The sequence below is a fragment of the Paracoccus zeaxanthinifaciens ATCC 21588 genome (genome assembly GCF_000420145.1).
Classification (GTDB): domain Bacteria; phylum Pseudomonadota; class Alphaproteobacteria; order Rhodobacterales; family Rhodobacteraceae; genus Paracoccus; species Paracoccus zeaxanthinifaciens.
This window is the reverse complement of record NZ_ATUJ01000012.1, coordinates 1-92,340: the sequence shown is the minus strand read 5'-3', so window position 1 is coordinate 92,340 and position 92,340 is coordinate 1. Positions and strand designations below refer to the sequence as shown.

At 68.0% G+C, this 92,340-nt stretch carries 92 protein-coding genes and 1 pseudogene; 47 read left to right on the top strand and 46 right to left on the bottom strand.

Features of this window, described 5'->3' with window-relative positions; all coding sequences use genetic code 11:
- A pseudogene (locus F804_RS0111775) lies at positions 1 to 312 on the bottom strand (transposase); the annotation flags it as partial.
- 60 nt (positions 313 to 372) lie between these two features.
- Positions 373 to 1,281: an ABC transporter permease gene (locus F804_RS0111770; RefSeq protein WP_245540360.1), complete on the bottom strand. Its 909-nt coding sequence runs from the start codon at positions 1,279 to 1,281 to the stop codon at positions 373 to 375.
- 74 nt (positions 1,282 to 1,355) lie between these two features.
- Here F804_RS0111770 and cysQ point away from each other — a divergent pair, with 74 nt between their 5' ends.
- The 8 genes from cysQ (at position 1,356) to F804_RS0111730 (ending at position 10,280) form a co-directional block, all read left to right on the top strand.
- Positions 1,356 to 2,153, top strand: a complete 798-nt coding sequence (gene cysQ, locus F804_RS0111765; protein WP_028725921.1) for a 3'(2'),5'-bisphosphate nucleotidase CysQ — start codon at positions 1,356 to 1,358, stop codon at positions 2,151 to 2,153.
- A 3-nt stretch (positions 2,154 to 2,156) separates the two neighbouring features.
- Positions 2,157 to 2,957, top strand: a complete 801-nt coding sequence (locus tag F804_RS0111760; RefSeq protein ID WP_022707949.1) for a 3-deoxy-manno-octulosonate cytidylyltransferase — start codon at positions 2,157 to 2,159, stop codon at positions 2,955 to 2,957.
- Between the two features lie 192 nt (positions 2,958 to 3,149).
- Entirely contained in the window at positions 3,150 to 4,046 is an 897-nt protein-coding gene (locus F804_RS0111755; RefSeq protein WP_022707948.1) for a UTP--glucose-1-phosphate uridylyltransferase, read from the top strand.
- 4 nt (positions 4,047 to 4,050) lie between these two features.
- Complete coding sequence (gene galE / locus F804_RS0111750) at positions 4,051 to 5,037, top strand: UDP-glucose 4-epimerase GalE (protein WP_022707947.1); 987 nt, start codon at positions 4,051 to 4,053, stop codon at positions 5,035 to 5,037.
- Positions 5,034 to 6,071 carry a glycosyltransferase family 2 protein gene (locus F804_RS0111745; RefSeq protein ID WP_051142369.1) on the top strand — a complete coding sequence of 346 codons (1,038 nt, stop codon included), beginning with the start codon at positions 5,034 to 5,036 and terminating at the stop codon, positions 6,069 to 6,071. The genes galE and F804_RS0111745 overlap by 4 nt, the downstream gene beginning before the upstream one ends.
- Before the next feature lie 83 nt (positions 6,072 to 6,154).
- Positions 6,155 to 7,183, top strand: a complete 1,029-nt coding sequence (locus F804_RS0111740) for a glycosyltransferase family 2 protein (RefSeq protein WP_022707945.1) — start codon at positions 6,155 to 6,157, stop codon at positions 7,181 to 7,183.
- Positions 7,180 to 8,880 (top strand): beta-1,6-N-acetylglucosaminyltransferase, encoded by a 1,701-nt coding sequence (locus tag F804_RS0111735; protein WP_245540359.1) that lies wholly within the window; start codon positions 7,180 to 7,182, stop codon positions 8,878 to 8,880. The genes F804_RS0111740 and F804_RS0111735 overlap by 4 nt, the downstream gene beginning before the upstream one ends.
- Positions 8,877 to 10,280 carry a hypothetical protein gene (locus F804_RS0111730; RefSeq protein WP_022707943.1) on the top strand — a complete coding sequence of 468 codons (1,404 nt, stop codon included), beginning with the start codon at positions 8,877 to 8,879 and terminating at the stop codon, positions 10,278 to 10,280. Before F804_RS0111735 ends, F804_RS0111730 begins: the two co-directional genes overlap by 4 nt.
- 88 nt (positions 10,281 to 10,368) lie before the next feature.
- On the opposite strand, the gene F804_RS0111725 is transcribed toward F804_RS0111730, so the two are convergent.
- The gene (locus F804_RS0111725; RefSeq protein WP_022707942.1) at positions 10,369 to 11,757 is read right to left on the bottom strand and encodes a phosphohexomutase domain-containing protein; all 1,389 of its coding nucleotides are present in this window, start codon (positions 11,755 to 11,757) and stop codon (positions 10,369 to 10,371) included.
- Positions 11,758 to 11,970: 213 nt separating this feature from the next.
- Between F804_RS0111725 and arfB the strand changes: the two genes are divergently transcribed.
- Genes arfB through F804_RS0111710 form a run of 3 tightly spaced genes read left to right on the top strand, consistent with a single transcriptional unit; the run spans position 11,971 to position 14,272 of the window.
- Positions 11,971 to 12,393, top strand: a complete 423-nt coding sequence (gene arfB, locus F804_RS0111720) for an alternative ribosome rescue aminoacyl-tRNA hydrolase ArfB (protein WP_022707941.1) — start codon at positions 11,971 to 11,973, stop codon at positions 12,391 to 12,393.
- A complete protein-coding gene (locus tag F804_RS0111715; RefSeq protein ID WP_022707940.1) occupies positions 12,390 to 12,851 on the top strand; it encodes an NUDIX hydrolase in 462 nt (153 codons plus the stop codon). Before arfB ends, F804_RS0111715 begins: the two co-directional genes overlap by 4 nt.
- Positions 12,848 to 14,272, top strand: coding sequence for an inorganic phosphate transporter (locus F804_RS0111710; protein WP_022707939.1), 1,425 nt, complete (start codon positions 12,848 to 12,850; stop codon positions 14,270 to 14,272). The genes F804_RS0111715 and F804_RS0111710 overlap by 4 nt, the downstream gene beginning before the upstream one ends.
- Here the strand turns inward: F804_RS0111710 and pncB are convergent.
- Both pncB and pncA read right to left on the bottom strand, forming a co-directional pair.
- Positions 14,269 to 15,561 carry a nicotinate phosphoribosyltransferase gene (gene pncB / locus F804_RS0111705; protein WP_022707938.1) on the bottom strand — a complete coding sequence of 431 codons (1,293 nt, stop codon included), beginning with the start codon at positions 15,559 to 15,561 and terminating at the stop codon, positions 14,269 to 14,271. The genes F804_RS0111710 and pncB overlap by 4 nt on opposite strands.
- 60 nt (positions 15,562 to 15,621) lie before the next feature.
- Positions 15,622 to 16,218 (bottom strand): bifunctional nicotinamidase/pyrazinamidase, encoded by a 597-nt coding sequence (gene pncA, locus F804_RS0111700; RefSeq protein ID WP_022707937.1) that lies wholly within the window; start codon positions 16,216 to 16,218, stop codon positions 15,622 to 15,624.
- Between the two features lie 135 nt (positions 16,219 to 16,353).
- On the opposite strand from pncA, the gene F804_RS0111695 reads away from it, so the two are divergent.
- The gene (locus tag F804_RS0111695) at positions 16,354 to 17,949 is read left to right on the top strand and encodes an SLC13 family permease (protein ID WP_022707936.1); all 1,596 of its coding nucleotides are present in this window, start codon (positions 16,354 to 16,356) and stop codon (positions 17,947 to 17,949) included.
- A gap of 43 nt (positions 17,950 to 17,992) precedes the next feature.
- Entirely contained in the window at positions 17,993 to 18,874 is an 882-nt protein-coding gene (trhO, locus tag F804_RS17410) for an oxygen-dependent tRNA uridine(34) hydroxylase TrhO (protein WP_022707935.1), read from the top strand.
- Here trhO and F804_RS0111685 read toward each other — a convergent pair.
- From F804_RS0111685 to F804_RS0111665, 5 genes are all read right to left on the bottom strand, one after another.
- Positions 18,871 to 21,147 (bottom strand): NADP-dependent malic enzyme, encoded by a 2,277-nt coding sequence (locus F804_RS0111685; RefSeq protein ID WP_022707934.1) that lies wholly within the window; start codon positions 21,145 to 21,147, stop codon positions 18,871 to 18,873. The two genes, trhO and F804_RS0111685, sit on opposite strands and share 4 nt — an antisense overlap.
- Positions 21,148 to 21,208: 61 nt before the next feature.
- Positions 21,209 to 21,934, bottom strand: coding sequence for a proteasome-type protease (locus F804_RS0111680; RefSeq protein WP_028725916.1), 726 nt, complete (start codon positions 21,932 to 21,934; stop codon positions 21,209 to 21,211).
- A gap of 82 nt (positions 21,935 to 22,016) precedes the next feature.
- On the bottom strand, positions 22,017 to 22,826 hold the full coding sequence (locus F804_RS0111675) for a transglutaminase family protein (protein WP_022707932.1): 810 nt from the start codon (positions 22,824 to 22,826) through the stop codon (positions 22,017 to 22,019).
- A gap of 5 nt (positions 22,827 to 22,831) precedes the next feature.
- Positions 22,832 to 23,788 (bottom strand): alpha-E domain-containing protein, encoded by a 957-nt coding sequence (locus tag F804_RS0111670; protein WP_022707931.1) that lies wholly within the window; start codon positions 23,786 to 23,788, stop codon positions 22,832 to 22,834.
- Between the two features lie 14 nt (positions 23,789 to 23,802).
- On the bottom strand, positions 23,803 to 25,212 hold the full coding sequence (locus F804_RS0111665) for a circularly permuted type 2 ATP-grasp protein (RefSeq protein WP_022707930.1): 1,410 nt from the start codon (positions 25,210 to 25,212) through the stop codon (positions 23,803 to 23,805).
- Positions 25,213 to 25,490: 278 nt separating this feature from the next.
- Between F804_RS0111665 and F804_RS0111660 the strand changes: the two genes are divergently transcribed.
- Together F804_RS0111660 and F804_RS0111655 are read left to right on the top strand one after the other, a co-directional pair.
- Positions 25,491 to 25,799, top strand: coding sequence for an STAS domain-containing protein (locus F804_RS0111660; RefSeq protein ID WP_022707929.1), 309 nt, complete (start codon positions 25,491 to 25,493; stop codon positions 25,797 to 25,799).
- Between the two features lie 30 nt (positions 25,800 to 25,829).
- Entirely contained in the window at positions 25,830 to 26,294 is a 465-nt protein-coding gene (locus F804_RS0111655) for an ATP-binding protein (RefSeq protein WP_022707928.1), read from the top strand.
- On the opposite strand, the gene hspQ is transcribed toward F804_RS0111655, so the two are convergent.
- The 5 genes from hspQ to F804_RS0111630 all read right to left on the bottom strand — a co-directional run bounded on the left by hspQ (position 26,287) and on the right by F804_RS0111630 (position 30,783).
- Complete coding sequence (gene hspQ / locus F804_RS0111650; protein ID WP_022707927.1) at positions 26,287 to 26,634, bottom strand: heat shock protein HspQ; 348 nt, start codon at positions 26,632 to 26,634, stop codon at positions 26,287 to 26,289. The genes F804_RS0111655 and hspQ overlap by 8 nt on opposite strands.
- 72 nt (positions 26,635 to 26,706) lie before the next feature.
- The gene (locus F804_RS0111645; protein WP_022707926.1) at positions 26,707 to 27,165 is read right to left on the bottom strand and encodes a CreA family protein; all 459 of its coding nucleotides are present in this window, start codon (positions 27,163 to 27,165) and stop codon (positions 26,707 to 26,709) included.
- Positions 27,162 to 27,884: a metallophosphoesterase gene (locus F804_RS0111640; RefSeq protein WP_022707925.1), complete on the bottom strand. Its 723-nt coding sequence runs from the start codon at positions 27,882 to 27,884 to the stop codon at positions 27,162 to 27,164. The genes F804_RS0111645 and F804_RS0111640 overlap by 4 nt, the downstream gene beginning before the upstream one ends.
- 69 nt (positions 27,885 to 27,953) lie before the next feature.
- Positions 27,954 to 29,543, bottom strand: a complete 1,590-nt coding sequence (gene serA, locus F804_RS0111635) for a phosphoglycerate dehydrogenase (protein WP_022707924.1) — start codon at positions 29,541 to 29,543, stop codon at positions 27,954 to 27,956.
- Positions 29,544 to 29,637: 94 nt separating this feature from the next.
- Positions 29,638 to 30,783, bottom strand: coding sequence for a phosphoserine transaminase (locus tag F804_RS0111630; RefSeq protein ID WP_022707923.1), 1,146 nt, complete (start codon positions 30,781 to 30,783; stop codon positions 29,638 to 29,640).
- 131 nt (positions 30,784 to 30,914) lie between these two features.
- On the opposite strand from F804_RS0111630, the gene serB reads away from it, so the two are divergent.
- Both serB and F804_RS0111620 read left to right on the top strand, forming a co-directional pair.
- Positions 30,915 to 31,793: a phosphoserine phosphatase SerB gene (gene serB, locus F804_RS0111625; RefSeq protein WP_022707922.1), complete on the top strand. Its 879-nt coding sequence runs from the start codon at positions 30,915 to 30,917 to the stop codon at positions 31,791 to 31,793.
- Positions 31,794 to 31,797: 4 nt separating this feature from the next.
- A complete protein-coding gene (locus tag F804_RS0111620; protein ID WP_022707921.1) occupies positions 31,798 to 32,556 on the top strand; it encodes a TSUP family transporter in 759 nt (252 codons plus the stop codon).
- Between the two features lie 134 nt (positions 32,557 to 32,690).
- Here F804_RS0111620 and F804_RS0111615 read toward each other — a convergent pair whose 3' ends face one another.
- Entirely contained in the window at positions 32,691 to 33,677 is a 987-nt protein-coding gene (locus tag F804_RS0111615) for an asparaginase (protein ID WP_022707920.1), read from the bottom strand.
- 153 nt (positions 33,678 to 33,830) lie between these two features.
- On the opposite strand from F804_RS0111615, the gene F804_RS0111610 reads away from it, so the two are divergent.
- Positions 33,831 to 34,352 carry an invasion associated locus B family protein gene (locus tag F804_RS0111610; RefSeq protein WP_022707919.1) on the top strand — a complete coding sequence of 174 codons (522 nt, stop codon included), beginning with the start codon at positions 33,831 to 33,833 and terminating at the stop codon, positions 34,350 to 34,352.
- A 130-nt stretch (positions 34,353 to 34,482) separates the two neighbouring features.
- Complete coding sequence (gene rlmN / locus F804_RS0111605; protein WP_022707918.1) at positions 34,483 to 35,655, top strand: dual-specificity RNA methyltransferase RlmN; 1,173 nt, start codon at positions 34,483 to 34,485, stop codon at positions 35,653 to 35,655.
- A 46-nt stretch (positions 35,656 to 35,701) separates the two neighbouring features.
- On the opposite strand, the gene F804_RS0111600 is transcribed toward rlmN, so the two are convergent.
- Positions 35,702 to 36,523, bottom strand: coding sequence for an LOG family protein (locus tag F804_RS0111600; protein WP_028725913.1), 822 nt, complete (start codon positions 36,521 to 36,523; stop codon positions 35,702 to 35,704).
- Between the two features lie 118 nt (positions 36,524 to 36,641).
- On the opposite strand from F804_RS0111600, the gene dapD reads away from it, so the two are divergent.
- On the top strand, positions 36,642 to 37,463 hold the full coding sequence (dapD, locus tag F804_RS0111595; RefSeq protein WP_022707916.1) for a 2,3,4,5-tetrahydropyridine-2,6-dicarboxylate N-succinyltransferase: 822 nt from the start codon (positions 36,642 to 36,644) through the stop codon (positions 37,461 to 37,463).
- Positions 37,464 to 37,524: 61 nt separating this feature from the next.
- On the top strand, positions 37,525 to 38,103 hold the full coding sequence (locus F804_RS0111590; RefSeq protein ID WP_022707915.1) for an exopolysaccharide biosynthesis protein: 579 nt from the start codon (positions 37,525 to 37,527) through the stop codon (positions 38,101 to 38,103).
- Positions 38,104 to 38,205: 102 nt separating this feature from the next.
- Here F804_RS0111590 and F804_RS0111585 read toward each other — a convergent pair whose 3' ends face one another.
- The 4 genes from F804_RS0111585 to F804_RS17755 form a co-directional block, all read right to left on the bottom strand.
- Positions 38,206 to 38,952, bottom strand: coding sequence for a crotonase/enoyl-CoA hydratase family protein (locus F804_RS0111585; RefSeq protein WP_425413876.1), 747 nt, complete (start codon positions 38,950 to 38,952; stop codon positions 38,206 to 38,208).
- Between the two features lie 85 nt (positions 38,953 to 39,037).
- Positions 39,038 to 39,961, bottom strand: coding sequence for an AEC family transporter (locus F804_RS0111580; protein ID WP_022707913.1), 924 nt, complete (start codon positions 39,959 to 39,961; stop codon positions 39,038 to 39,040).
- A gap of 24 nt (positions 39,962 to 39,985) precedes the next feature.
- Complete coding sequence (gene mbfA / locus F804_RS0111575; RefSeq protein WP_022707912.1) at positions 39,986 to 40,966, bottom strand: iron exporter MbfA; 981 nt, start codon at positions 40,964 to 40,966, stop codon at positions 39,986 to 39,988.
- Positions 40,963 to 41,709, bottom strand: a complete 747-nt coding sequence (locus F804_RS17755) for a DUF2478 domain-containing protein (protein WP_022707911.1) — start codon at positions 41,707 to 41,709, stop codon at positions 40,963 to 40,965. The genes mbfA and F804_RS17755 overlap by 4 nt, the downstream gene beginning before the upstream one ends.
- 125 nt (positions 41,710 to 41,834) lie before the next feature.
- Between F804_RS17755 and F804_RS0111565 the strand changes: the two genes are divergently transcribed.
- The 3 genes from F804_RS0111565 to F804_RS0111555 are packed head-to-tail and all read left to right on the top strand — an operon-like array spanning position 41,835 to position 43,613.
- Positions 41,835 to 42,287: a GAF domain-containing protein gene (locus F804_RS0111565; protein ID WP_022707910.1), complete on the top strand. Its 453-nt coding sequence runs from the start codon at positions 41,835 to 41,837 to the stop codon at positions 42,285 to 42,287.
- 21 nt (positions 42,288 to 42,308) lie between these two features.
- Positions 42,309 to 42,935 carry a LysE family translocator gene (locus F804_RS0111560; protein ID WP_022707909.1) on the top strand — a complete coding sequence of 209 codons (627 nt, stop codon included), beginning with the start codon at positions 42,309 to 42,311 and terminating at the stop codon, positions 42,933 to 42,935.
- 27 nt (positions 42,936 to 42,962) lie between these two features.
- Positions 42,963 to 43,613 carry a pseudouridine synthase gene (locus F804_RS0111555; protein ID WP_022707908.1) on the top strand — a complete coding sequence of 217 codons (651 nt, stop codon included), beginning with the start codon at positions 42,963 to 42,965 and terminating at the stop codon, positions 43,611 to 43,613.
- Here F804_RS0111555 and F804_RS0111550 read toward each other — a convergent pair.
- On the bottom strand, positions 43,591 to 44,280 hold the full coding sequence (locus F804_RS0111550; protein ID WP_022707907.1) for a TVP38/TMEM64 family protein: 690 nt from the start codon (positions 44,278 to 44,280) through the stop codon (positions 43,591 to 43,593). The genes F804_RS0111555 and F804_RS0111550 overlap by 23 nt on opposite strands.
- On the bottom strand, positions 44,277 to 45,047 hold the full coding sequence (locus F804_RS0111545; protein WP_022707906.1) for an MBL fold metallo-hydrolase: 771 nt from the start codon (positions 45,045 to 45,047) through the stop codon (positions 44,277 to 44,279). Before F804_RS0111545 ends, F804_RS0111550 begins: the two co-directional genes overlap by 4 nt.
- Before the next feature lie 131 nt (positions 45,048 to 45,178).
- Between F804_RS0111545 and F804_RS0111540 the strand changes: the two genes are divergently transcribed.
- Positions 45,179 to 46,234 carry a saccharopine dehydrogenase gene (locus tag F804_RS0111540; RefSeq protein WP_022707905.1) on the top strand — a complete coding sequence of 352 codons (1,056 nt, stop codon included), beginning with the start codon at positions 45,179 to 45,181 and terminating at the stop codon, positions 46,232 to 46,234.
- A gap of 67 nt (positions 46,235 to 46,301) precedes the next feature.
- A complete protein-coding gene (locus F804_RS0111535; RefSeq protein ID WP_022707904.1) occupies positions 46,302 to 47,495 on the top strand; it encodes a PQQ-dependent sugar dehydrogenase in 1,194 nt (397 codons plus the stop codon).
- Here the strand turns inward: F804_RS0111535 and mutL are convergent.
- The 7 genes from mutL to F804_RS0111500 all read right to left on the bottom strand — a co-directional run bounded on the left by mutL (position 47,492) and on the right by F804_RS0111500 (position 56,308).
- Positions 47,492 to 49,324: a DNA mismatch repair endonuclease MutL gene (gene mutL / locus F804_RS0111530; protein WP_022707903.1), complete on the bottom strand. Its 1,833-nt coding sequence runs from the start codon at positions 49,322 to 49,324 to the stop codon at positions 47,492 to 47,494. The genes F804_RS0111535 and mutL overlap by 4 nt on opposite strands.
- A gap of 60 nt (positions 49,325 to 49,384) precedes the next feature.
- The gene (locus tag F804_RS0111525) at positions 49,385 to 50,689 is read right to left on the bottom strand and encodes a M16 family metallopeptidase (RefSeq protein WP_022707902.1); all 1,305 of its coding nucleotides are present in this window, start codon (positions 50,687 to 50,689) and stop codon (positions 49,385 to 49,387) included.
- Positions 50,686 to 52,080 (bottom strand): M16 family metallopeptidase, encoded by a 1,395-nt coding sequence (locus F804_RS16400; protein ID WP_022707901.1) that lies wholly within the window; start codon positions 52,078 to 52,080, stop codon positions 50,686 to 50,688. The genes F804_RS0111525 and F804_RS16400 overlap by 4 nt, the downstream gene beginning before the upstream one ends.
- 93 nt (positions 52,081 to 52,173) lie before the next feature.
- Positions 52,174 to 52,680 (bottom strand): DUF3035 domain-containing protein, encoded by a 507-nt coding sequence (locus tag F804_RS0111515; RefSeq protein ID WP_022707900.1) that lies wholly within the window; start codon positions 52,678 to 52,680, stop codon positions 52,174 to 52,176.
- A gap of 31 nt (positions 52,681 to 52,711) precedes the next feature.
- Entirely contained in the window at positions 52,712 to 53,401 is a 690-nt protein-coding gene (gene lspA, locus F804_RS17750) for a signal peptidase II (protein ID WP_342662165.1), read from the bottom strand.
- Positions 53,401 to 55,002, bottom strand: a complete 1,602-nt coding sequence (purH, locus tag F804_RS0111505; RefSeq protein ID WP_022707898.1) for a bifunctional phosphoribosylaminoimidazolecarboxamide formyltransferase/IMP cyclohydrolase — start codon at positions 55,000 to 55,002, stop codon at positions 53,401 to 53,403. Before purH ends, lspA begins: the two co-directional genes overlap by 1 nt.
- A 70-nt stretch (positions 55,003 to 55,072) precedes the next feature.
- Positions 55,073 to 56,308 carry an RsmB/NOP family class I SAM-dependent RNA methyltransferase gene (locus F804_RS0111500; RefSeq protein ID WP_040596005.1) on the bottom strand — a complete coding sequence of 412 codons (1,236 nt, stop codon included), beginning with the start codon at positions 56,306 to 56,308 and terminating at the stop codon, positions 55,073 to 55,075.
- A 91-nt stretch (positions 56,309 to 56,399) separates the two neighbouring features.
- Between F804_RS0111500 and F804_RS0111495 the strand changes: the two genes are divergently transcribed.
- The 5 genes from F804_RS0111495 to F804_RS0111475 all read left to right on the top strand — a co-directional run bounded on the left by F804_RS0111495 (position 56,400) and on the right by F804_RS0111475 (position 62,565).
- Positions 56,400 to 56,594 (top strand): DUF1674 domain-containing protein, encoded by a 195-nt coding sequence (locus F804_RS0111495; protein ID WP_028725908.1) that lies wholly within the window; start codon positions 56,400 to 56,402, stop codon positions 56,592 to 56,594.
- Positions 56,595 to 57,926 (top strand): amidase, encoded by a 1,332-nt coding sequence (locus F804_RS0111490; protein ID WP_028725907.1) that lies wholly within the window; start codon positions 56,595 to 56,597, stop codon positions 57,924 to 57,926.
- Between the two features lie 88 nt (positions 57,927 to 58,014).
- Positions 58,015 to 59,220 (top strand): aminotransferase class I/II-fold pyridoxal phosphate-dependent enzyme, encoded by a 1,206-nt coding sequence (locus F804_RS0111485; RefSeq protein WP_022707895.1) that lies wholly within the window; start codon positions 58,015 to 58,017, stop codon positions 59,218 to 59,220.
- A 4-nt stretch (positions 59,221 to 59,224) separates the two neighbouring features.
- Positions 59,225 to 61,825, top strand: coding sequence for a DNA translocase FtsK (locus F804_RS0111480; protein ID WP_022707894.1), 2,601 nt, complete (start codon positions 59,225 to 59,227; stop codon positions 61,823 to 61,825).
- A 44-nt stretch (positions 61,826 to 61,869) separates the two neighbouring features.
- A complete protein-coding gene (locus F804_RS0111475; protein ID WP_169447693.1) occupies positions 61,870 to 62,565 on the top strand; it encodes a DUF2268 domain-containing putative Zn-dependent protease in 696 nt (231 codons plus the stop codon).
- Positions 62,566 to 62,569: 4 nt separating this feature from the next.
- On the opposite strand, the gene F804_RS16390 is transcribed toward F804_RS0111475, so the two are convergent.
- The 5 genes from F804_RS16390 to F804_RS0111450 form a co-directional block, all read right to left on the bottom strand.
- Positions 62,570 to 63,211, bottom strand: a complete 642-nt coding sequence (locus F804_RS16390; protein WP_022707892.1) for a rhomboid family intramembrane serine protease — start codon at positions 63,209 to 63,211, stop codon at positions 62,570 to 62,572.
- Positions 63,204 to 63,395 carry a Trm112 family protein gene (locus tag F804_RS0111465; RefSeq protein WP_022707891.1) on the bottom strand — a complete coding sequence of 64 codons (192 nt, stop codon included), beginning with the start codon at positions 63,393 to 63,395 and terminating at the stop codon, positions 63,204 to 63,206. Before F804_RS0111465 ends, F804_RS16390 begins: the two co-directional genes overlap by 8 nt.
- Positions 63,392 to 64,018, bottom strand: coding sequence for an LON peptidase substrate-binding domain-containing protein (locus F804_RS0111460; protein WP_022707890.1), 627 nt, complete (start codon positions 64,016 to 64,018; stop codon positions 63,392 to 63,394). Before F804_RS0111460 ends, F804_RS0111465 begins: the two co-directional genes overlap by 4 nt.
- Positions 64,019 to 64,022: 4 nt before the next feature.
- The gene (trxA, locus tag F804_RS0111455; RefSeq protein ID WP_022707889.1) at positions 64,023 to 64,937 is read right to left on the bottom strand and encodes a thioredoxin; all 915 of its coding nucleotides are present in this window, start codon (positions 64,935 to 64,937) and stop codon (positions 64,023 to 64,025) included.
- Between the two features lie 90 nt (positions 64,938 to 65,027).
- Positions 65,028 to 65,813, bottom strand: a complete 786-nt coding sequence (locus F804_RS0111450) for an exodeoxyribonuclease III (RefSeq protein ID WP_022707888.1) — start codon at positions 65,811 to 65,813, stop codon at positions 65,028 to 65,030.
- 136 nt (positions 65,814 to 65,949) lie between these two features.
- Here F804_RS0111450 and F804_RS0111445 point away from each other — a divergent pair, with 136 nt between their 5' ends.
- From F804_RS0111445 to F804_RS0111430, 4 genes are all read left to right on the top strand, one after another.
- Complete coding sequence (locus tag F804_RS0111445) at positions 65,950 to 67,266, top strand: MFS transporter (protein ID WP_022707887.1); 1,317 nt, start codon at positions 65,950 to 65,952, stop codon at positions 67,264 to 67,266.
- A gap of 111 nt (positions 67,267 to 67,377) precedes the next feature.
- Positions 67,378 to 68,352 (top strand): glutathione S-transferase family protein, encoded by a 975-nt coding sequence (locus tag F804_RS0111440; RefSeq protein ID WP_022707886.1) that lies wholly within the window; start codon positions 67,378 to 67,380, stop codon positions 68,350 to 68,352.
- Positions 68,353 to 68,533: 181 nt separating this feature from the next.
- Positions 68,534 to 69,109 carry a TetR/AcrR family transcriptional regulator gene (locus F804_RS0111435; protein WP_022707885.1) on the top strand — a complete coding sequence of 192 codons (576 nt, stop codon included), beginning with the start codon at positions 68,534 to 68,536 and terminating at the stop codon, positions 69,107 to 69,109.
- Positions 69,106 to 70,017: a DMT family transporter gene (locus F804_RS0111430; protein ID WP_028725906.1), complete on the top strand. Its 912-nt coding sequence runs from the start codon at positions 69,106 to 69,108 to the stop codon at positions 70,015 to 70,017. The genes F804_RS0111435 and F804_RS0111430 overlap by 4 nt, the downstream gene beginning before the upstream one ends.
- Positions 70,018 to 70,035: 18 nt before the next feature.
- Here F804_RS0111430 and F804_RS0111425 read toward each other — a convergent pair whose 3' ends face one another.
- Complete coding sequence (locus tag F804_RS0111425; protein ID WP_022707883.1) at positions 70,036 to 70,722, bottom strand: response regulator transcription factor; 687 nt, start codon at positions 70,720 to 70,722, stop codon at positions 70,036 to 70,038.
- Between the two features lie 136 nt (positions 70,723 to 70,858).
- On the opposite strand from F804_RS0111425, the gene ribA reads away from it, so the two are divergent.
- Together ribA and F804_RS0111415 are read left to right on the top strand one after the other, a co-directional pair.
- A complete protein-coding gene (gene ribA / locus F804_RS0111420; RefSeq protein ID WP_022707882.1) occupies positions 70,859 to 71,920 on the top strand; it encodes a GTP cyclohydrolase II in 1,062 nt (353 codons plus the stop codon).
- A gap of 11 nt (positions 71,921 to 71,931) precedes the next feature.
- Positions 71,932 to 72,432 (top strand): L,D-transpeptidase family protein, encoded by a 501-nt coding sequence (locus F804_RS0111415; RefSeq protein WP_040596008.1) that lies wholly within the window; start codon positions 71,932 to 71,934, stop codon positions 72,430 to 72,432.
- On the opposite strand, the gene F804_RS0111410 is transcribed toward F804_RS0111415, so the two are convergent.
- Together F804_RS0111410 and F804_RS17000 are read right to left on the bottom strand one after the other, a co-directional pair.
- Positions 72,423 to 73,076, bottom strand: a complete 654-nt coding sequence (locus tag F804_RS0111410; protein WP_022707880.1) for a YggS family pyridoxal phosphate-dependent enzyme — start codon at positions 73,074 to 73,076, stop codon at positions 72,423 to 72,425. The two genes, F804_RS0111415 and F804_RS0111410, sit on opposite strands and share 10 nt — an antisense overlap.
- Positions 73,077 to 73,148: 72 nt before the next feature.
- On the bottom strand, positions 73,149 to 74,057 hold the full coding sequence (locus F804_RS17000; RefSeq protein WP_022707879.1) for a porin: 909 nt from the start codon (positions 74,055 to 74,057) through the stop codon (positions 73,149 to 73,151).
- 272 nt (positions 74,058 to 74,329) lie between these two features.
- Here F804_RS17000 and F804_RS0111400 point away from each other — a divergent pair, with 272 nt between their 5' ends.
- The 5 genes from F804_RS0111400 (at position 74,330) to F804_RS0111380 (ending at position 80,125) form a co-directional block, all read left to right on the top strand.
- Complete coding sequence (locus F804_RS0111400) at positions 74,330 to 74,815, top strand: DUF3576 domain-containing protein (protein WP_028725905.1); 486 nt, start codon at positions 74,330 to 74,332, stop codon at positions 74,813 to 74,815.
- Between the two features lie 74 nt (positions 74,816 to 74,889).
- Complete coding sequence (leuS, locus tag F804_RS0111395) at positions 74,890 to 77,430, top strand: leucine--tRNA ligase (protein ID WP_022707877.1); 2,541 nt, start codon at positions 74,890 to 74,892, stop codon at positions 77,428 to 77,430.
- Positions 77,417 to 77,908, top strand: a complete 492-nt coding sequence (gene lptE, locus F804_RS0111390; RefSeq protein WP_022707876.1) for an LPS assembly lipoprotein LptE — start codon at positions 77,417 to 77,419, stop codon at positions 77,906 to 77,908. The genes leuS and lptE overlap by 14 nt, the downstream gene beginning before the upstream one ends.
- 1 nt (position 77,909) lies before the next feature.
- A complete protein-coding gene (gene holA / locus F804_RS17400; protein ID WP_022707875.1) occupies positions 77,910 to 78,938 on the top strand; it encodes a DNA polymerase III subunit delta in 1,029 nt (342 codons plus the stop codon).
- Entirely contained in the window at positions 78,935 to 80,125 is a 1,191-nt protein-coding gene (locus tag F804_RS0111380) for a BaiN/RdsA family NAD(P)/FAD-dependent oxidoreductase (protein WP_022707874.1), read from the top strand. Before holA ends, F804_RS0111380 begins: the two co-directional genes overlap by 4 nt.
- Here F804_RS0111380 and F804_RS0111375 read toward each other — a convergent pair.
- From F804_RS0111375 to F804_RS16380, 3 genes are all read right to left on the bottom strand, one after another.
- Positions 80,101 to 80,688, bottom strand: coding sequence for a glutathione S-transferase family protein (locus tag F804_RS0111375; RefSeq protein ID WP_022707873.1), 588 nt, complete (start codon positions 80,686 to 80,688; stop codon positions 80,101 to 80,103). The two genes, F804_RS0111380 and F804_RS0111375, sit on opposite strands and share 25 nt — an antisense overlap.
- Positions 80,689 to 80,749: 61 nt before the next feature.
- Entirely contained in the window at positions 80,750 to 81,325 is a 576-nt protein-coding gene (locus tag F804_RS0111370; protein ID WP_022707872.1) for a transglycosylase SLT domain-containing protein, read from the bottom strand.
- A 96-nt stretch (positions 81,326 to 81,421) separates the two neighbouring features.
- The gene (locus tag F804_RS16380) at positions 81,422 to 81,796 is read right to left on the bottom strand and encodes a winged helix-turn-helix domain-containing protein (RefSeq protein WP_022707871.1); all 375 of its coding nucleotides are present in this window, start codon (positions 81,794 to 81,796) and stop codon (positions 81,422 to 81,424) included.
- Between the two features lie 145 nt (positions 81,797 to 81,941).
- On the opposite strand from F804_RS16380, the gene F804_RS0111360 reads away from it, so the two are divergent.
- Positions 81,942 to 83,123 (top strand): acetyl-CoA C-acyltransferase family protein, encoded by a 1,182-nt coding sequence (locus F804_RS0111360; protein ID WP_022707870.1) that lies wholly within the window; start codon positions 81,942 to 81,944, stop codon positions 83,121 to 83,123.
- A 282-nt stretch (positions 83,124 to 83,405) separates the two neighbouring features.
- Here the strand turns inward: F804_RS0111360 and F804_RS0111355 are convergent, their stop codons facing one another.
- The 5 genes from F804_RS0111355 to F804_RS0111335 form a co-directional block, all read right to left on the bottom strand.
- Positions 83,406 to 84,008 (bottom strand): queuosine precursor transporter, encoded by a 603-nt coding sequence (locus F804_RS0111355; protein ID WP_022707869.1) that lies wholly within the window; start codon positions 84,006 to 84,008, stop codon positions 83,406 to 83,408.
- Between the two features lie 82 nt (positions 84,009 to 84,090).
- Positions 84,091 to 85,011: an esterase-like activity of phytase family protein gene (locus F804_RS0111350; protein ID WP_022707868.1), complete on the bottom strand. Its 921-nt coding sequence runs from the start codon at positions 85,009 to 85,011 to the stop codon at positions 84,091 to 84,093.
- Positions 84,984 to 85,835, bottom strand: a complete 852-nt coding sequence (gene mepA, locus F804_RS0111345; protein ID WP_040596003.1) for a penicillin-insensitive murein endopeptidase — start codon at positions 85,833 to 85,835, stop codon at positions 84,984 to 84,986. The genes F804_RS0111350 and mepA overlap by 28 nt, the downstream gene beginning before the upstream one ends.
- 23 nt (positions 85,836 to 85,858) lie before the next feature.
- Positions 85,859 to 87,235, bottom strand: coding sequence for an MFS transporter (locus tag F804_RS0111340; protein ID WP_022707866.1), 1,377 nt, complete (start codon positions 87,233 to 87,235; stop codon positions 85,859 to 85,861).
- Between the two features lie 44 nt (positions 87,236 to 87,279).
- A complete protein-coding gene (locus F804_RS0111335) occupies positions 87,280 to 87,840 on the bottom strand; it encodes an acyl-CoA thioesterase (protein ID WP_022707865.1) in 561 nt (186 codons plus the stop codon).
- A gap of 192 nt (positions 87,841 to 88,032) precedes the next feature.
- Here F804_RS0111335 and F804_RS0111330 point away from each other — a divergent pair, with 192 nt between their 5' ends.
- The 4 genes from F804_RS0111330 to F804_RS0111315 all read left to right on the top strand — a co-directional run bounded on the left by F804_RS0111330 (position 88,033) and on the right by F804_RS0111315 (position 92,015).
- Entirely contained in the window at positions 88,033 to 88,326 is a 294-nt protein-coding gene (locus F804_RS0111330; RefSeq protein WP_022707864.1) for a YggT family protein, read from the top strand.
- Complete coding sequence (gene recQ, locus F804_RS0111325; protein ID WP_022707863.1) at positions 88,326 to 90,377, top strand: DNA helicase RecQ; 2,052 nt, start codon at positions 88,326 to 88,328, stop codon at positions 90,375 to 90,377. Before F804_RS0111330 ends, recQ begins: the two co-directional genes overlap by 1 nt.
- A 94-nt stretch (positions 90,378 to 90,471) precedes the next feature.
- Entirely contained in the window at positions 90,472 to 91,386 is a 915-nt protein-coding gene (msrP, locus tag F804_RS0111320; RefSeq protein WP_022707862.1) for a protein-methionine-sulfoxide reductase catalytic subunit MsrP, read from the top strand.
- Complete coding sequence (locus tag F804_RS0111315) at positions 91,386 to 92,015, top strand: protein-methionine-sulfoxide reductase heme-binding subunit MsrQ (RefSeq protein ID WP_022707861.1); 630 nt, start codon at positions 91,386 to 91,388, stop codon at positions 92,013 to 92,015. Before msrP ends, F804_RS0111315 begins: the two co-directional genes overlap by 1 nt.
- The last annotated feature ends 325 nt before the right edge of the window (positions 92,016 to 92,340 follow it).

The window sequence follows — 92,340 nt, the reverse complement described above, 5'->3', positions numbered from 1 at the left end:
GTCGCCAGCGGGCTCGAACCGGTGGCGCCTCGCTGGCTCCACTCACTTTGCATCCCTGGCGAAATACGCGGTGGCCTTTTTTAGGATGTCGCGCTCCTCCGACACCCGGACCAGCTCACGCTTCAGCCGACGGATCTCGGCGTCCTTCTCCGTGTCACCCGACACCGCCTTCGCGAACTTGCGCTTCCAGGCATAGAGCGAGTGCGTGCTCACACCCAGCCGTGCCGAAACTTCCTTTGCCGGATAACCCCGTTCTGTGATCTGCGCGACAGCATCGCGCTTGAAGTCGTCAGTGAAATTGCCCGTGCCCATCATCGCCTCCTTGCCTCAAAGTTAGCGAAAAAGGCGTCCACGAAACATGGGGCTATTCAATCAGCGCGTGGCGCCCCAGCTGATCGATTCGTACTTCCGCGTCGCGAAGTTGATCAGAAGCCCGACCATGAAGGCCGCAATGCAGAAATAGATGGAATACATCAGGCTCGTGCGCATCGGTGTGTAGTTGATGAACATGAAGCCGCGCGTCTGGTCGATGATGTGGAACAACGGGTTCCACTCGAACCAAGGGAGCAGGAACCCCGGCATCGAGTTGGCAAGAAACATCTTCCCGGAGGCCAACATGTTCGCCCTCATGTAGAACAGACTGAGTGTGGACGCGGCGCCGGGTGCCCATGGACGAATTCCAAGTAGGATAAGGCCTACGACGCACCCCGAGAGCCAAGCCAGCCCGAACATTAGCGACAATGAGAAAGGTTCGTAGATCGTGTATGGCTGGAAGAAAAGATAGTAGCAGGTGAGGATGACGCCCAAGCTAAGAGCTTGCTGATAGAGGCTTGCCAGTGCGGCACTGCAAATTAGTACGGCAGAGTTGAGGGGTTCATGCTTCGTCAGAGCCGATGAAATCGAGTGACTTCCTGATGTGGAGCCCACTGCCTTGACGTGTATCAGGTACACAAAAATCCCGGATATGATATAAAGTAGAAAGTCGCCTCGTACCGGTGAGGTCCGGATACCGATCAGCGTGAAAACGGCCAAGAAAACCACTACGAACACGGAGGCCTGAGCGATTTCCATCAGCAACCCCACGACGGGGTTCCGATGGCCGCTTCGCACATTGTAGACGGTCTGGTGGTATATGAGGGCAAGCGTGGCGCCCGTCGCCTCCAGCATGTTCCGGGTCCTGCGTTGCTGGAACATGGCCTTCTCCTGGGTCTCGCCGTCCGGTTTGCCGTCGGGCAGGTGCAACAGTCCGGAGGTCTTCGGCAGCGCGATGCTTGCCGTCATCCGTCCGGGGCATCATAAGATTGCGCGACGCATCGCACAATGCGGCCAGAAGGCGTGACGGGAAAGGATACTGAATGCAATTCGATCGACTTATGTCCGAAATGCGGAAATTGGCGCTTCAGGCGGGCCGGAAGATCATGGAGATCTACGAGGCCGACGATTTCGAGACCCGTTCGAAATCCGACGATTCGCCCGTCACCGCCGCCGACGAGGCCGCCGATGCGCTGATCGCCGCCGGCCTGCGCGAGGCCTTCCCCGACATCCCCCTGGTCACCGAGGAACAGGCGGACACCCATTCCCAGTCGCTGGACACCTTCCTGATCGTCGATCCGCTGGACGGCACCAAGGAATTCATCAAGCGCCGCGGCGACTTCACGGTCAACATCGCCTATGTCGAGAACGGCGTGCCGGTGCGCGGCATCGTCTATGCGCCCGCCAAGGGCCGCCTGTTCTACACCACCGCCGACGGTCGTTCCGTCGAGGAGACCGGCCCCTTCGGCGACCAGCCCGGCGAGACCACCTCGATCGGCGTCCATGCCACCCCGGACAACCGCGCGCTGATGGTCGTCGCCTCGAAGTCGCATCGCGACGAGGCGACAGACGCCTATATCGCGAAATACGGCGTGAAGGACATGACCAGCGCGGGCAGCTCGCTCAAGTTCTGCCTGGTGGCGACGGGCGAGGCCGATCTCTATCCGCGGCTGGGCCGCACGATGGAATGGGACACGGCGGCGGGCGATGCCGTCCTGCGCGGTGCCGGCGGCGAGGTCGTGCGCTTCGACGATCACAGCCCGCTTGCCTATGGCAAGGAAGGTTTCGCGAACCCGTTCTTCATCGCCTATGCGCCGGGCGTCCTGCTGGTGAAGCCGTAAGCCATGCCGGTCGTAATCATCATACCCGCGCGCTTCGCCTCGACCCGTTATCCTGGCAAGCCTCTAGTCGAACTGCGCGGGGCCGACGGCCAGCCGCGCAGCCTGATCCGCCGTAGCTGGGACGCCGCGATGCAGGTCGCGGGCGTCGATCGCGTGGTCGTCGCGACCGATGACGACCGCATCCGCGAACATGCCGAGGGCTTCGGTGCCGAGGTCGTGATGACCAGCCCCGAATGCCGCAACGGGACCGAGCGCTGCGCCGAGGCTGTCGCGAACATGGGCATCCGCCCCGAGATCGTCGTGAACCTGCAGGGCGACGCGCCGCTGACCCCCGCCTGGTTCGTCGAGGATCTGGTCGCGGGCCTGCGCGCCGCCCCCGAGGCCGAGGTGGCGACCCCGGTCCTGCGCTGCACGGGCCGGATGCGCGCGGACCTGATCGCGGATCGCCATGCCGGACGCGTGGGCGGCACCACCGCCGTCTTCGGGCATGACGGGCGTGCGCTCTATTTCTCGAAGGAGGTCGTGCCCTTCGCGGCGGGCGAATTCGCGCCCGACGAACCCAGCCCGGTCTTCCACCACGTCGGCGTCTATGCCTATCGCCCCGAGGCGCTTCATGCCTATGCCGGCTGGGACGAGGGCGTCCTCGAGAAGCTGGAGGGGCTGGAGCAGCTGCGCTTCCTTGAACGCGGGCGCAACCTGCTGTGCGTGACCGTCGAGGCGCGGGGCCGACAGTTTTGGGAACTGAACAACCCCGAGGACGTTATGCGCCTCGAACAGATGATGGGCGAAATGGGAATTGCCTGAGATGGGGCCGACCGGAATGTCCGTTTCAAAGGGGCATTCCGTGAATTTCTTGTGCAAGTCTCGGGATTTTCTTGGCGATTAAGCGCCTAGGCAATAATCTGTTCGTTGAAAATTCGGTCGGGGCGTGGTTCCTCGCCCATGGCAAATGCTGCGGACATCTCGTCCGCATTTTCTCTAGAAGGTAGTGTCGATATGGGTCGCAAGGTAACGAAAGCCATCTTTCCGGTTGCAGGTTTGGGCACGCGCTTCCTGCCCGCCACCAAGAGCATCCCGAAAGAGATCCTGTCGCTCGTCGACAAGCCGCTGATCCAGTACGCGATCGACGAGGCCCGCGCCGCCGGCATCGAGGAGTTCATCTTCGTCACCTCGCGCGGCAAGGGCGCGCTGGAGGATTACTTCGACCACGCCCACGAACTGGAATCCAGCCTGCGCAAGTCCGGCAAGGACAAGCTGCTGGACATCCTGCGCGGCACCAACATGGATTCGGGTGCCATCGCCTATATCCGCCAGCACAAGGCTTTGGGCCTGGGCCACGCCGTCTGGTGCGCACGACGCCTGCTGCAGGAGGACGAGCCCTTCGCCGTCGTCCTGACCGACGACGTGATCCAGGGCGAGCCGCCCTGCCTTCAGCAGATGATCGAGGCCTACGAGGAGACCGGCGGCAGCATGGTCGCCACGATGGAAGTCCCGACCGAGAAGGTGTCGGCCTATGGCGTCCTCGACGTGGCCGAGGACATGGGCGCGATCGTGCGTGCCAAGGGCATGGTCGAGAAACCCGCCGCAGGCACCCAGCCCTCGAACCTGGCGGTGATCGGTCGCTATATCCTTGCGCCGACCGTGATGCAGAACCTCAACAAGCTCAAGCAGGGCGCGGGTGGCGAGATCCAGCTGACCGACGCCATCGCCGACGAGATCGCGGAAGGCCGCGACGTGTTCGGTCTGCGCTTCCGCGGCCAGCGCTTCGACTGCGGCTCGAAGGCGGGCTTCCTGCAGGCGACCGTGGCCTTCGGCCTGGAGCGTGACGACCTGAAGGACGAATTCGCGGATTACCTGGCCGAAGTCGTCGCGATGCGTCGCGCGGCCGAGTGATCCGATGGCCGACAAGGTTCTGGTGACCGGGGGTGCGGGCTATATCGGCTCGCACGCCTGCAAGGCACTGGCGCAGGCGGGGTTCGTCCCCGTCACGCTGGACAATTTCGCGACCGGCTGGCGCGATGCCGTGAAATTCGGCCCGCTGGTCGAGGCCGACCTGATGGACCGCGCCGCGCTGGACGCGGCCTTCGCGGAACACCGCCCCGTCGCGGTCCTGCATTTCGCGGCACTGAGCCAGGTGGGCGAGGCCATGGCCGAGCCGGGCAAGTACTGGCGCAACAATGTCGCGGGATCGTTGAACCTGATCGAGGCGACCATCGCGGCGGGCGTGAAGCATTTCGTCTTCAGCTCGACCTGCGCGACCTATGGCGACCGCGACGGCGAGGTCCTTGACGAGGATACGCCCCAGGCGCCCCTGAACGCCTATGGCGCCAGCAAGCGCGCGATCGAGGACATGCTGGTCGATTTCGAGGCCTCGCACGGGCTGCGCCACGTGATCTTCCGCTACTTCAACGTCGCGGGCGCCGATCCGGATGCCGAGGTCGGTGAATTCCACCGCCCCGAGACGCATCTGATCCCGCTGATCCTGGATGCGGTCGACGGCAAGCGCGCCGCGCTGACCATCCACGGCACGGATTACCCCACGCCGGACGGCACCTGCATCCGCGACTATGTCCACGTGATGGATCTGGTCGATGCGCATGCGAAGGGTCTCGAATGGCTGCGGGCCGACCAGGGCAGCCGCGTCTTCTGCCTTGGCACGGGCGACGGCTTCTCGGTTCGCGAGGTGGTGGATGCGACGCGTCACGTCACCAACCGCCAGGTGCCGATGGTCGACGGCCCGCGCCGCGGCGGCGATGCCGTCAAGCTGGTCTGCGGCAGCCAGCGTGCCAAGTCCGAGCTGGGCTGGACGCCCGACCGTTCGACCATGAAGCAGATGATCACGGACGCCTGGCGCTGGCATCAGGCGGGCGATTACAAGGCGTGACGACGCCGGGCCCTTTGCAAGGGGCCTGGCAGGCCTATCGACTGCGCTGGAAACGGCGAGAGCTGATCTGGCGGGCGATCAGGGCGCGGCGCAGGCTGCGCCCCATCGCGATCAAGATGGGCGATCTGGCCCCCGATGCGATCATCGCCGTATCGACCCTGCGCAACGAGATGGCGCATTTGCCCGAATTCCTGGACCATCATCGCGCTCTGGGGGTCGACCACTTCCTGGTCGTCGACAATGACAGCGACGACGGGACGGTCGATTACCTGCGCGCGCAGCCCGACGTGTCGGTCTGGGGCTGTTCCGACAGCTATCGCGCGGCGCGGTTCGGGCTGGACTGGGCCAATGCGCTGCTGATGCGGCATGGCGGCGGGCGGTGGTGCCTGACGCTGGACGCGGACGAACTGCTGGTCTTTCCCGATCACGACCGCCGTGGCCTGCGGCAGCTGACGGCGCATCTGGATGCGCGGGGCGTGCGCGGGATGGGGGCGGTGATGCTGGACCTCTATCCGACGGGGGCGTTGGGCACCGAGGATGCGGCCCCCGATGCGCCCCTGACCGCGCGGCTGCCCTGGTTCGACGCGGCGCCGTGGCGTAGCAGGCGCATGATGCCGCGCCGGAACCTGTGGCTGCAGGGCGGCGTGCGCGACCGGGCCTTCTTTGCCGATGATCCGCGCCGTGCGCCCACGATGAACAAGCTGCCGCTGATGCGCTGGAACTGGCGGCAGGTCTATGTGAACTCGACCCACAGCATGCTGCCGCCGCATCTGAACATGCTCTATGACGGGCCGGGGGATGCGCGCCTGTCCGGGGTGCTGCTGCATGCCAAGTTCACCGCCGACATCACCGCCAAATCCGCCGAGGAGCTGTCGCGCCGCCAGCATTTCGCGGATCCCGACCTCTATGCGCCCTATCACCGGGCGATCGTGGCGGGGCCGGTGCTGCGCAATGCCGATTCCCGCCGCTATGAGGGGTGGCGGCAGCTTGTGGACCTTGGGCTGATGGGGACGGGCGACTGGTTGGAACGCTGATTCCCCTTGCTTATTTCAACCTCCGCGCACATTCCTAGGGCCATGACGTCCTTACGCAGCCATGACCAAGGGGGCGGCAGGCCATGACGCGCGTGGCCCGGCTTCCATTGCCCGCCCGCATCCGGCGTCGGGCCGAGAGGCAATATCTGATCGCCCGCGCCTTCAACCGCCGCAGGGCGCTGAAATCCATGGTCGACCGGACCTCTCAGATCCGGCCGGGCGACATCCTGGCCTTCGTCACGCTGCGCAACGAACGGGTGCGGCTGCCCTATTTCCTGGACTATTATCGCGGGCTGGGGGTCGATCACTTCCTGTTCGTCAACAATGACAGCACGGATGGCAGCGGCAATTATCTTGCCGAACAGCCCGACGTGTCGTTGTGGTGGACCAATGCCGGCTACAAGAAATCCCGCTTCGGGATGGACTGGATGAACCGCCTGCTGGCCAGATACGGGCATGGCCATTGGTGCCTGACCGTCGATCCCGACGAATTCCTCGTCTATCCGCATTGCGACACGCGGCCACTGCCGGCGCTGACCAGCTGGCTCGAGGCGTCGGGCAGGCGGTCGTTCCCGGCAATGCTGCTGGACATGTACCCCAAGGGCGCGATCGAGGATCAGCCCTATGCCGAGGGGCAGGACCCGTTCGAGATCGCGCGCTGGTTCGATCCGGTGAACTACTCGATCAGCCGCAATTCCTTCTATGGCAACCTGTGGATCCAGGGGGGGCCGCGCACGCGCAACTTCTTCCGCGCCGATCCGCTGTCGGGGCCCGCGCTGAACAAGATCCCGCTGGTGAAGTGGAACTGGCGCTATGCCTATGTCAGCTCGACCCACATGGCGCTGCCGCGCCACCTAAACATGGTCTATGACGAGAATGGCGGCGAGATGGCGTCGGGCACGCTGCTGCATGCCAAGTTTCTGTCCACCTTCGCCGAGAAATCCGCCGAGGAGCTGGACCGCCGCCAGCATTACGCCAACAGCAAGGAATACCGCGCCTATCACGCGGGGCTGACGCGGGGGACCGACCTGTGGTGCAGCGAATCCCGCGAATATGTCGATTGGCAGCAGCTCGAGGATATCGGCCTGATCTCTCGGGGGAACTGGGCATGACGGGGGCCATGACGGGCGGCGTCGCGCTTGGGGTGGTGCTGCTGTGCCATGCCGATCTGGACATTGCCGCGCGCATGGCGCGGATCTGGGTCGAGGGCGGCGCGCGGGTCGCGGTCCATGTCGATGCCAAGGTTCCGGCCGCGGATTTCGCGCGGATGCAGGCCGCGCTGTCGGACCTGCCCGAGGTGCTGTTCAGCCGCCGCCGCCCCTGCGACTGGGGGCGCTTCAGCCTGGTCGCCGCCACGCAGGACGCGGCGCAGCTGCTGCTGGACCGGTTCCCGGACACGACTCATGTCTACCTGGCATCCGGGGCCTGCCTGCCGCTGCGTCCCGTCCGCGACCTTCGGGCATTCCTGGCGCTGGACCCGGATCTGGACCATATCGAGAGCGTGACCGCCCATGATGTCGGCTGGACCGTCGGCGGCCTCAACGAGGAACGCTTCACGCTGTTCTATCCGCTGGACTGGCGCAGGCATCGCAAGTGGTTCGACCGGCTGGTGGACCTGCAGCGGCGCCTGGGCGTGCGGCGCAAGGTGCCCAAGGGGATCATCCCGCATCTGGGATCGCAATGGTGGTGCCTGACCGCCGCGACCCTGCGCGCGATCCTGGACGATCCGAAGCGCAAGGTCTTCGACCGGTACTTCCGGCTCAGCTGGATCCCGGACGAGAGCTATTTCCAGACGCTGGCCCGCCGCCACGCCCTGCGGATCGAGAGCAGGTCGCTGACGCTGGCCAAGTTCGACCACGAGGGGCGCCCCTATCAGCTGTATGACGACCACGCGCGGATGCTGGAGGAATCGCACTGCTTCGTCGCGCGCAAGGTCTGGCCGGGGTCCACGGGGCTGCTGGACCATTTCCCGCGCCCCGCGGTCGGATCGCCCGACGCCACCGCCCCGCGCCCCGAACGGTTCGAGAGGGTGATCAACCGCACCGTCCGTCGCAGGCTGCTGGGCCGTCCGGGCCTCTACATGCAGTCGCGCTTTCCCCGCAAGGACGCCGAGAACGGCAAGACCTCGGCCCCCTATGCGGTGTTCCACGGCTTCAGCGACGTGTTCCCGGGGTTCGAGGACTGGCTGTCGGGCATGATCGACGCCGATGTCCACGGCCACCTGATGGGCCCCGAGATGGCCGAGTTCGCGGGCCGCCCCGAGATCGGGCCGGGGGCCATATCCTCCAGCACCCTGATCCGCGACCGCGATCCGCAGGGCTTCCTGACCTCGCTGATCCGCGTCACGCAGCGGATGCAGGTCTTCCAGTTCAGCCCGCGCGACAACCAGGCGCTCAACTGGTTCGTGGCGACCGATCCGAACGCCCATGTGAACGTCATCACCGGGGCCTGGATGCTGCCGCTGCTGGACAGCGACATGCCCTTCGACGACATCCGCCGCGTCACCGCGATCCTGCAACGCGCCGAGCTGAAGCACCTGGAGGTGCTGAACTCGGTCTGGGTGAAGGCGCGGGTGCAGGTGCATGAACTGACCGATTTCCTGGCCCGGCCCCAGCCCCTGATGATGCAGGCGCTGCAGGCATTGCCGATGCGCGGGCCGGTGCCGACCGGGCTGCCGGCCATGCGCGACATGGCCGGCATGGCCGAGCTGCTGCGCCGCCTGCGCAATTCCGGGCTGCAGCCGCGCATGTCGGGTGACGGGCTGCCTGTCCACGACATTCCCACGACCGAAAGGACCGCCGCCGAATGACCTCCTCGTTCCGCAGCTTCGTCATCTTTGCCGAAATGCGCACCGGCTCGAACCTGCTGGAGGCGACGCTGAACGCCATCCGCGGCGTCACCTGCCACGGCGAGGCGTTCAACCCCTACATGATGGGCTGGCCCGACAAGGACGAGCTGGCGGGCGTCACGCGCGACCAGCGCGAGGCCGACCCCCTGCCGCTGCTGCGCATCCTGACCGACAGGCCGGGGCACCTGCCGGGCTTCCGCTATTTCCACGACCACGATCCGCGCGTCTTCGACGCCATCATGCAGGACCGCCGCTGCGCCAAGATCGTGCTGACGCGCAACCCGCTGGACAGCTATGTCTCGACCCGGCTGGCCTGGGAAACCAACCAGTGGAAGCTGAACGAGAGCGAGACCCCGATCCCCGCCGCCATCACCTATGACGGGGCCGAGTTCCGCGAGAACGTCACCGCGATCGAGCGTTTCCAGATGAAGGTCATGCACTGGCTGCAGGTCACCGGCCAGAGCGCCTTCTGGCTGGGCTACGAGGATCTGCGCGATGCCGACGTGATGACCGGCCTGCTGCACTGGCTGGGCCGCACCGACATTCCGCGCGTGGAACCCGCCAGCGACCAGGTGCCCCAGAACCCGCGCGAGATGTCCGAGAAGGTGCGCAATTTCGACCAGATGCAGGCCGATCTGCAGACGCTCGATCCGTTCATGCTGCGCCGCATCCCGAATTTCGAGCCCCGTCGTGGCCCCTCGGTCCCCAGCTTCAGCGCGGTCGAGGCGGGCAGGGGGCTGCTGTTCATGCCCGTGCGCGGCGGTGCGGGCGTCGCGGTGCGCGACTGGATGGCCGGGCTGGGGGCCGTTTCGGGCGATTTCACCCAGACCAGCCTGCGCCAGTGGAAGCGCGGCCATCCGGGGCATCGCAGCTTCTCGGTGCTGCGCCACCCGCTGCACCGCGCCTGGACGGCCTTCGGGCAGGTCCTGTCGGATGCGCCCGCCGATCTGCGCGACACGCTGCGACGCCTGCACAAGGTCGACCTGCCCGAACCCGTCGCCCCCGATGTCTTGGACACGGATGAGCAGGTCCGCCTGTTCGGCCAGTTCCTCGGTTTCCTCAAGCGCAACCTGAACGGCCAGACCACGCTGCCGACCCATCCCACATGGGCCAGCCAGTCCGAGGTGATCGCGGGCTTTGCGCGCTTCGCCTCGCCCGACATGCTGATCCGCGAGGAACGCCTGCCCGAGGACATGGACCTGCTGGCGCGCACGGTCGGGCTGCAAGGCGTGGACACCGCCGCGCTGGCACCCGCGCCGCTGCCGGACCACCTGCGGGACAAGGCGCTGATCAAGGCCGCGCGCAGCGCATATGTGCGCGATTACGCGGCCTTCGGCTTCGACGACCCCGAATCGTCATAAGTGTTTCACGTGAAGCGATAAAAATTCCGCAAAACGCAAAAGGGCCGCGCGATGATGCGCGGCCCTTTCGGTTGTCGAGAAGGTCGGGTCAGCCCTTCAGCAGGGCCGCCAATTCGGCCTGCTTGGCGCGGACCAGATCGGCATCGCCATCGGCCTCGACGTTCAGGCGCACGACCGGCTCGGTATTCGACTTGCGCAGGTTGAAGCGCCAGTTGCCGAAGTTCAGCGACACGCCGTCCAGGTCGTCGCGGCTGTCGGCCTTGGATTCATAGGCGTCGATCAGGCGCGCGATGGCCGCATCCGGGTCCTCGATGTGATAGTTCGTCTCGCCCGAGGACGGATAGAGGCTCATCCGCTCTTCCAGCAGCTCGGCCAGGGTCTGCCCCTTGCGCGACAGAAGCTCGATCATCAGCAGCCAGGGGATCATCCCGCTGTCGCAGAAGTAGAAGTCGCGGAAATAGTGGTGGGCCGACATCTCGCCGCCATAGACCGCGCCCACGTCGCGCATCTTGCGCTTGATGAAGGCGTGTCCGGTCTTGCTGACCACGGCCTCGCCGCCGGCCTCTTCGATCATGGCGCGGGTGTTCATGATGACGCGGGGGTCATGCACGATCTTCTCGCCCGGCGATTTTTCCAGGAATGCCGCGCCCAGAAGGCCGACGATATATTCGCCGGGGATGAAGCGGCCGTTCTCGTCGAAGAAGAAGCAGCGGTCGAAATCGCCGTCCCATGCGACGCCCAGATCGGCGTTCTCGGCCTTGACCATGTCCACGGTGGGCGGCTGGTTTTCCGGCAGCAGCGGATTGGGGATGCCGTTCGGGAAGCTGCTGTCCACGTTGTGGTGCATGCGCACGAAGGTCAGCGGCGCGCCGCGGCGTTCCAGTTCCTCGGCGATGGCGTCGAAGGTCGGGCCGGCGGTGCCGTTGCCCGCGTTCACGACGATCTTCATCGGCTTCAGCGCCGAGACATCGACGAAATCGGCCATGCGCTTGGCGTAATCCGCGCGGGCATGGCTGAAATCGGTGACGCTGCCCTTGGTCGCAGGGGCGAATTCGCCGCCCGTGGCCAGTTCCACGATGGGGGGCAGCTCGGTCGCGGGGTCCAGCGGTGCGGAACCACGGCCCACGATCTTCATGCCGTTGTAGTTGATCGGGTTGTGCGAGGCCGTCACCTCGATCCCGCCATCGGTGTCGTGGAAGCCGGTGTGGAAATAGACCTCTTCGGTGCCCGCAAGGCCAAGGTCCAGCACGTCGGCGCCGCCGTCGGTCAGACCCTCGATCAGCGCCTTCGCCAGCTCGGGCGAGGTTTCGCGGCTGTCGCGACCCACCACGACGCGCTTGGCGTCGCGTGCCTGCGCAAAGGCGCGGCCGATGCGATAGGCGACATCGGGATCGAGATTCTTGCCCAGCTCTCCACGCACGTCATAGGCCTTGAAGCAGGTGATCTCGCGCCTGCCAAGCTGATCCCGTCCGTCCATCACTGTCCTCCGATAGGTTTTGTCTTTTCGCGCTAACAGGTTCGGGCCGGATTACAAGGTCGGCAAAACCGGGGCCCGTTCACGCGCAGGTGACGCTAAATGCATCATGCGACGATATCGTTGCAGGATTCGGCAAGGCTGCGTCAATAATTAACCGGATCTCAACCAAGGCCGCGATTTGATAGCGCCGGAGATAGGGCGTATATTCAGCTTATGTTGTATGTCACCGACACGATCGCGATCGAGGAATGGGAGCTGTCCGAACAGTTCACCCGGGCACAGGGTCCGGGCGGGCAGAACGTGAACAAGGTCGAGACCGCCGTCGAGCTGCGCTTCGAGGCCGAGCGTTCGCCGAACCTTTCCGATCCGGTCAAGCGCCGCCTGCAACGGCTGGCCGGGCGCCGCTGGACGCAGGACGGCGCGGTGGTGATCCTTGCACAGGAAACGCGCAGTCAGTCCCGCAATCGAGAGATCGCGCGGGAACGCTTGGCGGAACTGATCCGTAAGGCTAGCGTTGCGCCCAAGCGCCGGGTCGCCACAAGACCCACCCTCGGATCGCAGCGACGCCGCCTGAAGGCGAAGTCCATCCGCGGCGAAGTCAAGGCGCTGCGAAGCAGAGTGGACGGGCAGGAATGAAGGTTTTCGGCAAGGCATTGGCGCTTCTGATGGGGCGCAGGCCGACACAGATGCAGGTCGGCGCGATCTGTCGCGACCGCGACAGCGGCGCCGTGATGCTGATCACCAGCCGGGGCACGGGCCGTTGGGTCATCCCCAAGGGCTGGCCGATGGAGGGGCGCACCCTTGCCGGCGCCGCCGCCCAGGAGGCCTGGGAAGAGGCCGGCCTCCGCGGTACCATGTCCGAGGCCGAGCTGGGCCGCTTTCTCTATGACAAGGATCAGGACGAAGGCTATGCCGTGCCCGTGCAGGTGCGCGTCTTCCTGATGGAAGTGGACTGCGTCGAGGATGCGTTTCCCGAGGTCCGCCAGCGCAAGCGCCGCTGGTTCGCCCCCCGCGACGCCGCCCGCATGGTGGCCGAGCCGGGTCTGAAGCAGATCCTGCTGGCGCTGGATCCTGCGGCCATCGCAGCCGAATGAGGCCCGCAAGCAGCTTCCATACGCTGGACAAGGATCTTCGCCGCATCACCAATGCCGAGGCCGCGCAGCAGCATGCATTCCAGCCCGTCTGGCGCCTGGGGCTTGCCGTGCTGGTGCTGGTCGCGGGCGTGATCCTGACGCTCAGCCTGTCGGGGGCGGACCCGGAATTCATGGCGATGGGCGCGGGGCTGATCGTCGCGGGCTGGCTGGGCGTCGCGATCGGATCGAACGATGTCGCGAACTCGCTTGGGCCGGCGGTCGGTGCGGGGGCGATCCGGGTGCTGCCCGGGCTGTTGCTGGCGGCGGGCGCCGGGATCGCGGGTGCGATGCTGGCGGGCGGCGCGGTGACGTCGCGGCTGGCGGGGGGAATCTACGATCCGGCAGGCATCGTTGCGGGCGGGCAAGGGCAGATCGTCATGGTCTCGGCCCTGATCGCGGCGGCGACCTGGATCACGCTGGCCAGCGGCATCGGCTTGCCGGTCAGCACATCGCATTCCATCGTGGGCGGCATCTCGGGCGCCTCTGCGGCGGCGGCGGGTCTTGCGGGCGTCAAATGGGCGACGCTTGGCACGATCACCGTGGTCTGGGTGATCACGCCGCTGGTCGCGGGGACGCTGGCCGGGGCGCTGCTGGTGCTGCTGCGGATGCGCGTCGTCGATGCGCCGGATCGCGCGCGGGCGGCGCTGAACTGGATCCCCGCGATGGTGGCGCTGATGGCGGCGCTGTTCGCGGCCTACCTGGCGCGCCTGTCCCTGCGCAGCGACGTCCTTATCCCCGAGATCGCGGCCGCCGCGATTCTGGGCGGGGTGGCCTTCGCGATCACCCGCCGCAAGGTTTTGGCCGAGATCGCCCGCGATCCCAGGAAGCCGAGCGTCAAGCGCCTCCTGCGTCCCGCGCTGGTGCTGGCGGTGGCGATCATGGCGTTTGCGCATGGGGCGAACGATGTCGGCAACATCGCGGGGCCGCTGTCGGTCATCATGCTGGGTGGCGGCATCTCGATCGCGGGATCGCCGCTGGCGGTGCTGCTGGGCGGGGGGCTGGCCATCGCGGCAGGGACGCTGTTCTTCGGGCGCAGGCTGGTCACGCTGGTCGGCAGCGGCATCACGCGGCTGAATGCGGGGCGGGCTTTCTGCGTGTCGCTCGGGACGGCACTGACGGTGCTGACGGCCTCCAGCCTGGGGCTGCCGGTCTCGACCACGCATGTGGCGGTGGGGGGCATCTTCGGCGTGGGCTTCGCGCGCGAATGGGTGGACCGCCGCCGCAACCGCCGCCGCGACGCCCTGCCCATCGAGGAGATGCGCCGCCGCGTCCTGATCCGTCGCAGCCACGTGGCGACCATCACCGCCGCATGGGTCGTGACGGTGCCGGTGACGGGCGCGCTGTCGGCGCTGGTCTGTTCGCTGCTGCTGGCCGGGACCTAGACCACGGGCGCGGTCGCAGTCTGCTCTCCGACGCCGAAGACGCGGCGATAGCGCGCGATCTCGGATGCGGGGCCGGTCGCCTTGGCGGGGTTGTCCGACAGCTTGACCGTGGGCCGCCCGTTCGCGGCGACCGCCTTGCAGACCAGGCTGAACGGTGCCAGCCCGTCACCAGGCACCAGCCCGCGGAAATCGTTGGTCAGAAGCGTGCCCCAGCCGAAGCTGACCTTCACCCGCCCGTGGAACTGGCGATAGAGCGTCTCGATCCTGTCCACGTCCAGCCCGTCCGAGAAGATGATCAGCTTATTCGTCGGATCCTCGCCCCGGTCCTTCCACCAGCGGATCGCGTTCTCGGCGCCGGTCGCGGGGTCGCCGCTGTCGATGCGGATGCCGGTCCAGCCCGCCAGCCAGTCGGGCGCGCCTTCCAGGAAGCCCGGCGTGCCATAGGTGTCGGGCAGGATCATGCGCAGGTTGCCCTCGTGTTCCTCGTGCCAGTCGGCCAGCACGTCATAGGGCGCGCGGCGCAGGGCGGCGTCATCCTCGGCCAGGGCGGCATAGACCATGGGCAGTTCGTGGGCGTTGGTGCCGATGGCCTCGATGTCGCGGCGCATGGCGATCAGGCAGTTCGAGGTGCCGACGAAACGTTCGCCCAGGCCCTCGATCATGGCCTGCACGGCCCAGTCCTGCCACAGGAAGCTGTGCCTGCGCCGCGTGCCGAAATCGGCGATGCGCAGGTCGGGCAGGTCGCGCAGACGCTCCAGCTTCTCCCACAGGCGGGTCATCGCGCGGGCATAGAGGACCTGCAGCTCGAACCGGCCCATGTCCTTCAGGACGGCGCGTGACCGCAGCTCCATCAGGACGGCCAGGGCAGGGATCTCCCACAGCATCACCTCGGGCCAGCTGCCCTCGAAGGTCAGCTCGTACTGCCCGTCGCGCTTTTCCAGGTGATAGGCCGGAAGGCGCAGCCCTTCCAGGAACTCCATGAAGTCCGGGCGGAACATCTGGCGCTTGCCATAGAAGGTGTTGCCCCGCAGCCAGGTGCTCTCGCCCCGCGACAGGGACAGGCTGCGCACATGGTCCAGCTGCTCGCGCAGCTCGCCCTCGTCGATCAGCTCGGCCAGCTTGATGTCGGTCGAGCGGTTGATCAGGCTGAAGGTCACCCGCGTGTCGCGCCGGTTGCGAAAGACCGACTGGCACATCAGAAGCTTGTAGAAATCCGTGTCGATCAACGAACGGACGATCGGGTCGATCTTCCATTTGTGGTTATGGACCCGCGTGGCGATATCGACCATCTCGTCTTCCTCCGGCAATCCGCCCATAGGTGCCCGCCGACGGGCAGGGTTGCAAGGGTCTCAGTCCAGCGCGACGCCCGCCTGGCGCATCGCGTCCCGCGCGGCGGCAAGGCTGCCGTCCAGGTCGATGGCGCGGCAGGCATCCTCGATCACGCGGGCCTCGAAGCCCAGGCGGGCCGCGTCCATCGCGCTCCAGGCGACGCAGAAATCATGGGCAAGGCCGACAAAGGCCAGCTTCGCGATGCCGCGGTCGCGCAGGTATCCCGCAAGGCCCGTGGGGGTCTGGTGGTCGTTCTCGTAGAACGCGGAATAGCTGTCGATCCCGCTGCGGAATCCCTTGCGGATCACAAGATCCGCGCGGTCGATGTCCAGATCGGGATGAAAGGCCGCGCCCCCGGTTCCGATCACGCAATGCGCGGGCCACAGGACCTGCGGGCCATAGGGCATCTGCACCGTCGCGAAGGGCTGCCCGCCCGCGTGGTTGCCCGCAAAGCTGGCATGATCCGCGGGGTGCCAGTCCTGCGTCAGGATCACCGCGTCGAAATCCGCCATCATCGCGTTGATCGGCCCGACCACCGCGTCGCCATCGGTGACGGCCAGCGCGCCGCCGGGGCAGAAATCCTTCTGCATGTCGATCACGATCAGGGCTTCGGACATCTGCGGCCTCCTGCAATGGGTCGGGCCAGTAAGACGTTGCGACAGGGCGCGGTCAAGCCTTCGGCCACCTTGAAGATTCCGGATGCAGCAGCGACTGCGATGCAGTATCTGCAAGGCGCTAACGGAGGATTGTCCATGGGCATCAAGGATGAATTGCACCAACCCGTCGGGTATGACGAGAACGAGGTGCCGGTCCGCTCGGCCGCGATGACCTGGGGGTTGCGCGGGCTGGGCCTGGGCCTTGCGCTGCTGGTCTGGCTGCTGCTGGGCGGGCAGGAGGGGCTGTCGGCGGACGCCCGCATCGTGGCGGCCATCGGCACGCTGATGGCGGTCTGGTGGATGACCGAGGCGATCCCGCTTTCGGCCACCGCGCTGCTGCCGATCGTGCTGATCCCGGCCATGACGGAAACGACCGTGGGGCAGGCGACGGCGCCCTATGCCAGTTCGATCGTGTTCCTGTTCCTGGGAGGGTTCCTGATCGCGATCGCGATGGAGAAATGGCACCTGCACACGCGCATCGCGCTGATGACGCTGAACAAGGTCGGCGTGGCGCCGACGCGGATCGTGCTGGGCATGATGCTGGCCACCGGCTTCCTGTCTATGTGGGTGTCGAACACCGCCACCACGCTGATGATGCTGCCCATCGGCATGTCGGTCCTGTCGCTGGTGATCGAGCGCGGATCGAAGCAGTCGGGCACCGATGCCGAGGCCGCGCTGCGCGACGGGCAGACGATCAGCCAGGCGGTCACCGACCCGAACATCCGCGCCTTCGGCGTCTGCCTCGTGCTGTCGATCGCATGGGCGGCCTCGATGGGCGGTCTGGGCACGCTGCTGGGCAGCCCGCCCAACGCCATCGTCGCGGGCTATGCCAGCGACCAGCTGGGCCGCGACATCGGCTTCCTGCAATGGATGATCCTGGGCACCCCGGCGGCGTTCAGCTTCATCATCATCGCATGGCTGCTGATGACCAAGGTGCTCTATCGCTTCGACCTGCCGGAAATCCCGGGCGGTCGCCAGATGATCGAGGACCAGCTGCGCGGCCTGGGCGGCCTGTCCAAGGGTGAACGCATGGTCCTGTTCGTCTTCCTGGGCGCGGCCTTCCTGTGGGTCGTGCCGGGGCTTCTGGCATCCTTCCCCGCGATCAGGGCCGCCGCGCCCTGGCTGGACGCGCTGGACGACACGGCCATCGCCATCGGTGCGGGCCTCGTGATGTTCCTGCTGCCGGGCGACCGGCAGGGCAACATGGTGCTGGAATGGAAGGACGCGGAAACCGGGCTGCCCTGGGGCGTGCTGCTGCTGTTCGGCGGCGGTCTCAGCCTGGCATCGGCGGTCGCGGCCTCGGGGCTGGACGTGTGGTTCGGCGAACAGGTCACGGGCCTTGGAACGCTGCCGACCGTGCTGCTGGTCGGTGCCGTCGTCACGATCATCCTGTTCCTGACCGAGGTGACGTCGAACACGGCCACAGCCGCGACCTTCATCCCGATCCTGGGCGGCGTCGCGCTGGGCATCGGCGCGGATGCGATGACGCTGCTGATCCCGGCCGCGCTGGCCGCCACCTGCGCCTTCATGCTGCCGGTCGGCACGCCGCCCAATGCCATCGTCTTCGGCACGGGCACCGTCACCATCGGGCAGATGGCGCGCGGCGGCATCGTGCTGAACATCGTGGGCATCCTGCTGATCACCGGCCTGACCTGGCTTCTGGGCGGGCTGGCACTGGGCCTGCAGTTCTGAGAACGCTTGCGCGAAGGGGCGGGGGCCGCTATGGCCCCTGCCCATGCTGACAGTCGCCGCACTCTATCATTTCGCCCGTCTTCCCGATCCGGCCGCAATGCGCGGACCGCTTCTGGACCTGTGCCTGGCGCAGGGCCTGTGCGGCACGCTGCTTCTGGCCCGCGAGGGGGTGAACGGCACCATCGCAGGCCCGCGCGACGGGATCGACGCGGTAATCGCGCATCTGCGGTCCTGGCCCGGCTTCGAGGGCCTCGAATGGAAGGCCAGCCATGCCGACCAGCCGCCCTTCGCCCGCATGAAGGTCCGCCTCAAGCAGGAGATCGTGACGATGGGGCAGCCCGATGTGGACCCCACCGCATCGGTCGGCCGCTATGTCGCGCCGCGCGACTGGAACGCCCTGATATCCGCCCCCGATGTCGCGGTGATCGACACCCGCAACGATTACGAGGTCGCGATCGGCACCTTCGAGGGCGCGGTCGATCCGGGCACGGCCAGCTTCCGCGACTTTCCCGCCTGGTGGGCCGAGAACGCCCACCGCTTCGAGGGCAAGCGCATCGCGATGTTCTGCACGGGCGGCATCCGCTGCGAGAAGTCGACGAACTTCCTGATGTCCCAGGGCGTCCCCGAGGTGCATCACCTCCAGGGCGGCATCCTGAAATATCTCGAGGAGATCCCCGAGGCCGACAGCAAGTGGCAGGGCGAATGCTTCGTCTTCGACCAGCGCGTCAGCCTGAAGCACGGCCTGGAGCAGGGCAGCCACGGCATGTGCCATGCCTGCAGGCGCCCGATCTCGGACGCGGACCGCGCGCATCCGGCCTTCGAATTGGGCGTCTGCTGCCCGCATTGCGCCGACGAATACAGCGATGCCGACCGCGAGAGGTTCCGCGACCGGCAGCGCCAGTTCGAACGCGAGGGGCGGGCCTAGCGCTCGCCCAGGCCGCCCGCGGCGATCGCGGCCATGTTCAGGATGTCGCTGACCGTCGAGGTGGTCGAGCAGATCTGGATCGGCTTCGGCACCCCGGTCAGGATCGGGCCGATCACGGTCGCGCCCGCCATCTCCTGCAGCAGCTTGACCGAGATCGAGGCCGAGTGCCGCGCGGGCACCACCAGCACGTTCGCCGCCCCCGTCAGTCGGCTGAAGGGATAGCGCGCGGCGGATTCCGGGTTCAGCGCCACGTCCACCGTCATCTCGCCCTCGTATTCGAAATCGACGCCACGGCGGTCCAGCACCTCGGTCGCCTCGGCCATCTTGCGGGCGCGTTCGCTGACCGGATAGCCGAAGTTCGAGAAGGACAGGAACGCCACACGCGGATCGAGGCCGAGCCCCCGCGCGACCGCCGCGCCGCTGGTCGCGATATCGGCCAGATCCTCGGCTTCGGGCCATTCATGGACCAGCGTGTCGCCGATCAGCACGATGCGGCCCCGATGCAGCACGGCGGTGATGCCCACCGCGCCGTCCTGCGGGCGCACGTCGAAGACATGGCCGATCTGGGCCAGCACGGGCGCGTTCTTGCGCGTGGCCCCCGTGACCAGCCCGTCGCCATGCCCATGCGCCAGCATCAGCGCGGCAAAGATGTGGCGGTCGCGATTGGCCAGCTTGATCGCGTCCTCGCGGTCGACGCCCTTGCGCTGCAGGCGTTCGTACAGGAACTGGTGATAGGTCTCGAGATGGCGGGTATTGGCGGCGTTGACCACGGTGATCTCTCGCATCGCGTCGCCCAGCCCCAGGGCCTCCAGCTCGGCCTTGACCTCGGTCTCGCGGCCGACGACCAGCGCCTGGCCCATGCCGGTACGGGTCCATGACACGGCGGCGCGCAGGACGCGCGGATCGTCCCCTTCGGCAAAGATCATGCGGGCCTGCTTGGCACGGGCACGGGCATGGATGCCCTGAAGGATCGCGGCGGTCGGGTCCATCCGGTTCTTGAGCGACTGGACATAGCCGTCCATGTCGATGATCGGGCGGCGCGCGACGCCCGTATCCATGCCCGCACGCGCGACGGCGGGCGGCACGACATGGATCAGGCGCGGGTCGAAGGGCGTCGGGATGATGTAGTCGCGCCCGAACTGCAGCTTGCGGCCATAGGCGACGGCGACCTCGTCGGGGACATCCTCGCGGGCCAGGCGGGCAAGTGCCTCGGCGCAGGCGATCTTCATCTCGTCGTTGATGGCGCGGGCATGGATGTCCAGCGCGCCCCGGAACAGGTAGGGGAAGCCCAGGACGTTGTTCACCTGGTTGGGATAGTCGCTGCGCCCCGTGGCCACGATGGCGTCGGGGCGGACGGCATGGGCATCCTCGGGGGTGATTTCCGGATCGGGGTTCGCCATGGCGAAGATGACCGGGTTCTCGGCCATGGACTGCACCATCTCCTGGGTGACGGCGCCCTTGGCGCTGACGCCCAGGAACACGTCGGCGCCCTTCATGGCGTCTTCCAGCGTGCGGGCCTCGGTCACGGCGGCATGGGCCGATTTCCACTGGTTCATCCCCTCGGTCCGGCCCGAATAGATGACGCCCTTGGTGTCGCACATGATGCAGTTGTCATGCCCCGCGCCCATCGCCTTGAGCAGTTCGAGGCAGGCGATCCCCGCCGCGCCCGCGCCGTTCAGCACGATGCGCACATCCTGGATCTTCTTGCCCGACAGTTCCAGCGCGTTGATGAGGCCCGCGGCGCAGATCACCGCCGTGCCGTGCTGGTCGTCGTGGAAGACGGGGATGTCCATCATCTCTTTCAGGCGGCTTTCGATGATGAAGCATTCGGGCGCCTTGATGTCCTCGAGGTTGATGCCCCCGAAGGTCGGGCCCATCAGGCGGACGGCGTTGACGATCTCGTCGGGGTCCTCGGTGTCCAGCTCGATATCGATGGCGTTCACGTCGGCAAAGCGCTTGAACAGCACCGCCTTGCCCTCCATCACCGGCTTCGAGGCCAGCGCGCCCAGGTTCCCCAGCCCCAGGATCGCGGTGCCGTTGCTGATCACCGCGACCATGTTGCCCTTGGTGGTATAGTCGTAGGCGGTTTCCGGGCGCTCGGCGATCGCCTCGACGGGAACGGCCACGCCGGGGCTGTAGGCCAGGGACAGGTCGCGCTGCGTGGTCATCGGCGTCGAGGCCACGATGTCGTATTTCCCGGGGCGCGGCTCCATGTGGTAGGCCAGCGCCTCTTCGGGTGTGATGCGCGTCCTGCGGCTGGTCTTGTCGGTCATGGATGTCCCCCCGGTGCGTTGCCAGATATTGGTAGCGCGCCGGGCAGGGGGCATCAACGCGTCAGAGCGTGACCTTGGTGAAACTGTCGCGCAGGGCGGCGGACCATGCCGCGCTCATCTCGGCGAAATCGGGATCGCCGTCCTGGATGCGGCGCTGGCTGCCGATGCGGCATTCGTCCTTGCGGATCAGCGTCAGGTCCAGCGGCATCCCCACCGACAGGTTCGACCGCAGCGTCGAATCCATCGACAGCAGCACGGCCTTCTGCGCGTCGGCCAGGCTGGTTTCCGGGGTGACGACGCGGTCAAGGATGGGCTTGCCGTATTTGTGTTCGCCGATCTGCAGGAAGGGCGTGTCCTCGGTCGCCTCGATGAAGTTCCCCTCGGGATAGATGAGGAACAGGCGCATGTCCCCGCCCTTGCGCTGGCCGGCGACGATCATGCTGGCGGATGCCTGCTGCTTGAGGTCGCGATGCTGGTCCGCGATCTCTCGCCGGGTGCGCGACAGGGTGTCGCCGATGATCGTGGCCACGCGCAGCATGCTGGGCGCGCGCATGATCGAGGTGGTCTCGTCCGCGAAATCGTCCTCGATCGCCTCGTCCAGGCGGGCGATGGTCGTCTGGGTGACCGACAGCGAACCGGCGGTCATGATCGCGATCACGCGTTCGCCCGGCTCCTCCCACAGGAACATCTTGCGATAGCACGAGATGTTGTCGAGCCCCGCATTGGTGCGGGTGTCCGACAGGAGGACCAGCCCCTCGTTCAGTTTCAGTCCGACGCAATAGGTCATCGGGAATTCCATTTCGGCATCTTCAGATCGTCGGCCAAGCTAGGGCCATGCGACGGGCTGTGCAATCGTGCCTTTCGGACAGTTACTGGGCCATTTCCTCGACCTGGACGCGCACATCCAGATCCTCGGCGCCGCCGCCCGTCGCGATGCCCCGGATGGGCGCGGCATCGGATGCGTTCAGCCCCGAGCCCAGCCGGACATAGCGTTCGTCCGGGCAGCAGCTGTTGGCGGCATCGAAGCCGACCCAGCCCAGCCCCTCGACATGCAGCTCGGCCCAGGCATGGGCCGCGTCATGGGGTTCGCCGTCGATGGTCGAATGCAGATAGCCCGAAACGTAACGTGCCGGGATGTCGCGCGTGCGGGCCACGGCGATCAGGGCGTGGGTGTGATCCTGGCAGACGCCTTCGCCAAGGGCCAGGGCCTCGGCGGCGGTGGTGCGCGATTCGGTGACGCCGGGGCGGAAGGTGATGGCCTCGCTGACGGCGCGGGACAGGGCGTGGGCAAGGTTCAGCACGTCGCCCTGCTGAGTGACCGATGCCGCCAGCTCGCGCAGGCCCGGATCGGCGCGCGTCACCTGCGTCTCGCGCATGTAGGCCAGCGGGTGGATCATTTCCCGGTGGCCGCGCAGGACGCCGGCGGTGTCGCGGGTGTCGATGCGCCCCTCGATGCGGACGGTCACCTCGTCGGTGGGACCGCGCAGGGTCCAGCCCTCGATCCAGTCGCCCGCCCCGTCGCGGAAGCCGGGGCCGCGCACCCCGCCCGGCAGGTCGATCTGCCATTGCAGCACCTTCTGCCCCTCGTAGATCGAAGGGGTCAGGCGCAGGCTCTGGATCAGGTTCCGGATGGGCCTGTCATAGCGATAGGTCGTCTCGTGCGAAATGCGCAGCTTCATGGCCTTCAGGCCCCCCCAAGCAGAAAGTCCTGATGCACCAGCGCCGACACGGCGGCCAGCTCTCCGATGAACCAGCTGAGGAATTCGTGCAGCCCCTCGTCGAAGATCATCTCGATGTCGCGTTCCTGCAGCGCCTCCTGCACCTCGCGCGCCTTGTCGCGGGCGGTCGCGGGCACGTCGGGACCATAGCGGCGCGCCAGCCCTTCCAGGTGCCAAACCGCCTCGTAGAGCGAGGTGATGAGCGAGCGCGGGCTCTCGCCGTTCAGGATCAGGAAATCGGCCACGCGACCGGCGGTGATGTCGCCGCCATAGGCCCAGTGATAGGCCCGATGCGCCGACAGCGCCCGCAGGATCACCTGCCACTGATAGCTGTCCAGCCCCGAGCCGACGAATTCGATCCGTGGAAGCAGCACGAAATACTTCACGTCCAGCAGCCGCGCCGTCGCATCCGCGCGTTCCAGGCTGTAACCGAGATTCATGAAATGCCAGCCGTCGTTGCGCAGCTGCGTCGCGTTGATCGCGCCGCGCACGGTCGAGGTGTGGCCGGTTGTGAAATCGGTCAGCTTGGCCGTGTCCAGCTTCTCTCGCGGGGTCCGCTCGATCCGGCGCAGTTCCTGATAGGTCACGTTCAGCGCGTCCCAGACCTGGCTGGTCAGCGCGGTCCGCACGATGCGGCCGGATTCGCGGGCCTTCTCGATGCAGCTGACGACGGATGACGGGTTGTCGCGGTCGAAGAAGATGAATTCCTCGATCTTCTCCTGCGTGGCCTCGCCGTATTTCTGGGCGAAGACGGCCGATGTGCCGGATGCCTGCAGAAGCGAGTTCCACTCGTTCTGGTAGCCCGCATCGGTATTGGGCAGCAGCGTGATGCGCTGGCCCACGTCCAGAAGGCGGGCGGCGGTTTCGGCGCGTTCCAGGTGGCGACCCATCCAGAACAGGTTCGATGCGGTGCGGCTGAGCATGGTCGATCTTCCCCTCATTCCGACAGCACCCAGGTATCCTTGACGCCCCCGCCCTGCGACGAGTTCACGACAAGGCTGCCCTCGCGCAGGGCCACGCGGGTCAGGCCGCCCGGCACCAGCTCGATCCGGTCGCCGCACAGGCAATAGGGGCGCAGGTCCACGTGACGCGGCGCGATGCCTTCTTCGACGAAGGTGGGGCAGGTGGACAGCGACAGGGTCGGCTGCGCGATATAGTTCGAGGGATTGGCCTCGATCTTGCGGCGGAAATGCTCGATCTCCTCCTTGGTGGATTTCGGGCCGACCAGCATGCCGTATCCGCCCGATCCGTGAACCTCCTTGACCACCAGGTCGGGCAGGTTCTCCATCACGTACCTGTAGTCGTCGTCCTTCCACAGCGTCCAGGTCTGGACGTTGTTCAGGATCGGCTCCTCTCCCAGGTAGAAGCGGACCATTTCGGGCACGAAGGTATAGATCGCCTTGTCGTCCGCCACGCCCGCGCCGGGCGCCGAGCAGATCGACACCCCGCCCGAACGATAGACGTCCATCAGCCCCGGGATCCCCAGCATGCTGTCGGGTCGGAAGCATAAAGGGTCGAGGAACGGATCGTCGATCCGGCGATAGATCACGTCGACGCGCCGCGGACCGGTCGTCGTGCGCATGTAGACGAATTCGCCATCCACGAAGAGGTCCTGCCCCTCGACCAGTTCGACCCCCATCAGGTTCGCAAGGAAGCTGTGTTCGTAATATGCGCTGTTGAAATGCCCGGGCGTCAGGATCACGCAGGTCGGGCGGTCGGTGCATTTGGGCGGGGCGACCGATTCCAGCGTGCGGCGCAGCAGGGCGGGATACTGGTCCACCGGCTCGATCCGGTTGTGGCGGAACAGCTGCGGGAACATGCGCATCATGATCTCGCGGTTCTCCAGCATGTAGCTGACGCCGGACGGCGTGCGGCAATTGTCCTCCAGCACGTAGAACTCGTCCTTGCCGGTCCGCACCAGGTCCACGCCGATGATGTGGCTGTAGACGCCGCGCGGCGGCACGACACCGACGACCGCCTTCTCGTAGGCCTCGTTCTGATAGACGAGGCGCGCGGGGATGCGGCCCGCGCGGATGATCTCTCCTCGGCCATAGACGTCGCGCAGGAAGGCGTTCAGCGCGCGGGCACGCTGCTTGATGCCGCGTTCCAGCTTGCGCCACTCGGCCTGTTCGAAGACGCGGGGCATCATGTCGAAGGGGATCAGGCGGTCGGGGTCGCCGCCTTCGCCATAGACGGCGAAGGTGATGCCGATGCGGCGGAACAGCTCCTCGGCCTCGGCCTGCTTCATCTGGCGGAAATCGTCGGGCATGGTCGCGACCCATTGGCTGAGCCGCGCATAGGGGTCCCGGACGGCGTCGCCCTCGAACATCTCGTTGTAATGGCTCATCTGTCCCCCAGTCTTTCGCGCCTTTCCGCCGATCGATGATCGGAAAGCCCCCCGGCGAAGTCCACAGGGGAACCCCGCCGGATGCCTGTCCGTTCCGCAGATCACCCCCATGCAGCGCAGAAAACCCGCTTTCGTTCAAGGGGTCTGCCCATCGAACGGGCAGCGATCGCACCGGGCGGGATGGTTAAAATGCGCGGCAAAGGGTGGGCCGGCGGTTACCCGCGCTTAACCCGATCCGGGCTAGGCTGCCCCCGACCCATCAAGGAAAGGCCCCGCACATGCAGTTCATCGTCGAGGATGTGGACAGCCACCTCCATATCAGCGTGAACGAGCCGCGCATCGACGCGGCCATCGCCACCCAGTTCAAGGACAAGCTGCGCGAGATCGTGAACCGCAACCGCAAGCCCGTCCACCTGGACATGGCGCGGGTCGAGTTCATGGACAGTTCGGGCCTGGGCGCCATGATCGCCGTGCGCAAGGGCCTGCCCGAAAGCCTGCCGCTGGTGCTGCTGGCCCTGACCCCGAATGTCGAAAGGGTGTTCCGCCTGACCCGCATGGACAGCGTGTTCGACATCCGCGCGGCCTGACGGACCGCCCGCTCAGAAGGAGCAAGGGAAATGAATTCGACCGAACCCGACATGCGCCCCGTCCCCGACAGCCAGCCCATGTTCAACCGCGTCCTGCGTGCCAGCCCGGAAACGGTGCGCGGCACGCTGCAGGACATCCGCAGCCGCTTTGCCGACCTGGTGGCCGAGGATACGCTGGGGCGGCTGGAACTGGTCCTGGCCGAGGTGATGAATAACGTGGCCGAACATGCCCCCGACATGGCCGCGGATGGGCAACCGGTGATCCATCTGTGCGTGGTGCGCCATGCGGGCGGGCTGGCCTGTGCGCTGACCGATGACGGGGCGTCGTTGCCCGACGAATGCCTTGCGCCGCGCAACCTGCCGCGCGCGACCGACATGCCCGAAGGGGGGTTCGGCTGGTTCCTTATCCAGGATCTGACGCAGGCGCTGTGCTATTACCGCGAAGGCAGCCGCAACTACCTGGCCTTCAGCGTGCCCTTCGCCTCGGTCAGTTGACCGGCACGCCCAGGTGGTATCGGCCGTTCTCGAACTCGTCGAACATCTCGCCCAGTTCGGGATGCTCCAGCGGTTCGCCCGACAGGTCCAGCTCCAGGTTCTGCTCCGAGACATAGGCGACATAGAAGGTCGCCTCGGTCTCGGCATAGAGATGGTAGAAGGGCTGGTCCTTGGCCGGACGCGCATCCTCGGGGATGGATTCGTACCATTCCTCGGTATTGGCGAATTCGGGGTCCACGTCGAAGATCACGCCGCGAAAGGGGCGGTTGCGGTGACGCACCACCTGGCCCAGGCTGTATTTCGCGATGCGACCCTGCAGCGGCATGTGTTTCGCTTCCATCCCGAATCCCGGCACTTGAAAAGACAGCCCGCCTTCTAGCCGCCGCGGGGCGAACTGTCCACCGCGCGGGCTTCAGGGTGCCTGATCCTCGGGCAGCAGGGGGACGGTCGCGATGGACATCTTGGCCGAGCCTTCGGTCAGTTCGGACCCGTGGGCCAGATAGATCAGCACCCGCGATTCCGCGTCGAAGACCCGCCGCACGCGCAGCGACTTGAAGATCAGCGACCTGCTCTCTCGGAAGACCTCGTCGCCATCCTCGTCCAGCGCGACCCCCGTCAGGTCGATCGGACCGGTGCGCGCACATTCGATCGCGCTGTTGGACGGATCCTCGAACCAGTTCCCCTGGCTGAGGCGGTCGATGACCGACCGGCTGAAGAAGGCCAGGTGGCAGGTGACGCCCGGGATGTCGGGATCGGCGACCGCCTCGATGACGATGTCGTTTCCGACCCAGTCCACGCCGACCTCGGCCACTTCGCGGGCCATCAGGGTCTGGGGCAGAAGGGCGGCGATCAGGATCAGGGGGCGTATCATTCGATCTCCATCGGCTGGCGGCCCTGATCGGTCAGCAGGTCGACCGTGCCCGGACCGATGGCGACGGTGGCCAGCGGGCGGCCGTAGGCGGCCCCGCCGTCGATGTTCAGCCTGTTGCGATAGCGGGTGGGCCGGTCCAGAGCGGTGTGCCCGTGCACGATCAGCGGGCCGAAATCGGCCTCGCTTTCCAGGAAGCCCTTCCGGATCCAGACGAGGTCGTGTTCCTGCTGGTCGGTCAGGCCCACGCCGGGACGGATGCCCGCATGGACGAACAGGGCCAGCGGGTGCAGATACCACAGCGGCAGGGTCGCCAGGAAATCCGAATGGGCCTGCGGCACCGTGCGGCGGGCGTCGTCCAGCACCTGGTGATGGGGTCGGTCGATATCGACGCCATAGGATTCCAGCGTCGCACGCGCCCCCAGGCCCGCATGGTCCAGCCAGTGCTGCCCCGAGGACAGGCCGGGGTCGATCCAGTCGGGGGTGTTCAGGAATGCCGGCAGGAAGCGGTCGTGATTGCCGCGGGTGACGACCCAGTTGCGGCCGTCGCGGCGCCCTTGCAGCAGGTGTTCCACCACGCCGCGCGAATCCGGGCCGCGGTCGATCAGGTCGCCGACATGGACGATCAGCGCGTCCTGTCCGCCGTCGCGGAAGATCCGCTCATGCGCGGCCCTCAGCAGGTCGATCTGTCCGTGGATGTCGCCAATCGCGTAAACTTGCATCGCATTCCCCGCCCTTGGCGCGGCGGGCCGTGCCGCGCCCCCCTTGGGTAGGGGGGCACGGCAGCGAGGTCAAACCTCGAATTGCAGGGCGCGGGCCTGCAGGAACTTGCCGGTGCCTTCCAGCGCGGCCAGGACCTCGGGGCTGACGGCATCGTCCAGGTACAGGATCGCGATGGCGTCGCCGCCCTGATCCGCACGGCCCAGGGTGAAGTTCGCGATGTTGACGCCCAGCCCGCCCAGGGTCGAACCCAGTGCGCCGATGACGCCCGGCACGTCCTTGTTGCGGGTGTACAGCATGTGCGCGCCCACCTCGGCGTCGATGTTGATGCCGCGGATCTGGATGAAGCGCGGCTTGCCGTCGCTGAAGACCGCGCCCGCGATCGAGCGTTCGCGCGTGGCGGTGACGCAGGTCACCTTCACGTACCCCTCGTAGACGCCGCCCTTGCCCTGCGTCGTGGTCGAGACCTGCACGCCGCGTTCCTTGGCCATGACCGGGGCCGAGACCATGTTCACGTCCGGGTTCGTCGCCTGCATCACGCCCGACAGCACGGCCGCGTTCAGCGCGTTCAGGTTCATCTCGGACGCGACACCGTCATAGAGGATGTTCACGGCCTTGATCGGCTCGTCGGTCATCTGGCCCACGAAGGCGCCCAGGTGGCCTGCCAGCTTGATCCAGGGGCCCATGACGGCGGCTTCCTCGGCGGTGACCGAGGGCATGTTCAGCGCGTTCTGCACGGCGCCCGTCAGCAGATAGTCCGACATCTGCTCGGCGACCTGAAGGGCCACGTTTTCCTGCGCCTCGGTGGTCGAGGCGCCCAGGTGCGGGGTCACGACGACGTTCGGCAGGTTGAACAGCGGGCTTTCGGTCGCGGGCTCGACGGCGAAGACGTCGAAGGCGGCACCGGCGACGCGGCCCTCCTTCAGGGCGTCGGCCAGCGCGTCCTCGTCCACCAGGCCGCCGCGTGCGCAGTTCACGATGCGGACGCCCGGCTTCAGCTTGGCGATGTTCTCGCGCGAAAGGATGTTCTTTGTCTTCTCGGTCAGCGGCACGTGGAAGGTGATGAAATCGGCCTTGCCCAGCAGCTCGTCCAGCTCGACCTTGGTGACGCCCAGTTCCTTGGCGCGTTCCTCGGACAGGAAGGGATCGAAGGCCAGGACCTTCATGTGCAGGCCGAGCGCGCGGTCGATCACGATCGAACCGATATTGCCCGCCCCGATCACGCCGAGCGTCTTGTTGAACAGCTCGACGCCCATGAAGCGGCTCTTTTCCCACTTGCCGGCATGGGTGCTGACGCTGGCTTCGGGCAGCTGGCGGGCGACCGCGAACATCATCGCGATGGCGTGTTCGGCGGTGGTGATCGAGTTGCCGAAGGGCGTGTTCATCACGATGACGCCCTTCTTGCTGGCGGCGGGGATGTCCACGTTGTCGACACCGATGCCCGCGCGGCCCACGACCTTCAGGTTGGTCGCGTTCTCCAGCAGCTTCTCGGTGACCTTGGTGGCCGAGCGGATGGCAAGGCCGTCATACTGGCCGATCACCTCGGCCAGCTTTTCCTTGTCCTTGCCCAGATCGGGCAGGTAATCCACCTCGACCCCGCGATCGCGGAAGATCTGGACGGCGGTTTCCGACAGCTTGTCGGACACGAGAACCTTCGGCATGGCGTTCATCCTTTGCATGCGGCATCCGGGCAGCTGCCTCGCGGATGCTGTGTTCGTTTGGGAAACGGGGGGCGCGGGGCCCCCGGAAATCCGCTTATTGCGCGGCCAGTTCGGCGCGATAGGCCCATTCGACCCAGGGCATCAGCGCCGCGACATCGGCGGTTTCAACCGTCGATCCGCACCAGATGCGCAGGCCCGCGGGCGCGTCGCGATAGGCGCCGGCGTCCAGCGCCACGCCTTCCTTCTCCAGCCGCTTGGCGACGGCCTTGGCGAAGGCCGCACCGTCCTTGATGGCCGGATCGGTGAATTTCACGCAGACGCTGGTCGTCGATGCGGTGGCGGGATCGGCGGCCAGGTTCGCGATCCAGTCCTTGTCGGCGATGAAGTCCGCGACCGCCTTGGCATTCGCGTCGGCACGCGCCACGAGGCCCTTCAGCCCGCCCAGGCCCTCGGCCCATTTCAGCGCCACGAGGTAATCCTCGACCGCCAGCATGGACGGGGTGTTGATCGTCTCGCCCTTGAAGATGCCCTCGATCAGCTTGCCGCCCTTGGTCAGGCGGAAGATCTTGGGCAGGGGACGGTCGGGGGTATAGGATTCGAGACGCTCGACGGCGCGGGGCGACAGGATCAGCACGCCATGCGCGCCTTCGCCGCCCAGCACCTTCTGCCAGCTGAAGGTGGTCACGTCCAGCTTGTCCCAGGGCAACTCCATCGCGAAGGCCGCGCTGGTCGCGTCGCAGATGGTCAGGCCCGCGCGGTCCGCCGGGATCGCATCGCCGTTCGGCACGCGCACGCCGCTGGTGGTGCCGTTCCAGGTGAAGACCACGTCGCGGTCGAAATCGACTTCGGCCAGGTCGACGATATGGCCGTAATCGGCCTTGCGGACGGTGGCGTCCAGCTTCAGCTGCTTGACGGCGTCGGTGACCCAGCCTTCGCCGAAGCTTTCCCAAGCCAGCATTTCCACGGGGCGTTCGCCCAGCATGGTCCACATCGCCATCTCGACCGCGCCGGTGTCGGAACCGGGGACGATGCCGATGCGGTAGTCGTCGGGGACGCCCAGGACCTTGCGGGTCAGGTCGATCGCCTCGGCCAGCTTGGACTTGCCGACGGCGGAACGGTGCGAACGGCCAAGGGGCGCGTCCGACAGCATGTTCAGATCGTATTGGGGAATCTTGGCGCAGGGGCCGGACGAGAAACGCGGGTTTGCCGGCCGCGTGGCCGGGATCGGATGATCGCTCATGTGCTTAGCCTTCCAGCTAGAAGCCCTTCGTTGGGGAAGGGTGTCCCGCTGACGGAAATAGGGCCACGGCATCACTGGCGCAAGAAAAAACTTTGGCCTAGACGATGTGCAGTCAGGAAAGGATCGCCCGCATGTTCACCGTTTCGCTGATCGCCGCGCCTGCCGCGGCCAATCTGGACCAGGATCTTCCCGGCGGGCTTGCCGCCCAGTGGCACGGCAGCGATCCGCGCTGGCTTGCCCCCGGAATCGCTGCGGAATTCGACGTGGCGACCGTGCCGTCGGACCTGGACCGGGTCTGGTCGGACCTGCAGCAGATCGGCATCGACCTGGCGATCCAGCCCGCGCAGGGCCGCCGCAAGCGCATCCTGCTGGCGGACATGGATTCGACCATGATCGCGCAGGAATGCATCGACGAGCTTGCCGATGTCGCGGGCGTCGGCGAACGCGTCGCCGACATCACCGCCCGCGCCATGAACGGCGAGCTGAACTTCCACGAGGCGCTGGTCGAGCGCGTCGGCCTGCTGGCCGGCCTGCCCGAGGGCACCATCCAGGAGGTGCTGGCCAGCCGCATCACCATGGCCCCCGGCGGGCAGGTGCTGGTGGCGACCATGCGCGCCCACGGGGCCTATGCGGCGCTGGTCTCGGGCGGGTTCACGGCCTTTACCGAATCGGTCGCGGCGCAGCTGGGCTTCGACGAGAACCGCGCCAACACGCTGTTGGCCGAGGATGGCGTCCTGACCGGCCATGTCGCGCTGCCCGTCCTGGGCCGCGAGGCCAAGGTCGAGGCGCTGGAGGAGATCGCCGCAAGGCTGGGCCTGACCCCCGAGGATGTGCTGGCCGTGGGCGACGGGGCGAACGATCTGGGGATGATCCAGATGGCGGGCGCGGGCGTCGCGCTGCACGCCAAGCCCGCCGTCGCCGCGCAGGCGCAGCTGCGGATCAATCACGGCGACCTGACCGCGCTTCTGTATCTGCAAGGCTATGCCGCATCCGATTTCGTGACGGCATAAGCCCATGCTGGACCTGACATTCGATCTGTTCCTGCTGCTGGTGGCGGCGGGTTTCGCGGCGGGCTTCATCGACAGCATCGCGGGGGGCGGCGGGTTGATCACCGTGCCCGCGCTGATGCTGGCGGGCATCCCGCCCGCGCAGGCGCTGGCCACGAACAAGGTGCAGGGCCTGTTCGGGGCGGGAACCGCTGCCATCAGCTATGCCCGCCGCGGTCTGGTCGATCTGCGCAGCCAGTGGCGGCAGGCGGCGATCGCGGGCGTGGCGGGGGCCGTGGGCGCGGCGCTGATCTCGTCGGTGCCGACGGACGGGCTGCGGCTGCTGCTGCCGGTGATCCTGATCGGCATCGCGCTGTTCTTCGCGCTCAAGCCCGGCCTGAACGACCTGGACCGCATCCGCCGGATGGGGGCGGGGATGTTCGCCGCGACCATCGTGCCGCTGGTGGGCTTCTATGACGGGCTGATCGGGCCGGGGGCGGGGGCGTTCTACATGATCGGCTTCGTGACCTTGGCCGGATACGGCGTGCTGAAGGCGACGGCGCATACCAAGCTGCTGAACTTCGCGTCGAACCTGGGCGGGCTTGCTGCCTTTGCGCTGGTGGGCAAGCCGCTGTGGCTGCTTGGCCTTGCGATGGGGGCCGCGCAGATCGCGGGTGCGATGCTGGGTGCGCGGCTGGCCTCGCGGATCGGGTCGCGGCTGATCAAGCCGCTGCTGGTCGCGACCTCGTCCATCCTTGCGGTCCGGCTGATCTGGCAGATGGTCTGAGCCCGCGTCGCCGACGCCCGCTCTGCCAAGGGGCGCCGGCCTTCGCGCATCGCGGGACTAGGGGGACGATCCCGTGGCCCCAGCCTAGCGCGGGAATGCCACGGTAACGTGACGATTCGCGGGCGGGTCGCAGCTCAGTTCGGGAATCCGGGCGCAAGGCGCATCTCGCCCGTCGCGATGCCGCGCCAGTTCACGATCGGATCGGTCAACACGCGCCCGATGACCGGCGCATTGCGGTCGATCACGCCCAGATAGCGCACCAGCGCCGTGATCGCGGCCTCGGAGGCGCGGGTCGCACCGTCGGTGATCTTCAGCGCAAGGCCCATCCCCTCGTCCGGCAGGATCGCCACGAAGACGGCCTCGGCCCCGGTCTTGGCGGCGACGCGCCCGCGGCCCGCGCGCATCAGTTCGGTGCAGACGCGCCCCTCGCCCGCTACCATCTCGGGATGGGTGCGCATCGCATCGACCAGGCGGCCCATCGCACGCCCCCGCAGATCGTCGCGCGGGGTGGCGAACTGCGCCATCGCGCGCGCCAGCCCGGTCAGCGAACAGGCCCAGTTCGGCGCCGAGCAGCCGTCGATCCCGAAGCCCGGGCTTTCCTCGCCCGTCACCTCTTCGAAGGCGGTCCGGACGGCCTGCTGCACGGGGTGGTCGACGCAAGTATAGTCCGCGTCGCCGCCCAGGTGGCGGTTCAGCGTCAGAAAGCCCGCATGCTTGCCCGAGCAGTTGTTGTGCAGTTGCGAGGGCGCATGGCCGCCGCAGGTCAGCCGGTGGCGTTCGTCCCGGTCGCGGGGCAGGTGGCAGCCGCAGCGCAGGTCGCCCTCGGCCATCCCGAGGCCGTGCAGCCAGTCGCCGACCGCATCGACATGCATCGCCGCGCCCGAATGGCTGGCGCAGGCCAGCGCCAGCTGCCGGTCGGTCAGGCCGGCGGCGTCGGCGGCGCCGCTCTCGATCAGGGGCAGGGCCTGGATCATCTTGCAGGACGATCGGGGCAGGATCACCTCGGATGGGTTGCCCCATGCCTCGACCACGCCCTGGCGGTCGCAGATGACGGCATGGCCGCGATGCACGCTCTCGCACAGGTCGCCGCGCCACAATTCTATCATTTCGGCTGGTTGCATGCCCCGTCCCCCCTGACAATTGCGCGATATGTGGAAGCATGGCCTTTATCGGCACATGATTTTCGCTATCCTGATCGGAGATGGTTGAAAAGACCACTCCAATCGGGAACAACGCCCGTTGAAGCGGCGAAACGAATGGCAGGAGGCCAGAGCATGTTTACCACCACGCTGCGCGGCATCGGCGCCAGCCTGATCCTGATCGCGGGGATGGGTTCGGCGATGGCGCAGGAATCGACGAATGTGGTCGCCACGGAAGGCGACTGGACGGTCTTCGCCGCGGACAATCCGCGCGAATGCTGGGCGGTTTCGCCCCCGAAATCCACGCTGAACACCAAGGACGGCCAGCCGGCCGAGGTGACGCGCGGGGACATCCGGCTCTATGTCGCGTATCGTCCGGGCCAGGCCGGCGAGGTGTCCTTTACCGGCGGTTATCCCTTCGCGCCCGATTCGACGGTCGAGGTCGATATCGGCGGTCGCAAGTTCAACCTGTTCACCGAAGGCGAGAGCGCCTGGACCGGCAGCCCCTCGGACGACCAGGCGCTGGTCGGCGCGCTGCGTGCGGGTGCGACCGCGGTCGTGACCGGGCGTTCGGCGCGCGGCACCACGACCAAGGACACGTTCAGCCTGTCGGGCATCACCGCGGCGACGAACACCGCGCAGGAACGCTGCAAGTAAGCCGCGCGGCCATTCGGCCACGCCAAGGCTGTTATGCATCCCGGATGGGGCGGATCGGTTGATTTCCGCCCCTCTTTGGCTTATGTGCCAGTCTTCGCCCCATTCACATGCCAAACTTACCGGTGATCCCATGAACGCTCCGATCACGCAGGACGTGCTGACCATTCCCCGCAAGCTGCCGGAAGGCGGATTGACGAACATCGTCGGCCTGACCCGCGACCAGCTGCGCGACGCGCTGATCGAGGCCGGCACCCCCGAGAAGCAGGCCAAGATGCGCGTGGGCCAGGTCTGGCAGTGGGTCTATTACTGGGGCGTGCGCGACTTCGCCCAGATGACGAACCTGGCCAAGGACTACCGCGCCATGCTGGCCGAGCGGTTCGAGATCGCCCTGCCCGAGATCGTGACCCGCCAGATCAGCACCGACGGCACGCGCAAGTACCTGCTGCGCATCGCCGGCGGTCACGAGGTCGAGGCCGTCTACATCCCCGAGGAAGGCCGCGGCACGCTGTGCGTCAGCAGCCAGGTCGGCTGCACGCTGACCTGTTCCTTCTGCCACACCGGCACCCAGAAGCTGGTCCGCAACCTGACCGCCGGGGAAATTGTCGGCCAGCTGATGCTGGTGCGCGACGATCTGGGCGAATGGCCCGAACAGGGCAAGCCCAAGGACGAACAGCGCCTCGTCAGCAACATCGTCCTGATGGGCATGGGCGAGCCGCTGTACAATTTCGATAATGTCCGCGACGCCATGCGCGTCGTCATGGACGGCGAGGGGCTGTCGCTGTCGCGCCGCCGCATCACGCTGTCCACCAGCGGCGTCGTGCCGGAAATCGCCCGCACCGCCGAAGAGATCGGCTGCCTGCTGGCCATCAGCTTCCACGCCACCACCGACGAGGTGCGCAACAAGCTGGTCCCGATCAACAAGCGCTGGAACATCCAGACGCTGCTGGATGCGCTGCGCGACTATCCGCGCCTGTCCAACAGCGAACGCATCACCTTCGAATACGTGATGCTGGACGGCGTGAACGACAGCGACGAGGACGCGCGCCGGCTGGTCAAGCTGATCCGCGGCATCCCGGCCAAGATCAACCTGATCCCGTTCAACCCCTGGCCCGGCGCACCCTACGACCGCTCCAGCTGGGACCGGATCGAGGCCTTTGCCGACATCGTCTACAAGGCGGGCTATGCCAGCCCCATCCGCACCCCGCGCGGAGAGGATATCATGGCCGCCTGCGGCCAGCTGAAATCCGCGACCGAGCGGGGCCGCAAGTCCAAGGCCCAGATCGACGCCGAGGCGGCGGGCTGAGAACGACAAAGGGGCGCCGATCCGGCGCCCCTTCGCATTTGCGCGATCAGCAGGGTTTCGGCCAGCCGTCGATGATCTCGATGGCCTCGTCCGCGGTCTCGACATAGCGGATCAGGTCCAGATCCTCCTCCGAGATGGTGCCTGCCTTGGCCAGCGCCTTCCAGTTGATGATCTCCTCCCAGAACTCCTTGCCGAACAGCAGGATGGGTACGCGGGCCATGCGCCGGGTCTGCACCAGGGTCAGCGTCTCGAACAGCTCGTCCATGGTGCCGAAGCCGCCGGGGAAGACGGTGACCGCGCGGGCGCGCATCAGGAAATGCATCTTCCGGATCGCGAAATAGTGGAAGTTGAAGCACAGGTCGGGCGTCACGTATTCGTTCGGCGCCTGTTCATGGGGCAGCACGATGCCCAGCCCGATGGACTGGCCGCCTGCCTGGTCGGCGCCCATGTTCCCGGCCTCCATCACGCCGGGGCCGCCGCCCGTGCAGACGACGTATTCACGGCCATAGCTGTCGAGGCTGCGCTCGGTCATCTTGCGGGCGAAGATGCGGGCCTCGTCGTAATATTTCGACAGCGCGCCCAGGGTGGGCGTGCGGGCCTCGTCGGCGCGGTCGGGCGCGGGGATGCGGGCGCCGCCGAAGATCACCACGGTCGATTCGATGCCGCGTTCGTCCATGATCATCTGCGGCTTCAGCAGCTCCAGCTGCAGGCGCACGGGGCGCAGCTCCTCGCGCAGCAGGAAATCCTCGTCGGTGAAGGCCAGCCTGTAGGCGGGCGCGCGGGTCTGCGCGGTCTGCGGGATGCGCTTGGCGCGGACGACGTCCTCGTCGCTGTGGGTAAAGCTGTGGGCGCGTTCTTCTTCGGCCATGTCGTTCATTCCTGCCTCGGTATCTTCCGGCGCATGCCCTGCGCATTGCGCGGGCCATGCGTGACCCTTATAGCCCAGTGGTGACAGTTTCCGTCCCAACCGACAAGAGAGAGCCGCGATGACCGAAGCACTGGAAAACGCCATCGAAGCCGCGTGGGAAGCCCGCGCCGACATCACCAGCGCAACCACCGGAGAGGTGCGCGACGCCGTGACCGAGGTCCTGTCGGCGCTGGACGACGGCAGCCTGCGCGTGGCCGAGAAGCGCGGCGACGACTGGCATGTGAACCAGTGGGCCAAGAAGGCCGTGCTGCTGTCCTTCCGCCTGAACGACATGGAAGAGATGTCGGGCGGCCCGCAGGGCAGCAACTGGTGGGACAAGGTGCCGTCGAAATTCGCGGGCTGGGGCGAGGCCCAGTGGAAGGACGCGGGCTTCCGCGCGGTTCCGGGCGCGATCGTCCGCCGCAGCGCCTTCGTAGGCAAGGGCGCCGTGCTGATGCCCTCCTTCGTGAACCTGGGCGCCCATGTGGGCGAGGGCACGATGGTCGATACCTGGGCGACCGTCGGCAGCTGCGCGCAGATCGGCAAGAACGTCCACCTGTCGGGCGGCGTCGGAATCGGCGGTGTGCTGGAACCCCTGCAGGCGGGTCCGACCATCATCGAGGATGGCTGCTTCATCGGCGCGCGTTCCGAGGTGGTCGAGGGCGTGATCGTCCGCGAGGGTGCCGTGCTGGGCATGGGCGTCTATATCGGGCAGTCGACCAAGATCGTGGACCGCGAGACGGGCGAGGTCATGTATGGCGAAGTGCCCGCGGGCTCGGTCGTGGTCTCGGGCTCGATGCCGTCGAAGAACGGCGTGCACCTGTATTGTGCGGTGATCGTGAAGCGGGTGGATGCCAAGACCCGCGCCAAGACCTCGGTCAACGAGCTGCTGCGCGACTGATCCCGGCGCGAACCGCAGGCCCCCGCGATGCGTTGCGGGGGCTGGCTGCACGAGAGGGGCGATGGACGCGCAGGACAGTATCGAGGAATTGATCGAGCGGATCGGCGAGGCCGCGACGGGCGAGGAGACGAGCCTGCGCGAGGTCGTCGAGGCCCTGGGGCAGCGATCGCTTGCGGCCTATCTGCTGGTGCCGTCGCTGGCGGTGCTGTCGCCGCTGTCGGGCGTGCCGCTCTTCTCGACGATCTGCGGGGCGGCGATCTTTCTCATCTCGGCGCAGATGCTGATGCGGCGCGATCACTTGTGGCTGCCGGACATCCTGATGCGGCGCAGGCTGCCGTCGAAGCGGCTGGAGGCGGCGGTCCGGTGGATGCGCGGACCCGCGCGGTTTCTCGACCGGATCACGGCGCGGCGCATCGGGTTCCTGGTGCACAGGCCGTTCATCTGGGTGACGCAGGCGATGTGCCTGATCGCGGGGCTGGTCATGCCGGTGCTGGAGCTGGTCCCCTTCACCTCGTCCATCCTGGGCGGGATGGTCAGCATGTTGGCATTGGGGATGCTGGCACGCGACGGGGTGTTCACGATCCTTGGATTTGCCGCGATCGGCGGTCTCTATTCCGGGCTGACGACGCTGCTGCACTGAACCGCGGCCGATGGGACGGGTGCGCGCGGACCGGCCATCGAGGCCGGACCGCGCGCCGCCACGGCGTCGGCCTCGATGGCCGACACCGTGGCGATCCCCCGATCAGCTGTCGGGGCGCACCTTGGCGGCGGTTCCGCCGGCGAAGGCTGCCAGCCGCTCGCGCGCGGCGTCCTGCGTGTTCACCACCCCCGCGACGACCGCCTCGGCATAGGCCGCATCCAGCGCGCTCATGTTCTGCATGTGGCTGATGGCCGAGCAGATGGCGAAGTTCGACAGGGCCGGGTTCTGCGCCGCCCGTTCCGCCAGCTCGCGCGCCTTCGTCTCGGGGTCCTCGACCAGGTACTGGCACAGCCCGACCGAAACGGCCTCGTCGCCTGCATAGAGCCTGCCCGTCAGCATCATGTCGATCATCCGCGCCTTGCCGATCAGGTCCGCGACGCGGATCGTCGCGCCGCCCCCGGTGAACAGGCCGCGCTGTCCTTCGGGCAGCCCGAAATAGCAATCGGGCCCCGCGACACGGATATGCGCCGCCGATGCCAGTTCCAGCCCGCCGCCGACGACCGCGCCCTTCAGCGCCGCGATGACCGGCACCCCGCCATATTCCATCTTGTTGAACGCCTCGTGCCAGCGCATGCAGACGCGCATGAAATCCGCGGCCGAGCGTTCCTCGCGGTGATGTTCGACCAGGTCCAGGCCCGCGCAGAAATGCGGCCCCTCGGCGCGCAGGATCGCGGCGCGGATGCCCTCGTGGGGCAGGGCCGCGAAGATGTCGACCAGTTCCTCGATGGTGGCGATGTCCAGCGCGTTGCGCTTGGCCGGGCGGTTCAGCGTCACCGTGGCGATGCCCATGCCGTCCACGTCCAGCGCGATGTTGCGCAGTTCCAGATCCGCAAGCTTGCGCATCCCGTTCCTCCTCTTCCCTCGTGCGGAAGGCTTAGCTGCCGATGAGGGACATGACCAGCGGGATGGTCGCGATGCCGAACGCGGTCGAGATCAGGATCGCCGCCGATGTCCGCTGTTCGGCCAGCCCGAAATGCTGCGCCAGGATATAGACGTTTCCCGCCACCGGCAGGGCGGCGGCGGCGACCATGACGCCCGCCGCGAAGGGATCCACCCCGAAGGCGCGCGCCGCGATCCACACCGCCAGCGGGTGCAGCACCAGCTTGGCCGTGCCCAGCCAGCCCGACACCGCGACCCGGCCCAGCCGCAGCCCCGCAAGGCTGGCGCCGATGGCGAACAGCGCACCCGGCGTCGCGGCGGCGCCCAGGATCGACAGGAACTCGTCCAGCGGGCGCGGCATGGGCAGGTCCGCCCCCGCCCAGGCCAGTCCCGCCGCCATCGACAGGATCATGGGGTTGGACGCGATGCCGCGCGCGATGGGGCGCAGCGTGCGCAGCCTGATTCCTCCGCTGCGCGAGGCATGCACGATCAGCGTGATCAGGGTCGAGAAGACGATGGTGTCGATGGTCAGCACCATCAGCACCGGCCCGACCGCGGCCTCGCCCAGCAGTACGACCAGCATCGGCACGCCCAGAAAGCCGGTATTCCCGATCATGCAACATTGCGCCTCCATCGCGGCCTCGGGGGTCGACAGGCCCCGCCAGCGTGCGACGGACATGCCCACCGCCCAGACGGCCAGCGATCCCAGCAGATAGGCGGCGGCGAAGCGCGGATCGAAGATCGCGCCCAGGTCCAGCCCCGCGGCAAAGCGGAACAGCATGGCCGACAGGGCGAACCAGAAGACGAAGCGGGTCAGCCATGCCGCACCCTCGGGCGGGAAGAAGCGGATGCGCGATGCCAGCCAGCCAAGGCCGATCAGCCCGAAGAAGGGCAGCGTCTTCAGAAAGACCTCGAACATTGGACCCCCCGGTCGGGCCGGGGGTCAGCCCTGTCCGATCAGCACCCCCACCGCCAGCACCAGACCACCGCCCAGCACGACTTGCAAGGTGGCCCGCCAGAAGGGCGTGGCCATCCAGCGGCTCTGGATCCAGGCGATGGCCCACAGCTCGATCGCGACGAACAGGATCGCGATGGTCGTGGCCAAGGTGAAATCCGGGATCAGGTAGGGCAGCGCATGGCCGAGGCCCCCCACCATCGTCATCACCCCCGAGGCGATGCCGCGCTTGATCGGCGATCCACGCCCCGAGATGACGCCGTCGTCGGATGCGGCCTCGGTGAAGCCCATGCTGATCCCCGCGCCGACGCTGGCGGCCAGGCCGACCAGGAATGTCGTCCAGGGGTCCTGCGTCGCGAAGGCGGTCGCGAAGATCGGCGCCAGCGTCGAGACGCTGCCATCCATCAGCCCCGCCAGCCCCGGCTGGATCCAGGTCAGGACGAAGTTGCGATGCGCGACGGCGTCCTCCTCGGCGCGGGCCTCGGGGGTCAGGTGGGTCTCGGACAGCTCGCCCGCGCGATCCTCGTGGCCGCGCTCGGCGGCGGCCAAGTCGCCCAGCAGCTTGCGGGTCGTGGCGTCCTGGCAGCGCTGCGCGGCATGGGCATAGAATTCGGCCGCATCGCGTTCCATGCCCGCCGCCTCGGCGCGGATCGCCTCCAGCGACAGGTTCTGCATCATCCATGCGGGCCTGCGCGACAGGTAGCCCGCGACATGTTCGCGCCGGATCACCGGGATCGCGTCGCCGAAGCGGTCGGTGAAGCGGTCGATCAGCAGGCGGCGATGCCCGTCCTCCTCGGCGGCCATGCCCTCGAACACGGCGGCGGTCGCGGGGAAATCGTCGCGCAGCTCGACCGCCCAGTTGCGATAGATGCGGGCGTCGTCCTCCTCGGAGGCGATGGCAAGCGCCAGGATCTCTCGTTCCGACAGGTCGGACAGGCGCTTGCGGCTGGACAGGAAGGGCAGGGTCATGGCGCGGCCTTGGCAGGGTTGCGGACCGACCTTGCGACGGTGAACTCGGTCACGCCGCCGGGCAGGTCCCGTTGCGCGATCATGGCATGACCGGCCTCGTGGCAGAAATGCGGCAGATCGACCAAGGCCATGCGGTCGGTCGTGCGGATGCGGACCATCGCGCCGGGATCGGCGGCCTCCAGCGCCTTGCGCAGGCGCAGGACGGGCAGGGGGCACAGCAGGTCGCGCGCATCCAGCGGCGGCACCAGCTGCGCCAGGGCCCAGGGGCGGGCCTGCGACGGTTCGATCCGCTGCGCCAGATCGCCCGCGAATTCGGCGAATGCATCGGCCTGCTGGCGCGGCACGTACAGGATGACGGGCAGGTCGCGATCCATCGCATCCGCGATCAGGGCGACGAAGCCGCGGCCCGCGACCTCTTGCCGGGCGAATTTCGGCACGATCACCAGCTGCGCATGTGCCAGCCCCGGCAGCGCGGTCGCCGCCGCCTGTTCCAGCGCGCCCGGGTCCAGCCGGCAGCCCTGCGCCCCCGGCCCGAGCGATTGCGAGATGCGAAACCGGGGCGCGTCCAGCCCAAGCGCCTCGACCTCCATGTCGCAGGGGCGGTCCGGGCCAAGATCGTGGTTGTGCTGCACCGCGCCGCCCAGCCGGGCGCCCATGCGCTGCAGGTCGCGTGCCAGGTCGACCAGCAGCCGGTCGGCCATGCCGGGTGCGTCCCCGGCGGCAGAGGTGAACCAGGCCAGCATTCGATCATCCCCCATGATGCAGCGGCCCCAAGCCTTATCCGATCGCGCGGCGCTTGGCGACATTGCGCGACGGCATGTGACGGGACGGCTTTTCGTCGCCGTTCCGCCCGCGTATGACTTGCGCCATGAGCATCGATACCGACGTGATCGCCCGCATCCGGGCCCTGTGTGACGGCGAGACCGACGAGGTCGCGCTGATGGCCACCATCGCCTGCGAACTGCACCATTCCGACGACCGCTTCGACTGGACCGGCTTCTACCGCGTGACGGGCCCCGAGCTGCTGAAGATCGGCCCCTACCAGGGCGGGCACGGCTGCCTGGTGATCCCCTTCGCCCGCGGCGTCTGCGGCGCCGCCGCACGCGAGAAACGCACCCAGCTCGTGGCCGATGTCGAGGCATTCCCCGGCCATATCGCCTGTTCCAGCAGCACGCGGTCGGAAATCGTGCTGCCGGTGATCGGTCGCGAGGGGCGCCTGATCGGCGTGCTGGACATCGACAGCGACCGGCCCGACGCATTCGACCAGACCGACGCCGATCGTCTGGAAGCCATCCTGGCCGAGGTCTTCGGCGACCTCTGATTTCCCGAAGCGGAGCGTGACATGATCTGGGACACCATCGCCAACATCCCCGCCAGCCAGCTGCTGCCTTTCATCCTGGGCGGGCTGGTCCTGAACTTCGCCCCCGGCCAGGACGTGTTCTTCGCCAGCGCCTGCGGCATCCAGGGCGGGCCGCGCGCGGGCGCCTGGGCGGGCTTCGGTGTGGGACTGGGCGTGCTGATGCACGTGACGCTGGCGACGGTGGGCCTGGGCGCGGTCGTCGCCGCCCACCCCGAGGCGCTGCGCGCGATCAAGTATGCGGGCGCAGCCTATCTTCTGTGGCTGGCCTGGAAAAGCTGGAATGCAGGAGAGATTGACCCGAGCGCGCGCGGCAGCGTGCGCGTCTGGAACATCATCCGCCGCGGGTTTTTGTCGAACGCGCTGAACCCCAAGCCGGTGCTGTTCATGCTGGCCTTCCTGCCGCAGTTCACCAATGCCGCCTGGGGGCCGATCTGGCAGCAGATCCTGGGCCTCGGCCTGATCTTCGCCTTCACCGGCACGCTGGTCACCATCGGCTATGGCATCGTCGGCGGGGTTGCGGGGCAGGTCATCGGCAAGCGGCTGGGCCTGGTGAACCGGATCGCGGCGGTGATGTTCGCGGGGCTGGCCATCCGGCTGGTGGCCAAGTAACCCCGGGGCATGAGTAATTTAGGTGGCATGAGCGATTTCGTCTATGATCCGCCCCCGGGCGCCCCGCGCGTGATCCATGCCGATCACGAGGTGCTGGTGGTCGAGAAACCCTCGGGGCTGCTGTCCGTGCCGGGCCGGGGCGAGGATCGGGCGGATTGCCTGATCGCCCGCCTGCGAGAGGCGTTCCCGACAGTGCTGCTGGTCCACCGGCTGGATCTGGACACCTCGGGGGTGATGGTCTTCGGCCTGACGCCCCATGCGCAGCGCCACCTGTCCAAGCAGTTCGAGGAACGGCGCACCAAGAAGGTCTATGTCGCGCGCCTGCATGGACGGCTGGAGCCGCGCACGGGCCGGGTCGATCTGCCGCTGATCGTGGACTGGCCGAACAGGCCGCGCCAGAAGGTCGATCTCGACGAGGGCCGCCCCGCCCAGACCGATTGGCGCGTGGTGCGCGCGGACGATGCGGAAACCCGCGTCCGGCTGATGCCCGTCACGGGCCGCAGCCACCAGCTGCGCGTGCACATGGCGGAAACGGGGCACGCGATCCTGGGCGATCCGCTCTATGCCACGGGCGAGGCGCGGGACCATCCGCGCCTGATGCTGCATGCCGAGAGCCTGCGTTTCGCCCATCCCGACGGGGGCGTGCAGCAAGGCTTCACCTCGCCCGCACCGTTCTAGCGGCCCATCGCGCGATCCAGGGAAAGACCGCCAGCATCGCCACGATGGCGATGATGCGGGGGCCCACGATGTCGCGCACGCGCTCGATCTCGGCGATCTGGGTGCCGGCGGCGACCAGGATGGCGCTGTTCGGCAGCACGCCCAATGCGGTGACGGCGGCATAGCCGCGCATCGTCATCCGCGACAGGCCCGACAGCAGGTTCAGCACGAAGAAGGGCAGCCCCGGCGTCAGTCGCAGGCTGAGAAGCGCCAGCAGCCCGTTCTCGGCCACGCGGGCATCCAGCCTGTCGGCCCGTGCGCCCATCAGCCGCCTGACGGGGCCGTTCAGCCAGTACCGGCCCAGGGCAAAGGTCAGCAGCGCCGCGATCATGGTGCCCGCCACCACCAGCGCCATCGCCAGCCAGAAGCCGAAGACCGCGCCGCCGATCAGCGCCATCGGCACGATGACCGGCAGGGGCAGCGACGCGCCGATCCCCACGATCAGCACGAAGAACAGCAATGACAGGGCGGGGTTCGCGTCGCGCCATGCCTCGGCGCGGATCAGCAGGATGCGCAACTGGTCCAGATCGGCCTGCAGCGCCGACAGCGACGGCCACAGGATGGGTGCCCCGGCGATGACGACCCCAAGGGCCAGCAGCACCAGGACGCCCTTGATGGCTGGGTTCACTCTTCGCCGTTCGGATACCAATTGGCAATCACCACTTCCGCGCCCGAGCCGCCAGCTTCGACCGCCTTCGCGAATGCGTCAAGGTCGCTGCCGCGGTGGTGATAGGGATAGACCACGCGCGGCGCGAAGGCGGTCACGGCCTCGGCCGCCTGTTCGACGGTCATGGTATAGGGCAGGTTCATCGGCAGGAACGCCACCTCGATATCGGTCAGGGCGCGCAGTTCCGGCGTGTCCTCGGTATCGCCCGCGATCAGGAAGCGCTTGTCGCCGATGGTCAGGATATAGCCGTTGTCGCGACCCTGCGGGTGGAACTTCAGCCGGTCCTCCGTGATGTTGTAGGCGGGGATGGCCTCGATCGGCAGGTCCAGCGCGGTGCCGGTATCGCCGTTGGCCATGACCGTGACGCGTTCGCGCATCGCCTGCGGAAGCATGTCGGCCACGGCAGGGTTGGTGATCATCGGCACCTCGGGCAGGGCGTCCAGCGTCGGCTGGTCATAGTGGTCGCCATGTTCGTGGGTGATCAGGATCAGGTCGGGCGCGGGCAGTTCTGCATATGCCTCGGCGCCGCCGACCGGATCGACGAAGATCACCCCCGAGGGCGTTTCCCAGACCATGCTGGCGTGATCGACGGCATGGATCACCACGTCGCCGGCCTCGGTCGCATGGGTGAAGGGCCCGGCCTCCTGTGCGGCGGCGATGCGGGGCAGCAGGCCCGCCCCGAGCGAGGCGGCGGCGATCTGCAGGCTGTGGCGACGGGTCAGGCGCATGGGAACCTCGGGCTTGTGATATGTGACTGGGCAACCGCCCAACCCCGGCACTGCGCGTGGGGTTCCGCGCCTTGCCGCCCGACGATGTGTAACCTACTGTTTGTGACAGGATCACGGCAGGGGGAAGACAGATGACGCATCTCTGGGTCAGGGCCGAAAGCCGCCCCAACGAGGATCGGGTGGGCATCACCCCGGACGGCGTCCGCCGGCTGATCGCTCAGGGCTTCCGCGTCACGGTCGAGGACAGCGCCCGCCGCGTCATCGCGACCGAGGAATACCGCAAGGCGGGGGCCATCATCGCCCCCGAGGGCAGCTGGCCCGACGCCCCCCGCGACGCCATCGTCTTCGGCCTGAAGGAGCTGCCCGAGGACGGCTCGGCCCTGGTCCATCGTCACATCATGTTCGGCCACGCCTACAAGGGGCAACCCGCGGGCAGGGTGCTGCTGGACCGGTTCCGCAGGGGCGGTGGGCGGCTTCTGGACCTTGAATACCTGACGGATGGCGATGGCCGCAGGCTGGCAGCCTTCGGGTACTGGGCGGGCTATGCCGGGGCTGCGGTGTCGCTGATGGCCTGGGTCGCGCAGATGCGCGGCGGGATCTGCGGACCGGTCCATGCATGGCCCGACAAGGACGCGCTGCAGGACGCGCTGCGGGCGCGGCTGGACGCGTCGGGCAGGCCGCGCCCCCGCGCCATCGTCATCGGCGCGAAGGGCCGCGTCGGCAGCGGTGCGCGCGACCTGATGACCGCGATGGGCGTGGGCGTCACCGAATGGGACATGGCCGAGACCGCGCATGGCGGCCCCTTCCCCGAGGTGCTGGCGCATGACATCTTCGTCAACGCGATCCTGGCCCGTCCGGGCGCGCCGGTCTTCGTGCCCGCCGAGGCGACGGGCCCCGCCCGCGCGCTGCGCGTCATCGGCGACGTGGCCTGCGATCCCGACAGCGAATTCTCACCGATCAAGGTCTATGACCGGGCGACCGACTGGGAGGCGCCGGTGCTGCGGGTGGCAGATAATCCGCCGCTGGACGTGATGGCCATCGACAACCTGCCCTCGATGCTGCCGCGCGAAAGCTCGGAGGATTACGCGGCGCAGCTTCTGCCCGTGCTGGAGGGGCTGGGCGATCTGCAGGGCGGGGCATGGGGCCGTGCCTCGCGGCTGTTCGACGAACATCTGGCGGGGGCGTGACGGGCCGCGCGGAACGTTTTCGCGGGCGACGGGTTCCCTTGTCAAGCATCCGACCGGAGGAGATACGATGCCCGTCCCCAGATCCGCGTCCCTGACGCTTGCCGCCGCCAGCCTGCTGGCCACCGCCGCCTGCGCGCAGGATTACTTCGACGGCGCGCCGAACGGGCGGGCCTATGACCAGTCGCCCGCCTTCGCGGCCCAGACCCGCGCCCCCGCGCTGCCGCAGGGACCGGAACTGCAGATGCAGGTCCTGGCCGAGGGGCTGGAACATCCCTGGGGTCTGGCCGGTCTGCCGGATGGCAGCTGGCTTGTCACCGAACGCCCGGGCCGGATGCGCATCGTGGGTGCGGATGGCAGCCTGTCGGCCCCGATCGAGGGGCTGCCCCAGGTGGATGCCCGCGATCAGGGCGGGCTTCACGACGTCTCGGTCGCCGGGGATTTCGCGCAGACGCGCCGCGTCTGGTGGACCTATGCCGAACCGCGCGAGGGCGGCAGGAACGCCACCGCCGTCGCCACCGGCATCCTGTCGGATGACGGCACCCGGATGGAGCAGGTCGAACGCATCTGGCAGCAGCACCCCGCCTGGGCCTCGACCAAGCATTTCGGCGCGCGCATCGTCCATGACGGGCAGGGGCACATCCTGGTGGGCCTGGGCGAACGGTCCGACCCCGAACCGCGCCAGCTGGCGCAGGACCCGCAGACCACCCTGGGCAAGGTCGTCCGCATCCGCGCATCCGACGGCGCCCCGGCAGGGGCGGGCGTCGAGGGCTGGCTGCCCGAGATCTGGTCCATCGGGCACCGCAACATCCAGGGCGCGGCGATGGGCCCGGACGGGCGCGTGTGGATGTCCGAACACGGTCCCCGCGGCGGGGACGAGCTGAACCTGATCGAGCAGGCCGAGAATCACGGCTGGCCGCTGGCGACCTATGGCACCAACTACAACGGTGCGCAGATGGGGGCGACGCAGGTCGAGGGGACCGACCAGCCCGTCTATTACTGGGACCCGTCGCCCGCGCTCAGCGGGATGGCGTTCTATGACGGCGCGATGTTCCCCGAATGGCAGGGGCAGGCGCTGCTGGGCGGGCTGCAGTCGCAATCCATCCACCGCCTGCGGATCGAGGGCGACGAGGTCACCGGCGAGGCGCGTCACCTGCAGGGCGTGGGCCGCGTTCGAGAGATCGAGGTCGCGCCGGACGGGGCCATCGTCCTGATCACCGACCATGATGACGGTCGCCTGATCCGGGTGACGCCCGAAGGTTAACCGCTGCGGCCGAACAGCCGCTCGATATCGGTCAGGCGCAGCTTCACCCATGTTGGGCGGCCGTGATTGCACTGGCCCGACCGGGGCGTGCGCTCCATTTCCCGCAGCAGGGCGTTCATCTCGTCCGCGCTCATCCGGCGGCCCGACCGGACCGAGCCGTGGCACGCCATCGAGGACAGCACCGCGTCGATCCGCCCGCGCAGCCTGTCCGAGCTGCCCTGGTCGGCCAGGTCGTCCAGGATATCGCGGATCAGCGCCTTGGCATCCAGCCGCGTCAGCATGGCGGGCTGTTCGCGCAGCGCCACCGCGCCGCTGCCGAAGGGTTCCAGAACCAGCCCCAGATCCGCCAGCTCGTCGGCGATGGACATGATGCGCTGCGCATCGCCCTCGGACAGCTCGATCACCTCGGGGATCAGCAGGGCCTGGGACCGGATGCCGTGTTCGGCGGCCTGCGCCTTCAGCCGTTCATAGACGAGCCGTTCATGCGCGGCATGCTGATCGACGACGATCATGCCGTCCTCGGTCTGGGCGATGATGTAATTCTCGTGGATCTGGGCCCGCGCCGCGCCAAGGGGGGCCGCGACCGGCTGCTCGGACGGTTCCTCGTAGCGGCCCGAGGGCGCCTCGGCAAAGCCCGGATCGCGATGTTCCACCGGGGCCTGCAGGTCCAGCGAGGCGCGGATCGCCGCGTCCGAGGGCGTGTCGGGCCGCCATGCGCGTTGCGCGGCTGGGGGGGCCTGTTCGGGTTGGAACGCCGCCAGCGTCGCATCCCCCACCGTGGACGATGCCCTGTGACCGGCGCCCGCCAGCGCGTGGCGCAGCGCCGACACGATCAGGCCGCGCGCGGACTGGCCGTCGCGGAACCGCACCTCGGCCTTGGCGGGGTGGACGTTCACGTCGACCAGCTGCGGGTCGCAGTTCAGGAACAGCACCGCCGCTGGATAGCGCCCCGAGGCCAGCACGTCCATGTAACCCGCCCGCAATGCGCCGCTCAGCACTTTGTCGCGCACGGGACGCCCGTTCACATAGAGATGCTGCGCCACCGCCGCGCCGCGCGAATAGGTCGGCAGCGCCGCCAGCCCGGTCAGGGCGATCCCGTCGCGTTCGGCGTCGATGGACAGGGCGTTCTCGGTGAACTCGGGGCCCATGATGCGGGTCAGGCGCATGGTCAGCGCGCCGAACAGCTCTCCTTGTTCGGCATCGGTGCGGAAGATCTCTCGGCCATCGGCGGTCAGGCGGAAGCCGACATAGGGTTCGGCCATCGCAAGGCGGCGCATCACGTCGGCCACGGCCTGCGTCTCGGCGCGGTCGGTGCGCATGAATTTCAGCCGCGCGGGCGTGGCGAAGAACAGGTCGCGCAGTTCGACCACCGTGCCGCAATTCGCGCCCGCCGGACGCACGGGGGCGATGCGCCCGCCCTCGACCCGGATCTGCGCGCCGTCGCCGCCCTGGACCCGCGACGTGATCGTCAGCCGCCCCACCGCCCCGAGCGAGGGCAGAGCCTCGCCACGAAAGCCGAAGCTGCGGATCGCCAGAAGGTCGGTACCGTCGATCTTGCTGGTGGCGTGGCGCGACAGCGCCAGCGGCAGGTCGTCGCCCGTCATGCCGCAGCCGTCGTCGGTGACGCGGATCAGGCGCTTGCCGCCTTCCTCGATCGCGACGTCGATGCGGGTCGCGCCCGCGTCCAGCGCGTTCTCGACCAGTTCCTTGACGGCGGATGCGGGGCGTTCGACCACCTCGCCCGCCGCGATGCGGTTGGCGGTGTTCTCGTCCAGCTGTCGGATGACGGGGCGCGTCTGGTGGCCGTCCTGGGGGGCGTGTTCGTTCATGGCCCCCGAAACCTAATGCCCGCGGCGCCAAACTGCCAGAGCTTCGCGCCGCGGGGCCTGTTATTCCGCGATGCCCTCGGGGCGGCCCACCAGCACGAAGCGCAGCGCATCGGGGTCCAGCATCCGGGCCGCCACGCGCGCGACGTCATCCGCGGTCACGGCCTCGACCCGGTCGTTGCGGGTGTCGATGTAGTCGGGCGCAAAGCCCATCAGCTGCATCCCCGCCATGATCGAGGCGATGCGCGAATTGCCGTCGAAGCGCAGCGGGTATTCTCCCGTCAGATAGGTCTTGGCGTCGGTCAGCTCGGCCTCGGTGACGCCGCCTTCGGCCATGCGGGCATATTCGGCGCGGATCAGGTCGATCGCCTGCGCGGTGGTGGCGTTCGATCCGGCCATGCCGCCGCGCCAGGTATCGCCGAACAGCCCCGGCGCAAGGGCGGTCCCCACGCCATAGGTCAGGCCGCGCTTCTCGCGCACCTCGGTCATCAGGCGCGAGCTGAAGCCCCCGCCGCCCAGGATGTGGTTCGCGACATAGGCCGCGAAATAGTCCGGATCGTCGATGGCCAGCCCCGGCCCCGCGAAGGACACCACCGTCTGCGGGCTGTCCCAGTCGATCACGCTGACGCCGCCCGTCAGCTGCGGTTCGACCTTGTCGGGCAGGGGCGCGGTCGCCTTTTCGGGCAGCCCGCCCAGGATGCGGTCTAGCAGCGGGCCCAGTTCCTCGGGGGTGATGTCGCCGGCGGCCCCCACGACCACGCGGTCGCGCGCAAGGACGCGGTTCTTGGCCTGCACGAGATCCTGCCGCGTCAGGGCCGCGACGCTTTCGGCCGTCCCGTTGATCGACGTGGCATAGGGGTGGTCGCCCCATGCCTGCGCGGCCATTTCCTTGGCGGCGATGCTGTTCGGGTCGGTCGCCTCGGACCGGATGATCGCCTGCACCTGCGAGCGGACGCGTTCCACGGCGGTGTCGTCGAAGCGGGGTTCGCGCAGCGCCTGTGCCAGAAGGTCGGCGGCCTGATCGCGGTTCTCGGACAGCGCCTGGAAGCCGATGGACAGCGTGTCGTCGCTGGCGTCGAAGGACAGGCGCGCGCCCAGATCCTCGACCGCGCGGGCAAAGGCGGTGGCGTCGCGCTGGCCCGCGCCTTCCTCCAGAAGGCCGGTCATCAGGTTGATGGCGCCGCGCTTGCCATCGGCGTCCATGCTGGCGCCGCCCTTGAACTGGATGTCCAGCGCGACGAAGGGGATGCTGTCATCCTGGACCAGCCACGCCTCGATCCCGCCGGGCGAGGTGACCTGGTCGATCTGCGTGGCATGGGCAGGCAGGGCCATCAGCGCCAGAAGCGCGGCGAATGCGGCGCGGATCATTTCTGCACCTCCGGTTCCTCGGGTTTCTCGGGCAGCAGCCAGCCGGTCACGTGGCCGGGGCCGTCCAGTACCAGCCGCGCGGCCTCCATCACCTCGTCCTCGGTGACGGAACCCAGGATGTCGGGCCATTCCGACACGTCATCGACGCCCAGGCCCACGGACAGGCCCTGGCCGTAATCGTAGGCGCGGCCATGCGCGCTGTCGCGGGCATAGACCTGCGCGGCGCGGATGCGGGTCTTCACCCGGTCCAGGTCGGCGGGATCGATGCCGTCCTTCACGAACTTGTCCAGCGCGGCGTCCAGATCGGCCTCGGCCTGTTCGGGATCCTGGCCGTTTGCGGGCACCATCGAGATGGTGAACTCGGTATCGTCCAGCGACAGCCCGTCGTAATTCGCGCCCACCCACAGCGCCTTGCCCGACAGCATCAGTTCACGCGCAAGGAACGAGGTCTGCGTGGATCCGCCCAGCAGCTCCGACAGGACCGTCAGCGCGGCGGCCTGCCGCTGGTCGCCGGGGTCGCGTTCGGGTGCAAGGATCGCGCGGCTGAAGCGGGGCTGCGCGACGCGGGGGTCGGACATGGTGATGCGGCGGTCGGTCTGCTTTTGCGGTTCCTGCGGGCGGATGCGGGGGGCCGCGTCGTCGGATGCGGGGATCGGGCCGTAATGTTCCTCGGCCAGTTCGCGGGCGCGTTCGGGGGTGACATCGCCCGCGATGACCAGCACGGCCTCGTTCGGCGCATAGTGTTCGTCGTACCAGGCGTTGGCATCGTCCAGCGTCAGGGCCGCGATCTCGTCCCGCCAGCCGATGATCGGGCGGCCATAGGGGTGGTTGTCATAGAGGATGGCGTTCATCTCCTCTCGGAACAGGGCGGCGGGGTCGCTGTCCACGCGCTGCGCCCGCTCCTCCAGCACGACCTTGCGCTCGGCCTGCCAGTCGTCGTCCGAGATCGACAGGTTCTGCATCCGGTCGGCCTCCATCCCCATGATCAGGGGCAGGCGGTCGCTGGCGATGCGCTGGAAATAGGCGGTGAAGTCCCACGAGGTGAAGGCGTTGTCGCTGCCGCCATTCGCGGTGACGGTCTTCGACAATTCGCCCGGAGCCAGCTTGTCGGTCCCCTTGAACATCAGGTGTTCCAGGTAATGGGCGATGCCGGACTTGCCCGGAACCTCGTCGGCGGCGCCGATGCGGTACCAGACCATCTGGACGACGACCGGGGCGCGGTCGTCGGGGATGACCACGGTTTCCAGCCCGTTGGGCAGCGTGAAATGGGTGATGCCCGCGGGCTGGGCGACGGGTTCGGCGTCCTGCGCGGCGGCGATGACGGGCGACAGGGTCAGCGCGGCCAGAAGGGCTGCGGTGACGGGACGGGGGCGGTGTGCCAAGCAACGCATCGGTGGTGCGACCTCCTCTTGCTGGGCGGAACTTGGCCCGTCAGAGGTCGCTCGCGCAAGCCACCCTCGCGCGAATGTGCAAGGGTCGTGGGGTCAGGGTGCGGTCGAGGTGATGGCGCCCGCACGCTGCCAGCGGACCTGCTCGGCCTCGGCATCCAGCGACACGTCCTCGTAGGCGCGCTGATAGACCGAGGAGCCGATGATCCGTTCGATCAGGCGGCGGCCGTTGCGTTCGCGCCAGCGCGCGTCGCGTTGGGCCAGATCCTCGCGGATGGCGGGATCGGTGCCCTGGCGCGTCGCATGGGCGATCAGCGCCTGGTCAGCTGCGGCGACGCCCTGGTCGGCCAGGCGGGCGGGGTTGCCGCCCAGCACCGCGACCGCGTCGCCCTTGGGCGTGGGGTCGGTGATGTTCGCGCCGCCGGGCGTCGGCTGGGGCAGCACCGCCAGGTCGGGCGGCATCGACAGGGGCTTGGTCGGAAGGATGCCGAATTCGTCCGGGCCGGACTGCACCTTGCGGAAATTGTTCAGCTTGGAGCCGCCCGCGCAGGCGGTCAGGGCCATCATCGCGGCCATTCCCAAGATCAGCGACGCCTTGCGCATCTGGTGCATCCTTCTGCCCGTTTCGCCCGTTCTAGCGGGATTTTCCGTTGCCGTCACGCGTCGGTTTCGCGGGCTTGCGGCCCGCGTCGCGGAACAGGTCGCCCTGTCGCGGCTGGGGGCGGAAATCGTCGGCGGGCTTGGGTGCGCGCGCGGGCGTGGCGCTGCGGCGCGCCTTGGGGGCGGGTTGCGGCTTCGCGCCGTCGTCCGCCGGTTTCTGCGGCATCAGCACCAGCCCGATCGCGCCTGCGAAGATCGCGATGTCGGCCACGTTGAAGCTGTAGGGGTTCTGCCAGCCCGGCAGCGACATGTTCAGGAAATCGGCCACCGCGCCATAGAGGATGCGGTCGATCACGTTCCCGAGCGCCCCGCCGATCAGCAGCCCCGCCGAGACCTGCGCGAAGCGGCCCAGCCGCGCGCGCCACACCCAGACCGAGACCCACAGGCAGATCGCCAGCGCGATGCCCACGAGCACCCACCGCATCGTCGCCTGCCCCGACGAGAACAGCCCGAAATTCACGCCCTGGTTCCACGCCATGCGCAGGTTCAGCCATGGAGGCAGCAGGTCGTATTCGCGGATGCGGTCCAGGTTCAGGACATGGACCACCCAGTATTTCAGCGCCTGATCGATCAGGAAGATGACCGTGGCGACCCATGCGACAAGGCGCATGGGCCGACCGAAAGTGCCGCCCGTTCCGGCGGCGCCCTGTCGCGGCGCGGCCATCAGTGGCGGAAATGCCGCTGGCCGGTAAAGACCATGGCCAGGCCAAGACGGTTCGCGGCCTCGATCACCTCGGCGTCGCGCATGGAGCCGCCGGGCTGGATGACCGCGCGGGCACCGGCCTCGGCCAGGGCCTCGATGCCGTCGGCGAAGGGGAAGAACGCATCCGATGCGACCGCCGCGCCGTTGGTCAGCGGCTCGGACAGGCCCAGCACCTCGGCCATGTCCTCGGACTTGCGGCGACCGATGCGGGTGCTGTCCACCCGGCTCATCTGGCCTGCGCCGACGCCCACGGTGGCGCGGTCCTTGGCATAGACGATGGCGTTCGATTTCACGTGCTTGGCGACGGTCCAGGCGAACAGCAGGTCGGCCAGTTCCGCCTCGGAGGGCTGACGCTCGGTCACGATCTTCAGGTCGGACATGGTGACGTGACCGTTGTCGCGGCCCTGGACCAGGAAGCCGCCTGCGACCTGGCGGAAGGCGGTGCCGCCCGCGCGGATGTCGGGCAGGCCGCCCGTGGTCAGCAGGCGCAGGTTCTTCTTGGCGGCGAAGATGCGCTTGGCGTCCTCGTCGGCATCGGGTGCGATGACGACCTCGGTGAAGATGCCCGCGATCTCTTCCGCCGTGGCGCCGTCCAGCGTGCCGTTCAGCGCGATGATGCCGCCGAAGGCCGAGGTGCGGTCGCAGTCGAAGGCCCGCTTGTAGGCTTCGAGCGCGGTCGCGCCGCGGGCCACGCCGCAGGGGTTGGCATGCTTGATGATCGCGCAGGCCGGACCCTCGGCGGGGTCGAACTCGGCTACCAGCTCGAAGGCGGCATCGGTGTCGTTGATGTTGTTGTAGGACAGCTCCTTGCCCTGCCACTGCTTCGCGGTGGCCACGCCCGGACGTTCCTCGCCGGTGACGTAGAAGGCGGCGGACTGGTGCGGGTTCTCGCCATAGCGCAGCCCCTGGGCCAGCGTGCCCGCGAAGGCGCGGCGGCGGGGCTGATCCTCGTTGATGGCGCCGGCCATCCAGGTGCTGACGGCGGCGTCATAGGCCGCGGTGCGGGCATAGGCGATCTGGGCCTGGCGCTGGCGGAAGGGCAGGGTGGTCGCGCCTTCGTTCGCGTCCAGCTCGGCCAGCAGCGCGTCATAGTCCTGCACGTCCACGATGGTCGTGACGAAGCCGTGGTTCTTGGCGGCGGCGCGGATCATCGCGGGGCCGCCGATATCGATGTTCTCGATGCAGTCGTCGTATTCGGCGCCCTTCGCGACCGTCTCCTCGAACGGATAGAGGTTCACGACCAGGAGGTCGATGCCGCCGATGCCGTGTTCCTCCATCGCCGCGACGTGGTCGGCATTGTCGCGCAGTGCCAGCAGGCCGCCATGCACCTTGGGGTGCAGCGTCTTGACGCGGCCGTCCATCATTTCCGGGAATCCGGTGACATCGGCCACGTCGGTGACGGCGACGCCCGCCTCGCGGATGGCCTTGGCGCTGCCGCCGGTCGACAGGATCTGGACGCCCCGTGCCTCCAGCGCCTTGGCGAAGTCGATCAGCCCGGTCTTGTCGGAGACCGAGATGAGCGCGCGTTTCAGGACCTGACGGGATTCGGCGGGACGGGTCATGGCAGCCTCATGTCTGGATGTGCCGCCCAGTTACCGAAGCCCGCGCCGAAGGTCCAGCATCGTGACCGCCTCAGGCGGGCTTTCGCAGAAGCGCCATGTAGAAGCCGTCCATTCCGCCACGATCCGCCCAGTGATCGGGCCGCAGGCGGATGCCGCCCTCGTCCGTGATCCAGTCGGGGTCGATGCCGGGGATGTCGGGGCGCTCCACGGTCAGGCCGGGATGGCGGGCCAGCGCCTCGTCGACCTGGACCTCGCCCTCGTCGGGGATCAGCGAGCAGGTCGCGAAGACCAGCCGCCCGCCGGGGCGCAGGATCGACAGCGCGTGATCGATCATCGCGGCCTGCAGCTCGATCAGTTCGGCGATGCCGTGCCCGTCGCGGATGAAGGGCATGTCGGGATGGCGCCGGATCGTGCCGGTCGCGCTGCAGGGCGCATCCAGCAGCACCGCGTCCAGCGGCGCGTCGGGGCGCCATTCCAGCGCGTCGGCGGTGACGACGGTGGCCGTCAGCCCGCAGCGTTCCAGGTTCTGGTGCAGGCGCTTCAGGCGATGCTCGTTCACGTCCACCGCGACGACCTGCGCCCCGCTGACGGCGATCTGCATGGTCTTGCCGCCCGGTGCCGCGCACAGATCCGCGACGGTCTCGTTCGGTTGCGGGGCCAGCAGGCGCACGGGCAGGGCCGCGGCCGCATCCTGCACCCACCATTCGCCCGCGTCGAAGCCCGGCAGGGTCGAGACCTGCGCCGGACCCGCCACGCGCCACGATCCGGTGGGCAGGGGTTCCGCGCCCTCGAAGGGCTGGGCGCCGGGTTTCGGCGTGATGTCGAGGGGCGCGCCCGCCTGGTGCGCGGCCTCGATCGCGGTCAGCGTGTCCGCGTCATAGGCCATCGACAGCGGCCCGCGTAGCCATTCCGGCAGTTCCTGCGGCGGCAGGTCGGCCCAGCCCTGGTATGCGCCCGCCTTGCGCAGCACGGCATTGACCATGCCCGCGGCGGACTGCCCGCGCTTGCCCAGGGTGCGGGTCAGATCGACCGCGGCACCGACGACGCCATGGGCGGGGGCGCCCAGTTCCAGCATCTCGACCACGGCCAGGCGCAGCACGTCCATGACCTGCGGGGTGGGCTTGCGCGCGACCAGCCCCGCGATCACGCGATCGGCGCGGCCCTGGTGGCGCAGCGTCTCGGCCGCAAGCCTTGCGGCGCGTGCCTGCTCGGCCACGGGCAGCTTCGACAACCTGCCCTGCTGGTCGGCAAGACTGCGCCCGTCGCGCACGCCCTGGATCAATTGCAATGCGCCCTTCCGCGCCATGTCGCCGCCCGGCTTTGCCAAATTGCTTTCCTTCGCCTAGATATTCCTGAAGACTGAACCGGACACATACGCCCATTCGGGGGATCTTTCCATGAGCGATGAACAGACCGCCGCCGATCCGCGCCAGGACCTGCCGCCCGCAGCGCGGCGCGCCCTGGCCGAGGCCGAGGAACGCCGCAAGGCACGGGCCGAGATGGAGCTGCCCGTGGAATACGGCGGCCGCGACGGCCCCGAGGCCGTGCGCTTCGGCGATTACGAGAAGAACGGACTGGCGGTGGATTTCTGAATGGATTGGCTGAAGGCCTCGGCGGTCCGGCAGGGCCGCGCGATCATGGCGGGTCTGCTGGACCCGATCGACCAGACCGAGGCCTATCTGGCCGCCGCGAAATCGCATCCCGATTGCGACCGCATCTATGCAAGGCTGACCGCCGCCCGCGCCCGGTCCGAGGCCGTCGCCGCCCATGACCGCGCCAAGCAGGAGCGTCGCCACAGCCTGCTGGACGGCGTCGCGATCAGCTGGAAGGACAATATCGACAGCGGCGGCACGCGGACCGAGGCAGGCTCGAAGCTGCTGGACGGGCGTACGCCGCGCAAGGACGCGAACATCCTGGCGCGTGCCTCGCGGCGGGGCACGGTGTGCCTGGGCAAGACCCACATGACCGAACTGGCCTTCAGCGGGCTGGGGCTGAACCCCGTGACCGCGACGCCGCCCAACGCGCTGGACCCCGCGCTTGCGCCGGGGGGCTCGTCCTCGGGGGCGGCGGTGTCCGTGGCCCTGGGGCTGGCCGCCGCGGCGATCGGGACCGACACGGGCGGCTCGATCCGCGTGCCTGCCGCCTGGAACGGGCTGGTGGGGTTCAAGCCGACGCATGGCGCGCTGCCCGAAAAGGGCGTCGTTCCGCTGTGTCGCCGCTTCGACATCGCGGGCCCCATCGCCCGCACGGTCGAGGACTGCGCCGAGATCTTCGCGCTGCTGGCCGACCAGCCCGCCGCGGACCTGAACGAATCCTCGGTCGCGGGGCTGCGCTTCCTGGTTCTGGAGGGGATGCCCTTCGACGATATCGAGGCGGGCCCCGAGACCGCCTTCCAGCAGGCGGTGGACCGGCTGGGCCGGGCGGGGGCGCATGTCGCCCATGCCTCGACCGATTGGCTGGACCGGGCGCTGGCCCTGTCGCCGCAGGTCTTCGCGCCCGAGGGCTATGGCATCTGGCACGCCCAGATCGAGGATGCGCCCGAGCTGATGTGGAAGCCGATCCTGGACCGGTTCCGCGGCGGCAAGGACACCAGCGGCCCCGAATACGTCGCCGCATGGGAGGCCCTGACCCGCATCCGCCGCAAGTGGATCAAGGAGGTCGTGGGCGGATACGACGCCGTGCTGGTGCCGACCGTGCCGATCCTGCCCCCCGATGCCGACCGCCTGATGAAGGACGAGGCCGAGTTCGTCCGCGCCAACCTTCTGACGCTGCGCAACACGCGGATCGCGAACCTCTTGGGCCTGCCCGCCGTGACGCTGCCCGCCGGATTGCCGGGCTGCGGCATCTCGCTGATGGGCCATGCGGGGCGCGACCGGCACCTGCTGCGCGTCGCTGCGGCAGCCGAGGCCGCGCTTGCGGGCTGAGCGGGGGTCTTTACTGGACGCAAGACCCATCACACGCTAATGTTTCGGCCATGACAACGGGGCGGAGACCCCGGAAAGCGAGGCACAGATGGCATTCCCCGAGCGGTTCTCGAACCTGCCGGAATACGCGTTCCCGCGTCTGCGGGCGCTGCTTTCGGATGTCGCGCCGGGGCTTGCCCCGGGCGAATCTCCGCAGATCCTGACCATAGGAGAGCCGCGGCACCCGATGCCGCCCTTCCTGTCCGACGTCCTGCAGGCCAGCCTTCAGGGCTTTGCCAAGTATCCCGTCAACGAGGGCGGCCCGGACCTGCTGGGCGCGATCTCGGGGTGGCTGGGACGCCGGCACAACCTGGATGTCGCGCCCGACCGGATCATGGCCCTGAACGGCACCCGAGAGGGGCTGTTCAACGCGGCCCTTGCGCTGTGCCCTGAAACGAAGAACGGCCAGCGCCCGGCGATCCTGATCCCGAACCCGTTCTATCAGGTCTATGCGGTGGCGGCGGCGGCGGTGAATGCCGAACCGGTCTTCGTGGCGGCCACGCCCGAAACGGGGAACCTGCCCGATTACGCGGGGCTGGACGCGGCGCTTCTGGACCGCACGGCCATCGCCTATCTGTGTTCGCCGGCGAACCCGCAGGGTGCCGTCGCGGACGAGGATTACCTGCGCGACCTGATCGCGCTGGCCGAGAAGCACGATTTCCTGGTCTTCGCCGACGAATGCTATTCCGAGATCTGGCGCGATGCGCCCCCGCCCGGCGCGCTGAAGGTCGCGACCGACATGGGGCTGGCCGACCGGGTCGTGATGTTCAATTCGCTGTCCAAGCGGTCGAACCTGCCGGGGCTGCGTTCGGGCTTTGCCGCGGGCGGTCCCGAACAGCTGCGCCAGATGCGCAGGCTGCGCAGCTATGCGGGTGCGCCGCTGCCGATGCCGCTGCAGGCCGTCAGCGCCGCCGCCTGGTCGGACGAGGATCACGTGCAGGACAGCCTGCGCATGTATCATGCGAAATACGCCATCGCGGATCGCGTGCTGGGCGGCGTTCCGGGCTATGCCGCGCCGCAGGGCGGGTTCTTCCTGTGGCTGCCGGTCGCCGACGGAGAATCCGCCGCACGCCTGCTGTGGGCGCGCGCGGGCATCCAGGTGCTGCCCGGCGCCTATCTTGCGCGAGAGGTCGATGGGTTCAATCCGGGGCAGGGCTTCGTCCGCGTGGCGCTGGTCGCCCCCGAGGCCGAGACCGAGGCCGCGCTGACGCGGCTGGCATCGGTTCTCTATGACACGACGACGGGGAGGGGCTGAGGACATGGCAAGCTGGCAGGCAGGAAAGCGGGACCCGCTGTTCGACCAGTCCACGCAGGCGGCGCTGGAACGCAGGGGCAAGGAATTGCTGGGCGGCGTGCTGATCATCCTCGGGGTCGTGATCTCGATGATGCTGGGCAGCTGGTCCGCCGAGGATCCGAGCTTCCTGTCCGCCACGGATGCGCCCGCGCAGAACATGCTGGGCAGCTTTGGCGCCTATGTCGCCTCGCCGCTGATGATGATCGCGGGCAAGGGGTCCTGGGTGCTGGTCGTCGCGGCATTCGTCTGGGGCCTGCGCCTGATGCTGCACAAGGGCGAGGAACGCGCCATGCGCGCGGTCTTCACGCCCATCGCGGTGGCGCTGGTGTCGATCCACGCGGCCACGCTGGTTCCCGAGCCGGGCTGGCTGCAGAATTACGGCCTTGGCGGGCATTTCGGCGACATGGCCATGGGGGCCGTCCTGAACATCCTGCCGATGAAGGCACAGATCGGCATCCGCTTCGCGGGCCTGGTCATCGCGCTGGGCGTGGTCGCGGTGATGGCCTTCGTGCTGGGCTTCGACAAGCAGGAGCTGCGCGCGATGTGGCGCCGCTTCCTGATCGGGCTGGCCACGGCGCTGCAGCTGTCGCTGCGGGCGACCGATGCGGGCGCGGGCCTCGTGCAGCGGCTGAAGGACCGCCGCCGCGCGGCCCCCGAACCCGAACGCGCCGAACCCGCCGCCGCCCGCCGCCCCGCCCCGGCCTTCGAGCTGGAGGAGGAGATGCCCGAACCCGAGCTGATCGAGCGCGACAGCGACTGGGAGGGCGAGGGCCCCGATGCCGAGCAGATCAAGGGCCGCATCAGCGATGCGATCCGCAGCCGCGAATCCAAGCCCTCGGTCCTGGCGGCCGTCACCTCGCGGCTGGCGCGCGACGGCGTTCCGCCGGTCGAGATGCCTGCGCAGGAGATGGCGGTGCAGGACATGCCTGTTCAGGACGCCCCGCGCGACGAGGCCTTCGACATCGACCCCGAACCGGCCCCGCGACCCGCAGCCGCGCCCAAGGCGGCGCCCCGCCGCGCCGATCCCGCGCCGCTGGTCATGGACCAGAACGGCCCCGCCTATGAACGCCCGCCACTGGCGCTGCTGTCGGCGCCCGTTCCCGGCGATCAGCTGCAGATCCCCCAGGAACAGCTGATGGAAAACGCCCGCATGCTCGAGGCGGTGCTGGACGATTACGGCGTGAAGGGCCAGATCACCGAGGTCCGCCCCGGCCCGGTCGTCACGCTGTACGAACTGGAACCTGCGCCGGGCCTGAAGGCCAGCCGCGTCATCGGCCTGGCCGACGACATCGCGCGGTCGATGTCGGCGCTGTCCGCGCGTGTCAGCACCGTGCCGGGGCGCACGGTCATCGGGATCGAACTGCCGAACGCCCGCCGCGAAAAGGTCCTGCTGCGAGAGATCCTTGCCAGCCGCGCCTTCGGCGACGGCACGCAGCCGCTGCCGCTGGCGTTGGGCAAGGATATCGGCGGCGATCCGATCGTGGCGAACCTTGCCAAGATGCCCCACCTGCTGATCGCGGGGACCACGGGTTCGGGCAAGTCGGTCGCGATCAACACCATGATCCTGTCGCTTCTGTACAAGCTGACGCCGGACGAATGCCGCCTGATCATGATCGACCCCAAGATGCTGGAACTGTCCGTCTATGACGGCATCCCGCACCTGCTGTCCCCGGTCGTCACCGACCCCAAGAAGGCCGTCGTCGCGCTGAAATGGGTCGTGGGCGAGATGGAGGACCGGTATCGCAAGATGTCCAAGATGGGCGTGCGCAACATCGAGGGCTATAACGGGCGCGTCCGCGAGGCGCTGTCCAAGGGCGAGATGTTCAAGCGCACCGTCCAGACCGGCTTCGACGAGGATACGGGCGACGCCATCTGGGAAACAGAGGAATTCCAGCCCGAGACCTTCCCCTATATCGTCGTCATCGTCGACGAGATGGCCGACCTGATGATGGTCGCCGGCAAGGAGATCGAGGCCTGCATCCAGCGCCTTGCGCAGATGGCGCGGGCATCGGGCATCCACCTGATCATGGCCACGCAGCGCCCCTCGGTCGATGTCATCACCGGCACGATCAAGGCGAACTTCCCGACGCGGATCAGCTTCCAGGTGACCTCGAAGATCGACAGCCGCACCATCCTGGGCGAGCAGGGTGCCGAGCAGCTGCTGGGCCAGGGCGACATGCTGTACATGGGCAACGGTGCGCGGATCACGCGTATCCACGGCCCCTTCTGCAGCGACGAAGAGGTCGAAGAGGTGGTGACCCACCTGAAATCCTTCGGTCCGCCCGACTACAAGTCCGGCGTGGTCGAGGGCCCCGACGAGGAGAAGGCCGACAATATCGACGCGGTGCTGGGCCTTGGCGGCGGCGACAACGGCGACGACGCGCTGTACGACCAGGCGGTGGCGATCGTGGCGCGGGACCGCAAGTGCTCGACCAGCTATATCCAGCGCAAGCTTGCCATCGGCTACAACAAGGCCGCGCGCCTGGTCGAGCAGATGGAGGAGCAGGGCGTCGTCAGCGCGGCCAACCATGTCGGCAAGCGCGAGGTTCTGGTCCCCGAGGTGTAAGGGATGCACTGGCAAGGGTTCCGGGCTGGGGGTATATGTCGGCCATGACGATCTGGCACATCCACCTGCTGAACGCGCGCAACGCGCTGACCACCATCATGGCCGAGACCCGCGCGACCGCCCGAGAGGCCGTCGCACTGGCCGAGGGGCATTTCGACCTGCCGCGCTTCGACCTTGTCGTGCGCGCCTCCGAGGTGCCGATCCCCGACGGGGGGCTTCTGGCCCGGCCGTCGCAGCCGGGGGTGATCGACCTGACCCTGTCGCCCGACCGCGTGACCGCCGACGCCCTGCGCCGCGCGCTGCTGCGCGAATTGCACCATGTCGCGCGGTGGGCCGGCCCCGGCTATGGCCGGTCCCTGGGCGAGGTTCTGGTCAGCGAGGGACTGGCCGGGCATTTCGCGCAGCAAGTCATGGGCGGGCCGGTCGATCCGCGCGATGCCGCGCGTCCCGCGGGCGGATCGCTGCGGCAGGCGGCGAATATCTGGTCGCGCCACGATTTCAGCTTCGACGAATGGTTCCTCGGGCGCGGCAAGATCCGCAAGGGGACGGGCTGGGCCATCGCGCACCGGCTGATCGCGCAGCACCTGTCCGAGGAAGGCCCCGCCGATCCGGCAACCCTGCTGGCGACGCGTGCCGACGCCTTCCGCCCCGCCCTGCGCCGCCTGATGGCCGCCGAGGGTGTCGAGGAACCCGAAGAAGAAGCGCAGGATGCCGCGCCCGAAGGCACGGCATCCGAGTGACGCCCTAGCGGCGGAAGGCCAGCGCGGCGCCGATCACGGCGCCCATCGCGGCCCCGCCGAGATGCGCCTGCCACGCGATCTGCGGCATAAGCACCGTCAGCGCCACGTTCAGCGCAAGGATCGTGCCGACCGACCGCAGCAGCGGCTGCATCGACCGCCCGCGCAGGCGCAGGTTGATCGCGGCATAGCCGACCAGCGTGCCCGCCAACCCGAAGACCGCGCCGGACGCGCCGATCATCGGCCCGCCCATCGGCTCCATGATGCCGAAGACCGCCGCCCCCGCGATCTGCGACAGCGCATAGGCCAGCGCCATGGCCCGCCCGCCGATCATGCGGTTCAGTTCCCGCGCGATCGCCGCAAGCGAGATCATGTTCATCGCAAGGTGCATCAGCCCCGCATGAAGGAAGCCGTAGGTGACGAACATCGCCGCCCCCTGCGCCGGATAGAGGCCCTGACCGCCATGCATCAGCGGCGACCAGAACCCGCCCAGAAGCGAGGATGCGACCCGGATGCGCGGCGCGCCCAGCAAGGGCGCGGCCAGCAGCAGCAGCTCGACCGCGCAGCAGATCAGGATGACGGCCCTTGCCCATCCCGGCAGTCGCGCAGGGCCCAGCCTGCGGGCCGACACGCGGGGGATGTCAGTCATCGGCGCGGATCTGGCGGGCCTCGTCGATCAGCATGATCGGGATGCCCGAGCGGATCGGAAAGGCCAGCCCCGCCGAACGCGACACCAGTTCCTGCCGCGTCGCGTCGTAGGACAGCGGCCCGTGGGTCACGGGGCAGACGAGCGACTCGAGCATGTGGCGGTCGAAGCCTGGGGTCTCGGTCATTGCAGTCGTTCCTCGGTATCGCCGCCACGCAGCGCGAATTCGATCAGTCCGACCAGCAGTTCGCGCCGGTCGGCAAGGGTGGGGGATTCCAGCAGCGCCTGCTTGTCGCCATTGCCGAAGGGCAGCATCATCGACAGCGAATTGACCAGCAGCTCGTCCTCGGCGGTGGCGGCGGCGTCCCAATCGGTGGACAGGCCCTCGGCCTCCATGAAGCGCGACAGCAGCGCGAACAGCGCGTCGCGGTCCATGCCGGGATCGCGTTCGCTGCCCGCGCGGTCGCGCGCGAAGCTGGTCCAGTCGACATGCCCCTGCAGATAGGGGGCGAAGCCTTCCTCGACCTCGTTCAGGCGGAAGCGCGATATCGCCTGGAGCGAGATCATCATCCGCCCGTCATCCTGTTCGGTGAAGGCCACGACCCGCCCCGCGCAGCCGATGGCCGACAGGGTGTCGCCCTCGGGCTGGATCATGCCGATCAGGCGGTGCTCGGTCTTCAGCGCATCCTCGAGCATCTGCAGGTAACGCGGCTCGAAGATGTGCAGCGGCAGGCGCGCGCGCGGCATCAGCACCGCCCCCGGAAGGGGGAACAGCGGGATGCGGTCGGGCAGGTCGAAGCGCAGGTTCATGGGATCAGGCGAAGATCAGCGAGGACAGGCGGCGGCGGCCCTTCTGGCCGATCGGGTCGCCGGGCTTGAGGCTGTCGAAGATGGTCAGCAGCTGCGCCTTGGCCGCGCCGTCGTTCCATTCGCGGTCGCGGCGGAAGCTGTCCAGCAGGATGTCCACGGCCTGTTCGACCTGACCGGCGGCGTGCAGCGCGCGCGCGAGGTCCAGCCGCGCCTGCTGGTCGGCGGGATCCGCATCGACGCGGGACTGCAGATCGGCCAGCGGGCCTGCATCCTCGGCCTGGCGGGCCAGTTCCAGCTGGGCGCGGGCGGCCTCGACGGGGGCGCTGCCGGCGATGGGCTGGGGCACCTGCGTCAGCGTGGCCGACGCGGCGGCGGCATCGCCTGCGCCAAGCTGGGCGCGGATCAGGCCGCCCCATGCCTCGGGGCTGTCGGGCAGTTCGCCGATGATGGCGGTGAAGGTCTCGGCGGCATCGGCATATTCGCCGGTCTCGAGCATCTCCTCGGCGGCGGCGATGGCATCGGCCAGCCCACCGTCATCGCCGCCCATGGCCGCGACCTTGTCGATGAACTGCTTGATCTGGCTGGCGGGCAGCGCGCCCTGGAAGGCGTCGACGGGGCGGCCCTGGAAGAAGGCATAGACGGTCGGGATCGACTGGATCTGCAGCTGGCCCGCGATCATCTGCGCCTCGTCCACGTTGACCTTGGCCATGCGGACGCGGCCCTTGTGCTTGGCCACCTCGGCCTCGAGCGCGGGGCCGAGCGTCTTGCACGGGCCGCACCACGGCGCCCAGAAATCGACGATGACGGGGACCTGCATCGAGGCTTCGACCACCTCGGCCATGAAGTCGGCTTCGGTCACGTCCTTGATGAAGTCGCTGGTGTTCGGCGCGTCCTGCGGTCCGTCGAAAAGAATGGTCATGGGGTCCCCGGTTCTTCGGTGCCTTGTTTCAGGCGACAATATGGGACCTCTGACGCGCGAACGAAAGGGCGGATGCCGCCCTTCCGGGGGTTACAGGTCGAAGGTCGCGAAGACGGGAACGTGGTCGCTCGGCTGTTCCCAGCCACGCACGGGGCGCAGCACGCGGCTGGAATGGGCCGCGTTGGAAATGTCGGGGCTGGCCCAGATGTGATCCAGCCTGCGGCCCTTGTCGGCCGCGTCCCAATCCTTCGCGCGATAGGACCACCAGGAATAGAGCTGCCCCGTCGGGATGTCCTGCCGCGTGATGTCCACCCATTTGCCCGCATCCTGCGCGGCCTGAAGGTGCTCGACCTCGATCGGGGTGTGGCTGACGACCTTCAGAAGCTGCTTGTGCGACCAGACGTCGTCCTCGCGCGGGGCGATGTTGAAATCGCCGACCATGATCGACTTCGCGGGGTTCTCGGCATGGAACACGTCGCGCATCTCGGTCAGGAAATCCAGCTTCTGGCCGAATTTCACGTTCACCTCGCGGTCGGGGACGTCGCCGCCCGCCGGGATGTACATGTTGTGGATGGTGACGCCGTTCTCCATCCGCGCGGCGACGTGGCGGGCATGGCCGAGGCCCGCATAGTCGCGGTCGCCCGCATCCTCGATCGGCAGGCGCGACAGGATCGCCACGCCGTTATAGCCCTTCTGCCCGCGCGCCACGATATGGCGATAGCCCAGCTCCGCGAAGGCGGTCAGGGGGATCTTCTCGACCGGGGACTTGCATTCCTGCAGGCACAGGATGTCCGGCGCCTCTTCGGACAGCAGCCGCGCGACCAGTCCTTCGCGCAGGCGGACCGAGTTGATGTTCCAGGTGGCGATCGTGAACATTGGGCGTCTCCGTTTTGCGCCCGGACCCTAGCTGCGCCCGCCCCGCGTGTCGAGAAGCCGCCACGCGAAGCTTGCCATATGCCGGGGCTGGTCTATGCATGTCGCAAAAAAACATGCGGGACAGCGGAGAGAGAAGATGAAACTGACCATCGACGAGGCCCTTGGACGCGGCGGCATCGGCCCGTTCCAGTGGCGACTTCTGGGGATATTCGGCCTCGTGTGGGCCGCCGACGCGATGCAGGTCATCGCTGTGGGCTTTGCCGCGCCTTCGGTGGCGGCGACCTTCGGGATCGAACGGGTGACCGCGTTCCAAATCGGGACGGTCTTCTTCCTGGGCATGTTCGTGGGCGCGTTCCTGTTCGGGCGCGTGGCCGACCGCGTGGGGCGCAAATGGGTGCTGATCGGCACGGTCGCGATGGATGCGGTCTTCGGGCTGGCCTCGGTCATGGCGGGCGATTTCACCTGGCTGCTGATCCTGCGCTTCCTGACCGGCGTGGCGGTCGGCGGGACGCTGCCCGTCGATTACGCGATGATGGCCGAATTCCTGCCCCCGAAGAACCGCGGCCGCTGGCTGGTCTGGCTGGAGGGGTTCTGGGCCATCGGCACGCTGGTCGTCGCGCTGACGGCATGGCTGGCCGTGACCTTCGGGTCCGAGGCCCCGTGGCGCTGGATCTTCCTGGTCGCCGCGCTGCCCGCGCTGATCGGCTTTGTGCTGCGCGTCTGGGTGCCGGAATCGCCCATGTACCTGGTCCGCAAGGGCCGCCAGGCCGAGGCCCGCGCCGTCATCGACCGCGTGCTGCGCGTGAACGGCGCCCAGCCCCTTCCGGCGGATGCGCATCTGGTCGCGGCGACCGTGCCCGCGGGTGCCGCGCGGTCCATCCTGTCCGAGCCTCTGCGCCGCGCCACCCTTGCGGTGCTGGCGGTCTGGTTCCTCGTGTCGCTGTCCTATTACGGCATCTTCATCTGGGTGCCCGCGCAGCTGGCCGCCGAGGGCTTCGGCTTCATCCGCGGATACGGCTTCATCGTCGCGCTGGCGCTGGCGCAGATCCCCGGATACGCGCTGGCCGCCTGGGGCGTCGAGGCCGTGGGCCGTCGCGCCACGCTGATGGGCTTCCTGCTGCTGAGTGCGGCGGCGTGCTTCCTGTTCACGATCTCCAGCGGGGCGGTGATGGTGGCGGTGTCGCTGCTGATCATGTCCTTCGCGCTGCTGGGCAGCTGGGGCGCGCTCTATGCCTTCACGCCGGAACTGTATCCGACGCATCTGCGCGGGACCGGCATGGGCACGGCCAGCGCGATGGCGCGGGCGGGGGGCATCCTTGCGCCCAGCCTGCTGGCGATCGTCTTCGCGCAGGGCTTCGGCGTGGCCATCGGCGTCTTCGCGGGGCTTCTGGTCCTTGCGGCCGTCGCGCTGACGGCGGTGCGGACCGATACGCGCGACCGCGCCATCGGCTGATCGGTGCGCGACCGCGGCGGGCGGGGGATGGAACCCCCGTCCGCCGTGCCGCGCTGTGACAGCAGCCGGTCGCGGCGGGTCGCCGCGGCATCCAAGCGAAAGGATGGGATGATGGGCCAGCTCGTGAACGGGGTCTGGAAGGACCAGTGGTACGACACCAAGCGCAACGGCGGCGAGTTCGTCCGCGACACGTCGAAATTCCGGTCCTGGGTGACCGCCGACGGATCGCCCGGGCCGACCGGCGATGGCGGCTTCGCGGCTGCCAGCGGGCGATACCACCTCTATGTCAGCCATGCCTGCCCCTGGGCCCACCGCACGATGATCTTCCGCGCGCTGAAGGGGCTGGAGGATCACGTCGACGTTTCCGTCGTCCACCCCGAGATGCTGTCCGAGGGGTGGGAGTTCCGCACCGATTTCGACGGCGCCACGGGCGACCGCCAGTTCGGATACGATTACCTGCGCGAGGTCTATCTGCGCGCCCAGCCGGATGCGTCCGGGCGGGTGACGGTTCCCGTGCTGTGGGACCGCGAGACGGGTACCATCGTCTCGAACGAAAGCGCGGACATCATCCGCATGTTCAACAGCGCCTTCGACGCGATCACCGGCAATGACGACGACTATCACCCCGAGGACCTGCGCCCCGCCATCGAGAAGGTGAACGCGCGCGTCTACGACACCGTCAACAACGGCGTCTACAAGGCGGGCTTCGCCACCAGTCAGGACGCCTATGACAAGGCCGTCGGCCCGCTGTTCGACAGCCTGGACTCGATCGAGGGGCTGCTGGGGCAGCACCGCTATCTGACCGGGGACCGCATCACCGAGGCCGACTGGCGGCTGTTCACCACGGTGATCCGCTTCGATGCGGTCTATCACACGCATTTCAAGTGCAACCGCAGGCGGATCGTGGACCATCCCAGCCTGTGGGGCTGGGCACGAGAGCTGTACCAGTGGCCGGGCGTCGCGGGGACCGTGCATCCGGATCACTTCATGCGCCACTATTACTACAGCCACGACATGATCAATCCGCACCGGATCGTGCCGATCGGGCCGGATGCCGACTGGTCGGCCCCGCACGGTCGCGGCTGAAGAAAGAAGCCCCGGCCGAAGGCCGGGGCAGTTCAGAGAGAGTAGAGGGAGGGATGTGACCGCATCCACCGGTCACTGGGCTTCGGGATCTGAACGTCGCATCCCTCGGGCCGGTTCCATCGAAGGTTGACTCTGCTCCGGCACTGGGTAGAACGGTCTGTCCAGTCACCCCGGAGGACCGATGGACAAGCCGCTTACGGCCCGCGACCGCCTGCTGCATGCCGCAGCGGCGCTGTTCTACAATGACGGCATCGCCGCGACGGGGATCGACACGATCACGCGCCGGGCCGGCGTCGCGAAGCAGAGCCTGTACAACAACTTCGCGTCGAAATCCGATCTGGTCGCGGCCTATGTCGAGGCACGCCACGCCGAATGGCTGGCCCTGCACGACCGGCGGCAGGCCGTGGCGCGTGGCCCTAAGGCGCGGGTGCTGGCCGTGTTCGACGCCTATGCCGACCACGCCGAGGATGCCTATGAGCGCGGGTTTCGCGGCTGCGGCCTGCTGAATGCCGCGGCCGAGCTGACCGCCGACGACCCTGCCCGCGCCGCGATCCGCCGCCACAAGGCGCAGGTGCAGGACATCCTGATGGCCGAGCTGGCGCAGCTGGTCGCGGACCCGGGCAGGCGTCAGCGGCTGGGCGACCACCTGTCCTATCTGCTGGAGGGGTCGATCACGCGGGCGGGCCTGGACGGCGACAGCCGCCGCGTCCACGACGCCCGCGCCATGGCCGCCGAGATGCTGGAGGCCCTTGCATGAGCGCACATTCCACGGGAGTGCTCTTCTGCCTGGTCGCGGCGACTTTGTGGGGGACGACGGGCACCGTCGCAAGCCTGGCCCCCGAGGTTCCGGCCATCGCCATCGGGGCGGCCGCGATGGGCGTGGGCGGTCTGCTGCAGGCGCTGATCGCGCTTGGGGCGATGCGGCGCGCGCGGGCCGCGCTGCTGGCCAACCCGCTGCTCCTGGCCCTTGGGGCGGTCGCGGTCGCGATCTATCCGCTGGCCTTCTATTCGTCGATGCGGATGGCGGGGGTGACGATCGGCACCGTCATCTCGATCGGGTCGGCCCCGCTGATCTCGGCCCTGATCGAGAACCGGCTGGACGGACAGCGCCTGACTGCGCGGTGGGCCGTCGGCGCGGCGATCGGGCTGCTGGGCATGGGTCTGCTGAGCATGGCCGAAGGCGGGCATCACGACCTTGCGCCGAACGTCCCCCTGGGGGTCGGGCTGGGGCTGGTCGCGGGCGGAACCTATGCGGCCTACAGCTGGTGCGCGAGACGGATCATGCAATCGGGGGTGCGTTCGCGCGCCGCGATGGGCGCGATCTTCGGGCTGGGGGGCCTGCTGCTGATGCCGGTTCTGGCGCTCAGCGGGGGCGCGTTCCTGGGGTCGGCGGGCAATTTCGCGGTGGGCGCCTATATGGCGCTGGTGCCGATGTTCCTCGGCTATGTCGCCTTCGGGCTGGGGCTGGCGGCGATCTCGACCAGCCTTGCCACGACGATCACCCTGTTCGAGCCGGTTGTCGCCGCGATCCTTGCGGTCGTCATCGTGGGGGAACGGCTGCCCGCGCATGGCTGGGTCGGGGTGGGGCTGATCGTGGCCTGCCTGTTCTGGACCACGGCACCGCTGCCGCGCCTGCGGCGTGCGGGAATGCGAAGGCCCGCCTGATCGGCGGGCCCAAGGTCGTCACGACACCAGGCGATAGCCGCCCGATTCCGTCACCAGCAGCCGTGCATTGCCGGGATCGGGCTCGATCTTCTGGCGCAGGCGGTAGATATGCGTTTCCAGCGTGTGCGTCGTCACGCCCGCATTGTATCCCCAGACCTCGTGCAGCAGCACGTCGCGCGGCACCACGCCGTCCTGCGCGCGGTAGAGGAACTTGAGGATGTTCGTCTCCTTCTCGGTCAGGCGGATCTTGCGATCCTTCTGATCGATCAGCATCTTCATCGCCGGCTTGAAGGTGTACGGCCCCAGCTGGAAGATCGCGTCCTCGGACTGTTCATGCGTGCGCAGCTGGGCGCGCAGGCGGGCCAGCAGGACCGGGAACTTGAAGGGCTTGGTCACGTAATCGTTCGCGCCCGCGTCCAGACCCAGGATCGTGTCGGCATCGGTGTCGTGGCCGGTCAGCATCACGATGGGGCATTTGACGTTCAGCTTGCGCAGCTTCTTGCACAGCTCGCGGCCGTCGGTATCGGGCAGGCCCACATCCAGCACCACGAGGTCGAAGATCGCGTTCTTGGTGGCCTCGACGGCCTCGGCGCCGCTGCCGCCCTCGCTGACCTCGAACTCGTCGGTGGCGGCCAGCTGTTCGGCCAGCGCCTCGCGCAGGTCTTCCTCGTCGTCGATCAGCAGGATTTTTTTCAGTCCGGCCATGTTGCCTCCTTTGGCTTTCTTGCTGCAATCAGTGGGGACGGGCCTGCGCGGCGTCCAGCAACATGTCGGGATTCTCACATGGAGTTCAGGGTTGGGCGGGCTTATGTTTCAGAATGTTTCAAAATCGCGTGGCCCCATGAGCCTGATCCCCACACTTGCCGAAACGATTTCCCGCGCCCGCGCCGATCTGCGCATGGGCCTGCCGGTGCGGCTGGGCGATCACCTTGCCGCCGCCATCGAGACGCTGTCGCCGGAACGGCTGGCGGATCTGCGCGGCATGGGCGCGGCGGTCGTCACCCTGACCGCGCGCCGTGCCGGAACGTTGAAGGCGCGCGCCTATGATGACGGCCTGGCGCGGGTACGGCTGCCGGGCGATGCCGACCTGCGCTGGCTGCGGGCGCTGGCCGATCCGGCGGGCGATCTGATGTCGCCGATGAAAGGGCCGCTTGCGACCGAGCGTGGCGGCGAGGTCGCGGCCCATCGCGCGGCCCTGGCGCTGGCGAAATCCGCGCAGCTGCTGCCTGCGGTGCTGGTCGTGCCGGTCGCGCAGGCGACGCCCGGCCTGACGGCGCTGAACCCGGCCGCGACGCTGGCGCAGCTTGCCGCCGAAACCGCGATGGCCCCCGTCGCGGGCGCGCGCGTGCCGCTTCTGTCGGCCGAGCGGTCGCGCCTGCACATCTTCCGGCCCGATGACGGCGCCGAAGAACATTACGCGGTCGAGATCGGCGATCCGCCCCGCGATGCCCCCGTTCTTGCGCGGCTGCATTCCGCCTGCTTCACCGGCGACGTGCTGGGCAGCCTGAAATGCGATTGCGGGCCGCAATTGCAGGCCGCGTTGGCCGCGATGGGGCAGGCGGGGGCGGGGGTGCTGCTCTATCTGAACCAGGAGGGGCGGGGCATCGGGCTGGCCAACAAGATGCGCGCCTACAGCCTGCAGGACCAGGGCTTCGACACGGTCGAGGCCAATCACCGCCTGGGCTTCGAGGATGACGAGCGCGATTTCCGCATCGGGGCCGCGCTGCTGCGGCGGCTGGGCTTCGCTTCGGTCCGGTTGATGACGAACAACCCGCGCAAGATCGCCATGATGGAGGGGCAGGGCGTGAAGGTGGCCGAGCGCGTGCCCCTGATCGTGCCGCGCAACCGTCACAACACGGACTACCTGGACGTGAAGGCCGACAAGTCGGGGCACCTTCTGTGAGCCTGGCCGACATGATCCTGACGCCGCGGGGCCTGCGTTACCGCGGGCGCCTGTATCCCTGCAGCATCGGCAGGACCGGCGTGACCCGCACCAAGCGCGAGGGCGACAAGGCGACGCCTGCGGGCATCCTGCATGTCACCGGGCTGTGGTATCGGCCCGATCGGCTGGCCCCGCCCGCGCCCTGGGCGCGGCCCATCGGGCCGGGGGACCTGTGGTGCGACGCGCCGGGGTATCCGGCCTACAACCACCACGCGCGCGCGCCGCTGGCCGCCAGCCATGAACGGCTGCGGCGGGCCGATCCGCTCTATGACGTGATCCTGACGACGGATTGGAACTGGCCTGAGGCGGTGCCGGGCTGGGGCTCGGCTATCTTCCTGCACCAGTGGCGCCGCCCGCGTTTCGGGACCGAGGGCTGCATCGCCTTCGCGCGGCACGACCTGATCCGCATCGCGGCGCATGCCGTCCCGGGCACGCGCATCGTCATCCCCGAAGGGCTTGCGGATCAGCCGTAATCCCGCGCCCCGAAGATGGCCGAGCCGACGCGGACATGGGTCGCACCCTCGGCCACGGCGATCTCGAAATCGGCGCTCATGCCCATGGACAGACCCGGCAGGCCGTGATCGGCGGCAAGGTCCCGCAGCAGCCTGAAATGGGGGCGGGGGTCGTGGCCTTCGGGGGGGATGCACATCAGCCCCTGCGGGCGCAGGCCCAGCCCGGCGCAGGATGACAGGAAGGTCGGCAGCTCGTCCACCAGGATGCCGGCCTTCTGCGGCTCGTCACCGGTATTGACCTGCACGAACAGTTCAGGGCTGCGGCCCTGTTCGTCGATCTGCTGCGCCAGCTTGCGGGCCAGCGACATGCGGTCCAGCGTGTGGATGGCGTCGAACAGCGCGACGGCGGGCTTGGCCTTGTTCGATTGCAGCGGCCCGATCATGTGGACCGACACATCGGGAAAGCGCGCGCGCCAGTCGGGCCACTTGGCCTGCGTTTCCTGAACGTAATTCTCGCCAAAGACGCGGTGCCCGACATCCAGCACCGATTCGACCCTATCGTTCGGCTGCACCTTGCTGACCGCGATCAGCGTGACGCTGCCTGCTTCGCGACCCGCGTCGCGTTCCGCCGCGCGAAGGCGGCCCTTGATGTCATCCAGTCCCATGGGCGCAGAAGACAAAAAGAAAAGAGCGGGCGCAAGGCCCGCTCTCTCTGTCGAAGCGACTTGATCCGAGGATCAGAAGTCGAAGCGGACGCCGAAGTCGCCGCGCAGGTCTTCGTCGTAGCCACGCTCGAGCGAGCCGGCCAGGTAGGCGCCGCCCAGGTCGTACTTGGCGCCGATGCCGAAGGCGTTGTCGGTCTCGTTGCCGTCTGCGTCGTTGTTCGACACGTAGGCGCTGACGGTGGTCATCGGAGCGACGACATAGTCACCGTACAGGACGATGGTGTCGCCAGCGTCGTCGCCGTTGTCGAGGTAGTTCAGGCCAACGCCGTTCTCGGTGCCGGGCATGGTGTAGTATGCGCCGACGAAGTACTGGTCGTTGTCTTCGATGCCAGCGCCGTCTTTGACAGCGGCAGCCGACAGGGCGATGTCGTTCCACTGGTAGTCAACCGAGACGCCGAACTCTTCGGTGGCCGAGTCGTCCAGCTGGTCGGGGTCGACATACGAGAAGCGAGCGGTCAGCGCGTCGACCGAGTACTCGACTGCCAGGCCCAGCTGGTCGCCGTCGGCATACGACTTCGATTCGTAGGCGTAGAAGTCGCCAGCCGGGTTACCGAACGAACGGCTGATCAGGCCGACTTCCGATTCATAGATCAGGCCGGCGTTGTCGAATGCGGTGCCGACGTTGCCGACTGCAACGGTCAGGCCGTTCGAGGTCACGTAGATCTGGCCCGGTGCGACCGAGTCGACGCCTTCATCGCCCTGGTCCCACTGGACGCGGAAGCGTGCGCCGAAGTCGACGCCCTGGTCGGTCGAGGTGGTGCCGTGGATGTTCAGGCGGACGCGCGACTGGACGAAGGTTTCCTGATCGGCGTTCTCATCATAGAGAACGGCGGTACGGCCGTAGCCCGAGATGGTCACGTCTGCGGCAGCCACACCGGCGGTCAGAACCAGCGCGGTCGAGGCGAAAAGAGCCTTTTTCATGGTGATGTTCCCTCTTGTCTCTCTGATGCCCAGATCGGGGTTCCGCCCTGGGGATGTGCAAGGTTTCGCGCTTTCGAACTTGTGATGCAACGGAATCGGGCAGGCCCTCGGGCCGATCCGGAATCCTGTGATGCACAACCGCCACACCTTTCCGTGACCGCGATGTGACATCGCGAATGCCGCCCTGCACGAGTCGCGCGCGGGTCAAGGCGCTTGTTTCGCCCTGGCGATCCGCGCTAATGCTGGGCGCGAATTACAGACCGGGGGACCGCATGACCTACGCACGCGCCGCGCGCCTGATGATCGTCACGACGCTTTGCGCGGGACTGGCTGCCTGCGGCAACGACGCCGGGCGACAGAACCAGACCGCGTCGATCCTGACCGATCCCGACATGCGGGATTCGCAGCGCTCGACCCGCATCCAGGACGTGCTGGCCCGGTCCGAGAACCCCAACCGCACGGTCGGCGTGAACAAGTACCTGTGGAATGCCAGCCTGGACGTGCTGGACTTCCTGCCGGTGCAGACGATCGATCCGTTCACGGGCGTGATCCAGACCGGTTACGGCACGCCTCCGGGCGGGGGGCGGCCCTATCGCGCGACGATCCAGGTGACGGACCCCGCGATGGACGCGCGCAGCCTGCGCCTGTCGCTGCAGGGGCCGGGCGGGGCCGCCGTGGCCCCCGGCACCGTCCGCGCGGTCGAGGATGCGATCCTGACCCGCGCGCGCCAGCTGCGCCAGCGCGACGGACGCCTGTAAGGCCGCGGCGGGCTGGACCCGCTGATCGGGCGCGTATAAACCCTGCAGGCAAGAGATGATGCCCGAGGTCCGATATGCCCTATGATCCGTCCAGCAGCGAAGCCCGGTGGCAGAAGGCCTGGGCCGATGCCGGCAGCTTTGCCGCCATCCGCGACGAGCGCCCCAAATACTACGTGCTGGAGATGTTCCCCTATCCCTCGGGGCGCATCCACATGGGCCATGTGCGCAATTACACGATGGGCGACGTGGTGGCGCGGTTCAAGCGCGCGCAGGGGTTCAGCGTGCTGCACCCGATGGGCTGGGACGCCTTCGGCATGCCCGCCGAGAATGCCGCGATGGAACAGGGCGGCCATCCCCGCGACTGGACCTATGCCAATATCGCCACGATGCGTGACCAGCTGAAGCCGCTTGGCCTGTCCATCGACTGGAGCCGCGAATTCGCGACCTGCGACGACGATTACGTCCACCAGCAGCAGGCGATGTTCCTGGACATGCTGGATGCGGGCCTGATCACGCGCAAATCGGCGCAGGTGAACTGGGACCCGGTCGACATGACCGTTCTGGCCAATGAACAGGTCATCGACGGCAAGGGCTGGCGGTCTGGTGCCACGGTCGAGCGCAAGGAGCTGACCCAGTGGTTCTTCAAGATCAGCGACTACAGCGACGAGCTGCTGTCGGCGCTGGACGGGCTGTCGGGCTGGCCGGAAAAGGTGCGCCTGATGCAGGCCAACTGGATCGGCAAGTCGCGCGGGCTGCAGTTCCGCTTTGCCACCGTCGATGCGCCCGAGGGCTTCGACGCGATCGAGGTCTATACCACGCGCCCCGACACGCTGATGGGCGCAAGCTTTGCCGCGCTGTCGCCGGATCATTCTCTGGTGAAGAAGCTGGCCGAAACCCGCCCCGAGGTCGCCGCCTTCATCGAGGAATGCAAGCGCATCGGCACCACCGAAGAGGCGATCGAGACCGCGCCCAAGCTGGGCTTCGACACCGGCCTGACCGTCACCCATCCGCTGGACCCGAACTGGCAGCTGCCGATCTGGGTCGCGAATTTCGTGCTGATGGATTACGGCACCGGCGCGATCTTCGGCAGCCCGGCGCATGACGAACGCGACCACGAATTCGCCACGAAATACGGGCTGCCGATCCGCGCGACCTTCGGTCAGCCGGGGATGACGCTGGAACAGGCGGACGAGCTGGTCGCCGCCGCGCCCTTCGTGCCGCTGAAATCCGAGACCGTCACCTATGTCCGCGGTTTCGCGGGCGATGCCGACCAGACCGGCGAGGCCGCGGTGGACGCCGCCATCGCCCATGCCGAGGCGCAGGGCTATGGCGAGGGCGTGACCAAGTTCCGCCTGCGCGACTGGGGCATCTCGCGCCAGCGCTACTGGGGTTGCCCGATCCCGGTGGTGCATTGCGACAGCTGCGGCACCGTCCCCGAGGCCAAGGAGAACCTGCCGGTCCTTCTGCCGCAGGACGTGACCTTCGACGTGCCGGGCAACCCGCTGGACCGTCACCCGACCTGGCGTCAGGCGACCTGTCCGAAATGCGGTGGCGCCGCGCGCCGCGAGACCGACACGATGGACACCTTCGTCGATTCGTCCTGGTACTATGCCCGCTTCACCAGCCCCGGTGCCGACACGCCGACGAACCGCGCCGATGCGGATTACTGGATGAACGTGGACCAGTATATCGGCGGCATCGAACACGCGATCCTGCACCTGCTGTATTCGCGCTTCTTCGCCCGCGCGATGGTCAAGACCGGCCACCTGCCCGAGGCCGCAAAGGAACCCTTCGACGCGCTGTTCACGCAAGGCATGGTCACGCACGAGATCTACATGACCCGCGATGCCAAGGGGCGTCCGGTCTATCACCTGCCCGAGGACGTGACCGACGGGAAACTGGCCGACGGCACCGAGGTCGAGATCATCCCCTCGGCCAAGATGTCGAAATCGAAGAAGAACGTCGTCGATCCGGTGAACATCGTGCAGGGCTTCGGTGCCGATACCGCGCGCTGGTTCATGCTGTCCGACAGCCCCCCTGAGCGTGACGTCGAATGGACCGCGGCGGGCGCCGAGGCTGCGGCCAAGTTCCTGGGCCGCGTCCACCGCCTGGCCGAGGATGCGCCCGCCGACGGCCCCGAGGATCTGGACCTGTCCCGCGCCGCCCACCGCGCCATCGCGGATGTGACCAAGGCGATCGAGGGCTTTGCCTTCAACAAGGCGGTCGCCAAGCTGTACGAGCTGGCCAATGCCATCGGCAAGTCGAAGGCCGGCGGCGCTCAGCGCGCCGAGGTGCTGCGCATCACCGCGCAGCTGCTGGCCCCGATGGTCCCGCACCTGGCCGAGGATGTCTGGTCGCTGGCCGGCGGGCAGGGGCTGGTCGTCGATGCGCCCTGGCCCAAGGCGGATCCCGCGCTGCTGCAGGATGACAGCGTGACGCTGCCCATCCAGATCAACGGCAAGCGCCGGGCCGAGATCACCGTCTCCAAGGACATGGCCAAGGACCAGATCGAGGCGCTGGTCATGGCCGACGAGACGGTGCAGCGCTTCCTGGAAGGGGCGGCGCCCAAGAAGCTGATCGTCGTGCCGGGACGGATCGTCAATGTGGTCGCGTGACCCCAGCCGGCGCGTGGCACTGCTGGGGCTTCTGGCCCTGGCAGGCTGCGGGCTGAAACCCGTCTACGGACCCGAGGGCGGGGGCCGCAAGCTGTTCGGCAAGCTGCGCCCGCGCGACCCCGAGACCCCCATCGACTTCGTCTTCAACAGCCGCCTTGCCGAACGGTTGGGCCCCGAGGACAGCCCCGAATACGATCTGGATTACCGCATCAGCGTGGGCGTGGTCAGCCAGGCCATCACCCCCGACGAGGTGACGACCCGCTATTCGCTGAACGGGACCGCCGATTTCGTGCTGACCGGACCGGACGGCACCGAGATCACGCGCGGGCGCGTCAGCAACTTCACCTCGTATTCGACCACGGGCACCACCGTCTCGACCCTGTCGGCGGAAGGCGATGCGCGGCAGCGGCTGGCGATCATGCTGGCCGACCAGGTCGTGACGCGGCTTCTGGCGGCCTCGATGCGGCTGCCGGGCTGACATGCTGCTGAAGGGAGGAGAGATCGCGCGCTATCTCTCTCGGCCCGATCCGTCGCGGCCGGGGCTGCTGATCCACGGGCAGGACGCGATGCGCGTGGCCCTTAAGCGGGCCGAGGCCGTGAAGGCGCTGGTGGGCGAGAAGGCCGACGAGGAGATGCGCCTGACCCGCATGGCGGGCGCGGGCCTGAACAAGGACCGCGCGCAGCTGGTCGATGCCGTCCGCGAGGTGGGCTTCTTTCCCGGTCCGCGCGTCGTCCTGGTCGACGACGCCCCCGACAGCGCCGCCGATGCCGTGGCCGAGGCCCTGTCGGAATGGCGGGCGGGCGATGCGATCGTGGTGGTGACGGCGGGGAACCTCAAGAAGTCGTCGGCCCTGCGCAAGCTGTTCGAGACGCATGGCCAGGCCGTCTGCGCCCCCATCTATGACGATCCCCCCGGCGAGGACGAGATTCGCCGCTGGCTGGCCGATGTCGGCCTGCCCGAGATCCCGCAGGCCGCCATGCGCGAGATGGCCGTCCTGGCCCGCGCGCTGGATCCGGGCGACCTGCGCCAGACGATCGAGAAGATCGGGCTGTACAAGCATGGCGATCCCTCGCCGCTGAGCGCCGAGGAAATCGCCCTGATGGCCCCCGCGACCATCGAGGCCGACCTGGACGAGCTGATCCACACCGTCGCCGAACGCCGAGAGGTCGATTTCAGCCGCCTGATGCGCCGGATCGAGGGGCAGGGGATCAACCCCGTCACCATCTGCATCGCGGCGCTGCGCCATTTCCGCACCCTGCATCTGGCCGCCTCCGACCCGCAGGGGGCGGGTAACGCCCTGGCCCGCGCCAAGCCGCCGGTCTTCGGTCCGCGGCGCGACCGCATGGCGCGGCAGGCGCAATCATGGGGTGCTGGCCCGCTGGAAGAGGCCGTCTCGGCGCTGCTTCAGACCGACATGACCCTGCGATCCGCCAGCCGCGCGCCACAGATGCCGCTGGTCGAACGCGCGCTGCTGCGCCTGGCGATGCGCCCGCGGGGGCGGCGGTGACGGCGGAACCCGTCGATGCGCTGATCGTGGGCGCGGGCCCCGCAGGGCTGATGGCCGCCGAGATGCTGGCCGCGCCCGGTCGCCGGATCGTGCTGGCCGACGCCATGCCCTCGCCCGCGCGAAAGTTCCTGATGGCGGGAAAATCGGGGCTGAACCTGACCAAGGCCGAGCCAGAGGCCGATTTCGCGCGGCATTTCGCGGGCAGCGTCGATCTGCGAACCGGCGATTTCGGTCCGCTGGACGTGATCGAATGGGCCGAGGGGCTGGGGGTCGAGCTGTTCACCGGCAGCACGGGGCGCGTCTTTCCGGTCGGCATGAAGGCCTCGCCGCTGCTGCGGGCGTGGCTGGAACGGCTGGCGGGCGTCGATCTGCGTCGCCGCTGGCGCTGGACCGCGATTCGCGACGGCGAATTCGGCTTCGACACGCTGGACGGGCCGCAATGGATCGCGCCGCGCGTCACCGTGCTGGCGCTTGGCGGCGCAAGCTGGCCGCGCCTTGGATCGGATGCCGCATGGGTGCCGATGCTGCGGGATGCGGGCGTCGATGTCGCGGGCTTTCGTCCCGCCAATATGGGGTTCCGCGTGGGCTGGTCGGACCCGATGCGCAGGCATCTGGGCGCGGCGGTCAAGGGCGTGGCGATCCATGCGGGCGGCCTGATCGGGCGCGGCGAATGGGTGATCGGGGCTCAGGGGGTCGAGGGCGGCGGCATCTACGAGGTGTCGGCCCCCATGCGCGACGGCGCAAATGCGCATGTCGACCTGGCCCCCGACCTGGATCGCGAGGCGCTGGCGCGGCGGCTGGCCAAGCCGCGCGGCAAGCTGTCGGTCGGGAACTGGCTGCGGCGCACGATCAATGATCCGGTCAAGGTCGCCCTGCTGCTGGAATGGGGCCAGCCCCTGCCCAAGGATCCCGGCGCGCTGGCCGGGCTGATCAAGGCGCTGCCCCTGCGCCATGACGGGCCGATGGGGCTGGACGGGGCCATCTCCGCCGCAGGCGGGATCACCGGCGGCGCGTTGACGGGCGATCTGGAACTGCGCGCGCTGCCCCGCACCTTCGCCGCCGGAGAGATGCTGGACTGGGAGGCGCCGACCGGCGGCTATCTCCTGACCGGCTGCCTTGCGACCGGCAGGCGTGCGGGCATCGCCGCCGCCCGCCTTCTCGATCAGAGCGACCGTGCCCTGACATAGGCCGGACGCTCGCGCATCCGTTCGAGGTAATCCGACAGCCGTGGCTCGGTTATGGGAAAGCGCGCGCTCAGCGCCCAGTCGAGGCAATGGGTCAGGATGATGTCGGGGACCGTCATCTCGGACCCCATCACGAAGGGGCCGTCGCCCATCCGGTGGACCATCGTCTTCTGGCTGGATTCGAATTCCCACCGCAGGGTGTTCTTGATCGCGCTGAGACGCATTTCCTCGGGCAGCACGAAGCTGTGGCGCGCGGCAAGCCACAATGCCGCGTCGAATTCGTCCAGCAGGAACTGGGTCAGGCTGTCCTGGCGGGCGCGATCCAGCGTGCCCGCCTTGTGCGTCAGCTGCCCGTGCCGGTCGGCAAGATAGGCGAGGATCGCGGTCGAATCGGTGATGGGCGTGCCGTCATCGACCAGCACCGGAACCTTGCCCGCGGGGTTCACCTGGGTCACCCCCTCGCTGCGGGGAACGGCGGGGACGTGGTCGTAATCCGCGCCCAGCTCCTCCATCATCCACAGAACGCGGAAGGCACGCGATTTCGCCGTGCCGATCACCTGGTACATGGTTCCCCCCCATCGTAGTGCCGGAAGGGAAGTGGGCCCGATCGGGCGGGCGACGTCAAGGTCAGCGACAGGAGCGCAGCTGCTGGCGATACATTTCCGATCGTTGGCCGACGCGGGCGGCGACGCTCATCAGCCAGCCCTTGCTGCGATGACTGCCGCGTGCGAAACCGCCGCGCCCTTCGTGATAGGCAAGGTATTGCGAGGTCGCGTCGTATTTCGACAGGCCCAGCTGCCGCTGGCTGCCGTTCATGTACCAGCCGATGAAGTCCGTGGCATCGCGGATGTTGTCGCGGCGCGCGCGGCGGTTGCCGGTCTCGCGCTGGTATTCCTCCCACGTGCCGTCGAGCGCCTGGCTGTAGCCGAAGGCGCTGGACTGGCGCCCGATCGGGATGACGCCCAGGGCGAACTTGTGCGGGGTCCGCGCATCGCCGATGAACTTCGATTCCTGGTACATGGTCGCCATCTGGACATGGACCGGCACGCCCCATTTGCGTTCGGTCCGCTTCATCGCGCGCATGTATTGCGGCCGTTCCGAAGCGATCGCGCAGGCGTTTTCCAGATTGCGCGGCGCGCTGTAGTTGCCGCCGCCGCAGGATGCGACCAGCAAGACGATTCCCAGCTTGAGAAGCCTGTTCATACTGCCCTCGTGCTCTTCTTTTCGTTGGCAGCGATATTACGGGAAATCACGGCTGGGTGAAATCACAAAGCCCTTAGCATGTGGCGGATATCCGCGTCAGCCTTCGGGTTCGGGGTGCAGAAGGGCGTTCAGCGCCTGCAGATGATCGGCCCCCGCCTCGCGCAGCAGCGTCTCCAGCGCGCGGTAATGCGTCAGCACATCCTTGCCGGTCGGGGTCACGGTCGCGCCGCCCCCACCCGCCCCGCCACGGGCGCGGTCGATGACGGGCCGGGCGAAGGCCACGTTCATCTCCTCGACCAGGGTCCAGGCGCGCTTGTAGCTCATGCCCATCTCGCGCGCTGCCGCCGAGATCGAGCCGAGCCTGTCGATGCGCGACAGCAGCTCGGCCTTGCCCGGCCCGAGGATCAGCGGGGAATCGTATTCGAGGCGAAGCTTGATCCGCAGCCGCGGGCCATTCGCGTTCGTGGGCATGTGCTGTCCGTTCCTGCGTTATTCCCCGGAAGCATACCGCGCCGGTGCTGCGGCTGCAAACACTGCCGTGACGGAACGGTGCCGCGCGTCTTGCGAAGGCGGGGCCCGCGCCTATCCTGCCCCGGACATCTTATGGGAGGGAACCATGTCCGCAGACGATATCGTCATTCTGTCCGGGGCGCGCACGGCGATCGGCACCTTCGGGGGCAGCCTTGCCGGCGTGGCGCCCATCGACCTGGCCACCACGGTCACCCGTGCCGCGCTGGAACGCGCGGGCTTCGCGCCCGACCTGATCGGGCAGGTGGTCTTCGGCCACGTCATCAATACCGAACCCCGCGACATGTACCTGTCCCGCGTCGCGATGCTGAACGCGGGCATTCCGCACACGACGCCCGCGATGAACGTGAACCGCCTTTGCGGATCGGGCGCGCAGGCCATCGTCTCGGCCACGCAGGCGCTGATGCTGGGGGATGCCGATTTCGCCATCGCCGGCGGCGCCGAGAGCATGAGCCGATCGCCCTATGCCATCCCCTCGGCGCGGTTCGGGGCCAAGATGGGCGACCAGGTGATGCTGGACATGATGACCGGCGCGCTGACCTGTCCGATGGGCACCGGCCATATGGGCGTCACGGCGGAAAACGTGGCCGCCGAACATGACATCACCCGCGAGCAGCAGGACGAATTCGCGATGGAATCGCAGCGTCGCGCGGCGGCTGCCATCGCGGCGGGGCATTTCGCGGACCAGATCGTCCCGGTCGAGGTGAAGACCCGCAAGGGCATCGTGGCCTTCGACACGGACGAACATCCCAAGGAGACCAGCCTGGACAAGCTGGCCGGACTCAAGCCCGTGTTCCAGAAGGGCGGCAGCGTGACGGCAGGCAATGCCAGCGGCATCAACGACGGCGCCGCGGCGCTAGTCCTGGCGCGTGCAAGCGCGGCCGAGGCTGCGGGCCTGACGCCGCGTGCGCGCATCCTGGGCTATGCCGTGGCGGGCGTCCGCCCCGGGGTGATGGGCATCGGCCCGATCCCGGCGGTCCAGGCCCTGATGGAGAAGACCGGCCTGAAGCCCGGCGATTTCGACGTGATCGAATCGAACGAGGCCTTTGCCGCGCAGGCGCTTGCGGTGAACAAGGGGCTGGGGCTGGATCCGGCGCGCGTGAACCCCAATGGCGGCGCGATCGCGCTTGGCCATCCGGTCGGCGCAACCGGCGCGATCCTGACGGTCAAGGCGCTGGCCGAACTGGAGCGGACGGGCGGCACCACCGCGCTGATCACCATGTGCATCGGCGGCGGGCAGGGGATCGCCATCGCGATCCGTCGCGGCTGATCCCTGAAAAGGCGCGGGCGGCGGTCGAAACCGCCGCCCTTGCGCGAATGTGGAACGGGCCGTCCAGATCAGACGACCCGCGAGATCCACGGAGATGGCCCAGTTAGGGACGGAAGCGCATCCGGTCCCAACCAGGGTTTACGACCCGAAGGGCTGCCTTCAGGCCACGGCCCCCCTGACTGTTCCGACACCTCTCTCCAATATCACTCTCGACACTGGACCACCTCCTTTCAATAAGTTGCCGTTGTAGGTTCAGGGTGCCACAGATCGACCATGTGTCAATCAACTTTCTTGGGCAGCCCTCAACAAATTGCGGACGATGAGGCGGAAGGGCACAAGCGCCAGTAGGGCCAGACCCAGTTTGACCAGCCAGTCGGCAACTGCCAGCGAAACCCACAGCTGCACGCCCGGTCCCTGACCAAGAAGGGGAACGATCTCGTTGGACCAGCCGGTATTGGCATCGGCGGGCAGCATGGCCGAGAAGGCGATGCCGAAGAACAGCGCGGTATCCAGCGCCGACCCGATCAGCGTCGAGGCCAGCGGAGCGCGCCACCACTGCCCGCCGCGAAGCCGGTCGAAGATCGCGATGTCGGTCATCTGCGCCACCAGGAAGGCCGCACCCGAGGCGATGGCGATGCGCAGCGTGGTCATGTCGAAGCCCGCCGCGATCAGCGAACAGGCGACACCGGTGACGAAGCCCGCGGCGACGACGCGGCGTGCGGCGGCGGGGCCGTGCACGCGGTTCATCACGTCGGTCACCAGGAAGGCGAAGGGATAGGTGAAGGCACCCCAGGTCAGCCAGTCGCCCAGGACGAACTGGACGAGGATGTTCGAGGCCACGACGATGGTGGCCATGGCAATGATGCCGGGCAGGAAACGTGTCATCGGGATTTCCGTTTTGACAAGGTTGCGGAAGAACTCGGCCCCGTGCGGGCAGGGCGCGCATACGTCCGCGAAGGGCGTCTTGTCAATCCGTGGCAGCGCGGCGGGTCTGTTCGCGCAGGCGATACTCGACGATCTCGGTGCGCTGGACGAACAGGAAGTTGTCGTCCGAGATCATCGTCAGCCGCGTGCCGATCCCGTCGTCCCAGGCGGCGATTCCCTCGAGGTTGTCGTATTGCAGCGACCGCGTGCGCAGGACGATCTCGTCCTCGGTCACGCCGTCATCGTCCAGCATGACCCGCCGCACGCGGGACGAGAAGCCCAGGATGCCGTTGAAGTCGCGTTCCAGCAGGTAGAGCCAGCCGTCCGGGCCCATGTCGGCGCCGACCATCAGCCAGTCGCCGTCGCGCCGGATCTCGGCCCGGCGATGCCAGCGGTCGTCCGAATATTCCAGCAGGACGAAGGGCGTGTCCTTCGATTTCGAGGCCTCGGGCAGGGTCAGCAATTCGCCTTCGGGGCCGATGGCCAGCGCTTCCAGCCCGTTGTTCACGACCATGCCCGGCAGCTTGGGCGCGCGGCGCAGCACCGTCGGCCCGCCTTCCAGATCGGGATAGGAGGCGACGCGGTTCAGCCCCTCGAAGCTGACATGGACCGTGCCGTCGGGACCGATGGCCAGCCCCTCGCTGTCGCCGGTATATCCGGGGGGCAGGGGCCTGCCGCGGCTGTCGCGCAGATGGGCCCGGCCCAGGGTGCGCATGCCGCGCACGATCCCCTGGCCGTCGCGTTCGAAGCGTCCCCAGTACAGCTGCGAACGGTCCGACAGCGCGTGGAAGGTCTGCCCGTCATCCGACACCTCGATCCCCGAGAAACCTCCGAAATCGGCACGGTCCTCGGACCAGACATAGGTGCCGACATAATCGAGAACCGCGCCTGCATGTGCAGGCGCGGCCAGGGTCAGCATCGACAGGAGCGTGCCCGTCAGGGCGCGCCGGCAACGGTTCGGCATTGGTCCGGAAGCTCGCTCAGGCGGTAGGTGCGGGGGTGGCGATAATTGGGGTTGGGCGTGCTGGGCTTGGCCAGCGACGGGTTCTTGCGGATGGCCAGCCATTCGGCGGCCTCGGCGCAGCCGTCGCCTGCGGGGATCGGGTTCTGGCGTTCGCAGATCGATCCGGGCGGGCAGTTCAGCCGGACGTGGAAGTGATAGTCGTGGTTGTTCAGCGGGCGGATCTTGCGCAGCCAGCTGCGGTTTCCGGTCTCCATCTGGCACATGGCGACCTTGACCACGGGATCGGTGAAGATGCGCTCGACCCGGCTGTCGTTGGCAGCGGCGCGCAGGATCGACATGTGCTGCGGCGTCCAGTTGCCCGACAGCCCCAGCCCGTTCGATGCCACGGCCGAGGTCGACGAGATGTTCTCGCGCTGCTGGGGCGACAGGGTCAGCGAACCGGGCGGGCGCATCCAGATGTCGGCATCCAGCCCGATCTGGTGGCTGGCATGGCCCGACAGCGTGGGCCCGCCGCGCGGCTGGCCGATATCGCCGATATAGAGCCCCTGCCAGCCGGCCTGGTTCGCGGCGCGCGACAGCCCGATCAGGAAGTCGATCATCACCGGGTGGCCCCAGTTGCGACCGCGCGACAGGCGCATCGCCTGCCAGGTCGGCCCGGTCTCGGGCAGCTGCACGAGGCCCTGCGCACAGCCGCGGCTGTAATTGCCGATGGATACGGCGGGCCCCTGCGACGCGCTGCCGAACGCGCCGAACACGTCCTTGGCCAGCGGGTCCGCCGCGGCGGGCAATGTCATGGTCAGCGCTGCGGCTGCGGCGGTCAGCATCCTGCGGATGGCGGTCTTAATGATCACGGGCGTGCCTCTTCTTCTCCGTCCGGGTCGACCCAGCCTAGCAGAACCAGCGCGACAAGGAAGATCAGGATCAACGGCGCAAGCCCGACGCGCTGATTGCCGCTGAGATCGGTCGTCACCGCGATCAGGAAGGGCGCCAGGAAGGCCGTCGCCTTGCCCGACAGCGCATAGAGGCCGAACCCCTCGGTCGCGCGTTCCTCGGTGGTGTGGCGCACCATCATGGTGCGGCTTGCGGCCTGCAGCGCGCCGCCGGCCCCGCCGATCACCGCCCCGCACAGGAAGAACAGCAGGTCTGCGACGCCCAGCCTGCCGATCACGCCGCCTTCGGCCACGGGGATCCCCATGACCGATGCGCGGTCCATGCCGACCAGCAGCACGCAGATCGCCGTCAGCGCAAGGATGCAGGCGGCGATCACCGCGCGCGGCCCGAAGGCGCGGTCGGCGCGTCCGCCCAGCCAGCTGATGATCGCGGCCGAGATCGCGCTGATCACCCCGAACACCCCCGCCAGGAACACCGGCCAGCCCAGCACCGTCCCCGCATAGACGCCCCCGAACCCATAGAGCGCGTTCAGCGCATCGCGCGAGAACATCGAGGACAGCAGCCAGTTCCGCAGGCTGCGCCGGTGACGCAGGCTGGCGATCAGCGATCCCAAGTCCCGAAGCGACGCGCCAAGCCGGATCGGGCGGCGCGGCCCGCGCGGTTCGCGCACCCACAGGAAGAACGGGATCATGAAGACCGCGTACCAGATCGCGGTGAAGGGCCCGACGAAGCGCGTCCCCTCGCGCAGGGTGGGATCGAGGCCGAACAGCGGCTCGATCCCCGCCAGCGTCCGCCCCGAGGGGGTTTCGGCAAACAGAAGCAGCATGATCGCCAGCGCGCTGACACCCCCCAGATAGCCGAAGGCATAGCCCGACCCGGACAGGCGGCCGATCTCGTCGCGCGGGGCAAGGCCGGGCAGCAGGGCGTTGGTGAAGATGGTGGCGAACTCGGTCCCGATCAGGCCGATGCCGAACAGCACGACCGCCTGCACCAGCGCGGGCTGTTCGGGCGTCAGCGACCACAGCCCGGCAGCCCCCAGCACGTACAGCCCCGAGAACAGCCAGATCCAGCCCATGCGCCGACCCGATCCGTCCGCGATGGCCCCCAGGATCGGCGCAAGCACCGCGATCAGCACGCCGGTGATCGACAGCCCGTAGCCCCACAGCGCCTGCGCATTCGCCCCCGCGATGGTGCTGCTGTATCCGAGCGCGATGAAATGGGTCTTCGCGACCTCGGCGAAATAGATCGAGAAGACGAAGGTCAGCAGCAGCGTGTGATAGGGCTGGCTGGCCCAGTCGAAAAACCACCAGCCCCAGATGCGCTTGCGATCCATGCCCGTCCCCCTTTGGCGTCAGGGGACATAAGGCCCGCCCGCGCTCAGGCTTTCAAGGCCCTGCGGGCATCCTCGGGAAGTTCGGGCGGCCAGGGGCGCGCGCCGTCGGCCTCGACCCAGGCGGCGACCCAAGCTGGCAGGGCGGGGCTGTCGCCCGAATGCCCCAGGGCCGCCGCGACATCGGCGGGCGCCACGATCCCCTTGTCCGAGGTGACGGCCATGCGGATCAGGACCTGGTTGCAGCACTCGCCACGCTTCCACATCGACTGGTCGATATAGATGAAGCGGTGATCCCAGCCGACCATGCGCGACACCATCTCGAAGCGGTCGAACGCCTTGATCCGGCGGCGATAGCGGGTCGAGTTGCCCGCCACCGTCATTCCCCAGCCATGCGCCCGTAGCACGGCGACCAGCCCCGTGCGCTGCGCCAGCGGGATGCGCCCCAGATCGTACAGCGTCAGGGTCCGGCCGTTGTTCAGCTCGATCCAGGGGTCCAGATCCCAGGGCCAGCACATGTGACGCGACACATGCGCGTCGAACGGCCCGAGGCGCGGTGCCTTGCGGTATTTCACCATCTCCTTGGCGAAGCGGACAATCGGATACATCTGGCCCCCCGTATTCGTTCCGGCATCGTTCCGGCGGGCCCATGCGTGGCCGCAGTTCACGCGCAGGTCAACCGGCGACGCGACGACATGGCACCCCTATCGGTCGGGGGATGCTTGCGCGCGCGGCCATGTGCCCGCATACAGGGCCGCGATCGCGCGGATCGAATACCGGATCGAATACGGGGAAGAATTATGGGAACGCTCTATGAGGCGCTGCAGCTGATCCTGCAGGTGGTGTGGTTCGTGATGATCGTCCACATCATCATGTCCTGGCTGATCAACTTCCAGGTGCTGAACCTGCGCCAGCCGCTGGTTGCGCAGATCTGGGACGGGCTGACGCGCCTGCTGGAACCGATCTATCGCCCGATCCGCAACGTGCTGCCCAATACCGGCGGGCTGGACCTGGCGCCGCTTGTCGTCTTCCTGATCATCATCATCCTGCAGCGCGCGCTGGCGAACAACGCGGGCTTCTTCTACGGCTTCTGATGGCGCGGGATCTGCCAGCGGACGACCTTCTGCGCCAGGTCTGGGGCTTTGACGGCTTCCGGCCCGGCCAGCAGGAGATCGTCGAGTCGGTGGCCGATGGCCGCGACGTGCTGGCGATCATGCCCACGGGCGGCGGCAAGTCGCTGTGCTATCAGCTGCCCGCGCTGATGCGGCAGGGGGTGACGGTCGTCATCTCTCCGCTGATCGCGCTGATGCGGGACCAGGTGCGCGCCCTTCGCGCGGCGGGCGTCGAGGCCGGCGCCCTGACCAGCGGCAATACCGATGCCGAGACCGAGGCCGTCTTCGCGGGACTGTCGGATGGCAGCCTGCGCATCCTCTACATGGCGCCCGAGCGGCTGGCGTCGGGGGGCACGGTCAACCTGCTGCGCCGCGCGAATGTCACGGCCATCGCGGTCGACGAGGCGCATTGCGTCAGCCAGTGGGGCCACGATTTCCGCCCCGACTATCTTCGCATCGGCGATTTGAAGCGGGCGCTGAACGTCCCGCTTGCGGCCTTCACCGCCACCGCCGACGCCGAAACCCGCGCCGAGATCGTCGAGCGCCTCTTCGCGGGCACCGATCCGGTCACCTTCCTGCGCGGCTTCGACCGGCCCAACATCCGGCTTGCCTTCCAGCCCAAGGACAGTCCCCGCAAGCAGGTGCTGTCCTTCGTCGCCGCGCGTCGCGGCCAGTCGGGCATCGTCTATTGCGGGGCGCGGGCGCGGACGGAATCGCTGGCCCAGGCGCTGCGCGAGGCGGGGCATCCGGCCATCGCCTATCATGCGGGCCTTGAACCTGATCAGCGCCGCGAGGCCGAGGCGCGGTTCCAGCGCGAGGACGGGCTGATCGTCGTGGCCACCGTCGCCTTCGGCATGGGCATCGACAAGCCCGACATCCGGTGGGTGCTGCATGCCGACCTGCCGAAATCCATCGAGGGATATTACCAGGAGATCGGCCGCGCGGGCCGCGACGGCGACCCGGCCGAGACGCTGACGCTCTACGGTCCCGACGACATCCGCCTGCGCCGGACCCAGATCGACGAGGGGCTGGCCGAGCCTGCCCGCAAGACCGCCGACCATGCCCGCCTGAACGCGCTGCTGGGCCTGGCCGAGGCGACGGGATGCCGCCGCAGCCGCCTGCTTGCCTATTTCGGCGAGGAGCAGCACGGCGATTGCGGCAATTGCGACCTGTGCCAGACCCCGCCCAGGCTGTTCGACGGCACGATGGCCGTGCGCAAGGCGCTGTCGGCGATGCTGCGCACGGGCGAATGGTTCGGATCGGGCCACCTGATCGACGTGCTGACCGGCAACCAGACCGACAAGGTGCGCGAACGGGGCCACGACCACCTGCCGACCTTCGGGGTCGGGCGCGAACACGGGCGCGGCCAGTGGCAGGCGATCTTCCGGCAGATGATGGGGCTGGACCTGTGCCGCCCCGATCCCGAACGCCACGGCGCGCTGCAACTGACCGAGGCCGCCCATCCGATCCTGCGCGGAGAGGAGAACGTGACCCTGCGCCAGGACACGACCGCCAGTGCCAAGTCCTCGACCGTCCTGCGCGCGCAGGTCTCGGAGGAAGACGAGCCGCTTCTGTCCGCGCTGAAGGCCAAGCGCCGGGCGCTGGCCGAGGCCGCGCGCGTGCCCGCCTATGTCATCTTCCCCGACCGCACCCTGATCGAGATGGCGACCGTGCGTCCGCAGGACATGGACCAGATGGCCCGTGTCAGCGGGGTGGGGGCCAAGAAGCTGGAAAGCTATGGCGCGGAATTCCTGACGGTGATCGCGGGCGAACAGCCGGCGATGCACCCCGCGCGTCGCGCGCTTGCGGGCAGTCCGGCGGGCGCGCTGTTCGACCGGCTGGGCGATCTGCAGCTGCGCCTGCAGCGCGGAGAGGACGGCACCGAGAAACCGCTGAGCCTGTCCACCGCGCAGATCCGCCGCATCGCCGAGGCCCGGCCCACCAGCATGGACGCCCTGTCGCGATACCTGGACGATGCGCGCCTGGAACGCTTCGGCGCAGCCATCCTGCACGAGGTCGAGATCGCCGACTGAGCGATTTCAAGGGAATGTGATGCATCATTCGGGCCGCGGCCCGCGTGTCTTGTGCCATGCTGGGTCCAACACGGCCCCGCCAGAGGAGCGAGACATGAAGCTGAAATGGTCCGACGTCACCCCGAAGCGTGATTACCTGAACCGCCGCAAGTTCATCGCGGCCGGCAGCCTGGCGATGGCCGCGGGCGCGTTGCCCGGCGGGCCTGCGCTGGCGCTGACGGGCAAGCCCTCGCGCTTCTCGACCGACGAGACCCCGAACAGCTTCGAGGAGATCACGAACTACAACAACTTCTATGAGTTCGGCACCGGCAAGGAGGATCCCGCCCGCAATGCCCATCGCCTGACGACGGACCCGTGGTCGGTGCAGATCTCGGGGCTGGTGGATCGGCCCGGCAGCTACTCGGTGGACGACCTAGCCCCCGAGAACGCGCTGGAGGAACGCATCTATCGCCTGCGCTGCGTCGAGGCATGGTCGATGGTCGTTCCCTGGCTGGGCGTCACGCTGGCATCCGTGCTGGAGAAGGCGGGCGTGCAGCCCGGCGCGAAGTTCGTCGAGTTCGAGACCCTCGTCCGCCCCGAGGAGATGGTCGGCCAGCAGCGCGCGCTTCTGGACTGGCCCTATCGCGAGGGGCTGCGCATCGACGAGGCCATGCACCCGCTGACGATTCTGGCGACGGGGCTGTACGACCAGCCGATGCCCAACCAGAACGGCGCGCCGATCCGGCTGGTCGTTCCGTGGAAATACGGCTTCAAGTCGATCAAGTCGATCGTGCGGATCAACGTGATCGAGCAGGAGCCGGTGAACACCTGGAAGCAGCTTCAGGCCAGCGAGTACGGCTTCTATGCCAATGTGAACCCCGAGGTGGACCATCCCCGCTGGAGCCAGGCCACCGAACGCCGCATCGGCGCGGGCCTTTTTGGCGGGCGGCAGGAAACGCTGATGTTCAACGGCTATGGCGAAGAGGTCGCCTCGCTCTATGCCGGGATGGACCTGCGGGTGAACTACTGATGCGGTCAGCCGTGAACAATGCCCTGCGCCGCCTGCCTGTCTGGGCGGTCTGGGTCGCGGGGCTGGTTCCGCTGGCGCTGGTGGTCTTCGACCTGCTGACCGGTCGGATGGGCGTGGACCCGATCCGAGAGATCGAGCACCGGCTTGGGCAGACCGCGCTCTATTTCCTGGTGGGCGGGCTGGCGGTGACGCCGCTGCTGCGGCTGACGGGGATCAGCCTGATGAAGTTCCGCCGTGCGATCGGGCTTCTGTGCTTCACCTATGTCGTGCCGCATGTGCTGGCATGGGTGGTGCTGGATATGGGGCTTCTGTGGTCGCAGATGCTGAAGGACATCATCAAGCGGCCCTATCTTCTGGTAGGGATGCTGGCATTCGCGATCCTGATCCCGCTTGCCGTGACATCGAACAACCTGTCGATCCGGCGCATGGGCGGGCAGGCGTGGCGGCGTCTGCACAAGGGTGTCTATGCGGCTGCGATCCTTGCCGGGCTTCACTGGTTGTGGGCGGTGAAGGTCGACGAGCTTCAGCCGTGGTTCTGGTTCGTATCGATTCTTGCGATTCTGGGTTTTCGGGTTGTGTTTCGTGGCCGTGTGCGGTGGGGTTTCCGGCGATCGTCTGAAACGATGTGAGCGTTTTCAGTGGTTTGCGCGGAATCCGGTGTCGATTTTCGTGAATCTTGGATTTTCTGCTTGCGGGTTCTGATCGGTGTGTCTAAACACCGCTTCACCGAAGGGCGGGACACGCCGGACGGTGCGACGGACCGGCCCTGAGGGGTTGGGAAGTCGGGAAAATTCTGGGATTGATGACCGGGCGGGGCGCTGAGTTGGATTGGCGCACCATCTGCGATTTTGGTTCCTCTGCTGTTTGACATTGATGGATATCTGAAGGGATATGCGGGCGGTTCGATGGTCGTTACACGATCTTGGATCTCGCATATCGGCTCTCTAGCCTTCG

Bases quoted from the DNA above. Each gene is read 5' to 3' on its own strand.
- galE (WP_022707947.1), top strand. From the start codon at position 4,051: ATGGCCGACAAGGTTCTGGTGACCGGGGGTGCGGGCTATATCGGCTCG.
- F804_RS0111655 (WP_022707928.1), top strand. From the start codon at position 25,830: ATGAATTCGACCGAACCCGACATGCGCCCCGTCCCCGACAGCCAGCCC.
- mbfA (WP_022707912.1), bottom strand. From the start codon at position 40,966: ATGACCCTGCCCTTCCTGTCCAGCCGCAAGCGCCTGTCCGACCTGTCG.
- F804_RS0111680 (WP_028725916.1), bottom strand. From the start codon at position 21,934: ATGACCTATTGCGTCGGACTGAAACTGAACGAGGGGCTGGTCCTCCTG.
- F804_RS0111335 (WP_022707865.1), bottom strand. From the start codon at position 87,840: ATGTATCCGATTGTCCGCTTCGCCAAGGAGATGGTGAAATACCGCAAG.
- dapD (WP_022707916.1), top strand. From the start codon at position 36,642: ATGACCGAAGCACTGGAAAACGCCATCGAAGCCGCGTGGGAAGCCCGC.
- F804_RS0111500 (WP_040596005.1), bottom strand. From the start codon at position 56,308: ATGGCGCGGAAGGGCGCATTGCAATTGATCCAGGGCGTGCGCGACGGG.
- F804_RS0111515 (WP_022707900.1), bottom strand. From the start codon at position 52,680: ATGCGCAAGGCGTCGCTGATCTTGGGAATGGCCGCGATGATGGCCCTG.
- F804_RS0111350 (WP_022707868.1), bottom strand. From the start codon at position 85,011: ATGCCGAACCGTTGCCGGCGCGCCCTGACGGGCACGCTCCTGTCGATG.
- serB (WP_022707922.1), top strand. From the start codon at position 30,915: ATGTTCACCGTTTCGCTGATCGCCGCGCCTGCCGCGGCCAATCTGGAC.
- F804_RS0111340 (WP_022707866.1), bottom strand. From the start codon at position 87,235: ATGGATCGCAAGCGCATCTGGGGCTGGTGGTTTTTCGACTGGGCCAGC.
- F804_RS0111525 (WP_022707902.1), bottom strand. From the start codon at position 50,689: ATGATCCGCGCCGCATTCGCCGCGCTTCTGGCGCTGATGGCCCTGCCT.
- F804_RS0111610 (WP_022707919.1), top strand. From the start codon at position 33,831: ATGTTTACCACCACGCTGCGCGGCATCGGCGCCAGCCTGATCCTGATC.
- F804_RS0111740 (WP_022707945.1), top strand. From the start codon at position 6,155: ATGACGCGCGTGGCCCGGCTTCCATTGCCCGCCCGCATCCGGCGTCGG.
- mepA (WP_040596003.1), bottom strand. From the start codon at position 85,835: ATGCTGACCGCCGCAGCCGCAGCGCTGACCATGACATTGCCCGCCGCG.
- F804_RS0111660 (WP_022707929.1), top strand. From the start codon at position 25,491: ATGCAGTTCATCGTCGAGGATGTGGACAGCCACCTCCATATCAGCGTG.
- cysQ (WP_028725921.1), top strand. From the start codon at position 1,356: ATGCAATTCGATCGACTTATGTCCGAAATGCGGAAATTGGCGCTTCAG.
- serA (WP_022707924.1), bottom strand. From the start codon at position 29,543: ATGCCGAAGGTTCTCGTGTCCGACAAGCTGTCGGAAACCGCCGTCCAG.
- F804_RS0111480 (WP_022707894.1), top strand. From the start codon at position 59,225: ATGGCAAGCTGGCAGGCAGGAAAGCGGGACCCGCTGTTCGACCAGTCC.
- F804_RS0111360 (WP_022707870.1), top strand. From the start codon at position 81,942: ATGTCCGCAGACGATATCGTCATTCTGTCCGGGGCGCGCACGGCGATC.
- F804_RS17755 (WP_022707911.1), bottom strand. From the start codon at position 41,709: ATGCTGGCCTGGTTCACCTCTGCCGCCGGGGACGCACCCGGCATGGCC.
- F804_RS16390 (WP_022707892.1), bottom strand. From the start codon at position 63,211: ATGACTGACATCCCCCGCGTGTCGGCCCGCAGGCTGGGCCCTGCGCGA.
- F804_RS0111580 (WP_022707913.1), bottom strand. From the start codon at position 39,961: ATGTTCGAGGTCTTTCTGAAGACGCTGCCCTTCTTCGGGCTGATCGGC.
- F804_RS0111585 (WP_425413876.1), bottom strand. From the start codon at position 38,952: ATGGGCATCGCCACGGTGACGCTGAACCGCCCGGCCAAGCGCAACGCG.
- recQ (WP_022707863.1), top strand. From the start codon at position 88,326: ATGGCGCGGGATCTGCCAGCGGACGACCTTCTGCGCCAGGTCTGGGGC.
- F804_RS0111445 (WP_022707887.1), top strand. From the start codon at position 65,950: ATGAAACTGACCATCGACGAGGCCCTTGGACGCGGCGGCATCGGCCCG.
- F804_RS0111450 (WP_022707888.1), bottom strand. From the start codon at position 65,813: ATGTTCACGATCGCCACCTGGAACATCAACTCGGTCCGCCTGCGCGAA.
- F804_RS0111375 (WP_022707873.1), bottom strand. From the start codon at position 80,688: ATGTACCAGGTGATCGGCACGGCGAAATCGCGTGCCTTCCGCGTTCTG.
- F804_RS16400 (WP_022707901.1), bottom strand. From the start codon at position 52,080: ATGCGTTGCTTGGCACACCGCCCCCGTCCCGTCACCGCAGCCCTTCTG.
- F804_RS0111630 (WP_022707923.1), bottom strand. From the start codon at position 30,783: ATGAGCGATCATCCGATCCCGGCCACGCGGCCGGCAAACCCGCGTTTC.
- holA (WP_022707875.1), top strand. From the start codon at position 77,910: ATGCTGCTGAAGGGAGGAGAGATCGCGCGCTATCTCTCTCGGCCCGAT.
- F804_RS0111490 (WP_028725907.1), top strand. From the start codon at position 56,595: ATGGATTGGCTGAAGGCCTCGGCGGTCCGGCAGGGCCGCGCGATCATG.
- F804_RS0111555 (WP_022707908.1), top strand. From the start codon at position 42,963: ATGAGCGATTTCGTCTATGATCCGCCCCCGGGCGCCCCGCGCGTGATC.
- F804_RS17000 (WP_022707879.1), bottom strand. From the start codon at position 74,057: ATGAAAAAGGCTCTTTTCGCCTCGACCGCGCTGGTTCTGACCGCCGGT.
- F804_RS0111400 (WP_028725905.1), top strand. From the start codon at position 74,330: ATGACCTACGCACGCGCCGCGCGCCTGATGATCGTCACGACGCTTTGC.
- purH (WP_022707898.1), bottom strand. From the start codon at position 55,002: ATGACCCGTCCCGCCGAATCCCGTCAGGTCCTGAAACGCGCGCTCATC.
- F804_RS0111430 (WP_028725906.1), top strand. From the start codon at position 69,106: ATGAGCGCACATTCCACGGGAGTGCTCTTCTGCCTGGTCGCGGCGACT.
- F804_RS0111565 (WP_022707910.1), top strand. From the start codon at position 41,835: ATGAGCATCGATACCGACGTGATCGCCCGCATCCGGGCCCTGTGTGAC.
- arfB (WP_022707941.1), top strand. From the start codon at position 11,971: ATGTTGTATGTCACCGACACGATCGCGATCGAGGAATGGGAGCTGTCC.
- F804_RS0111730 (WP_022707943.1), top strand. From the start codon at position 8,877: ATGACCTCCTCGTTCCGCAGCTTCGTCATCTTTGCCGAAATGCGCACC.
- F804_RS0111645 (WP_022707926.1), bottom strand. From the start codon at position 27,165: ATGATACGCCCCCTGATCCTGATCGCCGCCCTTCTGCCCCAGACCCTG.
- F804_RS0111755 (WP_022707948.1), top strand. From the start codon at position 3,150: ATGGGTCGCAAGGTAACGAAAGCCATCTTTCCGGTTGCAGGTTTGGGC.
- F804_RS0111560 (WP_022707909.1), top strand. From the start codon at position 42,309: ATGATCTGGGACACCATCGCCAACATCCCCGCCAGCCAGCTGCTGCCT.
- F804_RS0111735 (WP_245540359.1), top strand. From the start codon at position 7,180: ATGACGGGGGCCATGACGGGCGGCGTCGCGCTTGGGGTGGTGCTGCTG.
- F804_RS0111675 (WP_022707932.1), bottom strand. From the start codon at position 22,826: ATGAAGCTGCGCATTTCGCACGAGACGACCTATCGCTATGACAGGCCC.
- pncB (WP_022707938.1), bottom strand. From the start codon at position 15,561: ATGGTCGATATCGCCACGCGGGTCCATAACCACAAATGGAAGATCGAC.
- F804_RS0111695 (WP_022707936.1), top strand. From the start codon at position 16,354: ATGGGCATCAAGGATGAATTGCACCAACCCGTCGGGTATGACGAGAAC.
- F804_RS0111670 (WP_022707931.1), bottom strand. From the start codon at position 23,788: ATGCTCAGCCGCACCGCATCGAACCTGTTCTGGATGGGTCGCCACCTG.
- F804_RS0111715 (WP_022707940.1), top strand. From the start codon at position 12,390: ATGAAGGTTTTCGGCAAGGCATTGGCGCTTCTGATGGGGCGCAGGCCG.
- F804_RS0111460 (WP_022707890.1), bottom strand. From the start codon at position 64,018: ATGAACCTGCGCTTCGACCTGCCCGACCGCATCCCGCTGTTCCCCCTT.
- F804_RS0111535 (WP_022707904.1), top strand. From the start codon at position 46,302: ATGCCCGTCCCCAGATCCGCGTCCCTGACGCTTGCCGCCGCCAGCCTG.
- F804_RS0111640 (WP_022707925.1), bottom strand. From the start codon at position 27,884: ATGCAAGTTTACGCGATTGGCGACATCCACGGACAGATCGACCTGCTG.
- trxA (WP_022707889.1), bottom strand. From the start codon at position 64,937: ATGACCATTCTTTTCGACGGACCGCAGGACGCGCCGAACACCAGCGAC.
- F804_RS16380 (WP_022707871.1), bottom strand. From the start codon at position 81,796: ATGCCCACGAACGCGAATGGCCCGCGGCTGCGGATCAAGCTTCGCCTC.
- F804_RS0111590 (WP_022707915.1), top strand. From the start codon at position 37,525: ATGGACGCGCAGGACAGTATCGAGGAATTGATCGAGCGGATCGGCGAG.
- F804_RS0111330 (WP_022707864.1), top strand. From the start codon at position 88,033: ATGGGAACGCTCTATGAGGCGCTGCAGCTGATCCTGCAGGTGGTGTGG.
- F804_RS0111475 (WP_169447693.1), top strand. From the start codon at position 61,870: ATGACGATCTGGCACATCCACCTGCTGAACGCGCGCAACGCGCTGACC.
- F804_RS0111725 (WP_022707942.1), bottom strand. From the start codon at position 11,757: ATGGACGGACGGGATCAGCTTGGCAGGCGCGAGATCACCTGCTTCAAG.
- F804_RS0111685 (WP_022707934.1), bottom strand. From the start codon at position 21,147: ATGACCGACAAGACCAGCCGCAGGACGCGCATCACACCCGAAGAGGCG.
- leuS (WP_022707877.1), top strand. From the start codon at position 74,890: ATGCCCTATGATCCGTCCAGCAGCGAAGCCCGGTGGCAGAAGGCCTGG.
- F804_RS0111355 (WP_022707869.1), bottom strand. From the start codon at position 84,008: ATGACACGTTTCCTGCCCGGCATCATTGCCATGGCCACCATCGTCGTG.
- lspA (WP_342662165.1), bottom strand. From the start codon at position 53,401: ATGGCCGCGCCGCGACAGGGCGCCGCCGGAACGGGCGGCACTTTCGGT.
- F804_RS0111545 (WP_022707906.1), bottom strand. From the start codon at position 45,047: ATGCGCCTGACCCGTCGCCACAGCCTGCAGATCGCCGCCGCCTCGCTC.
- F804_RS0111615 (WP_022707920.1), bottom strand. From the start codon at position 33,677: ATGCAACCAGCCGAAATGATAGAATTGTGGCGCGGCGACCTGTGCGAG.
- F804_RS0111315 (WP_022707861.1), top strand. From the start codon at position 91,386: ATGCGGTCAGCCGTGAACAATGCCCTGCGCCGCCTGCCTGTCTGGGCG.
- pncA (WP_022707937.1), bottom strand. From the start codon at position 16,218: ATGTCCGAAGCCCTGATCGTGATCGACATGCAGAAGGATTTCTGCCCC.
- rlmN (WP_022707918.1), top strand. From the start codon at position 34,483: ATGAACGCTCCGATCACGCAGGACGTGCTGACCATTCCCCGCAAGCTG.
- F804_RS0111370 (WP_022707872.1), bottom strand. From the start codon at position 81,325: ATGAACAGGCTTCTCAAGCTGGGAATCGTCTTGCTGGTCGCATCCTGC.
- F804_RS0111760 (WP_022707949.1), top strand. From the start codon at position 2,157: ATGCCGGTCGTAATCATCATACCCGCGCGCTTCGCCTCGACCCGTTAT.
- F804_RS0111770 (WP_245540360.1), bottom strand. From the start codon at position 1,281: ATGACGGCAAGCATCGCGCTGCCGAAGACCTCCGGACTGTTGCACCTG.
- F804_RS0111600 (WP_028725913.1), bottom strand. From the start codon at position 36,523: ATGGCCGAAGAAGAACGCGCCCACAGCTTTACCCACAGCGACGAGGAC.
- F804_RS0111495 (WP_028725908.1), top strand. From the start codon at position 56,400: ATGAGCGATGAACAGACCGCCGCCGATCCGCGCCAGGACCTGCCGCCC.
- lptE (WP_022707876.1), top strand. From the start codon at position 77,417: ATGTGGTCGCGTGACCCCAGCCGGCGCGTGGCACTGCTGGGGCTTCTG.
- F804_RS0111435 (WP_022707885.1), top strand. From the start codon at position 68,534: ATGGACAAGCCGCTTACGGCCCGCGACCGCCTGCTGCATGCCGCAGCG.
- F804_RS0111425 (WP_022707883.1), bottom strand. From the start codon at position 70,722: ATGGCCGGACTGAAAAAAATCCTGCTGATCGACGACGAGGAAGACCTG.
- ribA (WP_022707882.1), top strand. From the start codon at position 70,859: ATGAGCCTGATCCCCACACTTGCCGAAACGATTTCCCGCGCCCGCGCC.
- F804_RS0111485 (WP_022707895.1), top strand. From the start codon at position 58,015: ATGGCATTCCCCGAGCGGTTCTCGAACCTGCCGGAATACGCGTTCCCG.
- F804_RS0111710 (WP_022707939.1), top strand. From the start codon at position 12,848: ATGAGGCCCGCAAGCAGCTTCCATACGCTGGACAAGGATCTTCGCCGC.
- F804_RS0111620 (WP_022707921.1), top strand. From the start codon at position 31,798: ATGCTGGACCTGACATTCGATCTGTTCCTGCTGCTGGTGGCGGCGGGT.
- F804_RS0111540 (WP_022707905.1), top strand. From the start codon at position 45,179: ATGACGCATCTCTGGGTCAGGGCCGAAAGCCGCCCCAACGAGGATCGG.
- msrP (WP_022707862.1), top strand. From the start codon at position 90,472: ATGAAGCTGAAATGGTCCGACGTCACCCCGAAGCGTGATTACCTGAAC.
- F804_RS0111410 (WP_022707880.1), bottom strand. From the start codon at position 73,076: ATGGGACTGGATGACATCAAGGGCCGCCTTCGCGCGGCGGAACGCGAC.
- mutL (WP_022707903.1), bottom strand. From the start codon at position 49,324: ATGAACGAACACGCCCCCCAGGACGGCCACCAGACGCGCCCCGTCATC.
- F804_RS0111665 (WP_022707930.1), bottom strand. From the start codon at position 25,212: ATGAGCCATTACAACGAGATGTTCGAGGGCGACGCCGTCCGGGACCCC.
- hspQ (WP_022707927.1), bottom strand. From the start codon at position 26,634: ATGGAAGCGAAACACATGCCGCTGCAGGGTCGCATCGCGAAATACAGC.
- F804_RS0111465 (WP_022707891.1), bottom strand. From the start codon at position 63,395: ATGACCGAGACCCCAGGCTTCGACCGCCACATGCTCGAGTCGCTCGTC.
- F804_RS0111415 (WP_040596008.1), top strand. From the start codon at position 71,932: ATGATCCTGACGCCGCGGGGCCTGCGTTACCGCGGGCGCCTGTATCCC.
- trhO (WP_022707935.1), top strand. From the start codon at position 17,993: ATGCTGACAGTCGCCGCACTCTATCATTTCGCCCGTCTTCCCGATCCG.
- F804_RS0111440 (WP_022707886.1), top strand. From the start codon at position 67,378: ATGGGCCAGCTCGTGAACGGGGTCTGGAAGGACCAGTGGTACGACACC.